Annotated in this window: 65 protein-coding genes, 1 tRNA gene and 1 pseudogene (2 of these 67 cut by a window edge); 14 read left to right on the forward strand and 53 right to left on the reverse strand. The window is 35.7% G+C overall.

Annotated elements, in window-relative coordinates:
• Both L3049_RS05135 and L3049_RS05140 read right to left on the reverse strand, forming a co-directional pair.
• On the reverse strand, positions 1-1,398 hold the 5' portion of the coding sequence (locus L3049_RS05135; protein ID WP_275108725.1) for a RagB/SusD family nutrient uptake outer membrane protein. It extends 267 nt beyond the left edge of the window; only the first 1,398 of its 1,665 coding nucleotides appear in the window; it begins with the start codon at positions 1,396-1,398; its stop codon lies off the left edge, out of view.
• Positions 1,399-1,422: 24 nt separating this feature from the next.
• Positions 1,423-4,497, reverse strand: coding sequence for a SusC/RagA family TonB-linked outer membrane protein (locus tag L3049_RS05140; protein ID WP_275108726.1), 3,075 nt, complete (start codon positions 4,495-4,497; stop codon positions 1,423-1,425).
• 859 nt (positions 4,498-5,356) lie between these two features.
• On the opposite strand from L3049_RS05140, the pseudogene L3049_RS05145 reads away from it, so the two are divergent.
• The 7 genes and pseudogenes from L3049_RS05145 to L3049_RS05175 all read left to right on the forward strand — a co-directional run bounded on the left by L3049_RS05145 (position 5,357) and on the right by L3049_RS05175 (position 13,137).
• A pseudogene (locus tag L3049_RS05145) lies at positions 5,357-5,950 on the forward strand (hypothetical protein).
• Between the two features lie 483 nt (positions 5,951-6,433).
• On the forward strand, positions 6,434-7,834 hold the full coding sequence (uxaC, locus tag L3049_RS05150) for a glucuronate isomerase (protein ID WP_275108727.1): 1,401 nt from the start codon (positions 6,434-6,436) through the stop codon (positions 7,832-7,834).
• Positions 7,835-7,857: 23 nt separating this feature from the next.
• Entirely contained in the window at positions 7,858-8,895 is a 1,038-nt protein-coding gene (locus tag L3049_RS05155; RefSeq protein ID WP_275108728.1) for a sugar kinase, read from the forward strand.
• Positions 8,896-9,093: 198 nt separating this feature from the next.
• Complete coding sequence (locus L3049_RS05160; RefSeq protein WP_275108729.1) at positions 9,094-9,663, forward strand: bifunctional 4-hydroxy-2-oxoglutarate aldolase/2-dehydro-3-deoxy-phosphogluconate aldolase; 570 nt, start codon at positions 9,094-9,096, stop codon at positions 9,661-9,663.
• A gap of 6 nt (positions 9,664-9,669) precedes the next feature.
• Positions 9,670-10,509 carry an SDR family oxidoreductase gene (locus L3049_RS05165; RefSeq protein ID WP_275108730.1) on the forward strand — a complete coding sequence of 280 codons (840 nt, stop codon included), beginning with the start codon at positions 9,670-9,672 and terminating at the stop codon, positions 10,507-10,509.
• Between the two features lie 117 nt (positions 10,510-10,626).
• Positions 10,627-11,811 (forward strand): mannonate dehydratase, encoded by a 1,185-nt coding sequence (gene uxuA / locus L3049_RS05170; RefSeq protein ID WP_275108731.1) that lies wholly within the window; start codon positions 10,627-10,629, stop codon positions 11,809-11,811.
• A gap of 15 nt (positions 11,812-11,826) precedes the next feature.
• Positions 11,827-13,137: an MFS transporter gene (locus tag L3049_RS05175; protein WP_275108732.1), complete on the forward strand. Its 1,311-nt coding sequence runs from the start codon at positions 11,827-11,829 to the stop codon at positions 13,135-13,137.
• A gap of 373 nt (positions 13,138-13,510) precedes the next feature.
• Here the strand turns inward: L3049_RS05175 and L3049_RS05180 are convergent, their stop codons facing one another.
• From L3049_RS05180 to L3049_RS05280, 21 genes are all read right to left on the reverse strand, one after another.
• Positions 13,511-15,799 (reverse strand): GH92 family glycosyl hydrolase, encoded by a 2,289-nt coding sequence (locus L3049_RS05180; protein WP_275108733.1) that lies wholly within the window; start codon positions 15,797-15,799, stop codon positions 13,511-13,513.
• Positions 15,800-15,973: 174 nt separating this feature from the next.
• Positions 15,974-19,531, reverse strand: a complete 3,558-nt coding sequence (locus L3049_RS05185) for a glycoside hydrolase family 38 N-terminal domain-containing protein (RefSeq protein ID WP_275108734.1) — start codon at positions 19,529-19,531, stop codon at positions 15,974-15,976.
• A 207-nt stretch (positions 19,532-19,738) separates the two neighbouring features.
• On the reverse strand, positions 19,739-20,422 hold the full coding sequence (locus L3049_RS05190) for a bifunctional 4-hydroxy-2-oxoglutarate aldolase/2-dehydro-3-deoxy-phosphogluconate aldolase (RefSeq protein ID WP_275108735.1): 684 nt from the start codon (positions 20,420-20,422) through the stop codon (positions 19,739-19,741).
• 111 nt (positions 20,423-20,533) lie between these two features.
• The gene (locus L3049_RS05195) at positions 20,534-21,577 is read right to left on the reverse strand and encodes a sugar kinase (protein WP_275108736.1); all 1,044 of its coding nucleotides are present in this window, start codon (positions 21,575-21,577) and stop codon (positions 20,534-20,536) included.
• Between the two features lie 390 nt (positions 21,578-21,967).
• Complete coding sequence (locus L3049_RS05200) at positions 21,968-24,892, reverse strand: glycoside hydrolase family 38 N-terminal domain-containing protein (RefSeq protein ID WP_275108737.1); 2,925 nt, start codon at positions 24,890-24,892, stop codon at positions 21,968-21,970.
• A 106-nt stretch (positions 24,893-24,998) separates the two neighbouring features.
• Positions 24,999-26,069, reverse strand: a complete 1,071-nt coding sequence (locus L3049_RS05205) for a mannonate dehydratase (protein WP_275108738.1) — start codon at positions 26,067-26,069, stop codon at positions 24,999-25,001.
• A gap of 2 nt (positions 26,070-26,071) precedes the next feature.
• Positions 26,072-27,256, reverse strand: a complete 1,185-nt coding sequence (locus L3049_RS05210) for a CaiB/BaiF CoA transferase family protein (protein WP_275108739.1) — start codon at positions 27,254-27,256, stop codon at positions 26,072-26,074.
• Between the two features lie 4 nt (positions 27,257-27,260).
• Complete coding sequence (locus tag L3049_RS05215; protein WP_275108740.1) at positions 27,261-28,031, reverse strand: enoyl-CoA hydratase/isomerase family protein; 771 nt, start codon at positions 28,029-28,031, stop codon at positions 27,261-27,263.
• Positions 28,024-29,178, reverse strand: coding sequence for an ABC transporter substrate-binding protein (locus L3049_RS05220; protein WP_275108741.1), 1,155 nt, complete (start codon positions 29,176-29,178; stop codon positions 28,024-28,026). The genes L3049_RS05215 and L3049_RS05220 overlap by 8 nt, the downstream gene beginning before the upstream one ends.
• A gap of 53 nt (positions 29,179-29,231) precedes the next feature.
• On the reverse strand, positions 29,232-30,281 hold the full coding sequence (locus L3049_RS05225) for a lactonase family protein (protein WP_275108742.1): 1,050 nt from the start codon (positions 30,279-30,281) through the stop codon (positions 29,232-29,234).
• 91 nt (positions 30,282-30,372) lie between these two features.
• Positions 30,373-32,067, reverse strand: coding sequence for a DUF7402 domain-containing protein (locus L3049_RS05230; RefSeq protein WP_275108743.1), 1,695 nt, complete (start codon positions 32,065-32,067; stop codon positions 30,373-30,375).
• 98 nt (positions 32,068-32,165) lie between these two features.
• Complete coding sequence (locus L3049_RS05235) at positions 32,166-32,966, reverse strand: SDR family NAD(P)-dependent oxidoreductase (protein ID WP_275108744.1); 801 nt, start codon at positions 32,964-32,966, stop codon at positions 32,166-32,168.
• Between the two features lie 17 nt (positions 32,967-32,983).
• Positions 32,984-33,676, reverse strand: a complete 693-nt coding sequence (locus L3049_RS05240; RefSeq protein WP_275108745.1) for an RraA family protein — start codon at positions 33,674-33,676, stop codon at positions 32,984-32,986.
• A gap of 11 nt (positions 33,677-33,687) precedes the next feature.
• Complete coding sequence (locus L3049_RS05245) at positions 33,688-34,107, reverse strand: cupin domain-containing protein (protein WP_275108746.1); 420 nt, start codon at positions 34,105-34,107, stop codon at positions 33,688-33,690.
• Positions 34,108-34,166: 59 nt separating this feature from the next.
• Positions 34,167-35,615, reverse strand: a complete 1,449-nt coding sequence (locus L3049_RS05250; RefSeq protein WP_275108747.1) for a sugar porter family MFS transporter — start codon at positions 35,613-35,615, stop codon at positions 34,167-34,169.
• Between the two features lie 38 nt (positions 35,616-35,653).
• Positions 35,654-38,515 (reverse strand): glycoside hydrolase family 38 N-terminal domain-containing protein, encoded by a 2,862-nt coding sequence (locus L3049_RS05255; RefSeq protein ID WP_275108748.1) that lies wholly within the window; start codon positions 38,513-38,515, stop codon positions 35,654-35,656.
• Positions 38,516-38,767: 252 nt separating this feature from the next.
• Positions 38,768-40,828, reverse strand: coding sequence for a LamG-like jellyroll fold domain-containing protein (locus tag L3049_RS05260; RefSeq protein WP_275108749.1), 2,061 nt, complete (start codon positions 40,826-40,828; stop codon positions 38,768-38,770).
• A 192-nt stretch (positions 40,829-41,020) separates the two neighbouring features.
• Positions 41,021-42,898, reverse strand: coding sequence for a LamG domain-containing protein (locus tag L3049_RS05265; protein WP_275108750.1), 1,878 nt, complete (start codon positions 42,896-42,898; stop codon positions 41,021-41,023).
• A 67-nt stretch (positions 42,899-42,965) separates the two neighbouring features.
• Entirely contained in the window at positions 42,966-44,525 is a 1,560-nt protein-coding gene (locus tag L3049_RS05270) for a SusD/RagB family nutrient-binding outer membrane lipoprotein (protein ID WP_275108751.1), read from the reverse strand.
• Positions 44,526-44,544: 19 nt separating this feature from the next.
• A complete protein-coding gene (locus L3049_RS05275) occupies positions 44,545-47,607 on the reverse strand; it encodes a SusC/RagA family TonB-linked outer membrane protein (RefSeq protein WP_275108752.1) in 3,063 nt (1,020 codons plus the stop codon).
• 340 nt (positions 47,608-47,947) lie between these two features.
• Positions 47,948-48,967 carry a LacI family DNA-binding transcriptional regulator gene (locus L3049_RS05280; protein ID WP_275108753.1) on the reverse strand — a complete coding sequence of 340 codons (1,020 nt, stop codon included), beginning with the start codon at positions 48,965-48,967 and terminating at the stop codon, positions 47,948-47,950.
• Between the two features lie 429 nt (positions 48,968-49,396).
• Here L3049_RS05280 and L3049_RS05285 point away from each other — a divergent pair, with 429 nt between their 5' ends.
• Both L3049_RS05285 and L3049_RS05290 read left to right on the forward strand, forming a co-directional pair.
• Complete coding sequence (locus L3049_RS05285) at positions 49,397-51,793, forward strand: PAS domain-containing hybrid sensor histidine kinase/response regulator (protein ID WP_275108754.1); 2,397 nt, start codon at positions 49,397-49,399, stop codon at positions 51,791-51,793.
• A gap of 163 nt (positions 51,794-51,956) precedes the next feature.
• The gene (locus tag L3049_RS05290) at positions 51,957-56,900 is read left to right on the forward strand and encodes a PAS domain S-box protein (RefSeq protein ID WP_275108755.1); all 4,944 of its coding nucleotides are present in this window, start codon (positions 51,957-51,959) and stop codon (positions 56,898-56,900) included.
• A gap of 156 nt (positions 56,901-57,056) precedes the next feature.
• On the opposite strand, the gene glpC is transcribed toward L3049_RS05290, so the two are convergent.
• Genes glpC through glpA form a run of 3 tightly spaced genes read right to left on the reverse strand, consistent with a single transcriptional unit; the run spans position 57,057 to position 61,206 of the window.
• Positions 57,057-58,316 carry an anaerobic glycerol-3-phosphate dehydrogenase subunit GlpC gene (glpC, locus tag L3049_RS05295; protein ID WP_275108756.1) on the reverse strand — a complete coding sequence of 420 codons (1,260 nt, stop codon included), beginning with the start codon at positions 58,314-58,316 and terminating at the stop codon, positions 57,057-57,059.
• Between the two features lie 7 nt (positions 58,317-58,323).
• Complete coding sequence (gene glpB / locus L3049_RS05300) at positions 58,324-59,568, reverse strand: glycerol-3-phosphate dehydrogenase subunit GlpB (protein WP_275108757.1); 1,245 nt, start codon at positions 59,566-59,568, stop codon at positions 58,324-58,326.
• A 12-nt stretch (positions 59,569-59,580) separates the two neighbouring features.
• Complete coding sequence (glpA, locus tag L3049_RS05305; RefSeq protein WP_275108758.1) at positions 59,581-61,206, reverse strand: anaerobic glycerol-3-phosphate dehydrogenase subunit A; 1,626 nt, start codon at positions 61,204-61,206, stop codon at positions 59,581-59,583.
• Between the two features lie 745 nt (positions 61,207-61,951).
• Between glpA and L3049_RS05310 the strand changes: the two genes are divergently transcribed.
• Both L3049_RS05310 and L3049_RS05315 read left to right on the forward strand, forming a co-directional pair.
• Positions 61,952-63,454: an ATP-binding cassette domain-containing protein gene (locus L3049_RS05310; protein WP_275108760.1), complete on the forward strand. Its 1,503-nt coding sequence runs from the start codon at positions 61,952-61,954 to the stop codon at positions 63,452-63,454.
• A gap of 189 nt (positions 63,455-63,643) precedes the next feature.
• A tRNA-Ser gene (locus L3049_RS05315) sits at positions 63,644-63,728 on the forward strand.
• Between the two features lie 366 nt (positions 63,729-64,094).
• Here the strand turns inward: L3049_RS05315 and L3049_RS05320 are convergent.
• The 9 genes from L3049_RS05320 to L3049_RS05360 all read right to left on the reverse strand — a co-directional run bounded on the left by L3049_RS05320 (position 64,095) and on the right by L3049_RS05360 (position 79,165).
• Positions 64,095-65,513, reverse strand: a complete 1,419-nt coding sequence (locus tag L3049_RS05320) for a glycoside hydrolase family 28 protein (RefSeq protein WP_275108761.1) — start codon at positions 65,511-65,513, stop codon at positions 64,095-64,097.
• A 29-nt stretch (positions 65,514-65,542) separates the two neighbouring features.
• Positions 65,543-67,045 (reverse strand): alpha-L-fucosidase, encoded by a 1,503-nt coding sequence (locus L3049_RS05325; RefSeq protein WP_275108762.1) that lies wholly within the window; start codon positions 67,043-67,045, stop codon positions 65,543-65,545.
• Between the two features lie 187 nt (positions 67,046-67,232).
• Positions 67,233-69,422 (reverse strand): T9SS type A sorting domain-containing protein, encoded by a 2,190-nt coding sequence (locus L3049_RS05330; RefSeq protein WP_275108763.1) that lies wholly within the window; start codon positions 69,420-69,422, stop codon positions 67,233-67,235.
• 114 nt (positions 69,423-69,536) lie between these two features.
• Positions 69,537-69,719 carry a hypothetical protein gene (locus tag L3049_RS05335; protein ID WP_275108764.1) on the reverse strand — a complete coding sequence of 61 codons (183 nt, stop codon included), beginning with the start codon at positions 69,717-69,719 and terminating at the stop codon, positions 69,537-69,539.
• A gap of 56 nt (positions 69,720-69,775) precedes the next feature.
• Positions 69,776-70,861: a glycoside hydrolase family protein gene (locus tag L3049_RS05340; RefSeq protein ID WP_275108765.1), complete on the reverse strand. Its 1,086-nt coding sequence runs from the start codon at positions 70,859-70,861 to the stop codon at positions 69,776-69,778.
• A gap of 26 nt (positions 70,862-70,887) precedes the next feature.
• Positions 70,888-71,985, reverse strand: coding sequence for a glycoside hydrolase family protein (locus L3049_RS05345; protein WP_275108766.1), 1,098 nt, complete (start codon positions 71,983-71,985; stop codon positions 70,888-70,890).
• Between the two features lie 49 nt (positions 71,986-72,034).
• A complete protein-coding gene (locus L3049_RS05350) occupies positions 72,035-75,211 on the reverse strand; it encodes a glycoside hydrolase family 2 TIM barrel-domain containing protein (RefSeq protein WP_275108767.1) in 3,177 nt (1,058 codons plus the stop codon).
• 20 nt (positions 75,212-75,231) lie between these two features.
• Complete coding sequence (locus tag L3049_RS05355) at positions 75,232-77,511, reverse strand: FAD-dependent oxidoreductase (RefSeq protein WP_275108768.1); 2,280 nt, start codon at positions 77,509-77,511, stop codon at positions 75,232-75,234.
• A 7-nt stretch (positions 77,512-77,518) separates the two neighbouring features.
• Positions 77,519-79,165 (reverse strand): sodium:solute symporter family protein, encoded by a 1,647-nt coding sequence (locus L3049_RS05360; protein WP_275108769.1) that lies wholly within the window; start codon positions 79,163-79,165, stop codon positions 77,519-77,521.
• Between the two features lie 210 nt (positions 79,166-79,375).
• Here L3049_RS05360 and L3049_RS05365 point away from each other — a divergent pair, with 210 nt between their 5' ends.
• On the forward strand, positions 79,376-80,383 hold the full coding sequence (locus L3049_RS05365) for a LacI family DNA-binding transcriptional regulator (protein WP_275108770.1): 1,008 nt from the start codon (positions 79,376-79,378) through the stop codon (positions 80,381-80,383).
• A gap of 268 nt (positions 80,384-80,651) precedes the next feature.
• Here the strand turns inward: L3049_RS05365 and gloA are convergent, their stop codons facing one another.
• From gloA to L3049_RS05400, 7 genes are all read right to left on the reverse strand, one after another.
• The gene (gene gloA / locus L3049_RS05370; protein ID WP_275108771.1) at positions 80,652-81,032 is read right to left on the reverse strand and encodes a lactoylglutathione lyase; all 381 of its coding nucleotides are present in this window, start codon (positions 81,030-81,032) and stop codon (positions 80,652-80,654) included.
• An 87-nt stretch (positions 81,033-81,119) separates the two neighbouring features.
• Entirely contained in the window at positions 81,120-81,980 is an 861-nt protein-coding gene (locus L3049_RS05375) for a YkgJ family cysteine cluster protein (protein ID WP_275108772.1), read from the reverse strand.
• A gap of 724 nt (positions 81,981-82,704) precedes the next feature.
• Complete coding sequence (locus tag L3049_RS05380) at positions 82,705-93,576, reverse strand: endonuclease (protein WP_275108773.1); 10,872 nt, start codon at positions 93,574-93,576, stop codon at positions 82,705-82,707.
• Between the two features lie 456 nt (positions 93,577-94,032).
• The gene (locus L3049_RS05385) at positions 94,033-94,806 is read right to left on the reverse strand and encodes an N-acetyltransferase (protein ID WP_275108774.1); all 774 of its coding nucleotides are present in this window, start codon (positions 94,804-94,806) and stop codon (positions 94,033-94,035) included.
• Positions 94,807-94,855: 49 nt separating this feature from the next.
• Complete coding sequence (locus tag L3049_RS05390; RefSeq protein ID WP_275108775.1) at positions 94,856-95,752, reverse strand: SMP-30/gluconolactonase/LRE family protein; 897 nt, start codon at positions 95,750-95,752, stop codon at positions 94,856-94,858.
• A 144-nt stretch (positions 95,753-95,896) separates the two neighbouring features.
• Positions 95,897-96,475: a hypothetical protein gene (locus tag L3049_RS05395; RefSeq protein WP_275108776.1), complete on the reverse strand. Its 579-nt coding sequence runs from the start codon at positions 96,473-96,475 to the stop codon at positions 95,897-95,899.
• A gap of 257 nt (positions 96,476-96,732) precedes the next feature.
• A complete protein-coding gene (locus L3049_RS05400) occupies positions 96,733-97,158 on the reverse strand; it encodes a hypothetical protein (RefSeq protein WP_275108777.1) in 426 nt (141 codons plus the stop codon).
• 303 nt (positions 97,159-97,461) lie between these two features.
• On the opposite strand from L3049_RS05400, the gene yccS reads away from it, so the two are divergent.
• Entirely contained in the window at positions 97,462-99,606 is a 2,145-nt protein-coding gene (gene yccS, locus L3049_RS05405) for a YccS family putative transporter (RefSeq protein WP_275108778.1), read from the forward strand.
• 262 nt (positions 99,607-99,868) lie between these two features.
• Here yccS and L3049_RS05410 read toward each other — a convergent pair whose 3' ends face one another.
• From L3049_RS05410 to L3049_RS05420, 3 genes are all read right to left on the reverse strand, one after another.
• Positions 99,869-101,269 carry an MFS transporter gene (locus tag L3049_RS05410; RefSeq protein ID WP_275108779.1) on the reverse strand — a complete coding sequence of 467 codons (1,401 nt, stop codon included), beginning with the start codon at positions 101,267-101,269 and terminating at the stop codon, positions 99,869-99,871.
• A 328-nt stretch (positions 101,270-101,597) separates the two neighbouring features.
• The gene (gene tdh, locus L3049_RS05415; RefSeq protein WP_275108780.1) at positions 101,598-102,671 is read right to left on the reverse strand and encodes an L-threonine 3-dehydrogenase; all 1,074 of its coding nucleotides are present in this window, start codon (positions 102,669-102,671) and stop codon (positions 101,598-101,600) included.
• A gap of 156 nt (positions 102,672-102,827) precedes the next feature.
• Complete coding sequence (locus tag L3049_RS05420; protein WP_275108781.1) at positions 102,828-104,273, reverse strand: site-specific DNA-methyltransferase; 1,446 nt, start codon at positions 104,271-104,273, stop codon at positions 102,828-102,830.
• Positions 104,274-104,551: 278 nt separating this feature from the next.
• Between L3049_RS05420 and L3049_RS05425 the strand changes: the two genes are divergently transcribed.
• Positions 104,552-105,874, forward strand: coding sequence for a DEAD/DEAH box helicase (locus L3049_RS05425; RefSeq protein WP_275108782.1), 1,323 nt, complete (start codon positions 104,552-104,554; stop codon positions 105,872-105,874).
• A gap of 7 nt (positions 105,875-105,881) precedes the next feature.
• Here the strand turns inward: L3049_RS05425 and L3049_RS05430 are convergent, their stop codons facing one another.
• From L3049_RS05430 to L3049_RS05465, 8 genes are all read right to left on the reverse strand, one after another.
• Positions 105,882-106,292, reverse strand: coding sequence for a BT0820 family HAD-type phosphatase (locus L3049_RS05430; RefSeq protein ID WP_275108783.1), 411 nt, complete (start codon positions 106,290-106,292; stop codon positions 105,882-105,884).
• Between the two features lie 114 nt (positions 106,293-106,406).
• Complete coding sequence (locus tag L3049_RS05435; RefSeq protein WP_275108784.1) at positions 106,407-108,794, reverse strand: GumC family protein; 2,388 nt, start codon at positions 108,792-108,794, stop codon at positions 106,407-106,409.
• Between the two features lie 42 nt (positions 108,795-108,836).
• Positions 108,837-109,628 (reverse strand): polysaccharide biosynthesis/export family protein, encoded by a 792-nt coding sequence (locus L3049_RS05440; RefSeq protein ID WP_275108785.1) that lies wholly within the window; start codon positions 109,626-109,628, stop codon positions 108,837-108,839.
• Positions 109,629-109,677: 49 nt separating this feature from the next.
• Complete coding sequence (locus L3049_RS05445; protein ID WP_275108786.1) at positions 109,678-111,081, reverse strand: sugar transferase; 1,404 nt, start codon at positions 111,079-111,081, stop codon at positions 109,678-109,680.
• A gap of 175 nt (positions 111,082-111,256) precedes the next feature.
• The gene (locus L3049_RS05450; RefSeq protein ID WP_275108787.1) at positions 111,257-111,994 is read right to left on the reverse strand and encodes a WecB/TagA/CpsF family glycosyltransferase; all 738 of its coding nucleotides are present in this window, start codon (positions 111,992-111,994) and stop codon (positions 111,257-111,259) included.
• A complete protein-coding gene (locus tag L3049_RS05455) occupies positions 111,957-113,159 on the reverse strand; it encodes a prenyltransferase/squalene oxidase repeat-containing protein (RefSeq protein WP_275108788.1) in 1,203 nt (400 codons plus the stop codon). Before L3049_RS05455 ends, L3049_RS05450 begins: the two co-directional genes overlap by 38 nt.
• A gap of 65 nt (positions 113,160-113,224) precedes the next feature.
• Positions 113,225-114,304 carry a polysaccharide deacetylase family protein gene (locus L3049_RS05460; protein WP_275108789.1) on the reverse strand — a complete coding sequence of 360 codons (1,080 nt, stop codon included), beginning with the start codon at positions 114,302-114,304 and terminating at the stop codon, positions 113,225-113,227.
• 27 nt (positions 114,305-114,331) lie between these two features.
• A protein-coding gene (locus L3049_RS05465; RefSeq protein ID WP_275108790.1) for a hypothetical protein crosses the window boundary here: on the reverse strand, positions 114,332-115,343 show its 3' portion. Its footprint extends 89 nt past the window's final position; 1,012 of the gene's 1,101 nt are visible here — the last part of the coding sequence; the start codon falls outside the window, past its right edge; it ends in the stop codon at positions 114,332-114,334.

The following is a 115,343-nucleotide window of genomic DNA, read 5'->3' on the forward strand; positions in this document are numbered from 1 at the left end:
AACAATATTTAAATGTTCCAATGCCTTAATTACATTACCAGCCTCTAAATAAGCCTCAGCTGCAATTAGATGAGATTCTGCTACACGAAACACAAAACAATCGCGGTATCCGCCTTCAGCTCCATCAAATCCTTGATCATCAAACTTCTTGAAAATAGGAAAGTTGGTTCTGTTTTGATTTGTACTGTACTGATAGATCGCCCCATCAACATTTTCAGGAATACCATAATAATATTCGTCTGGCTGATATACATAGTAGCTATTCAATTTTGTAGCTAGTTCTGCAGTACTTAAAGCCGTTTTTGGATAGTAAACTACTGTATCTCCTACATTTACTTCATTAACACCAAATTCCGTTTCATAAGTAACTGCTTCGGTGGCGATAATTGCACGGTGTAATGTTGCTGCATCACGAGTGTCATTATCTGCTAACAATCCGAAAAAGAACTCAGTAGGCATAATTGATATTGATGTTTGTCCATAAGGATTTGCTCTACTTACACCAGGGTAGTTAAAAACTTGATTCATCAATATTGAATGCTTGTTATTATTTCTATCTGCATACTCAGTTCCAGTACCATATTGAACAGCAAATAACACCTCTGCATTTTCCTGATTATCAAAGTCAAATACTTGTGCATAAGACTGGCTTCTGATATCGTAAGAACCGATTGCCAATTCTGCTAAACTTGCAGCAGTTGAAAAATCATCTGCTCCTGCAAAAGATTTATAACCGCGAGTCAAATATACATCTGCTAATAAATGCTGAGCAGCTCTTTTTGACAATCTTCCCGTTTCTGGTGAATCCATCAAGTTCGGAATAGACTCTTCCAAATCAGAGATGATTAAACTATAACATTCTTCCTCTGAAGATCTTGCATAATCAGCACGAATACTATTTGTTTCGGCCAATTCTAATACAACTCCACCAAATTGTTGAACTAAATTATAAAATGCTAAAGCTCTTAAAGATTTTGCCTGAGCAAGACCATAATTTTTATCATCCTCCTTAGCTGCGCTCCATGAAACATCATTATTATAACGGCTTATTACCACATTTGCATTACTAACAAGCTCATAATTGCTTTTCCAGTAACTTGCTGCAGAACCATTACCATCATTAATATCAAAATATTCATTCAAGGTATTGTATGCAAACAGTTCATTTTGTTGAGTAAAAAGATCTGTTCCATATAGATTAAGACTATAATCCTTATACACATCTCTTAAAGACTGATACACACCTACAACTAACTGATCGGCATTATCTTCCGTAATATAAGACTCACTCGTTAAATTTGTATAATTATCTTCTTCTATGTAGCTGTTACAAGCTGTAAAGCCAATCAAGGCACTTGCCAACAAGCTTATATATTTCGTTTTTCTAAACATTTTCATCATTCAAAAATTTAAAGGTTACACTTACAATTTTAGTTTCAAACCAAACAATACTGTTCTAACAGAATAAGCCATTCCGTAAGAGTTCTGTAAGCCTGTTTCAGGATCTGGACCTTTATAATCTGTAAACGTAAATGGATTTTGAATGTCAAGAGACAATCTACAGCTAGAGATATTAAATTTGTTCAAGAAAGTTCTTGGAACCTTATATCCTAATCCTATGTTTCCTACTTTAACAAAAGACATATCTTCAAAATGCCATTCTCCTGGTTCTCCAACAAAAGGCATTGGATATTCTCCATCCTGATTGTTCGGAGTCCAATAATCCAAATCAACTTGATTAAATTTACCTTCTTTAGTATAAGGACCAAAGTTTTGATAAAATTCAGAGTGGCCTGTTACACCTTGACGAGTATAAACCATAACCGACATATCGAAATCCTTGTACTTAAAGCTATTCGTCATACCACCAATCCAATCAGGCGAGTGTGATCCAATCACTACCTTATCTTCTGAATTGATTACACCATCATCGTTTTGATCAACATACTTGTACATTCCTGGAACTGCATTGTAAACGTTGGCTTCTGCTACTTCATTCAATTGCCAGATACCCACTTTTTCGTACGAATACATAGCATCAGTTGCTTCACCAATTTTTAATACTCCATGACGTCCATAAGGAAGGTTATCAACACCTCCGTCAATCTCTTCAATTTCATTTACATTCTTCGCAAAATTCAGACTGGTTTCCCATGTAAAATCGTCTGTTCTAATATTTACAGTATTCAAATCAATTTCAATACCACTATTTCTTACCGATCCATAATTTCCGATAGCACTTGCGTACCCGGTGATATACATCAGCTCTCTTCCAAGAATACTTCCTTCGGTTTTCTTGTTATAATATTCAGCACTTAATCTAACTTTATTGCTGAAAACACCTAAGTCAAATCCAAGATTGTATTCTTTCGAAATTTCCCAACCAAGTTGATCATTGGACATATTCGCAATTGTCTTTCCACTAAGAATATTGCTTCCTGACAAATAATTAGAATCACTCAATTTTCCCATTGAATTGTATGCGCTAATTGTTTTGTCGTTACCAGACTCACCATAACTTAAGCGTACTTTTAAGTTATCCAACCATTCCACATCTTGTACAAAATCTTCTTCACTTAGTCTCCATGCAAAAGCTGCAGATGGAAAAAACGCCCATTTGTGCCCTTCAGCTAATTTAGAAGAACCATCATATCTTCCTGTGAAAGTGAACAGATATTTTTCGTGCATGTTGTAATTCAAACGAGCTGCAAATGAAGCTATCGTTTCTTTACTGTAATACGATGTAGCACTTCTTTTATCCGTACCATTACTTATATTGTAGTAAGAATAAGAATCAGAATCAAAATTTCTATTCTCTATACCACTACCTTCCATTTGGTTATAGAATAAAGATGAAATAACTGTAGCTTTCAAGTTATGACCTTCTTTAATTGAAAAATCAAAATTAGCAATGTTATCCCAAGAATAAGTATTATCAAATGTAGTGTTGTAATACGCACGAGTTCTACTTTGATCGTTACGAGCTGCTTTCGTCAATAATCCTCTATATTCTCCATAACGAGATGAACTCAAGTTAGGTGCGAATGAAGATCTAAAGTTGAACCATTCTGTAGGCTTAACATCTACATAGAAATTGGCAATCACTTCTGTTTTGCGAGTATTCACAGTCCATGATCCGTTAGCATCATAAATAGGATTTATAAAACGTTGATCCTGATCATCTGGAAGCAAAATAACTTCTCCCTCTGAAGTGTAAGGATTAACGGTAGGAGATAATCGTAATGAACTACGGAATAATTCTTTACTACCTTCTTCTCTTTCTGAATATCCAAAATAAGTTTTAATACCAACAGTCACTTTATCAGTAACTTTTTTAGAGATAGAAGCAGTTGCATTGTATCTTTCGTATTGCTCAATACCAATAACACCTTCGTCTTTTAAATAACCGATAGATGCATTGTAAACCAAACCATTTTCACCACCAGACATACCAACAGTATGACTCGTTTGAATACCAGTTTTTCTAAATTTGTCGGCCCAATCAGTATAACGTCTGTTTGCTACGTTATCAGCCTCTTCATTTGAAGTCTGAAATTCTGTAGTCGGATCAACTGTTAAAGCATTGTAAGCTGCAGCCGTTCCATTCCCTTCACCAACTAATCTTTTCCATTCGTTAGCTCTTAAAAAGTCATCTACAAAAGCAACATACTCATCACCATTATACATGTCAGGAACATTTACAGCACTATTAATACCGAAAGATCCATCGTAAGTAAATTGCGTTTTTCCTTCAATACCAGACTTCGTAGTAATGATAACAACACCATTCGCACCACGAGAACCATAAATTGCTGTAGCAGATGCATCTTTTAAGATATCCATCTTGTCAATATCTGCAGGATTGATCATATCAATATCATCCATAAAGATACCATCAACAACGTATAAAGGACGAGAAGCATCAGTAGATAAATCATCACTAACACCATCTTTACCAACATTGGTATTTGTAACTACTGTATTACCACGAATTTTAATTGAAAGCGGAGCACCAGGCTTAGAACTGACCTTACGTACATCAACTCCTGAAATACGACCTTGAACAGCCTGACCAATGTCTGTCTTTCTCATTTCTGTCAAACTCTCAGCACTAATTGAAGCAACAGAACCTGTTAAATCACTTTTCTTAACCGTTCCATAACCAATTGCAACAACCTCATTCAACCCAATGGATGAAGTAGCTAATTGCACTTGATAAGAAGTTTTTTTTCCATCTAATGTTATTTCCTGTGTTTCGAACCCAACAAAAGAAAATACAATTGTTCCTGTTCCATTAGGAACGGCGATTGCAAATTTTCCATCAATATCTGTCACTGTACCTGTTGTTGTACCTTTTATAATAACAGATACACCAGGCATTGTTACACTCTGGTCATCCACGACCACACCAGACACCTCTAACGTTTGCGCCCACGAGCTAGACGATAAACCTATTAATAAGGCTAGCATCAATAATTTGAACTTAAATTTCTTCATAGATTTTTTGGTTTAGTAAACAAATCATGACACGAATGTACTTCGAAACCGATTTCGGTAAATGGACAGATCTTTCAAAAGCATGGATAGATTAATCAGCGTCGCAAAACCCCTTATTTAATTGATAGTACAGAAGGAAATACTTTTAACATTATTTCACTTTTTTTAAAGTTTCCATAATGATTTCCATATCAATCTACATCAAATACAAGTCGAAATTCTACAAGCTGAACACCATTTTCGCATGCGCTACACTCCTATATATACACAATAACTTTAGTAAGACTACTATTTTAATCCTCCGCAAATTTAAAAGAAAAAGTGCAATTTCTTAAAAACATTTAGAAGATCTAAAAACCGAATTACATCCGTGCCCGACAACGATTCCTTTTTATTTTCTATTATAAAGAATAAAATATGGCCAATCAATTAAAAAAAATTGATTGGCTTACCCGAAGTTTAAATCCATATGCACAAAACTTGTAATGGATATTAATTGATTCTAGTAAATACAAAACCTCTAACAGAAACAGTATTGGTGCCTACCAATTTATTGAATATGGGTTTAAATCATATATCCGACTGAAATGAATTGGTAAGTAAACAACTATATAGTATAATATAAGAAGATATTTAAGCAGTACATAAAATTGCCATTCAAAACCTCTCCAAAGAAAATAATGTAGTTAAATATGGTAATCCGATTGATTATGCATTGGCCAACATTCAATATGGTGAACATGTTCATATTCATAATGTGAAAATCTATAGGATTAAATGAGATATGAGTATTATCCCAAAGTAAACAAAGTCAAAATTCCAGCTTCTGGAAAAACTTTTAGAGGAACTTTATTCTGCAATGGAGAATGATGTTCGCATAGATTGCCCAATTGCTGATTTAAAAATCGGCTTAAAATGTGGTGGATCTGATGGATTTAGCGGAATTACTGCCAATCCCCTACTTGGTGTAATCTCCGATTTGTTAATTGCCAACGGCGGCAGTACAATTCTTACCGAAGTACCAGAAATGTTTGGTGCCGAACACATCTTAATGGAAAGAGCAGAAAGCAAAGATGTTTTCGACAAAACAATTACCTTGATTAATGACTTCAAAGGATATTTCATTAAACACGATCAGCCAATTTACGGAAATCCATCACCTAGAAATAAGGATGGAGGAATAAGCACACTAGAAGACAAGTCTTTAGGTTCCGCACAAAAAGGAGGTTCTGCAAAAATTGTAGATGTATTAAAGTACGGTGAAGTAATTTGAAAGAACGGGTTAAATCTTCTTTCTTCTCTTGGCAATGACTTGGTTTCAGCTTCTGTACTTGGATTCTATGGTTGTCAAATGGTCCTTTTCACAACAGATAGAGAAACCCCATTCGGAAGTTTCGTACCCACCATAAAAATCCCTACCAATAGTGATTTAGCAAAAAGAAAATCGCACTAGATCGATTTTGATGCTGGAACAATTCTCGAACTGAAGATGTGAAATCATTAGCCGAATCCTTTCTTAATTAGGCAATTGAAACGACAAATGGCAAAGAATTGAAACACAAAAAAACTGGATTTTGAGAAGTTGCCGTCTTTAAAACTGGGGTTACCTTATAAAATTCTCGTAGACCCTATCTAAATAAGCACCTTTCTACCCCTTAACAACTTAGTACATATAATTCAATAGAAATAGCTATTCTCTCGCTGATTTAAAGAAGTATAGCTATTTTTACATTTCCTATTTCGGCCTTGGTTTCAATTTAAACCTGATTTTTAAACTTGTAAAAAATCTAAATACCACCTATCTTCGTGTTCGAACACGAACGTAATGCATGATTTAAATCAAAGCACAATATTTTCAATAAGCAATCGATTTAAATTTTTATTTGCCTAGGTTCCGTGCTCGACAACGATTAAACAAGACTCTAATATAAGAATCATGAAAAAGTTTTTAGATAAAGATTTTATCCTTGAGACCGATACAGCAAAAAAGCTATACCATGAATTTGCTGCCGATCTTCCTATTATAGATTACCACTGCCATATTTCACCGCAAGAAATTGCTGAAGATAAGCAGTTTGAGAACATGACTCAGATTTGGTTGAATGGTGACCATTACAAATGGAGAGCACTTAGAGCGAATGGCATCACTGAAAATAAAATCACCGGAGATGCATCTGACTGGGAGAAATTTGAAAATTGGTCAGCGACTGTTCCTTATACACTTCGAAATCCTTTATATCATTGGACTCATTTAGAATTAAAGAAGCCATTTGGCATTGATAAAATTTTAAGTCCAAGTAGTGCTAAAGAAATTTGGGATGCGTGCAATGAAAAATTAAACACTCCAGCATATTCATGCAAGAGCTTAATCCGCAAAGCCAATGTTGAGGTAATCGGAACGACAGATGATCCTGCCGATTCATTGGAATACCATAAAATAATTAAAGATTCAGGTTTCGAAACGAAGGTAGTTCCTTCTTGGAGACCAGATAAAGCAATGGCCGTTGATAATGCTACAGAATACAACAACTACATCAACATGTTAGCCACTGCAGCAGAAATGGAAATTAATAGCTTTGCGGATTTATTGTCTGCTTTGCAAAAACGTCATGATTTCTTCGCAGAAATGGGATGTAAAGCTTCCGATCATGGTTTGGAACAATTTTTTGCAACAGAGTATACAAACGAAGAAGCTGCTGAGATCTTCGCAAAGATTCGCAAAAATGCTGATTTGAATGCAGAAGAAGTTTTAAAATTTAAATCAGCAATGTTATATGAATTTGCTGTTTTAGATCACTCAAAAAATTGGGTTCAACAATACCATGTTGGTGTAATTCGCAACAACAATACTGGAATGTTCGATAAGATAGGAGCTGATGCAGGTTTCGACTCTATCGCCGATAAATTGGTTGCTAATGATATGTCGAAATTCTTAAATCGTTTGGCGACAGAAGAAAAATTAACCAAAACCATTCTTTACAATTTGAACCCTGCACACAACGAAGTGTATGCAACCATGATTGGTAATTTTCAAGATGGAATTACTGCTGGTAAAATTCAATGGGGTGCTGGATGGTGGTTCTTGGATCAAAAAGACGGGATGGAAAAACAAATGAATACCCTTTCAAACTTGGGCCTTTTGAGTCGTTTCGTAGGTATGTTAACCGATTCAAGGTCATTCTTAAGTTACAGTCGCCATGAATATTTCCGCAGAATTCTTTGCAATTTAATCGGTAACGATGTTGAAAAAGGATTGATTCCTTACAACGAAGAATTACTAAAAGAAGTAGTACAAGGCATTTGCTATTACAACGCAAAAAAATATTTCAATTTCTAATAAAATACAAACAATATTATACAATGAGCAGAGTAATTACTTTCGGAGAAATCATGTTGAGGCTTGCAACTCCGGGTTATGCCAGATTTTCTCAAGTTGACACTTTTAACGCTACTTATGGTGGTGGTGAGGCTAATGTGGCCGTATCGCTAGCAAATTATGGTATTGATGTCGATTTTGTAAGCCGTCTTCCTAGGAATGACATTGGACGAGCTTGCATGATGGATTTGAGAAAATATGGAGTTGGGGTTGACAACATAACTTGGGGTGGCGATCGTTTGGGTATTTACTTTTTGGAAACAGGAGCCGTTAGTCGTGGTTCTAAGGTAGTTTACGATCGAGCTCATTCTGCTATTTCTGAAATTGAGAGCGGAATGATCGACTGGGATAAAGTGTTCACAGGAGCAACTTGGTTTCACTGGACAGGAATTACTCCTGCTATTTCTCAAGGAGCAGCAGATGTTTGTTTGGAAGCTATTAAAGAAGCAAACAAAAGAGGTATTACCGTTTCTACTGATTTGAATTACAGAAAAAATCTATGGAAATATGGTAAAACAGCTGAAGAAGTAATGCCAGAATTGGTTGCTGGTTGCGATGTAATTTTAGGTAACGAAGAAGATGCTGCAAAAGTTTTGGGAATTAGTCCTGAAGGCCTTGATGTTACCGGTGGACATGTAGAAGCTGATGCTTACCTTTCTGTTTCTCAGCAAATCGTAAAGCAATTCCCTCGTTGCAAAAAGGTAATTACCACTTTGCGTGGATCAATCAGTGCAAACCACAACTCGTGGACTGGTGTTCTTTACGACGGAGAAACCCTTTTCAAAGCAAACAACACTTACCAAATTACCGATATTGTTGACCGTGTTGGTGGTGGCGATTCATTTATGGGAGGATTGGTTTATGGACTACTAACCTGGCCTGGCAGAGATCAAAAAGCCTTAAATTTTGCCGTTGCAGCATCTTGCTTAAAGCACACCATTTATGGCGATTACAATCAAGTTACTGTAGAGGACGTTGCTAAATTAATGGATGGTGATGCTTCAGGACGTGTAGCGCGATAAATGAATTATGAATGAGGAATTAGAAAAATAGAATGCTCTTGTTACGAAAGCAAGGCAACTAATAATTCATAACTCGTAATTCATAATTGAAAAACTAATGGCAAGATTTTCCAGAATAGAAGTTGCTTTGAAAATGAAAGAAACAGGAATGATTCCCGTTTTTTTCACTCAGATATAGAAGTTTGCAAACAAGTTGTTATGGCTTGTTACAAAGGTGGTGCAAGATTATTCGAATTTGTAAACCGTGGTGATTTTGCTCACGAAGTATTTGGAGCGCTCATCAAATGGTCAGCAAAAGAATGTCCTGAAATGATTTTAGGTGCAGGTTCGATTATTGATCCCGGAACTACGTCTTTATACATTCAGTTGGGAAGTAACTTTATTGTTTCGCCCGTTTTAAATGCTGAAATGGCAAAAGTTTGCAACCGCAGAAAGGTTGCTTGGTCGCCAGGATGTGGTTCACTAACAGAGATTTCTTACGCAGAGGAATTAGGTGCCGAAGTGGTAAAGATTTTCCCTGGAGCACAAGTTGGAGGTCCTGATTTTGTGAAAGCCGTTAAAGGTCCTTTCCCTTGGTCATCGATTATGCCAACAGGTGGTGTTAAGCCCGAAAAGGAGAACTTAAGCCAATGGTTCAATGCAGGTGTTCACTGTGTTGGAATGGGCTCACAGCTAATGATTAAGAATACAGATGGTTCTTTCAATTACGAAGCTATTAAAGAAGCAACTGCAAGTGCAATTGCAATTATAAACGAGATAAAAAAATAGTACGATATGGATACTAATTTAAATAATAAAGTAGCAGTAGTAACAGGTGCAGGTGGCGTAATTTGCTCTGAAATGGCAAAATCATTAGCTGCAATGGGTGTTAAAACAGCACTAGTTGATATTAACGCCGAAGCTGTTGAAAAATTAGCTCAAGAAATTGAAAAAGAATTCAAAGTAACATCAATTGGTGTTCCTGCGAGTGTTCTAGATAAAGATTCATTATTAGAAGCCAAGAAAATAATCAATAGTAAGCTGGGGAGCATTGATTATTTAATCAATGGAGCTGGAGGGAATTCTCCTCTAGCTACATCTGGTGTTGACCAAATGGTTGATGCTGATATGGAAAATCTAGACGAAACTTTCTTCGGAATGAAGATGGAAGGTTTTGATAAGGTTTTTGATTTGAACTTTAAGGGAACCATTCTTCCTACAATGGTGTTCTCAATGGATATGATCGAAAAGAAAGAAGGATCGATTGTGAATGTTTCTTCTATGAATTCGTATCGTCCACTAACCCGTATTGCAGCTTATTCTGCAGCTAAAGCAGCTGTGAATAACTTCACCCAGTGGTTATCTGTTCACTTCTCTAAAATGGGTGTTCGTGTAAATGCAATTGCACCAGGTTTCTTGTTAACGAATCAGAACAGATTCTTGTTAACGGATGAAGAAACTGGTGAACCAACTGCTAGAGGTGTGAAAATCATCAACAATACACCAATGGAGCGTTACGGTACTCCTCAAGAATTACAAGGTACCCTACTCTACTTACTATCGGACTGGTCAGCTTTTGTAACAGGAGTTGTGATACCTGTTGATGGTGGGTTTAGCGCATACAGTGGTGTCTAATAAGGCTTTATAGTTTCAATTATATTAATTTAGGTTAGTTAGTGTGTTTAAGTGGCAAAACGGAACAAGATGCAATCACCTCTTGTCCGTTTTGTCCTTTAACTAAAAACAAACAAGATGGCATTAGAACAAACATGGAGATGGTACGGGCCAAACGATCCGATATCATTACAGGAAATTAGACAAACGGGTGCTACTGGTATTGTAAGTGCTCTTCACCATATCCCAAACGGAGAAGTTTGGACAATCGAAGAAATTAAGAAAAGAATAGCGGAAATTGAAGCTGTCGGACTCACTTGGTCGGTTGTGGAAAGTGTTCCTGTTCACGAGGATATCAAAAAACGAACATGGAACTTCAAACAGTATATTAAAAACTACAAGGAAAGTATTAAAAACCTTGGTGCTTGCGGTATCAAAACCATTTGCTACAATTTTATGCCAGTATTGGATTGGTCGAGAACCGATTTAGAGTTTGATTCGGGAGATGGATCGAATTCACTTAAATTCGAGATTGATATTTTTGCTGCTTTTGATGTTTTTATCCTGAAAAGAGAAAATTCAAGACAAGATTATTCGGATGCTATTTTGGAGAGAGCCGAGGCGAAATTCAAAACCATGACAGCCGAAGCAATCGAAAAAATTACTAGAACCGTAATCGCCGGACTTCCTGGTGCCGAGGAATCATATACATTAGAAAGTTTCCAGAAAGTATTGGATACCTATAACGACATTGATGCTAGCAAATTAAAAAAACATCTTCACGATTTCTTATCTGAGATTATTCCTGTGGCTGAACAAGCTGGTGTTCTTATGGCCATTCATCCAGATGATCCACCACGTGCTTTGCTTGGATTACCTCGCGTTGTAAGTACTGTTGAAGATGCTTTAGAGTTGACCAAAGTGATTGATTCTCCTTCTAATGGAATTACACTTTGTACAGGTTCTTTCGGAGCTGGTCATTTTAACGATCTTCCAGAAATGACTGCAAAATTGGCTTCTCGAATCAATTTTGTACACCTAAGAAATGTTAGCAGAGATGCAGAAGGAAACTTCTTCGAAGATTACTTATTCGAAGGAGATATTGACATTCCTGCTGTTATGAGAGAATTACTTATTGAAGAAAAAGCTCGTAAAGAAGCTGGCCGTGCCGATTGGCAAATTCCAATGCGTCCCGATCATGGTAACAAAATGCTAGATGACCTTCCAAAAACAACCAACCCTGGATATTCTTTATATGGAAGAATGAAAGGATTAGCTGAACTAAGAGGTTTAGAACAAGGATTAATGGCTGGTATTAAATAAAACAAATTCAACACTATGTTCAAAGTAAAACATTATCGATATAGGGTACTGGCAATGCTATTTATGGCTACCAGCATTAACTATTTCGACAGAAGTATAATGGGGGTAATGTCACCTGAGCTTATCGAATATTTCGGTTGGACGAAACAAGATTATTCTAGTATTTTAGTCGTATTTCAAATAGCTTATGCTATAGGTCTTATTTCTATGGGCGGAATTATCGATAAACTAGGAACAAAAAAAGGATACATTGTATCCATTGGTATTTGGAGTTTATTTGGAATGGCACATGCTGCCGTAGGTCGTGGCTTTAGCTTAATCGGTTTCATGGCTGCTCGATTCGGATTGGGTTTTGGTGAGGCGGGTAACTTCCCTGCTGCTATTAAAACAGTTGCCGAATGGTTCCCGAAAAAAGAGAGAGCTTTTGCAACAGGTATTTTTAACGCAGCGACTGCTGTTGGTGCAATTGCTGCCCCATTTGTTGTGGGAGCCATTGTATACTGGAGTGGCGGAGACAGAGGCGAAGGAGAATTAGTCAATTGGCAAATTCCATTTTTAATTACTGGTGTTCTTAGTGCAATTTGGGTATACCTGTGGTATCGCACCTACAAAAAGCCTGAAGATCATCCAAAAATCACAAAAGAAGAATTAGCCTACATTCAAAGCGATTCTGAAGTAGAAACAACTGAAAAGTTGCCATGGAAAAGTGTTATTCGAAAGAAACAAACTTGGGCATTCTCTATTGCAAAAATTACCGATGCTGTTTGGTGGTTTTACCTGTTCTGGGGAGCGATCTTCTTAGCAGATAATTTCGATGTGAAAATTAAAGAAATGGGAATTCCTTTCCTTGTTATTTATGCTATAGCAGATACTGGAAGTATATTCGGTGGATGGCTATCAGGTTCATTAATGAAAAAAGGATGGTCCTTAAACAAAGCGCGTAAAGTAACGCTTTTAATTTGTGCCTTGGTAATTCTACCCGTTTGTTTTGTAGCCTTTACCGAAAGCAAATGGATTGCCATTTTCTTAATCGCATTGGGTGCTGCAGGTCATCAGGCTTGGTCGGCAAACATATTCACCTTAGCTTCCGACGTATTCCCTAAGAAAGCAACAGCTTCGGTTGTTGGTATTGGTGGAATGGTTGGTGCCGTTGCAGGTATGCTTTTCAATATCGTTTTAGGATCGGTACTGGATACTGCTAACAACACAGGATTCTTTTGGGCATTTCTTGTTGCCGGATCCAGTTATGTGATACTTCTGGGTGTGGTGCATTTAATTATGCCTAAAATGCAACCTTTAGATGAAAATCTAAATCCAATTCAATAAGTAAGAAACAACATACCGGATATTCTTTTTATCCTTTCTTTTTTATTGAGTAAAGTTTAAAAACCCCTTCGGCTCAATTGCCAAAGGGGTTTTCTTCATTATGCATGTTGTGCTAGTTTTCCCTTACTTCAGAACAATGCCAATCTATTCTAGCTTTTGTCGTGCATCGCCTTAGTAAAATAATTTAAACACTCTTTTAAATCTGAACCGTAATTCTTTCCATTTTTATAAATCACATTCAATCAGATCTAAGCTATTTTTTAAAAAAGGCACTTGTTTATGGTCCGAAATGATAGAAAAAATGGCTACCCAAAGTAAATTGGATAGCCATTCAAATAGGATTAATATAATTATTCTAACTACATACTAAACATTAATCTTTACATCCCATTTGAAAAACAAGTATTCCTCCATTAACAATTTCCTTATGTGTGATGTATCTTCTATCAAGAGGCGCACCATTTAGCGTTACAGATTGTACAATGTGATTCTCATCGCTCAGATTTTTTGCTTCCATTGTAAACTCTTTTCCATTTGGCAGATTAATTACTGCCTTACTTATTTGAGGTGCTCCTAAAATGTATTCTCCACCGCATGGATCTACAGGATAGAATCCTAATGATGAAAACATGTACCACGCAGACATTTGTCCACAATCATCGTTCCCCATTAATCCATCTGGTCTGTTGTGATAATAATCATCAACCAAAGTTTTTACAATCTTATCTGTTTCCTGAGGTTTAGAACTATACTTGTACAAATATGGCACGTGATGACAAGGCTCATTTCCATGCCAATATTGTCCCATTGTGCCATGAATATTCCAAACTAATGTTTTCACCTCTGGTTTTGAGCTAGAATAAAACATCGAATCTAATTTTGTAGCAATGGCATTTTCTCCACCCATCAAGTTAACTAAACCAGGAACATCATGTTGTACATGAAATTGATAATGATAAGCGTTACCTTCTGTAAAATCAGATCCTTCTACCCATTCACCAACTACTTCCGTAAGATCAATATTCTCTTTGAATTCACCTTTGGCATTTCTGCCTCTCATGAATCCACTTTCAGAATGGTAAACGTTCTTATAAAATCCAGCTCTGTTGATTAGAAAATCAAACTCCTTCTTCTTACCCAATTCCTTAGCAAGTAAACTAGCACAATGATCGTCATAGATATTCTCCAATAATCTTGAAACCGTTTCTTTTCCATCATCAATAGAGGATCGTTTTGCATCATAAGGAATGTATCCAAATGAATCTATCAACTCAACATGATTACGATAGTGAGGTTTTGTAACGGATGTCCAAACTGCCTCGAACATTTGTTCGTCGGTATAATTTATTGGTTTTATTCCTTTCAAATAAGCATCAACAAATACAGGAACAGCATGATTACCCACCATTGTGTGCGTCTCCTTTCCCCATAATTGCCAGCGAGGTAAATACCTATTTGCTTCTTTCGGATTATCAGGATCAATAGTCATTGTAGTATAACTATCAAGCATTGAAGTAAGCATATCTCCAACCAATTCGGGACTTAAAATAGTGTACATTGGATTAGCAGCTCTATAAGTATCCCATAAGGACAATGTGGAATAGAATTTTCCGCAAGAAGCATCTTTAACTTCATTACTAGCTGTTCTGTATTTTCCGTTTACATCTGCAATATTCGTTGGCTGAATAAACAAATGGTAAAGAGAAGTGTAAAAAGCTATTTTTTCATCTTTACTACCCTCAACATCAATCTTCCTTAGAATCTTATTCCACTTCTGCTTTGATTGCTTACGAATTTTGTCAAAGCTATTCCAAGCAGTAATTTCTGCTTCTAAATTTTCTTTTGCCTCATTTACTCCTACTGTTGAAACTCCAATCAGAACTTCAAGCTGATTGTTCGCTTCCATATCAAACCCAAGGATATATCTTGGTGCTTTCTCCTCCTTATTTTCTGGAGCTGATAGGATACTTTTACTTGTGATCTTTTTATTGAACTTCATCACATAAAATAAATCACGGGGTGCCCAAACACTTCCTTTTCGATAACCTGTTAAGGTATATTCATCATTAAATTGCTGATTTGCTTCTAGAACATTACTTGAAATGGAATTAATATCCCATGAAACCCCATATTGCAAATCAACCAAAAGTTTCGCAGAATCGGCATGGTCGTATGTATATCGATGATATGCGCTATGCTCTGCCGCTGTCAATTCTACATTTACATTGTGATCATCCAAATAAACTCTATAATATCCAGGAGTAGCAATTTCATTCTCTTTTTGATAGGTAGAACGATAATTAAAACGTGATGATGGATCAATATCCTTTTTTCCAAAAGGCATTAGTAAAATATCAGACATGGATGGGCAACCTACTCCATTTAAGTGTGTTTGGGTAAATCCGATTAACCAAGGATCATTAAATTGATAACCCGTAACATGATCCATTTCGTAGCCTTTGTAATAATTATTGTATGATTCTGGACTTACCTGAACCATTCCCATAGGAGTTGTAGCACCTGGAAAACAATGCCCTTCGTGCTGGGTTCCAATAAATGGATCTACGTATTTCGTATAGTCAACACTTTCTGGCTTTTCTGTGCATCCAACAATTGTCAAAAAACAATATAAAATGATAACAATATTTATCCAACGAGTCATTTTTCTTATTTTATATATTCTTTAAGCAGAATATTTAATGTAAAATATTAATCTATTCAGTAAGACGAATATTAGCAGTTCCAATTACCAAATATGCACCTTCTTTCGAAGGTGCATTATTAACTGATATGATGAATATCAAAGTGAATTTTTCAGCTTTTTCATTTATTTGTTTTATTTTACGTCTAGCTGATAAGTTTCAATTGCAAAGGGTGTTACTTTAATTTGCTTCACCGCTTTTGGATATTCTTCAATAATATTTGTGTGTTGTAAATTCTCTAATCCAAAGAAAGACTTCAAATTCACACTTACTTCTTTTCCTTCAGTATCATATAAACGAACAACTAATGCTTCGCTATCTTCAGCTTTCTTAATTGCCGTAACGATTACATTTTCTTGATCGATACTAAAGAATTCTACGTTTTCTGCCAAGTTTGCTTTTGTAGATTTTTCAGGATTTACAACTACTGTAATAGGCTCATTAAACTGCTTAGAAACTCTTGATCCAGCAACATCACCAACTTTGTTAGAAGTTAAAATGTGGCTGTATGAGTGACTTCCAGCTTGAGAATATTCATTACCTGCCCAGTGACATGATTTTCTACTTGCCAATAATACGTGCTGTAATAAATCAGCATCACCATCTTTAGTTGGATTGATCCAATCGGCAGCAGCAACAGAAGAACTTAATGTGACTACATGTTCTTTATCTTCTGCAGAAATCCAATCCATAATTGCTCTTGGATGAACATCTTTACAAAGAGGAGTGTAACGCTCACCAGCACTGTTAATCTCATCTCTACCAACCTGAACTGTTCCATAAGGAACTTCATGACAAACAGTAGAATTTTCAATAGCTATAGGATATGCAGTTCTGAACTCACGATACATTTCACCATCCCAATTGTGTAATTTATTATCGAATTGAATGCGCTTCAGCTTGTGGTAAATGGTAACATTTTTCTCCACTTTCGCATGTCTAATTTCTTGCTCTAAACGGTAAGTTGAGAAGACTTCTCCCGATGCAACCAGCTTCCACTTTGGATTGTGGATACTTACTTGATCGAAGTTTTTCATGAATGGTTGCTGAACATCACCAAATTCACCTGCACCGTTTCCTTCCGATTGAAGAGTAAAAATCTCGCCAACCTTAAATTCGTTGGTCGTAAACAAGTTTTTCTTTAGCTCTTTATCGTACACCTGATCGATTCCACCATCTGCGAATGTAACTTTATAGAAATCATTTTCATACTCAGAATTGTACTTAGCAACTTCCATTGAAACATTGCTTTTCATTTCTGGTTTCAAATAGTAAGTTTTGTAACCTACAGAAGGAAGATTTTCAGCAATAAATACGATTTCTGCATGCTTAATACTTCCATCAGCATGTTTAATGACTTTGGTAAACTGAACTGGCACATTCACTTTGTTTGAAGAAATAACACTTAACCCGTTCGCTTTACCTTTTGGTAAATCTACACTAACAGTTACAGGATCTGTTCTTTCCCAAGAAAGGCTATTAAATAGTACTACAGGAATTCCTTTTTTCTCTTGTGTTTTCACACGCTGAGCAATAAAGTTAGTTGCCTTACCTAGTAATTTTTCACCAATCACTTGAGACTCAACTAAACTTTCTTTGAACAAGTTGTCAGTTATATCACCATCGTGTCCACCCCAACCATGATCAGGATAAATTTTAGCTTGCCATCCTTTGTCTAGATCTTCAAATGGGTAAGGCATTTTTTCCTCATCCATAAAAGAAGCAACAGTTAAGAATTTCTCGGCAGCAGGTAACAATTTTGAAGCTTTACGACTAGCTGTTAACGCATCGTGATGAGCTGGTCCGTGAATATAAACCCAAACATTAGGACGTTCTCCTCTAATTGTATCAATTGTTGTTGCGTGTTGTTCAGCCAATGGCATAAACTCATCAACAGTCATTAATTCCATATGAGGGAAGTATACATTCTGTTCTTTCCCATTTTCATCAAGAACAGTTTCAGTTTCGTTCCATTCCTCAATAAATTCAGTATAATCAATAGCAGGAAGCATATCCTGACTTGACAATAGAGGCGTTTGGGTTTCACCTCCTTTAAAGTACTGACTCCACCATTCTATTTGTTCAGCACCATACTTTACTTTCTCATCAATGCCTTTTGACAAGTGAATTAAATCTTCACCATAATGCCCCGGCGAATATGTAAATACTGTACTTCCATCAGGACTTTCCCAATGAGTCATACTTTTAGCATGACGACTGATAATCATATAATTTACACCTGCCTTACTCAAAATTTGAGGCAACTGCATTGTTTTACCAGGAACATCAACATTCCAATATACTTTAGAATCGTAGCCTCCAAAATTTTTCTTCACCCATTTTTTACCCAAATAAAGCTGGCGAACTAAATCCTCACCATCGTACATATCTTCGTATGGGCAATTATAAGTAGCCCCAACAGAAAGCAATTTACGCTTTAACAGTTCAGTTATTTTTGCTTGAGATTCAGGATGACGCTCGATGTATTCTCTTATCATTAATCCATCCTCAACATCAAATCCATAATCACTACGCTCAAAAGCATCCTTAAGAATTGGAGTAAAAAGCAATGTATCTCTCTCAATAATACAAGCCTCTGGATTATCCATCCATGCAATATCCTGATGACTAGAATTCATAATTGAAATCAGCCCTTTTTCGTATTTATTCTGGAAAAGTGGAGTATAAGCATCAAAAAAATCTGGTCGGTACCGTTTTGATAAATCTCCTAACCAACCATTATGTGAATGAGCATGAGAAGCATAGAAATAATCTCCCTTAACAACATTTTCATTAATTACACCATCACCTTTTTCAAACTCTACCTCAAATTTATCTTTTCCGTAAACAATTTGAAACGATTTCTTTGGCGCTAAAGAAGTAACAGAAGCTTTAGCTGTTTCACCTTGTAATTTAAAAGTCCCAGCCTTACTTTTCTTACCATCAGAAATTACATAAACTTTCTGTCCAACCAATCGAGCAGGAGCGTCAATTAGTAACTTATCTGCAAACTGCTTAATCGAAAATGAAACATCATTTAATGCAGCTTTCTTTAGCCACTGAATAGCATTTGGCACCTTAAACAGCATAAACCATGCATTGGTTCCTTTCGCATGACCGAAAACCGAAATCTTTGCTTTTTCGCCTTTCACCAACATTTTAGCTGGTACGCTTAAACGAAATGCTCCTACTCCATCACCATTAGCATCTCTTCGGTACAAGTAATATTGAGCATTCGCATTTCCTACACTATTCTTAATTTGAAGTTTACCGTTTTTATCAGCAACAAATGTAAGCAATGGCTGTCCATTCACTTTAATATCATAAGGATACAAATTGTTCAAATCAATATCCGAATAGAAAAAGAAATTAACCATTTCCTCTTTTAAATCGGTAGGAACTTTTGCTGTTAAAAATTCAAAACCTGCTTTTCCAGTTGATGCTCTAGCAATCATAGCATCTCTAATATCACTGCGTAAAGCAGGATATCCGTACATACCACCACTAAGTTGACTAGTAAAACCTTCCACATCATTTTTGCAAATCTGATACAGATGGTAATTATCATTTACATTGTGAATCTGACTTTTCCCAGCACTTTCATGCGCCTGCAATTTTCCCGAAGAAAATAGTGTAATACTTAGTATCGTAAGTAAAACAATTTTCAATCTTAAATTAGTCCTTGTCTTCATATTATTAATTCTAATTATTTCCTCAGCTTAATATGCCTAAACGGTTTGGCATCTTCTTTAAAAAATAGGTTCATGTTTGAATGACAAACATGAACCTGTTAAACATTCAGCTTATTTTTGGATCTCAAAATACAATATATTCTTTAAATCCACAAACTGTAATTAGCGTTTTACGTTCTTAAAACGTATTTATATCCTTCCTCATTTTCAATAAGCATTGTACTTTCTTATGCTTTTAATAATTTCTAAAGCCTGCTTTACTTTAGATGATAATTCATCAAACTTACCAGATTCAATCATTTCTTTGCTAATAAGCTGAGATCCCATTCCTACACAATGAACACCTGCCTTGAACCATTTCTTTAAGTTCTCTTCTTCAGGCTTTACACCTCCCGTTGGCATTATCGACGACCATGGGAAAGGACCTTTTACAGCACTTACAAACTCAGGACCTCCAACTTGTTCACCAGGGAAAATCTTAACAACTTCAGCACCTAACTCTTCAGCGTAAGAAATCTCTGTTAAGGAACCACACCCAGGTGACCAGGCAACTTTTCTACGGTTACAGACCTTAGCCATCTCTGCATTTAAAATCGGTGAAACCACAAAATTTGCTCCTAATTGCAAATATAATGAGGTTGTTCCTGCATCAATTACTGAACCAATACCTAAAATCAGATCAGGACATTCTTTTGCAGACCATTTAAGTAAGGCTTCAAAAACTTCATGTGCGAAATCTCCACGATTAACAAACTCAAAAACTCTTACACCACCTTTGTAACATGCTCTTACAACCTCTTTACAAACTTCTAAATCTTTATGGAAAAAAACGGGAATCATTCCTGTTTCTTTCATTTTCAAAGCAACTTCTATTCTGGAAAATCTTGCCATTAGTTTTTCAATTATGAATTACGAGTTATGAATTATAAATACCTAATACCTGTTATTAATTTAGGCCTGCTTTACAAATTCATAACTTATAATTCCTCATTCATAATTCATTTATCGCGCTACACGTCCTGAAGCATCACCATCCATTAATTTAGCAACGTCCTCTACAGTAACTTGATTGTAATCGCCATAAATGGTGTGCTTTAAGCAAGATGCTGCAACGGCAAAATTTAAGGCTTTTTGATCTCTGCCAGGCCAGGTTAGTAGTCCATAAACCAATCCTCCCATAAATGAATCGCCACCACCAACACGGTCAACAATATCGGTAATTTGATAGGTATTACTTGCCTTAAACAACTCTTTCCCATCATATAAAACACCTGACCATGAATTATGATTGGCATTAATAGAACCTCTTAAAGTTGTAATTACTTTCTTACAACGAGGATATTGCTTCATGATTTGTTTCGAAACGGAAAGGTATGCGTCAGCATCAACACGACCACCTGTCACATCAACACCTTTGGGCTTAACACCTAAGACTTTCTCTGCATCTTCCTCATTACCCAAAACAATATCAGTACCAGCAACTAATGCAGGCATAATTTCTCCAGCTGTTTTTCCGTAATTCCATAAATTCTTACGATAATTTAAATCACAAGAAACTGTAATGCCCTTTTCATTTGCTTTTTGAATTGCTTCCAAACATACATCTGCCGCTCCTTGAGAAATAGCAGGAGTAATACCAGTCCAGTGAAACCATGCTACTCCTTCAAACACTTTATCCCAATCGATCATTCCTTTTTCAATTTCGGAAATTGCCGAATGAGCTCTATCGTAAACAACTTTACTACCGCGACTTACCGCTCCTGTTTCAAGAAAATATATCCCCAAACGTTCTCCGCCATAAACAATATCATCGGTGTTAACACCAAACTTTTTCAAATCCATTTCGCAAGATCTCGCGATATCATTTTTTGGCAAACGAGTTACAAAATTTGATTCAATACCATAATTGGCTAAAGAAACTGCAACATTAGCTTCTCCTCCACCAAAAGTTGCATTAAATTCTGACGTTTGATTGAAACGTAAATAACCAGGTGTTGCTAACCTCAACATCACCTCTCCAAACGTTACTACTTTTCCTTTTATCATTATATTATTCTATTATAAATTCTACTTAGTCTTCACTTTTAACAACTGATATAGCCGCTTTCATATATCCCATTGCATAAGCCATACCTGCATGCCATGGTGCACTGCAACTCAATTCGGAACTTTTCCAATGATTTTTCTGAAATGAATATAACCTAGTTTATTTTGCTTCGAATAACGATCTGTCGCTTCGTAAACGTCACCTTCAATCATTTCAGCTACCGATCCTAGGTAATTTTAGTCTATTATTATTGCTTGGTTTATTATCAATTTATCGTTAATACATATCAAGATGAGCTTCCATCTTTACTCCAGCTTCCTCTGCAAGCAGAACAATATTTAGGAAACTCATCTTGACTAATTCTTTTCAATTCCGATGCGACAACTAGATTACCAAGTTACTTTCAACGTTATAAAATCTTTAGACGGAACCACTACATCTGCATGTATTTCTTCAAGCGACTGCTCCGTCATAATATCAAAAACATGTATTGAAGCAGGTTTTCTATCCTTCCATTTCAAGCTCACAGGTTCATCCTTTTCCGACCATGAACGTAATCGTAGAAGTGCTGATTTTCCGTCTTCACTCGTTTTAAAAACTGTTGAATTAACAAATGGACTCCCTTCAACCGTAAGTAATTGTCCAACTTCAAAATTGCGATCTACTTTTGAAGCCACTAAAGGTTGGTATTGTTCCATCGCAAAACGGTTTGATGATACGTAATCGAAACTGTTTAAGTGTGGTTTTACCCGGTATCTAAAAGTTAATTCGCTTCCCTGACTTAAAGGGAAATTCGTATACCAATGGTTATTCAATGCCCATGAATAAATTGTCCCATCAGGCTTCAATTCTCGAATCCACTTTTCTGATTTGTATGCGTCACCTAATAAATTCGCTGTAATTGTACCAACCTGAAACATAGGAGCATCAAGAGGACACCATGTTATGCCTTTTTCTTTATTCGATACATTAAGCCAACGCTGCAAAGTAATCCAGTTACGATTCGCAGTTTCCAATTGATCTTTTTCAATTTCCATAACCCCCCATGGAATATCTGCAACTACCACCGGATTATCAACATCAAACGCAAAACCAAAATGAACTCCTTCTTTATCAATCGTTTTAATTTTTTGTATTACATTTTTAAAATCAACAGTTTCCTGACCATCGAAAATCGTAATCTCGGTGGCTACATCGGTGCAACCTTCTGCTTTACCTCTAACAGAAATTGTTGCTAATAGTGGTCCATTTTCTTTAATTGTAATTTCTACATCCGTAAGTGCAAACGCTTCCTCTGGCGTATCATCGCCTTTTAAATAACGGTAACTGTTAATTGCACACGCAGCGTTGGAATCAACAAACTCTTTGTTACCCATTTTCAAACTTGAAACATCACCTGTTTCCTGATTGATTTCAACATGTACAATTCCGTTGTCCAAAACATTACCATTAGCCATTTTTGACTTTGAGACATACGCTTTTTTTGAAAGCTTGTATTTTTTTGACCCAAATGCTGGAACATCATCTGCCTCAAAAACTAATTCGCCGCTTGAAAGCTTTTGTGACTTTACTTTTTCCCCATTGGTATCAATTAAACCACTAAAACCTTTTGCTGTTTCTGCAGATAAGGTAACTAAGCCATCATGATTCCACGATAAATTATTAAATACTGCGATGTATTTCCCCTCTTCTGCAGGCAATGTTTTAGCCAATAAATCCTGACTCATTTTTTCTGCATTATCAAAAAATGCAAACTTGGTTTTTTGGATATCACTATTTATTGGTTCCTGCGAAGGATTCATGTAACACCAGGTATGTTCACTTCCCATTAAAACATTCCACCAAGCTTGGTTGAAGTCATTACGAAGTGCTGGTTCTCCATTCCTTAGCATTGTCCATAACGTTTCAGCTTGTACCAAACGTTCTTTCGATTCACGGTTTTGGGCTGTTTGTTTCGCTGCAGTGCCGGTTCCATCCGTCCAAAATTCGGTAAAGTCTCCTTTCAATACGGGAATTTGGTCACCATATCTATCTTCAAATTCACTCATAATGTCGGTAGCACTTGCAATCGTCAACTTCGGATATGCAAATTCTTCATTCCAGCTTTTCACAGCTTCTGGTAAATCAGCATCAATTGGCGTATTATCGGCCATAGCCCAAGTCATCGCAAAAATATCGTAAGGATAATAATCCGCTTTTTCCAATTCAGGTAATTTTTCATTGATGTAAATATCTATGAAATTTTCTCTTGGATTATCTGTTTTTACAATTTCCAATAATTTAGTTGGATCCAATTGCCCTGCCATTTTAGGCCAGAAATATTTCCCTTTTATCAATGCACCTGGGTTATAACTTCCAGGCTGGAAGTATAAGATTCTATTATTTCCGCTTTCATCGGCCCACCAAAATGGCTTAAAGCTCTGCTCCATTGACCAACCTATGCGCCCCTGCCCATTATTCAGAGAGAAGCAGTACTTCACACCCAATTTAGCAGCTACAGGAACAATTCCCCAAGACATACCTGGAATATCAACCTGTACAATGGTTTCTATTTTTTTGCCAGTTATTTTTTCGTACTCTTTAGCTTGACGAAACAACTCCATAAGCTCCTCATCTCCTGAAACCGAAGTGTTTACATTAACATATCCGGCATCCAATGCTAAATATCCATTTCTGATTCCCTCAAATATGACTTGTTTTTCTTCTTCGGTGGCTTTTGATAAATAACGTTCAACGGGCCAAATTACCTCTGGATTCCAAACGTAACGTGCACCTTCGGGATAATCTTTTGTTGCTTCCGCTAATTTTATTCCATTTATTAAATTGCGGGTATGAATCAGCTCTACATTTTCGTGTGTATTGGTATAGCCAATATCTACATGCGAATGCGGATAAATCATTATTTCCCAATGCCTAAAAGCTGGAACATCAACCACCTTAGTGTAGGCAATTGTTTTCGAACTGATTGAAACATGAAGCTTGGCTGCTTTGGTTTTAGCAACATTCGGAGGCAGCAGAATTTCATAGGATTCTATACTATCATTACAGATCAGTGGAAATTCAATTACCTCTTTATTACACTCAAGCACAATTTTACCTTCTCCAATAAACTTTTTGTTATTAAAATGTACAACAAGTCCTCTTCCCGGTTTTCCATCAGCTCTGTACTTGTAATAATTCTGTGGACTTATCGTGATTTCTTCTACAGTTTCCTCTTTCTCTTTCTCCTTTATGTCCATAAGTAAATTGGTTGCCTGACCAAATAATACGGTGCCGGAAGACATTAAAAGGAGTGCAATTATTAATTTTTTCATATTACTAAATTTTAGAATTATCGCTAAATAGATTTTAAACAATTGTATAACTTCATTTCATTAATAAAGAAGAAATTTATGGAGTAACAATACTCCATAAACCTAATTAATTATTAACATGAGAAATTGCAGCTTTCATATAACCCATTGCATAAGCCATACCTGCATGCCATGGTGCACTGCAACTCATCTGAGGTGTATGATCAGGAATCAATGCACCTTCAAAATTATTTTTCTTTAGAATTTGAAGGATTTTCACCATATCAATATCCCCCTCATCAACAAATACCTCTTTGTAATTCGGAACTTTTCCAACGATATTTCTGAAATGAATATAACCTAGCTTATTTTGCTTCGAATATCGATCTGTTGCTTCGTAAACATCACCTTCTGTCATTTCAGCCACCGATCCAAGACAAAATTCTAACTTGTTATTTTCGCTCGGTTTAATATCAAGTACTTTTTGATACATATCTGGTTGATAAACCAAACGAGGTGTATTTCGAACATAAGGCATCGGTGGATCATCTGGGTGAGCAGCAAGAATAACACCTGCCTCCTCGGCAACTGGCACCAAGTTTTCTAAGAAATACTGTAAACGCTTCCACAACTCGTCATGATCAATTCTTGGAATTGAACCTTCGGGTGCATTTTTATCGTAAACCATGTTCCAAACCATTCCATTTGGAATTGGTGTTTCATCAACTATTCCGTTCATTCCTACTGATTCTGCACCACCTCTTGCGTAAGGACCAATATCTCTACTTGAAACACCAGCTAAAGAAAAGTTGTATCCAAAAAATGGAATTCCAGCTTTACCGACAATACGAATTTGCTCCTTCACCAATTCCATTTGCTCCTCCTTTTTAGGACCATCAAGTAAAATATCATGCCAAATAGCTGGGTCGAAATTTTCAATAGCTTCAAGTTCCAAACCATGACTATTAATCTCTTTCTTTATTTTTAACAGCTCTTCCAAGCTCCAAAGTTGACCTGAACCAGCTCCGCCCCATCCATCTTTCTCACCAATAGGTTGGTTTGCATTGGACTTATCATTAGAATCATTTCCAAAGTAATCAACCATATGTATTACCAAATGTGTTGCTCCACATTGCTTGGCAAATTTATAATGCTCCTCGTTGAGCATGTGTCTATATAATCCGAACCCTAATTTCATCACTATTTATTTAAAAAATCCTTAATCTCTGAATCACTATAATTACAATACTCTTTCAAAATCTCCTCAGCATGCTCATTTAGCATTGGAGAAGGTTTGTATATTTTTTGAGGAGTATCACCAAAAGAAACTGGAAAACCAGTAGTTTTCACGGTCCCAACAGTAGGATGATCATACTCAATAATCATATCGTTATGCTTGATCTGTGGATCATCTACCATTTCGTTAAATGTATTTACCTGAGAACACCAGATATCTGCTTCAAGAAGTATCTCCAACCATTCATCGGTTGTTTTGGTTTTAAATACATCATCGAAATCGAATCGAATTTGATCTCTGTTTTCTCCAATATTGTTCGATGCAAACTCATCAGAATCGTATTTTTCCAATCCCATAACTTGAGCTAATTTTTGAACCGAATTCATACCAATCGCCACAAAACTATCTTTTGTATTGTACAATCCGTAAGGCGCTCCAATCCATGGATTAGGAATACCACTCTCGCTCTTTTCAGGATAATTTCTATCATGTAAATAAGCCGTTACTTCCTGAATGTGGAATCCAACAACTGAATTCAACAAATTCGCTTCAATCTTTTGTCCTTTGCCCGAATTTGATCTCGAGTAAATTGCTGCTAATACAGACTGAGTTATGAATAAACTCGTTAATAAATCAGCTTGTCCAACAGCAGTAACTACCGGAATATCACCTTTTTTACCATTTAAAGCAGCACCACCACTAATTGATTGTGCCAATAAATCTTGTCCTGGTCTTTTTAAATAAGGACCAGAAGCACCGTATCCTGAGCTAGAACAATATACTATGCCTGGATTTAGTTTTTTAATATACTCATAACCTAAACCAAGACGTTCCATGACACCTGGCCTGAAATTTTCTAATAGAATATCAGCCTTTATAATAATGTCCTTAGCTACCTTTTTACCTTCTTCTGACTTTAGATCTAAAGCAATACTCTTTTTGTTTCTGTTGAAACTGATAAATGAAATGCTTTCTCCTTCAGGATAAATGTTTCCATACGAGTAATGGCGCATCCAATCTCCTTTTGGTGGCTCGATTTTAATAATATCGGCTCCCATATCTCCCAGCATCTGTGTTGCCCATGGCCCTTGAGCCAATTGTGAAAAATCGGCAACTACCAATCCTTTTAATGGTCCATTATTTTCCATTTCCCTACTTATTTTTTTTAATAAAATCCTGAATTGCTTTTTGAGCTTCTTCTCCAAGAAAAAGATCTCTTACTGTTTTTGCTTCGTCGTCAATTCGCTGATTAAATGGCATCTCAGTTTGACTTAAATTTGCCAATCTTTTTAATTCTGTAATAGAGTTTGATGGTCTTCTTGATAGTTTCTTAGCAAAGTCCATCACTTGACTTAGAAAATCATCATCGCTAAAAATTCGATTAACAATTCCCCAATCGTATAATAGTTTTGAATCTAAAGCAGATCCCATAAATAGCATCTCTTTAACTCGATTGATTCCAATTTTTTGAACCAAACGCTGAGTTCCGCCACCACCAGGAATCAAACTTAAAAACACCTCTGGAAGTCCCATTGTAGCACTCTCCGAAGCAATAATTAAATCACAAGCTAAAGGAATTTCAAATCCACCACCTAATGCATATCCATTTATGGCAGCAATCCACGGTTTCGATGAGTTCTCAATCGATTCGTATAATAATTTTCCTTTTTCCTGAAATGAAACAAATTCCTCTGTTGTCTGATTACCGTATTCCTTAATATCAGCACCTGCCATAAATGCGCGTCCTTCACCTCGAATAATTGCAACTTTCACCTCATCGTTCGCATTAATAGAAATAATGGCTTCAATAATTTCATCCATCATTTTTCTGTTCATCGCATTCAATTGTTCCGGACGATTAAATACAAGTACAGCTATTCCACTTTCTATTTCAACGAATATATTTTCAAATGTCTTATCCATTACAAACTACTGTTTTGTACAATTCATTTAATTGTTTCATGAGTCTTTCCGACTCCGTATTTTTCAAGACTCCTTCGTGCAATAAATCTGCACCTTGCTCCTGAAAACTATTCCACATTGGATGTTGAGGGCGTACATAAGCATCCTCCATTGTCTTTAATGTATCTATAAAGAACTTTGTACACATATCGTTGTTTCTCTTACTTGTCCAAGCAGATAAATTTCCTGGTTGTCCACCATTTTCAGTATAAATACCCTCTTGAATTTCAGGATGAGCTACAAAATTTACAAAATCAGCTGCTAACTTAGCTTCCTTACATTGAGAAGAAACAGCTAAACCAACTCCACCAAGAATGGTAGAAATTTTATGTTTTGGATTCACTGGACTATTTGTGAAATGAACCAAATTCTTTGCATACCCTTCTCTAGAATAATTCGTGTATCCAAATAAATATGGAGAATAAACAATTTCATTTCCTTCTCCCATCTTATCCAAAATTTGAATCGGATTCCAATTCATTGATTCAGGATGGATAAATTCCAAATGTCTTTTTATTTCATCAAGAGCAGCTGTGCCTATTTCATTATCAACAGTAAAATCTTTAACAAAATCTCGTCCTCCTTCTTGGGCGCAAATGGTTAAAAAAGCACACCAAAAATCGGTTGGACAAAGAGCCCAAGCTACCGATACATCACTAGGAAGGTGTTTGTAATAATCAAATAACCCAGCTCTTGTTTTAGGTAAATCTGATAATCCAAAATCAGCTATTAAATCTTTTCGATAAGCAGCTATAAGTGCAGCTGCATCAACTGGTAAAGCATACAATTTATTATTCAAGTTATAGGATTCAAAACTGGGTCCAACCGAATGCTCAGAATGCATTTTTAAAACATCGGAAGGAATTTGCTTCCTTAAATTTAGCAGTAGATTATTGGCATCTGCTTGTCCCATGTACGGATGATCTATGGTAATAAAATCATAACTTCCAATTAGATCTTCTATTGGCATATCTCCAAATTCTTTTAACGAGCGGATGTCCCATTTAATATCTACATTAGGATTACTCTTTGAGAACTCTTTTGAAGCCGCAATTAATGGTTCATACCCTCTTGGGTGATCCCATGCTATGCCTTTTAATTGTATCATCTTCTAATATTCTTTTATAATTATAATGCCATATCGGTTTGGCAAAACCTTACTTATAACCAACAGATATTGACCGGAGTCTCAACAGTCACCTTTGATGTAAACCGCAATTTTCCTGTTTTCTGATTGATTTCAAAAACAACTAAGGTGTTGGAATCTTGATTTGCAGCTATCAACCATTTACCTGAAGGATCGATATTAAAATCGCGTGGTGTTTTTCCTTCTGTAGATTGAGAAGAAACTAAAGTGAGTTTATTGGAATCTTTATCAATTTTAAAAATGGCAATGGTATCTGCACCTCTGCAAGAAGCATATAGAAATTCTCCATTAGGATGAAGTCTAATTGCTGCACCGCCAAATTCTCCTTTATAACTTTCTGGAACAAATGAAACTTTCTGCACAACTTCATTTTTATCACTTCCTACTTTAGCAATAAAAATTTCTCCGCTTAATTCACTCAACACATATGCGATTTTTCCTGCTTTATCCATTACCATATGCCTTGCACCAGCCCCTGCATCAATAGCAATATCCTTATTCGAATTTTCAAACCACTTTTCAGTTTCACTATTCAAATGATATGCTTTTGCTTTATCCAGAGTTAAATCAAGCACGAACATTTGATCAGATTCAATTGGATAAATCATGTGTGCATGCGCTGCTTCTTGTCTTTCTTTATTTGGACCAGTTCCTGAATGCTTAATCTCCTGATGAAATGGAGCTAAACTTCCATCTTCTAATATTTGATAAGACAACACATTTCCTGAAACGTAACTTGCAACTACCAATTGATCCTTTACAATGGCTAAATGACAGGCGTAATCTCCCTTTATTTTTTGTGAGTTAATTAAAGAAAGTTTTCCATCCTGATTTATTCGGTAAGCAAACACTTGAGGACTTAAATCTTCAAACATTTCCTCAATTGCATACAAATATTTTTTATCATCAGAAATCACTAGATAACTAGGACTTCTCTGCTTGGTATATTGTAACAATTCAACTTTACCACTCTCTATATCCAATGTAAAACAACCAATTCCTTTGCCTTCTGGCTTTAGTGCTGGAGTTTCATCTTGCGTATAACTTCCTGTATAAAAAATCATGATTGTGTTCAATAAAAATAGTTTACAAAACAAACTTGTCATTAAATAGTTGTGTATATAAATTCGAATTAAATTGCGAATCAGAAGCCAATCAATTAGCCTCAAACACTTGAATTTCCGAGAGTCCTAATCTCAGTCCTGGAAGCCACTCAGTAGACATTTCAGCATTTCCATCGGTGATGGTAAACTTTACCCACTTCACCTTTTTAGGCTGGAATTTAATCTCAGTTGGAGTTTTAGCACTATTTGAAGGCGCTGCATACATCCATTCCATCGAACCATCACTGAATACAAAATATCCTTCTTTTGTCCAACGGTCACCAGCTGGGCTGTCATATACTCGTATCCTGTCGATCACTTTTTCCTCATCCCACTCCAATTTAATCATTGCTCCTCTTCCTTCTTGAGAAATCCACTCTTTCGTTTTGTCTTTGTTTTCTACATCAATAACGCCATCAATCACAGCCTCAGGTTTACTATCTTTTTCTGATGAAGTTGCCGTTACTTTAGCCATCGGAGCTATGTTTTTTAAATCCAGCTTTACTTCATTAAAAGGTTCATCTTTTAACACAAAAGCAAGCTCATGCATTGATGCCGCATATCGATTTTGATGAGGATTGATATTCTGTACACTGTAATTACTTGCAACAGTCATCCATGCACTGGTACCATCATCATTGATAAACTGAGGTGTTATGTTTGGAAAGTAAGTTTGAGCTCCCCAATCCTTCATGTAATGCACAAGCTTGTAAGGACCTGTTATCTCATCTGCTTCCCAAAAAATGGTAACATTGTAGGGTAAGTTTTCTTCTGATTCTTTTAACCTGCAAGTCATTAGGATATATTTGTCCATCTTTGGAAAGTACGTAATACTTTCACTACCAAGATGATTAGGCCAATCTACAATAGGTTTAGCATTCTCTACTCCCTTAGTCCATATTGGCTTGCCCTTTTTTGTATGCCCAGTAAAAAACTCATAGCTTTCAGCTTTGGTAATACTCTCAACAGTGGCATCGGTTCGGCACAAGTAGATTGCATCGCCTTTATCCCAGTTATTTTTGCCATTTCCAGAACTATATCCATGTGCGCTTAAATAAATGCGTCCATCTTCAGCCTTATTGTTCTTCGCAAAATTTACCGCATGAACGGTACGAAATTTAGCTTTACCGGTTTCATTGAAAAAGTTACCATCCAAATCAATGGCATTGGTCCAATATTGATTTTTCCAATTGGGCTCTGTATTTGCCGTAAAATTGTTCCAGTTTTTTGAATATCTAAACCCATTAAAATAACCTTCTTGATTAAAGGCATTATAAGTACCGATATAGAACACATCATCGACAATAAGACTCACACAAGGGTAATAATTGGTGCCACCTGCCCACATTCTACCAAGGTTTTCAAATTTTAGGTTGATGGGATCTTTACCCATCACTTTTGCCTGCCCAACCGCATTTGACCTAATATTAGAATTCGTTGAAAAGCCTTCCATTTCTCCGTCTGTCCAAGGGGAATAAAGGTTCCCATCATTTGCAGATTGCAAATACCAGGTATCGGCAGCTGTATAATTAGCAAATCGACCAGTAAACCTGACTTTGATAATATCCTCAGATCGTTCGTAGGGACAATCATCTGGAATTTCGTTTTCCCATTCGTAATACTTATAGATTGGACTAATTGCAGGATCTGCCTTATCTCCTTCACGTTTCGTGTTGTCCGTTAGCTGTGCAAAGGACAAATTCATCATAACTATGGTGAAGAAGAAGGTAAGGAATGAAAATTTCATGTTTTTACTGTTTTTTATCATTATTGCCAACTCTTTAAAAAGAGTGAACAGCATTCTTAATTTAAAACTAAGAATGCCGACTGCTTTACAATTACTAATTAATACTCTTTTCTAGGTGGACGAGGATCATATTGAATCGTATGATTCATATAAGAACCATCAATATAAATATCGGTTCCTGTTATATAGCTGCCCAAATCACTTGCCAAAAATGCAACAGTTGGAGCAACATCACTAACAACACCTACTCTTCCCTGAGGAATCCACTCTTCAAATTTATGCCTGCCAAACTTATTGATTTCCTCACGGTTCATCTCAGTTTCAATAGCTCCAGGTGCAACAGAAACAACTCTCACATTACTTTCAGCCAATTCCAGCGATAAACATTTAGAGAACATTTTTAGTCCCGCTTTAGCAGAACAGTAATGAACCAAACCTTTTCTAGGTACCACATCGTGAATTGAAGAAATGTTAATAATTACTCCTCCACCAGTTTTTTCCATTCTTTTTCCAGCTTCTTGAGAGCAAAGAAATGGTCCTTTAAGATTAATACACATTACTCTATCCCACTCATCTTCATCCATATCTAAAACATGAACAATACTTTCTGAACCAGCATTATTTACCAAAATATCAATGCCACCAAATGCTTCATCCATTGCAGAAAACATTGCCTTAACTTCTTGTGATTTTGCGACATTTGCACCAACTGCAACTGCTCTCACATTATATTTTGAGATAATTTGATTAGCTAAGACTTCAGCTTTCTCTCTATTACTGTAGTAGTTGATTATAATATCAGCACCACAAGCTGCTAATTCTCTACAAATCTCAGATCCTATTCCTTGGCTTCCACCAGTAACCAAAGCTCTTTTCCCTTTTAAATTTATTTTTGTCATTTCTTTACGTTTGAAAGTTACATGATCCCAAATTTGTTGAATGCATCAACTGTACTCATCCCTTCTTCAAGAGCTTTTTTTACCAATTGTTCTCCTCTTGATTTTTCAATAGCTCCTTCAAAAGCCTCAATAACTACCTCCTGAGGTACAACAAGAACACCATCTCTATCACCGAAAATGATATCACCTGGATTAATTCTAATGCCATCAATTTCAATTGGTACACGATAATCAATGACCTTTCCTCTTGGTCCCTGATCTTGAGCATAACCTCCGAAAGAAAATGTTGGAAATTTCAAATCTAAAATCTCATTTGTATCTCTTGAATAGCCATTTACAATAGCACCTGCGGCACCTAATTTTATAGCTCTTGTACTCATTAATCCGCCCCAAAGTGCGTATCGTGGTGACGAACCACTACAGATATAAACTTCATCTTCCTTAAGGCTATCCAATGCTTCGAACATGATTCCAAAAGGCTTTTTCATTAGAGGATTATTCGTATTTTCTGCTGCTTCTTCAAACACATCAGCTTCTAAAACTGGCATTGCTCTACCGATAACAACAAAATCATTACTAACAGGTTTAAGCTTTGGTGAAAGAAATTGGTGCTGATATCCTAATTTATCCAACACATCACCCACTAATGCTACAAAAAGTTCATTTTTAGCTATTTTAAATAACTCCTTATCATCTTTCCAAACTGCCATACTTATTATATTTACTTGTTTGCACCTACTTGATTAACACATTTAACCAATTCACTTCGCTTTGCCTCAGTTAAATCATAAAACTCAAAATCCGATAAATGTGTATCCGATTTTTCAACTATTATTACTTCACTACCATCCTGCATTGCAATGTTATGCCATGTATTTTTCGGAATATTATAGGTTACTCCTTTTTGCATCAATTCTACCTCAAATTCAGGAACATCATTCTTTATTGTTGCAGTAATAAGTACAACTTTTCCTCTTAACAACAGAAACACCTCATCCGTCTGAAAATGAACGTCTAACCTTGTAATGTTCTCAACCTTTTGATTTTCATCAGAATTAAGTTGAGCAACCTGCCAACCATCACGAATTAGAAATGGATGATAGCCTTTATCATTAACTGTAAACTTCTCTATTAAATTCATATTTTTATTTATCATATATCTGTTTACCCCTTAAAAGAATAAACATTTTCGCTATGCAATTAATCCCATTTCTTATTTTTCCAATATCTTTCAATTTCTTCCAATGTTTTGCCCTTGGTTTCGGGTACAAATTTCCATATAAACCAAATTGCTGGAAGTGTTAGAATACCGTATAAAAAGAAAGTACCACTTGGCTCTATTGTTTTAATGAAAACAGGATTGGTTAGTGTAATAAAAAAACCTGTTACCATTAATGAAAAGCTTCCGATTGAAACTGCAAGGCCTCTAATTCTTGTTGGAAAAATTTCACTAATAATAACCCAAACAACAGGTCCGAATGAAAATGCGAAACTAGCTACATAAAATAGTAATGGAATAATTACAAGGTTTGATCCAAGAGCAAACATTATTCCGACACCTGTAAGCGATAAAAATGCTCCCGTAACTCCAACTAATAAAAGTTTTCTTCTACCAAATCGTTCAATATTCATAATAGCAACGAAAGTGAAGACAGAGTTCACAACGCCAACCAATACTGCTCCTAGAAATGAACTTTCAACAGATTGAAATGATTCATTTAAAATATTAGGAGCAAAATACATGATAGCTGCAATACCACTTAAATGTGAGAACATTGGAAGAAGTATTCCTATCATTAATGGAGTACGCATAAATGGTTTGAACAATTCTTTAATTCCACCTTCTTCTTCGGCTACCATTTTATTGATCTCTACCATTTGTTGATTAGCCTCTTCTTTACCACTAATTCTGGTCATGATAACAAGAGCTTCATCTTTTCTTCCTTTTGAAACCAACCATCTTGGACTTTTTGGAGAGAAGAATAGTAAAGTAAGAAACAGTAAGGCAATCGGAATCTCCGTTCCAAACATCCCTCTCCAAATTTCGTGAACAAACAACCAAGACCAAAACCCATTCGCCTCATTTGTAATCACACCAGCAGCTTCTCCAGCACCATTCAATACGATCCAGTCAACAAGAAATGCCAATAAAATTCCTAATGTAATAGACAATTGGTAGATAGAAACAAATTTCCCTCTACTCTCTGCTTTTGTCAATTCTGAAATATAAATTGGAGCTACTACAGAGGTGATACCAACACCAAGTCCACCAATTAACCTGAATACAATCAGAAAATTAAATGCAAATGTAGAATCTGAAGTTAACCAATGTGCATGCTCAGGATTACCTAAAAACTGTGGAGGTAACATTGAGCCGATAGCTGATATGGTTAAACAACTAGCAGCAACAATTAATGCATTTTTACGACCAATTCGATCAGTAATAATACCTGATACAACGCAACCAACAATGGTTCCTAATAAGGCTGAAGATACCACCCAACCCAACATGGCTGCTGATAAATCAAAATGAGACTGTAAAAATGAATTACAACCTGAAATAATTGCTGTGTCGTACCCAAACAAGAATCCACCTATTGTGGAAACAAAGCTGATTGTTAAGAGGTATAATGAACTTTTCTTTTTCATATTTTAAAAATCTTGTATTAACAGACTGTTCAAATTGCCTATTTTAATTTATAAGTTTCAACTGCACTTTTACCCAATTCAATTTGCAAAACATTTCCTTTCTGATTAAGTCTTTTAGGATTTTCCTCAATCATATCCGTCTTACTGGCATTTATAAAACCATTATTCAGTTTGATTTCAACCTTTTTATCTACTCCTTCAGTTTCTACAACTCGAATCACAACATCGTTGTCATCCTCAGCCTTTTTCATTGTTGTGATAACGGCAAATGGATTTGATGTACTCACAAAACTTTTCTCTGCTGGCAAACTTCCTTTTTGTTTGTTTGCTTTTACAATTGGTAAAAGTGGATGATTGTTTTCTATACCAAAATGGAATCCATTTTTCCATCCCTCTTCGTGAGAAGTTATTGAAAATTTAAATGTATGACTTCCCTTCTGATCGTACCAGTTTCCTTGCCAGTGACAACTTTTATGTGAGGAGAGCAAAACTGAATTGATAACTGGATAGTCAGCAGAGTTCATGCTAGGATCAACCCAATCTGCCGTTACAACATTGGTAGACATGGTAAAGCCAAATCCATTTCCATTTGCAGTGATGAAATTTTGTATCTCACGTGGACGAATTTCCTCTGATTTTTGACGATATGTTCCTCCCCAAGCAAATCCACCAGGACGCATGGTCAACTCATCTTTTCCAATATGAACCATTCCCATAGGAACATCATATGAAATCTGAGCATCGTTTTTCATTTGTAATGGGAACAATACTCGTAATTGACGATTCTGTGTTCCTGGCCAGTTAGGAATAACATACTCTAAATCTATTTGCTTCTTTTTATGGAAAACGGTGATATTTTGCTCTACGTTGAAAGTATCCATTTCAAATGCTGATTGAAACTTAGAATATACTGCCCCTGATTCAATTAATTCCCATGAACTTTTCTTATCATCGGCGCGATCCATTGCAAAATTTGGCTCCTGCATTGTAACAAATTCTCCAGCTCCATTTCCTGTATATCCCATATGGAACAAATCTCCAGCAAGCATAGAAGTAGTATTAAAAATCTCTCTCTTTAATTTTTTATCATATAATCTTGTGATACCTCCTTGTCCTAATTCAACCGTGTAAAACTGGTTGTCACAGAAATTTGAACCCGTGTTTATTGAAGTAACATTGCGCTTTCCTTTTTTTATTGTGAAGGTTTTGTAACCAATCGAAGGCATATCAGACAAGCTAAAAACAAGCTCTTTTTTTCCATCAATAGTTACTAATTGCGTAGGAATTTTATCACCATTATTATCAGTAACAATCCAATTTGTTCCCTTTAAATTAGAAATATCAACAGTAGCATTACCATCTCTACTCCATGACAAATCATTAAACACAACAATATTCTGAGTATTCTTTAAATCTACTTTCTTAGCAATACTATTTAGCGAAGAGTTAAGCAGCTTTGTTCCAATTTCATTTCCTGTTTCAAGAGCTACGCGGAATACACTATCAGTAATGTGACCATTTTTACCACCCCAACCATGATCAGGATAGATTGCATTATACCACGCCTTATCTAGTTCCTTTTGCGGATACAATGAAAAATCATTATTCAATTCACAGTTAATTGTATTGAAAATCTCTGCAGAAGGAATGGTAACCGCAGCTTCTCTTTTAGCTTTGACTGCTTCGTAATGTGCAGCGCCATGGATATACAACCAAAGATTTGGACGTTCCCCGTAAATTGAATCAATTTTTGCTTCTGGAACATCAATTTCTTTCAAGAATTCCAAAGCCGTTGAATGAGCAAGCTCAGGAATTTTTATGCCTGCATTTTTTGCAATTTCGTTCCAAGCATCAATTACTTCTTTGTAAGATTCTGGCCCACCGGCATCAGCACTAATTACTGCTCCATAATGAGGAGGTATGTTTCTTTCTCTATAATATTCGTTCCAACTTTTCAGCGTTTTATGTAACTCATGTAGAGCGGTAATAGCATCTTCATCAAGCACCTTGTGATGATAGTGAAACCAACCATAATTCCCAGGACTGTACGTAAAAATACTTGTTCCATCAGGACTGTACCAATTATAAAATCCTTCTTTCATTCGGGAAACAAATAAATAATCAATTCCAGATTTTTTAAACAATTGTGGTACTTGTAAGGAACGTCCGGGAATATCAACATTATATGCAACATGCGCATCCATTCCAGGTAAATTCTTCTTGATCCAGCGACGACCTAAATAAGATTGACGAACCAGTTGCTCGCTTGACTCAAGACCTTCATATGGTTGTGTAAAAGTGGCACCCCATTCAAAGTTTCCACTTTTGTAAGTATCTATCAATCTTTGTTTATTCTCTGGAGAGTCTTCCAACACTTCCATTAGATTTAGAGATTGTTCCATTTCAAATTTGAATTCTGGTTCTTTCTCCATTAAATCAAGAGCAGGAATCGTAATATCATGTACACGTTCTTTTCTGCAAGTATCAGGTACGTCCATCCAACCAATATCTTGGTGAGAAGAAACAATCAGGTGAATTTTACCATCTGCAAAATAATCCCAATCAGCCGGAATTAATGGCTCGAAGTGCTGTGTACTAATAATATTCTTCTTCCCTTTTTTTACGGTTATGATTCCTGAATTACCGATAAGCGGAAGCAGAATCTGCATATCGCCATTCTCCAATTTAGTAACTTTTAATTCCTCCTCATTAAATCTTACGATACTGCCTGCAACCCAACTTTCATTTTTTATCGTTGCCTTAACCTTGTAAGTTCCATTTATCAACTCATATTGATACGGCTTCTCATATGAAAACACTATCATTTTTTTCGCCTCCATAGCCGATACTGTTTGCAACAAGTATCCAACAACAAACACCAACAACGCTAACTTCTTCATCTTTAATATTTAAATAATCAAACCAATTTTTCACACAATTTTGCCTAACCGGTTGGGCAAAGTGTTTTAAAAAAATGCACACTAGGTGCATTGAGAGTTTAAAGATAGTAATTTTCATTTATAAGATAAAAAACACCATACATTTTAACTTCAGAAAATTAAAAATCTATTAATTTAGAAATCCGTGTCAGTATTTATTATTAATAAAGCCAACACGAATTTCTAGGCGACTATGAACGTTTTAATGCACTTTTATTTTAATCCTTGATTAATTGCAGTAGCATAATCTTGCGTTTTACCTTTGTCCGAACAGTGTTGGATGTCTTCATACAACCAAATAAAACCACCATCTACATTAGCCTTATCTGTAGCAATTTTTGACTTTATTGTTTCTGGTGAATCACCACTATTACATCCCGAGCCATTCTTACACCAAAGTCCCAATGAAACATTAATATCACCAAAGTATTGATTCCAACCTGCTTGAGTATTTCCTGATCCTCCAGCATAACACTGCAAGTAAACTCTATCAATAGTTCCAGGTCTTTCAGCCTCTACTTGCTGATATACCGATTGCCAATATGAGGTTTGAGTATATGGACAAAGACTCACCTTTAGGCCTAAATCATCTAACATTAAACTAAATTGAACTGTTGATTCAACATCATAAGTTAGTTCATCATCGTAATTAATTGCAGTTGCGCCAGTTACTTCTTTTAGTTTTTTAATTGCTTTGTAAAGTTTAGTATCAGATCCTATACCTTCAGCATCAATTAATTTCTTAATATTTTCCCAAGATTTCGATCCCCAAGCTCCAATTCCTAATTCGATACGATCGACAGAAGTAGGAGCTTGCAATAGTTTTGCTAATCGAGTTCCCCATTCTGGATCACCTTCATATTCCCCATTTTGATCAATTACTCCTTTATCATTAAACACCATGCTACCATCTTCTCCAACATGTATTGTCCAAAGAATTGCAGTCGTAAAACCAGAATTACGCATGTCTAAAATAACTGCATCCCCTCCTGAATAAAAGCTACCACCACCAAATACTGCTGAATATTTATTTGCAGGAGGTGTGGTTGGAGGAATATTCGTTCCTTTAACAATCTCTAATGCATCTATTATATTTTTGGTTTCTTTATCAACATCCTTTTGCCATTTAGCTTCGGATTTTGCTTTTTTACCACCATCAATTAATCCCTGAATAAAATCTTTAGTTCCTTCAGGATATTCACCATCTCCACTTCCTTCAACAATTGTTGGCTTTAAATCTTCTGCTGATTTAATTGCTTCATCCAATTGTGAATAATCAAGTATTATTTCAGGCATACCTCCATCATAAATCAACTCAATGCTTCCAACAAATGTAGCTGTATAGCTATCTGTCAAATCTCTAAATTCGTTACCCAAATCAACTGTTAATGGAAAATATGCGGCTAAACCCGCTTCATCTCCAGTTAAATCTGCAGACATATTATCTGAAATTTGCTGTTGAGTTCTGACAGTATTCCATACACGTACATCTTTCACCATTGCATTAACAACACGATCACTAAACGCATAAGCATTCCCTATTTCAACCGCTGCATTTGGGGCCGATAAATGTGGCTTTTCTAAAGAAACCACCTCAATTCCATTCACATAGAATTTATGTATTGAACCCGTACTGGTAAATGCAAAATCCATCCATTCACCTACTTTAATAACACCGGCTTCTGATTTTGCTACCGCCCAATCATTATTCCCAATAACGATCTCAACATGTCCATCAGAAAATGTTCTAATATCAAAGCCACTTACAGGTCCATTTTGCACACACGAAAATATAGTATTGCTGTACCCTACTGGATTTAAATCCATAAAATAGTAATCCGTTTCCATGGTGAAAGTACTTTTGGTTGTGTACTTTATGTCATCCGAAATTTTAATAAATGATCCAGCTTTTTGTTTGATATAAGGAATTGCTGCGCGTAACACTTGGCTTTTAAAATCCTCTATCGATTCTTGCAATTTTTTAGCAGCCTCTGCGATTGCCTCTTGAGATTCTGGTGCTTCTGCTATTGCCTTTGCAAGGCTTAATTCTTTTTCTAATTTATCTATTGATCCTGGCATATAAAGTCCAGGCGTCATACCTTCTTCACTATTTTGCACTAATTCTTCTGCTTCCTTAATCAATTCTTCTATTGAAGCTGTATTTAATATGATTTCTTCTGGCTTTTCATCATCACTGCAAGCTATAATGGAGAATACCATTAAAACTGCACATAGAATAAATGGTGACAAAAATTTCAACTTATCTATTTTCATAATATTATAGCAATATTGATTTATAAAACTCCACAAATAATTTTCTCATTTTGTAGAATGTAAAAAGTAAGTTTCTCAATCCAAAAAGATAAAATCAACTATACGGATAGACTTTAATTTAATAAAAACAAAGTGCTTGGGACTTTCATCCCAAAACACTTTGCATCACTAATTATAAAAAAAACACACTAACTAATCTACTTTATTCCAATCTATACCTCTCATTTTTGCACTGTAATCTCCAGTTTTTGCTGGGAATTTTACACCTGCAACTTTATCAAGAGGGAAATACATATGTAATCCTGATTCTGCACCATCAATATCAGCATTTAGATCAGCTGTTTCACGAACAACATCCCAAATACGGAAATCCTTAATTGTTCCATTCATTTTACCTCCCCAAGAGTTTCCTAACCATATTTCACCCCATCCTGATTCAACTGGGTAACTAATCTCAGAATCCGTACCAACTTCTTCACCATCAACAAAAATGGTTGTAGTTTTTGCTGTCTCATCATGTACAATTGCAACATGTTGCCAAACTTTCGATTTCATCGTTAATGAAGGAGCCGTAGGACCTGCATACCCAACTGCAGGATCGGAATAAGTGAAGTTCCAAAGTCCACCCGCATTCAAAATTGATTCTTCAGTAAGCTCTTCATAACCATATAATCGTAAACCAAAATGTCCGTTTCCGAATATTTCACCGCTTCCGCTCATTTCAAGTGTCTTCAATTTAAGGTCAAACTCCACAGTGTAATCTCCTTGTGGAGTGTAATTTGGAGTAATTTGCAACCCAATTGCATCAGGATTTTCACGATCAACATAAACACCTTCTGCGTCTGCTACAAGATATTTCTTAACTAATTTTAAATTGCTCTTAATAGATGCAGCAGCATTATCTAAGGCATCTTGCTTTTCTGCATCAGCTTTTAGTGCTACAGCATCATCAATAAGTGATTGTAAGTAATCTTTAGTGCCAACAGGATAATCTCCATCTTCAGTTCCTTCAACAACTTCATCCTTCAATGCAGTTGCATCAGCAATAGCCCCATCAATACCTGTATATACCAATTCAATAACTGGTGCAATACCATTCGGAGCCCAAATTACATCCTTCCCTACAAATTTTGCTGTATAGTTACCAGTATTATCTGTGAAATTAGTTCCCAAATCAGCATCCAGTGGAAAATATACTTCCAATCCTTCTTCAGTACCTTCCAATTGTTCATCTTTATTAGCAACAAGTTGATCTGCAGTTCTTACTTCGCTCCAAACTCGGAAGTCACGAAGCATTCCATTCCACGCACGACCAGGCCAGAAAGGTACTTCACCTAGAGTAACAGGAACATCAGAATTAAAAAATGTTTCTGCTGGGAAATCTGATTCCGAAATAACTTCTACTCCATTCATATAAACTTTCCACTCTGTACCACTTTTAGTTATAGCATAATGCACCCATTCGCCAAGCTTTACACCAGCTCCTCCAGTAACATATGACTCATGCCATCCTCCTGATCCAACTACAAGATCAAGTCTATCTCCAAAAATTCGAAGGTTAAAACCAAATTGTGAACCATTATCACCTTCTCCTGCTGAGAACATCGTTTCAATCCATCCTGACCCTGCGAAATAAGATTCTATTTCAACAGTGAAATTATCTGCCAGTATAGGCTTAATGTTTTCAGAAATTTGAATCCACGAACCTGGTGAATTATCAAAAATAGGAATTGCAAGGCTAACTGTTTTAGTCTTAAATTCTTCAATATACTTTTGTAATCTTGCTGCAGCATCGGCAATCTCACTCTGAGATGATGCATTGGCAATTTGCCAATCTACCCAAGTAAGAACTTCTTGTAATTCCGCTTTTGATCCTGGTTTGAAGTCTCCTGGAGCAGTACCTTCTTCACTTGTAGCTATTAAATTTTCTGCCTCAGTAATCAAGGCTTCCAATGAAGTAGTCTCAAAGGTTCCAATTTTCTCATCATCATCGCAAGCTACAAAGGCAAAAGCCATCATAAAAGCAGCCACGTACGACAACATTTTTATATTTAATTTTATTGCTTTCATATAATAAAGTTTAAATGATGTGTTTTGATTTTTTACTAACCAAAACACAATCATCTGATATTATTAATTACAAATTACTATTCATTAAACCACTTGTTTTGGTTTTTGTATCCGCAGTATCCCACCAAAGTCTAACATCCATTCTATCTGTCTCAATTGTGTTCTGAGTAGATGGCATATTAGCTTCATTATTTAAATGAGCACTATTTGGGTAGCGTACACGTTTCACCCAAGTACCTGAAGCTACTGATGCACTTCCGCTTACTCCATCTTTTGGTAAAGTGATGTCTGGATAATCTGTTCTTCTAAAATCTGCCCATGCTTCAACTCCATTAGGGAAGTTAGCCAACCATTTCTGTGTAATTAATTGCTTCAATGAAGATTCATTCGCACCAGAAAGATTTGGTAAACCAGCTACATAAGCATCAGCATCAGTTGCATCAACACCTACATAATCCATAGATGCCTCAACAGCCTGCTTATAAAGAGCATTTGCATCTCCAGAAATCCATCCTCTCATAGCAGCTTCTGCCTGTAAGAATAATACTTCTGAATAAAACATTACAGGACAGTACATAAAATCTTCTGCTCCATCACCAACGAAATCTATATAGCCACCTTCCAAATTGATAGTCGCAAAATTCTCGTCTGAATCACTTGGTACAAGGTTATATCCATTTTCAATTCCATCATAGATATCAAATCCAGCTTCCTCTTTAGTTTTTGCTTCTCCTTCTACTTGGTAAGCAAACCATTTAGGTGCTCGAGGATCTTCTCCTACACTTGACTGATTGTATAAATAATTAGACATAGTCTTAGACATTCTAATGTTATTCCAATTCCAAGCCATATTATTCAAGTAATCGTACCAACCTTTAGACCACAATGGAACTTTTGCTACATCAGCATTACTTGCTAATAAACCATTTGGTCCATTTACTGCTGCCGCTGCCTCGGTTTGTGCACGAGAAGCATCAACATTTGAAAGACGCATTGCTAAACGCAAACGAAGTGAGTTACCAAACTTCTGCCATTGAACTACATCACCATCATAAATCAAATCATAACCATCGTCATAAGCATACTGCTCTGCACCACCGGTGATCGCATTAATTGCAACATCCAAACGCTTTAATAGATCATCATAAATATCTTGCTGACTGTTGTAAGGAACTTTCTCTCCTGTTCCAGCTCCAAAATATGGAATATCACCATAAGTATCAGTCATTCTAGACCATGCATAACACATCCAAATCTCTTTGATTGCGATCGCATCAACATAGTTTGGATCTTCACCAACCATATCTTGCATAGCAATCGCTCTTCTTAGATTTCTTGTGTAATGTTCTCTCCACTGATTTCCAATCCAACCATCTACATAATCGTAACGTGGTGAAGAAAATCCAGATACTGTATTCGCCCAATATTGACAATACAAGTCAGGATATAAATTCACATTTCTTTGATAGTTTTGCAAAACCTCTTGTTGCATTGCATTGAAGAAGAATTTTGGCTCAACTTCTGTCGTCGAATCTGATGGCGTATTCATGTCACCAAAATCATCGGAACAACTACTGCTTAAAACTATTAGTCCTAATACAAATAGTATTAAATTATATTTCTTCATAATAAATTTCTTTTTTCAATTAAAATCCAACATTTAGCGAAACACCATACGTTCTTGTAGAAGGTACTGGTGAGAAATCATATGCTTGTGCCGCATACTCTGTACTATAAGCACTTGCATCTGGTGCAGTTCCCGGAGTATTCTTATAGAAATAGAATAAGTTTCTACCTACAAATGATACTCGAGCAGATTTTATAGGGTTATGAGGAAGTTTTGAAAGTATCGATTTTGGAATATTATATCCAATTGCTAATTCTTTCAATTTCATGTGAGATGCATCATACAAGAATTCTTCATCAACCTTTGCAAGTTGTCTCCAATACTCTTCTGCAGATATCATGACATCATTTAGTCCACCAGCTTCATTTACACCATCAACAAAGAATGCAATTCTACCATTTTCAGTAGTTCTTGCCGCTGTTCCTGATCCTGTAGCACTTCGTTCTGAAGAAGAAATAATATCTCCACCTTCTTGAATAGAAACTAAAGCAGATACAAATAACCCTTTGTAATCAACATTCAGGTTAATAGATCCTGTCCAGTCTGCCTGTAGGTTACCAATTACAATATTATCATCCTGATTTATGGTCATCAAACCATTCTCATCCATAATTTTTGAACCATTAGCATCTTTGTTATAAACGTTTCCTAGCATATCACCTAGTTTTCCGCCTTTGTATGCTACTACTCCTGCTCCAAAATCATATCTATTGATCTCATCTTTTAGCTTCTCAAGAGTACCTTCATTCTTCGCAAAATTGAAGTTTACACCAACAGTCAAATCCTTAGTTTTTACCGGAGTTGTAGAAAGTGTAAATTCAATACCTTTGTTCAAAATCTCACCAATATTAGTTAAGTCACGGCTATATCCATACTCTTCAATACCCTTAACGTAACCAATCTGATTCTCTGTTTTTTCATGATAGTAAGTGAAATCCAAACCAATTCTATTTTGGAACAATCTTACGTCCGCTCCAAATTCAATAGAAGTAGATAATTCTGGCTTCAAGTTCGGATCAATACTTACATCTGGTACATTACCAACTGATAAATCATAACTCCAGTTACTAATAGAAAAGTTTTGTGCTGTAAAATAAGGCTGAGTACCCTTACCAACTTTAGCCCAAGATCCTCTTACTTTTGCAAAAGAAACCCATTGTGGAAGTTCAATCATTTCTGAAACAATTCCACTCAAACTTACCGATGGATAGAAATAGTCATTATCAAAATCGGTATGTGCTGATGTTAATGTAGATGACCAGTCGTTACGCGCTGTGAAATCTAAAAATAACATGTTTCTATAAGCTACTTGTCCAAATCCATAAATAGATCGAACTTCTTCTTCACTTAAACTCTCTGATGCTTTAATATTAGATCCAGCACCTAAAAAGAAATCTCCTTCTGATGCTAATCTACCTGAAGTTGCTCTTAATGTTTCTCTTGTGCTATTTCTATTGTTAGCACCAACATTTAATCCAATTGTAAAGTCTTCATTAATCTCTTTATTATAAGATAATAAAAACTCATAATTCTGCTCTTTAAATTTAGACTGCGTTGGATTGTAATTTGGTCGGTTAGGATCAACATTATCTCCAAATAAATATCCTTCTACTGCAGAGAATTGATAAAAATCCATACCATATTTAACTTTGGCAGTTAAATCTGATGTAAGTTTTAAATTAGCTGCTACATATCCAAATGTTCTATTCTTCTCATCTGAATTGGTAGTTTGAGCTTGTAAGAAATATGGATTTCTGTAGTTTGCATTTGCCGTTGTATACAAATTCTCAACATGGCTTCCTCCAATGATATCATAACCAGGAGCTAAATCCTCGTTGCGAATATTCATTGGCATAGAATTGAAATAAGATACATATGAGTAATTTCCAATCTCTGGACGCTCATTACCTTTAGTGTTAAAGAAAGAAACCTTAGTATCTACATTTAACCATTTATTGATATCATAATCAGCTCTTAAATCAAAAGTGATTTTCTCAATCTTGTGATCTTCATAAATACCATTCATGATATCTTTTCCTAAAGAAACACGGAAAGCACCTTCATCATTACCACCTGTAAAAGCAACACTGTGCTTTTGAGTAGTACCAGTTCTTGTAAAATCTTTTAAACGATCCTTTTGAGCTTCATATGGCATCATTTCTCCTGTCCATGACTCCAATGATTGTCCATTCATCTCAGGACCCCACGATGAAGTTGACTTATTGTCATACATACCATCGTTTCCTTGACCATACTTATCCTGTAAGTCTAGCATATAAGCTGCCTCAGACATAGTGAATCCACCAGAATAAGAAATTCCTAAACCTTTGTTTCTCTTTCCTGATTTTGTTGTTACAAGTACAACTCCGTTTCCTCCACGTTCTCCGTAAAGAGCTGCAGCATTAGGTCCTTTCAAAATAGAAATTGATTCGATATCTTCAGGATTCAAATCAAAAGCTCCACCTGCACGAGAAGTTCCACCCCAAACTGAACCGTCTCTTTCGTTACCATTATCAAATGGTACTCCATCAACAATCCAAATTGGCTGATCATTTCCTATTAGTGAACTGGCTCCACGAATATCAATTCTTGATGTTCCACCAACTCCACCACCAGACTGATTAATTTGCACACCTGCAACTTTTCCTTGCAAAGCGCTAACCAAATCAGAGTTTCCGGCTTTTGTAATTTCATCAGCTTTCACATCTTGCACAGCATAACCTAGAGCCTTCTTAGATCTTTTTATACCCAATGCAGTAACAACAACTTCATCAACTTGTAAAGCATCTGTCGCCATAACTACATCGATTGCAGATTGCGAACCAATTGTAATTTCTTGTGTTTCCATTCCTACGAAACTAAACACCAATACACTAGTAACACTGGGTGCACTAATTTCATAATTTCCATTAATATCAGTAACTGTACCAATGGTTGTCCCTTTTACAACAACTGAAACTCCAGGAAGTGACATACCTGAATCTTCAGTAACTGCTCCGGTTACTTCTCGTTGTTGTGCCCATCCAATATTGATGGTAAACATTAAAAACACAACACCTAACAATTTAAACAAGTTTTTCATACTCATACATTTAGATTAGTTTTAGGATTAAACTTATATTATTTGTAAAAATTGACTTTGATCTAAACAGGTTGATCCTTTATATCAAGTCTTCATTAGCACTATTAATTTCTTTTTCATGTAGTTATTTTACTACCAAAATTATTATCAATCGTTCAAAAAGCCAAACCGGTTTGGCAAATATCGAAAATAAGAGAATTCTATTGAATTATTCTATATTTTAAACTGTTTAATGACTTCACCCAAAGCCTCATTTAAAATTTGATTTATTCATTATTCGTTCTCATTTTGTTCATTGTATAATCAATAGCATAACCGGTTTGGCAAAATGATAAAAATATTAGATTGCTCCGCAAGATTTTCTGATTTTTAAACTATTACTTAAAATTATCTTTCTATGATTTAAATTCTTTCCTTCTAAATTTTCCAACAATATTTCAACTGCTCGATCTCCTAACTCATCAACTGGCTGCACAACTGCAGTAACAGGAGGCTCTATTAGGTCAAAAGCATTCATTTGCCCAAAACTAATAAGGGCTACATCCATTGGGACTCTGATGTTTAATTGCTTTAATGCTCTTATTCCAGATGCCGCCAAAAAGTGAGTCGCAAAAACAATACCTTCTACACTAGTAGGAAACTGTACCATTGATTTAACAACCTCGTACATTTCATCTTCAGAATACTCATATTCCAATTCGTGAATAAATTCATCACGAACAACAAGTCCTCTTTGTTCCATTGTATTTTGATAGCCCTCTAATCTCATACGCATAGCTTCCAATCCTGGCTTTAGAGAAACAAAACCTATCCTTTTTCTACCCAATTGAATTAGCTGCTTTACCGCTAAACTAACTCCACCTTCATTATCTTCCCCGACGAAATTGGTTTCAAGTTCTGGATAACAACGCTCAATTAGAACAAATGGGAAATTATTTTTTTTAAGCTTTAATATATCTTCTTCATTCTTTTGTGAAGAAGCGATTATTAATCCATCTACACCTCTACTTAACATGGATTGAATCAATTCAGATTCTCTTTCTTGTTTTTCTCCTGTACTACTAAAAACAACATTATAACCTGAAAGCCTCGCTTTACGTTCAATTCGTCTTGCAATTCTTGCATAATAGTTATCACCAATATTGGGTATAACCAATCCGATCATATCACTCTTGCCTAAACTTAAACCTCTTGCCAAGTGATTTGCTTTATAATTGCTTTCCTTTGCAAATTGAATGATTTTCTCCTGAGTTTCCTTGCTTACACGTTTCTCATCACCATGCCCATTAAGCACAGTAGATATTGTGGATTTAGATATATTTAAATGACTTGCGATGTCTTGTAATGTAATCTTCTTCAATTTTATATCTCCTTTTTTGCCGAAACGGTTAGGCAATGAATAAATTAAAAAAGGTGATTTACACCTTATAAGTTTCACTCATCTAATTTCTTTTTAGACCTTGCTAATATAATTAGCTTTTTTGAAAAAATCAAATTGAAATTGAAATTGAATAATAAATCAATTTAAAAGACAACTAATAGCGACAGTTAACAAAGCAAATAAATCCCCATCCCATTTTTTAGTTTTGTGTTTCTTCTGAAATAATAAAATGCCATAAATAGGTCTAAAGCGCTCATTTCAACATGGAACAAGACAGGTAATTTCCTGGTCAATTGGACTACAAAAAAATAGATTAACCTAAGGTCTATTTGATATTTTTTTCCATTCTCAACTTTAATTCAATATATTAGAGACTACAAATGCTTTTCTTAATACTAAAAAGATTGTATGGACGATTTTTTCAAACTCATTACTCCAATCACCTATTGGATTTTAGTACTTATATGGTCTTACATTCTTTTTTTCTACATTAGAAAGACGAATACAATTGATAAATCGGATAAATTATTAAAATTACTTCTTGTTGTTTTATCAATTGATGCTTTCCGAACACTTTTTGAGAGTATCTATTTTGGTGCGTGGTATACATCACTTTCCGGAATAATTCCGATTGAAATTTTCAATTATTTGGCGCAACCTAAAGTTGTATTTATCCCAAAAATACTGAACCTCATAACCGCCGTATTAATTTTTACTATTTTAATAAAAAAATGGCTATCGGCCGAAATTAGTACAAAACAAAAAAGTAAAAAGTTAATAGAAGAACAATCGAAAGAACTTGTTGAAAAATACGAAGAACTTGTTGTAGCTAATGAAAAAGCGATAGAAAGTGACAATTTCACTCAAATGCTTTTTAATGAATCTCCAATTGGATTAGCTCTGACTAAATTTACAGGTGAATTAATTGATGTTAATCAAGCTTATGCAAATATCATAGGTCACACTATTGAAGAAACATTGAAATTAACCTATTGGGATATTACACCAGAAAAATATGCTAAGCAAGAAGAATTTCAATTGGATTCTCTAAATAAGAATGGAGCATATGGTCCCTACGAAAAAGAATACATTCATAAATCTGGAAAATTAATTCCCGTTCGATTGCAGGGAAAAATTATAAAAAAGGATAATCAAGATTATATTTGGTCGAGTGTTGAAGATATTACGGAACAGAAAATCGCAGAATTTCAGCTTCAAAAACAGAATGAAGAATATTTAGCTCTTACCGAAGAATATCAAGCCCAAAATGAAGAGTTGCTATCAACAATAAAAATTGCTGAAAAAAGTGAAACTCGATTTAAAGCTCTCCACAATGCTTCTTTTGGAGGAATTGCTATACATGATAAGGGAATTATTTTAGATTGTAACCAAGGTCTTGTAACAATGTCGGGATATTCGACAGAAGAGCTTGTTGGAATGAATGGATTGTTACTCATTGCTGAAAGTTCGCGTGATATTGTTTTGGGAAATATCTTAAGCGAATATGAAAAGCCATATGAAAGTATGGGACTACGCAAAAATGGAGAAGAATACCCTATTCGATTGGAAGCACGTCAAATACCATATAGTGGAAAAAATGTTCGGGTTGTAGAATTTCGTGATATTACGGCTCAGAAAAAAATTGAATATGAACTTAAAACGGCAAAAGAAAAAGCTGAAGAAAGTAACCAACTAAAAACTGAGTTCATTAATAATATGTCACATGAAATTAGAACTCCAATGAATGGAATTCTTGGTTTTTCTGATTTATTAAATGAGCCAAACATTACATATTCAAGTCAACAACATTATATCAAAATCATTCAGAATAGTGGAAATCAGCTACTTCGTATCATCGATGACATTCTTGAGATATCAGAGCTAGGAACAAAACAGGTTAGTCCGCAAATAGAGGAATTTCATTTAAATGAATTCTTATTGGAATTATTTACAATATTCGAACCAAAGGCATTAGCAAATAAAACGCCACTATATCTAAAAAATGACCTGTGTCAAAATTCAAGTACTGTACTCACGGATCCCTACAAATTGAACAGAATTGTAAGTAATCTTCTAGAAAATGCCTTAAAGTTTACAAATAATGGATCCATTGAATTAGGCTGTAGACTGCAAAATGATAATATCATAATTTATGTAAAAGATACTGGTATTGGAGTACATCCCGAAAAACAAAAACTTATTTTCGAGCGTTTCTCACAAGAAGATAAAGAAATATCTCAAAATGTTGGAGGATTAGGATTAGGTTTATCTATAGCCAAAGAAAATGCAAAGCTTCTTGGTGGCAATATTACTTTAGAATCAGAAAAGGGAAAGGGTTCAATATTTTCTGTAAGTATCCCGTATCAACCTGCAAATCGGAAATATAAGGAAAATAAGATAACTTCAGATAAAATACCAAATTCGAATGAAGAAAAGCATCAAACCATTTTAATAGCTGAAGACGAAGAAATAAATTTTATTTTTTTGAAAATTCTCCTTTCTGAACTTGACGACAAATTAACAATCATTCATGCCAAAAATGGAAAAGATGCGGTAGATATCTGCACAACAAATGACCAGATCGATTTAATTCTAATGGATATAAAAATGCCAATAATGAGCGGTATTAATGCGACTAAAAAAATTAGGCAGTTCAGACAGCACTTACCTATTATTGCACAAACAGCCTACACGGCCACCCAGGAGCAGGACGAAGCCACAAATGCAGGTTGCAACGATTTTATTTCGAAACCAATAAAAAAAGAAAAATTACTTGCAATTACGAGTCAATACTTAACAAAGTAACAACTAGCAACAAATTACTGAAACAAAGCGAATTGCACTTTATCCATTTGTTGAATTCAATATTTTATAAATTATATACTTAATTGAAAAGAAATGTAAAAGGTATATAGATTCATTGTATCTTAATATCATTAAAGGTTTTAATTTATTACAGGTGGGGCATATGAACAAAAAAAATCAAACAAAAGAGGAGCTTCTAATTAAAATCAGCCATTTAGAATCGAAAAATTACGCATTGGAAAAATCGGAATTAAAAAAAAATATCTGGTTCGAAAATTCACCTGTATGCACCAAATTAATTGATCTCGAATTTAATTTAAAATACATAAACAAGTCTGGAATCAGAGATCTCAAGATTAATGATATTACAGAATTTTATGGCAAGCCATACCCTCTCTCCTTTTTTCCCGATTCTTTTAAGATCTCCATGATCAAAAAATTAAAAAGAGCGAAGGAAACAGGTGAAACGATAACACTGGAAGCCCCTACGCAGGATATGGAAGGCAATACTTTATGGTATCATTCAACAATTGTTCCAGTATATAATGATCATAAACAACTTGATCATTTTATGCTTGTTTCATTGGAAACTAAGGCGAACAAACAGGCGGAAGAAGCATTGAAACAAAGCGAAGCCACCATTAAAAATAAACTCAAGGCAATTACAGAGCCGCATGGAGATATTAGCACTCTTGAACTTTCTGATATTATTGACACTGAAATTTTGCAGTCTTTAATGGAAGATTTTTATCAGATTACTGGTATGTTAGGAGCGGTACTCGATATCTCAGGAAAAGTTTTGGTTGCTGTTGGATGGCAAGATATCTGTACAAAGTTCCACAGATGTAATCCCGACACCCTTAAAAACTGTATTGAAAGCGACACCATCCTCACCCAAGGTGTGCCCGAAGGAACATGTAAAGCTTACCACTGCAAAAACAATATGTGGGACATTGTTACACCCATTGTAGTTGGAGGGAAACATGTTGGAAATGTTTTTATGGGGCAATACTTCCTTGAAGGCGAGGTGCCAAATGTTGAGATTTTCCGCAAGCAAGCAAAAAAATTCGGATTCGATGAAAAAGAATACCTTGCAGCACTAGACCGAGTGCCGCGTTTTAGTAAGGAAACTGTGGACAGAGGAATTAAATTTTATTCCAAGCTTGCCGGACTAATTTCTACTTTAAGTTTTAGTACCATACAACAATCAAAAATGCTTGCCCAACAAAAACTGGCAGATCAAGCACTTCGTGAAAGTGAAAAAAAATACCGTGACCTAATTAATTTGGCACAAGAAGGAATTTGGGTTATCGACAAAAACAACATAACCACTTTCGCAAACCCTAGTATGGCGGATATGTTGGGCTATTCTTCCGAAGAAATGATTGGGAAATCGCTTTTTGATTTTATGGATGAGACAGGTATTAAGATTGCTAATGAAAATATAGAACACCGGAAAGCAGGATTAAAAGAACAGCACGACTTCGAATTTATTTGTAAAAATGGCAATCGGATTTTCTGCACTATGACCACTGCTCCAATAATAGATAAGTCTGGTAATTACCAAGGTACAATTGCTGGGGTAATCGATATTACGGAAAGAAAAAAGGCTGAAGAAATATTAAAGGATGGTGAAGAACGTTTTAAAACGATTTTGGATTCAAGCCCTTTTCCCATTGCCATAGTCGATAAAAATAAGAATATTTTATTTTGGAGTATTAGCGCAAAGCAACTGTTTGGTCATGACCCAAAAACTTCGCAGGAATGGTTTGAACTGGCTTACCCTAACCCCGATTATCGAAATGAAGTAATAGAGCGATTTAAACCCTTGTTCGAATTAGCAGTCAAATCAACTAAAGCTGTGAGTGCAGGTGAATATCGTATTAAATGTAAAGATGGCTCGACCAAAATTTGTGAACTTTACATACAAGTAATTCATAAAAATCTAATTATAACAACGAACGACATCACCGAACGCAAGCAAGTGGAAGAAGAAATACGTATTGCTGAAGAACGATTTGAGTTGGCAATGGCTGCTACAAAAGACGGTTTGTACGACTGGAACTTGGAAACAAACGAGATTTATTATTCTCCTGGCTGGAAAAACATGCTGGGATATGATGATGATGAACTACCAAATGATTTCTCTGTTTGGGAAAATTTAATTGAACCAGCAGATGCGGAGGCATCTTGGAAGATGCAACAAGAATTAATAAACAAACAACGCAACCATTTTGAGCTAGAATTTAAAATGAAGCATAAAAAGGGGCATTGGGTCGATATTCTTTCTCGTGCTGAAATATTTTATAATGACAAGGGTAAAGCAATCAGAATGGTAGGTACCCATGTAGATATCTCAGAACGAAAGCACGAAGAAAAAATTCTGGATGTAGAATTAAAAATGTTTGAATATTCCATTAATCATTCGGAAGAAGAATTACTTCAGAAATTTTTGGATGAAGCCGAAGAACTTACGGGAAGTGAAATTGGTTTTTATCATTATATAGAAGATGATCAAGAATCCATTTCACTCCAAGCATGGTCTTCCAATACATTAAATAAAATGTGCAAAGGATTAGGTGAATCTAGCAGACATTATCCCATTTCTGAAGCTGGTGTTTGGATGGATTGTGTAAAAGAACGTAAACCTGTAATTCATAATGACTATTCAAGTTTAACACATAAAAAAGGCTTGCCAGAAGGACACGCTCCAATGATACGTGAGTTAGTAGTTCCTGTAATTCGAGGAAACCAAATAATGGCAGTTCTTGGAGTTGGAAATAAAAAATCAGATTACAACGAAGCCGATGTTAAAACCGTTCAACGTTTAGCGGATATTACCTGGGAAACTGCAATTAGGAAACAAGCTGAAGAAAACCTAAAAAACACTTTTGACATTTCACCAAGTATTATTAGTAAAGCAAATGTAGACACAGGATATTTTATTGAAGCAAATCAAGCAGTAACAAGACTATTGGGCTACACGACTGAAGAATTTACATCAAAACCCCTAATGGAATTTATTCATCCGGATGATAAACAAAGAACAGTCGATGAGATCGTTGAGCAGAAAGATGGTAGGGACACAACTTTCTTTGAAAATCGATATTTGTGTAAAGATGGTTCGTATAAATGGATGGCTTGGCACAGTACAAAAGCTGATGAAAATGGAATCGTAACGGCTATTGCTTCTGATATAAGTGAACGTAAAATTATAGAGCAGGAAATTGTTGAAACAAAACAATTTTATGAAAATATAATTGAAGGCGTTCAGGATGGTATTTGGGTAACAGATAAAAATGATGTCATTTTCTATGCCAATTCAGCCATGGAGAAGATTGCCGGGGTGCCTCGTGATCAAATTCAAGGAAATAATGTATTAAAAGGTTTCCCAGAAGAGACCATTGTCGAATTTAGTAATTTTTACAAGCAAGCAAAAAAGGAAAAGAAGCCAGTGTGGTATGAGGTCGAGCTTAAAACGCCAACAAAAAAAGATGTTTGTCAGAACGGTTGGCTTATTCCACAATATCAGAATAACGTTTTTAGCGGGATTATTTGTACCGTACGTGATATTTCTGAACGAAAGAAAGCAGAAGGTTCTGTGAGGAAGCTTTCAACAGCAGTGCAACAAAGTCCATCTAGTATAGCTATTTCCGATACGAATGGAAAACTGGAATATGTTAATCCGAAGTATACTGAATTAACCGGTTATAGTAGTGCTGAATCAATTGGACGGCAATCAAATATTTTTAAATCGGATGAACAAGATGATTTATTTTTTAACGAAATCTGGAAAACAGTAGATTCAGGTAAAGTATGGAGAGGACAATTTCATAATAAAAAGAAAAATGGAGAATTGTTTTGGGAAGCAGCTTCCATCTCAGCGATTTTAAATGAATCGGGTGAGATCATTAATTACATCAAAATTGGGGAAGATATTACCCAACAAAAAAACACAGAAGCAGAGCTCAAAATTGCGCTTGAAAAAGCATTGGAAAGCGATCGACTAAAGAGTGCTTTTCTCGCGAATATGAGTCATGAAATACGTACTCCAATGAATGGCATCCTTGGATTTGTCAACCTACTTAATGAACCCAATTTAAGAAAGTCTAAAGTTGATGAATACTCGGCTATTATTAACAAAAGTGGTGAAAGACTATTAAATACCATCAACGATATAATTGATATTTCAAAAATTGAGGCTGGAGAAATGCTTATAGCCAATACTGAAACTTCAATAAATAATATAATGGAGGAACTCCTTTCCTTCTTTACTCCAGAAGCAAGCATGAAAGGATTGTCCTTAGCTATAGAACCTTCCCTCTCTGCTGAGCAACCAACGGTAATTACAGACAGCAATAAACTCCATGGGATATTGTCAAACCTTATTAAAAATGCAATTAAATACACAGAAAAGGGACATATTACATTCGGCTATTTGGTAAAAGAAGGGTTTATTGAATTTTCTGTGAAAGACACTGGAGTTGGGATCCCTAAGGACCGTTTACAAGCAATATTCAATCGTTTTGAACAGGCAGATATTGAGGACTCAAAGGTGTTTGAAGGTTCTGGATTAGGGCTCGCCATATCAAAGGCTTATGCTGAAATGCTGGGAGGTGATATTTTTGCAGAATCTACGGTAGGAAAAGGATCAAAATTTGAATTTACAATTCCTTATGTCAACGCAATAAAGAAGAAAACTGAACAATACCCTGGAAATTTCAAGAATATTGCTGCAAGAATAGAAGATTTGAATTTACTTGTTGTGGAAGATGATGAAACTAGCTCCGAACTTTTAAAATATACCCTGCTAGGGCTATTTAAAGAAATTATTTTTGTTGACAATGGAAAAGACGCCATCGAAACGTGCAGAATTAATCCAGAAATTGATTTGGTTTTGATGGATATTAAGATGCCGAAAATGAATGGTTATGATGCAACTACAGAAATAAGAAAGTTTAACAAAGATTTGATTATTATAGCACAAACTGCTTATGCATTACGTGGCGATAGAGAAAAAGCAATTGAAGTGGGATGCGACGATTATATCACAAAACCAATTAATAAAGTATTGCTTTTAGATCTTATTAATAAGCTTATTGGCTAAACAAAATCATTTAACCTTTTAAATAACAAGAAACAAAAATGCCGCAATAAAAGGATATTTATTCCTTTCATCGTGGCATTTTACCCTAATTTATGAACTTGACTATAATTAATCTTACTGCTATTCTGCAATAATGTTTTAATCAATCAAAACTGTTTATTCTTGCCATAGCTTCATGGTTGCTTCTACATCTAATGCTTCTGCAAGTATCGAAATTGGATGCTCTACTTTTTTTGTGGTAGACATCTCAACTTGCCATTTACAGGTTTCGCAATCAGTAGATACAAAATCAGCACCTGAATTATCTATTTGGTCGAATAATGGTTTCCCTACTCCTTGCGAAGTTTCGTAATTTTCTTTCTTAAATCCATAAGTTCCTGCAATACCACAACATCTCGATTCTAATGACATAAAATCAATACCTGGAATCATTCGTAAAAGTGTAGTTGAATAAATAGACCAACCAAGCTTTTCCATATGACATGGCGTATGGTAGGCAATACGTTTCTTGTAACTGTCTTTAAATACAAGTTTCAATTCTCCAGAATCAATCAGGCGAAATAGGAAACGAGTTGCCAATTCACTTTCATCACGAATTTCTTCATTTTTCACACCCAACAAATGCGGATATTCATCACGAATGGTAAAGATACAGGTAGAAGAAGTCGAAATAACTGGCATTTTCTTTTCTACGATCGATTTCTTGAATGCCTCAACATTGTGTTTTGCTTGTTTCGTAGCCTGTTTTATTAGCCCATTTGAAATTAAAGCAACACCGCAGCATTTTTCCTTTTCTAAAAGATGAACACCATAACCAGCAGCATTCATAATCTTAATCAAATCTTTTCCCAATTGAGGAAAGTTATAATTCACATAACAACCATGAAAATAGCTTACGTGTTTCTTGAAATCATTTTGCGTTTTTTCTGCATGCTTGCGATACCAAGTTTCGAATCGCATTCCCGTATATTTTGGAAAAATACGGTTGTGATCTATTTTTAGAACACCATCCATAATACGACGAACCGGCTTCAATGCAACTATTGGATTAACAATTGGAGCAAAGGTACTCGCCATAGTACCAACAATATCAGTATTGGCAAGAATCATATCTCTTACCTTTGGCTTTTTCTTGCTATGCTTGATACGTGCCATTTGAATGATATCTCCAATTTTCACTCCATGCGGACAAGCTACCTCGCAACGTTTACAATTGAGACACAATTTCAATGACTCATCGAAAAAGTTTGGATCCTTTAAGCGTAATCGTTCCCCATCTGGCCCCGACTGTTTCGGTCCTGGGTAGTCTGGATTAACCTCTAGAACAGGACAGTAAACAGTACAAATTGTACACTTCACACACTGTTCAAAATTATTATCGCTTATATTGAATGGTTCAAATATCTCCTTTTTCATCGTCCTCTTATTTTAAAAGTTGCTCAGCTACATGCAGCGAAGTCAATAAACTGATTCCCGCTCCACTTCCTTCCTTAAGGGCATTTGCCCCTCCAAGTACAGAACCTGCTACATATAAATTCTCTATTGGTTTACCGTTCATCATTGCACGGAATTGCTTATCGGTTTTAACCCCGTAATGCATATATGGCTGATCATTGAAAAATTTCTCATCTAACCATTTTTCGCTATCCTCAACCTCTCCATCAATATCTAAACCTAAAATTGGTTCGTAAAGCTTTTCACGAGTTGCTACAATTCCCTTGCTGTAAAAGCTTCCACTAGCTAAAATGAATTGATCAGCTTCTAATTTTATATCTCCGTGATTGTTGGTCTGTATCGCAACTAACTTATTATTCTCAATTGTACCACCTTCAACATTGTCCCCTAAAAAATAAGTTCCGCCCAATTCTTCGAATCGTTTACGAAGTAAAATCTGACTGCGGATACCAGGAACCGAAGGAGGTATAGCTGGCACCAATACCACTGGCTTATCTATTTTTGCTCTAATTTCAGCCGTTACATTCTTATTAAATAATCCAAATACAGAAGGCAAAATCACAACATTAAAACCTTTACTTAATTCATTTACCTTTTCTGCAAATTCATCAATAATAATTCCCCTATCGAATACCTTCGCAATATTTGTTGAACGCATTTCACTTGGATTGCGACGTATCGCCTCAAATTCCTTCATGGCAAAATTTTTCACCTGAGTTTCAACGCCAAACTTCTTTAGTCCATCCTGCACAAACAAAGTATGAAAATCTAGAAAGCCACTAAAGTTTAGAATTGCAGCTTTTTTCCAAGGAAATGAATCATTATGAAAGAATCTGCTAAAATCATCGATGGTCAACCATGTTGGCTTCATCACTCCCATTGGCGTTAAAGCATAATGGTTTTGATCTGCCTGACCTGCAAAATTTAATCCTGCACGAACCAACAATTGAGGAGCCTCTTCTACCAAACGAGAAATATTCTCTAATCCAACACGTTGATACGGATGATTACTTGCTAAAGACTTCATCCCTTCTAATGGATTTTTCACTTCTTTACCATCCACTTTACTTAGTAAATCGAATGATCCAGAAAAGAAATGGATTGCACTTTGTCCTGATGAAACAATCGCACATTTACGTCCTTGTTCTGCCAGCTTAATTCCACACGTGAGTCCACTTAACCCACCACCTATAATAATGTTATCGAATTTCATAGTAGTCCTTGCTTAGTTGTTATCTGGTTTCAATCCGTAAATACCTTCATATATCCAAGAAGTAAACTGAATCTCATTGATTCCCTCTCCATAAGTTATTGGCAACATTCCCTTCCATCGTTCTTGTAAAAAGCTTGCCAAATCATCTTTTGCTTTTCCTGGCTTGTCCGAAGATTCGCATAGCAAACCTGCTGCTCGACAAGCGCATAATTCTCCTTGACAAGTTCCCATACCAACACGAGTACGTCGACGCAAATCAACAAGATTATTTACATGCAATTCATTAATAGCATATTTCACTTCTCCAATCGATACTCCTTCACACTCACAAACCAATGAATCATCATCGCTTCCTCCATTAGAGGTTTTATGCGCTAAAGAACCATGACGATCTTTTGCTGATTTATGTGCAATACTAGAAGTTGAATATATTTTTTGAGAATCATTATATAAGGTCTCAGTACTTTTTTCCGATCCAGGCAATGGAATATCTGCTGTTTCACATTTCTTATCAATAGCCAATTTTTTACAGATCATATCCGTTGCCTCTTCAGCCATTAAACGATAGGTCATTAGCTTACCACCAGTAATGGTAATAAAACCAGCAAGTCCATCTCTCTCTTGATGATCTAGGAGTACAATACCACGACTAATGCTACGACCTGTTGGATCATCATCTGCAGCAACCAAAGGACGAACACCTGCATAAGCACGCAAAATTCGAGTTGTTGCTAAAGCTGGAGAAAGTTTCTCTCCTTCACGTATCAAAACATCCACATCATCCTTAGAAACAAACATATTATCAATTTGATCATATGGTATGCGTTCCGAGGTTGTTCCTATTAAACAGATCGTATCACCAGGTACCAAAATATCAGCATTGGCTGGTTTTCTACATCTGTTAAGCACCATTTTGTTTACACGATGACCAAATATTAATAGAGAACCTTTTGCTGGAAACATATTGATATTAACACCAGCAAGATTTGCAATATGATGTCCCCAAATACCTCCTGCATTTACAATAACCTTACCGTAATAGCTTATATTTTCTTTTGTTTCATGATTGAACAATTCAACTCCAGTTAGTCTCTCTTGTTCTCTCACAAAACCTGTTACTTCATGCTGTGTCAATAACTCCGCGCCATGAATTCTAGCATCCAATGCATTAGACATGGTAAGACGAAAAGGATCAACAGATCCATCAGGAACTTTAACAGCACCAATCATATTTGGATTAGCAGATGGCTCCAAACGTCGAGCTAAAGCTGGATCAATTACTTCAGTACTAATACCAGCAGTATTACAAGCATCTACAAATTGAGACTGAAAAGAAATTTCATCTTCTGGAAGCGTAAGAAACAGTCCATTGTTTTCTTCAACGCAATGGTTTGCAATCTTCCGCAGAATCATATTTTCCTTTATACATTCTGATGCTGATTCTGGATCAGTTACGGCATATCGAGCACCACTATGCAACAAACCATGATTTCGTCCGGTTGCTCCAGTAGCAAAATCGTGACGTTCTACAAGTAAAACACTTAATCCACGCATCGCACAATCACGCGCCGTCCCCGCACCAGTAGCTCCACCTCCAATGATTATTACATCGTACTCTTTGGATTTGTTCTTGTTCATGATAAGTAATATTTTTTTGACATCTTATTGGGTTCCTTTTGATACAAAAACTCAAAAAAATTCTTGTACTTTATATTTTTATTCCTGATGTATCACTACATTCAGTTGATTCGTTCATTTCAAAAAAATTGCAAATCTCATTCTCTATTAACCCATTACTAATTGAGTTACTCTAATCCACAGAACAATTTTAGTTGGCTTAAATCAAGTAATGATTCCACACAACAAATATAAAGATTATACCTAGCATAACAAAGTACATACCTTTTAAATGTATTTTGCATTAGGATGCAACAGATCTACATCTAAAATTATTGTTCAACTTAAGTTACCCTGATAAAAATCAAAACGTTTTATTGTAATCATCATTAAAACTTCAACCACAATACTTTACAACTCACAATGAATTCTAAAAAAAGTCTTATCTCCATTTTAAAGCAAACCAAATTCATAATGTTGAATATATTTATTCTAAATAATAAGGCAGGTCTATTTCATCATTTAAAATGGCATTATTCCTTTCTGAAAATTTAATCCGTAAAGAAAAAGGAATGATGAAATAGTCATGAATAATTTGGATCTGAAAATGCAGCAACAAACGATTCTTCGAACTCTTTTAACTAAAACATTAAATCTCAAACATCCATTTTTATCTGGAAAAGCATATCTTTATCTTCTCTTTTTTTGGAATTCCACACCATAGAGTATCTCTTAAACTCATTGTTCCCTATGAAAATAACTGATCATGAATAATCAAATCATATCTTTTACAAATACCAGCATAAAATATCTTAACCAATTGCTTCTAGAAGATTTAAACCTTACAATAAACAAAGGAGAACAGTGGGCGCTTATTGGTGCAAGTGGTTCGGGAAAATCGGCCCTATTGAATGCAATAACAGGCAAATTTGCCATCGCAAAAGGAACTCTTACACACCCATTACTGGATGAACTTTGCGAGCTGTACAAAGAAAAACGAGAAATCGTAAACTGGCATCAATTTATTAGTCTGGTTTCTCCCCGTCATGGATTTAAAAACCTATCCAACACCAATAACTTTTACTATCAACAACGCTACAACGCCACCCACTCGGGCGATACACTAAGCGTTAGGCAGTACCTTTCCAGAGTCGATCCTATCGCTACTTCGGAGTATTGGACCTACGATAAAGTAATCGATAGATTGCAACTCGAAAAGCTCGAAGACAAACACCTAATTAAACTATCGAATGGCGAAACCAAAAGACTGCTAATTGCCGAAGCACTCCTAAAAAACCCAAGCTTACTCTTACTTGATAATCCTTTTAGCGGATTGGATGTTAATACCAGAGAAAATTTTAATGCATTATTAAGGGAAGTTTCCGATTCGGGTATTAGTCTGATCATGGCAACATCACCCTATGAAATTCCTGATGCCATTACACACATTGCCATTTTGGATGAAGGTAAAATTGTAAAAAGCACTTTAAAAGCTGATTTCGAGCCTGAAAAAGTTCATTTAACTGCCAGTAAGAAAATTGATAAAAAAGAATTACAACAACTCTTATCGAATACAGAACAAGAGTATTTTGAAAAGCTCGTTGTGATGAAAGATATTGTGATTAAATATGGTAACAAAACCATTCTAGATCATATCAACTGGGATCTGAAACAAGGAGAACATTGGGCGCTAATTGGTAGTAACGGTGCCGGAAAATCGACTTTACTAAGCTTAATTAATGGAGATAATCCGCAAGCCTATTCTAACGACATTGTTTTGTTTGATGTAAAAAGAGGTAGTGGCGAAAGTGTTTGGGACATTAAAAAGAAAATTGGCTTTGTTTCGCCCGAGCTGTTTCAATATTTTCCTAACGGAAACTCCTGTCTTCAGATAATTGAGTCGGGTTTTTATGATACCTTGGGACTTTACAGAAAATCAAATCTTGCTAAAGTAGAGATCGCAAAACGATGGATGCAGCTCCTTGAAATTGAAAATATAGCAGATAAAGCATTTAAAAAAGTTCCTGCAAGTACTCAACGACTCTGCCTTCTTGCTAGGGCTTTGGTTAAAAATCCAAGTTTGCTTATTTTCGATGAACCTTGTCAGGGATTGGATGCACATCAGAAGGAGAATTTTAAACACCTTACCGAAGAAATATGCAAAAACAGTAATGTTAGTCTTATTTACGTAAGCCATTATGCCGATGAAATACCAAATTGCGTTCAGCACACCTTACAATTGGAAAATGGCAAACAAATAAATACCTAGGCAACAAGATCATTGCAAAACAATATGAAATTAAGACTCCAAATCTACCAACAGATCGCACATTTCTTCTTGCAGCATAGTAGCTGAATGTAGCGAATAAATTAGACTTAAGTTTCTCATCATATTATTTTATAATCTGTAATTTTATCCTACTTTTGTTCCGCACGATTATCCTAATGGATATTGCCTGGAGGGATGACAGAGTGGCCGATCGTGCGTGCTTGGAAAGCACGTGTACCGCAAGGTACCGGGGGTTCGAATCCCTCTCTCTCCGCAACTTTAGAGTTATCTAATACCAAAAACCTATAAATCAGTTGATTTATAGGTTTTTTTTTGCGGATAGAGGCATTTAAAATGTCTTGCGGTACCAGCCAACCCCTCTTTGTAAAACCCAGTGCGAACAACTATATTTTTGCGTGTTTAATCCATTTCTATAATCCAATAAGTATTTGAAAAGCCTCCCATTGAGTGCTTGCCATATCTATCATGGCATCATTAACTATGTCTGCTCAGTAAAACTGCCAATGTTCATTGAAATCCTGTGTTAAGCTTGGACTCTTAGTATTCGTACAAGTACCACTCAAAAATATGGCAAGCATCGATATTTTAAGTACTTGCTCATCGTTTCGATTATTGATTCTCAATTATTACTCGTTTTCAAAATCTCTTCATTATCTATCACTTCACTATTCACTTTAATGATATCATTATAGAATTTCTTTACGTCATCCACAATAACTGCAGGGCGTTCATCAGAACTCAATGTATGAATGTTGATATTTTCAAGATGCAAACCATCAATGTGTCGCGCATAAACCCCGAAAGCAGGCAAGGTACCAATGGAATAAAACTCGGGTGAATGAGGTCCCATTACTTCCTGCGTATATTCTTTTACCGAATCAACTTTTGCGGCATCTTCTTTGGATCCTCCACCAGAGACAATGAATCGTACATCTTTAATTGATATATCTTCTATTCTTTGATTGGGTGTTCCGGTGATAAATATTGCTGAGTTTTTATCTCCTTGCGAGTTATCTGCAATGATGTTGTTAAAATAAAATCCGTGCATTCGCTTCGTAGGTTCTAACTGTCCTTGGGGCGTTTCTACGCTCATTCGCTGTTGGCAAAAGGTCATAAATATTGGACGTGGAACGTTTTCCATAACCAGATTAGAAAAGGTCATGTTTTTCATCTCCCCACCTTCGTTTTGCTGAATTTTCAAACCAGCATCTTCAATATCTCTAAATGTACAATTGCTAACCGTAACAGATTCTATATCTCCTTTAGATAGTAAGCCAATTCTGATACCTGCCCATTTAGATGTGAAAGTATTGTTAGTTATTACAACGTCTTTACATGGTTTATCGGATCGTGAAGTCTGAAGGCAAATACAATCATCGCTATTATCGAAATTACTGTTTGATACCCTAACTCCTGTACATCCGTCAAAATCTAATCCATCGCCATTATAATTAACGCGACTATGAATATTTATTCCTGTAACACTAATGTTATGGCAATATAAAAATACACTTGTCCAGCTTGCCGGATTTATTAGATTGATGTTTTGTAGGTGTATATTTTCACATTCTAAAAAGCGAATAAGCATAGGGCGACCACTTCCACCCTTTTTCGGGAAGTTTTCTTGATGTCCGTTTCCATCTATGGTTCCATACCCTTCTATGGCGATATTTGTGGCATTACGTGCAAAAATTAAACAGCGATCCATGTGGGTACTAAACTGATACATCATTTTATAGGTATCTTTTGTATAGTCGCTATAGTACGGACTCCCCTTCAAAGTAGCACCTCCTGCAACATGCAAGGCTACATTATCCTTTAAGTGGATTGTGCCTGATAAGTAGGTTCCACCGCCGTTTATCATTACTGTTCCACCTCCCGATGAAGCACACTCATCAATTGCTTTTTGAATGGCTACGGTATTCAACACTTTTCCATCATTAATAGCACCATAGTCAGATACATTATAAGCTTTACCCCAAACCATTATCGGAAAGATGAATAATGAGATGGATATAATTAGTTTTATTCTTCGCATGTTTCAGTTTCTTATTAAGAGTACATTTCTTATCTCTCGATCTTTAAGGTGTAAGCAAAATTGCAAGGCTTTTCTTTAGGGAATTCTATTACCAAAGCCTCAGGATTCTGGCTCCATTTGAGATCTTTATCATAGCCAAGCAAACGAATACTTTTTATACTGTTTGGATATATTTTTCCGTTGCTTCCCAGGCTTCTAATTGCAAGTTGATCACCTGGCCAATCAAGACAAATGGCATACAGGTATTTTTCATTTTGCGTAAAGCGAATATCGTCTGCTTTGTATTTGGGTATATACTTACCATAGTGTTTACCTTGTGCATGATGCCCTGCAAGTGTTACTTCAGTAGGACCTTCACCAAAATATATCCAAGGTATGGTATTGTAAATGGCTTCCCCATTAATTTTTAACCAAGCTCCCATGGCATAAAGTTCCTTTTTTACATCATCGGAGAATGAGCCATCAGCTAAAGGTGGTACATTTAATAGCATTCTACCATTTTTACTGGTCATATCAACCAACATATCTATTAAGGTTCCTGCCTCTTTTATGGGGTTTTTCGGGTTGTAAAACCATGTAGGTGACCAATCAAAATGTAAAGACATATCAATATCGGCCATCCACGGATCGTATTGTAAACCCTCCAAGTTTCCATTTTCAATATCGCGCATACCTATTCCCACAGGAATATCGTGCGATTTATAAATCACTTCAAGCTCTTTACCCCAGTCGATACCTTTGTTGAAATAATAGCTAATTAATTTTTGTTGATATGCTTCTGGTACACTGCCATGCTTATTGCTTTTATCAGGTAGCAATCGGCCTTTATGCATTTCCTTTTTTAATTCTTTGTTTACCGTTCCACCAAAACCGGTATCAAACCAAATCATATCAGGTTGATATTTTTCAATTGCTTCGGCAATTCGTGCATACCATGCATCAAATATTATAGATCCAATGCGTCCATCATTCATGGTTCCATAGACAGAATAATCCTCATCTGGATTAAGGTAAGTTGTATCTGAATTCGAAATAGGGCCCCACATTCTGCTGTAAAAATTACCAGTATGAAAGGAAGAGATAATTGGCATATCTCTTTTTCGCAGTTCTTTAGCCAATTCCCCGTAGATATCTATTTTTGGACCTTTTTGTTTCGAGTTCCATTCTGTAATATCGCTATCCCAATTTAATAAACCACAACCATGCCACGCCACAGGTCCGCCGAATTGCGCACCTGATGCTTGCATTATATCCACCCATGATTTTGCACTGAATTTATCAGCAGTCCATTGATCAATCGCTTCTAATCTGCTTAAACTATCATTACCTGGTAAGCCTTGCACTGTTGTTGGTCCCCAATGAAAATACATGCCAAATTTCATCCCATCTAGCCAATCAGGGGTATTGTGTTTTCTGAGCGATGACCAGTTTGGTTCAAATTTTTCTTGTGTACTATCTGTTTGTACTCTGGAATTGCAGCCAAAAATACTTAGCAAAAACAGAAACCATACAATGTTGACTTTTATACTCATATTCTTTTCTTTAAAACTTAGATAGACGATTAATTCAACTGCATTATACTATCACACTATAATTTTAGAATTTGAAACATTCAAAATTGAAAAGGACTGAGAAGCAATTTATCAGCCGAATTCTTATGATTATTATGCTGTTTATTGGAAAAACGAAATCTATTGGTAACGATTTCATTTTTCACATCTACATTTTAATAAATCGAGAAGCCACTTTAGTTTTCTTATTTGTAATTAGAATCATATAGCATCCAGCAGGGATTTTATCAATATTGATGGTCGTTTTAGAATGATCACCTGGAATTAGCCCCTTTTGCATAAGCGTTCCAGACATTGAGTAAATAGAATAATTTAATTTCTCTCTGACTAAATTACTGGATTCGATATAGAGCAGCCCATCATGCACTGGATTAGGATACAGTGTTAAACCATAATCTCTGGCTTCATTAATCCCAGTTATTCCATTATCCTGCGTTGAGATGATTGAAACATTATATACCGTATCGGTTAGGGTAGTAAATGAATCATTCTCAGGATTGAACATTATTGCAAGCTTGTAATCGTTTGAAGCTGTGAGAACTGAATCAATATCAATGGTACGTTTTAGAGTTCTGTTTCCTATGCGTTCAATACGATGCTCTGTTGCAACAACTTCATTATTAAAATTGATTAGTTCAATATCTAATGTGCCGTTCTCACTTGTTGCATATTCAAATTCAACTTGAAAGCTTGAAACGGTATCGGCTAGTTCTGTTGGTGTTGCAAGGAAATCAATACCATGAACCAATGGTTCTTCAACATCGAAATATATAGTAGGTGAAATAGAAGTGTTGAGTGGATCTTGCCAATCATATCCCTGGCGATACATATATACTTTATAAAAGTAGTTGCTAGCAATTGTTGTAGGGGAGGGAGTTGTAACATTAACCACAACTGTTCCATTCCCGGCATCAACATTTGCATTGCCACCACCAAACCAACTACCATCAGGTTTACGGATTTCTATCACAACAGTACTGCTGGTATCTGTTTCGTATTTTACATCAATACTGTACTCTGTTTCTCCTGGAAGTAAAGATGTTGGAATGCCATCACGCCATAGTTTTTTCTCTAAAGGCTTGCCTACAATATTAACAATCGAAGTGTATGATTTTAAAATGCTCGTTTCATCTTTAATATCAAAAACAATCTTGTATCCATCTGCTATGGTTAAATCAGAGTCAAACTCAAATTCATTAAATATCGATTTCACACCTTTTGAAACAGTATATGTTGCATCAGTTAATTTTGTTCCTGCTGGATCATAAATACTTGCCACTACTATTCTCTCAGCTGTTGCCGAATATATTATTGTAGTAGATAGTTTCTTGTCAGGATATGCAGTTATCGTATCGTATTGTCCCATTACATTATCTGTGGTATTATTCAATTGAGACGCATCGATATCTACAAGCTTCCATACACGAACCCAATCATACATTACAGCACGTTGTTCTTTTGTTCGAAAGTCGTCTTCAAACATCCATTCGAGTGGTTTGGGATTGGTTGCATTTTTTTCGTCGTCACCCCAGCTATAAGTTTCCATTGTAAGAATCACGGGCATTGGTAGGTAAAAAGCTCTATTCGGTGTTATGCTTCCAAAATAAGTATCGTTATTATAGAATTCCGCTGTATTTTCGTCTTTCCACCACATACCGACAGTATTAAATCCAAGTGGCTCATCCAACAATTTAGCGTCGACTCCGCTATTGGTAGATTCGTAAGGTAACCTCTCACATGAACCAGAAGCATCTGTAAATGGTTTTGTATGTGAATTTACATGTTGATAATTATTAAAGCTCCCATTACCATGTTCATTAAATGGGCCTGTATATCCCATATTTTCAATAATATCTAATTCCGTAGCATACTTTTCATTGCATGCTCCTTCGGTAGTACCTTTCGAGTTCATAAACACGCCTGAACCCATTGGAAAATCTGATGGTCTTATCCTCACCTCAAAATATCCATAGGTTTGCATCTCACGCGTATTCATTCCTCCACCGGCAAAGTAATAATCAAGACCATTCCCTCTTGGAAAACGTTCGTCTTCATAGTACCACATTGGGTTCATGCTTAAATAATAATTGTCAGATGCTGCATCCTTTACAGCTTCGTGAACACGCTTATCGAATGATGCGGTACGTCCCCATGAATCGCCCTTGTCAAATACCTTCCATTTTTCAATATTTGGACTGTTTGCATCGAACTCATCACTCATTTCATGATTTAATACCCAAACTTTTCCTACTGGTGGATCTGGTGGACCTGCGAGAACAAGTACATGAAAACTAAAGGACAGTAGAATGGTTAAGGCAATTGTTTTAAACTGTTTCATAGTGTAGGGGTGCTATTTTTTTTCTGAAATAGCCAACTTAGTTGGCTTTTTAGGATTTCTTACTTACAAAAATAGTCAATGAGCTCTACAAGACATGTGACAATTTAACGCGTATTAGTGGGGCATATTTAACAAACTAGCTAAATCTAGCTTACTATTTTCATAATCGAAATCATCGCTCCATGATAGGTACCATGTTTTAGAGGTATCTATTTCGGCTGGTAATTGTGCTTGTATCGTAATGGGAATGAATAAAAGTAGTAAGCCAATAAGTATAATTACATTATTGTTTTTCATTATTTGATTTATTATTAATCTGAGTTCTACATGAATTTTTAATCGGATTCAGCTTATTACTCTTTCGTTATAATTGGAATTTGAACATTCCAAGAGTGTATAACACCGGCATCGTCTATCGTGTCAGCAGCACAAACAATTGCTTTTGGAATACCGTTTTCAATATATACTTGAGGACGCTCCAAATGATCTACTTTAAGTATGCTGCCGTCCTTCTTTTTAATCTGAAGCTTAGACGCTAAAGGGTTTTTAGCAAGTTTCCAGTCAAATCCGTCTTCCGATTCAAAATAAACCAATGCTCTTCCTGCATCGGTAAAGGCGCCGTGCATATCTTTAACAATGGCTCTGTATTTTCCGGATTGATACCAGATGAATGGATCCTCGGCAGGGAAGTCATGACCTTCGGCAGTAAATACTGGGAAATCGTACTTCTTAAATGGCCCGGTAGGACTATCCGATGTTGCCACACAATGCACTACAGGCCCACCAGCAATTCCTTTCTTCAATTTTCGAACGGCTTTGTAAACCATTAAGTATCCACCATCAGGACGCTGTGTAATTGAAGGGTTACTGACCAATAAAGCATCGAGTGCCATGCTATCGGGACTTACATCAATCAATGGAACATCAGAACGTTTCCACGGGCCATTTGGATTATCAGCTACCACAACACCAATACGCTGGTTGTTTCGGTGCATCCAGTTATACCGAAGCTTACCAGGCTCACATACATTTACACCATCTCCGGTATTGCCCATATAGTATAAATAGTATTTCCCATCGAATTTGTGAATTGTGGGATTGTGAGTACACAGTCCATCCCAATATTCAGCACCTCGAACTGGTAATGTCACATTTTTATGTTTGAATGGTCCAAAAGGAGAATCAGATACTGCATGGGCAATTTCGGAATGGGTAGCCCATGCCCATCCTAATTTCTTTTTCCAACGCGAATAAAACATGTGGTATTGTCCATCTTCTCCTTTTATTAATGAACCTCCCCAATTGCTAATGCTATCGCCACCACTAAAGATAGATTCATTGGCTATTTTACCAAATTCAAGATTGAATTCAGTAGTTGCTTTTTTGGAGTTGCACGAAATAAGTGCTAGAAGTATGCTTATCAGAACTAAGTGTTTCATATCTATGATTTTAAACTTTTATGATTTTATCGGTTGTTTAAAGGAATTACTAAAGAAAATGAATCTTCACTATCTTTTGGTAATACGGCAATTATCAGGGCTTTTAGTATACCTTTTTCAAAATACAATTTTGGCATATCGGCAGTGCGTTCACAGATTGTTTCACTACCATCTATCCAATGTAATTTTCCTGCTTTTAATACTAAGGCTTGTTTGGCTAATGACCAATCCAATCCTTCATCATCAGATGTATACAAAACCATTGTGCCTTTGTCATAAGGAGTAAGGGAACCATCATGATCTTTCCCAATACAATAATAGTGGCCATTCTGAAACCACTCAACGTGATCATCCAGAGCAAACCTTGAAGCTTCGGTTTCGATAAAAGGGATACCTGTATCTTTAAATGGTCCCAAAGGTGAATCTGCTAAAGCCGTTACATGAACAACCCGTCCTCCTTTCATGCCTTCCTTTTCCTTCACATATTTATAAACCATCAGAAATTTACCATCAGGTCTAATTGAAACCACTGGAGTTGAAACCATCCTTCGCGTTGAATCAATATTAATTAATGGTTTATCGAAACGCTTCCATTCTCCATTTAAATCGTCTGCTACAGCTATACCTATGCGTTGATTATTTCGGTTTACCCACCATTCAGCATCTTTATATTTGGGCATAAGAGTATCGGCTGTGTCATCCCAATAACCCGAACCATGATTTCCCATATGGTACAAGTAGAATTTTCCATTGTGGTCTATTACATGGGGATTGTGCGTGCAACTGCCGTCCCAAAAATCTGTTCCTCTTGGTGGCAAAACTAGATTTCTAAATTTGTATGGTCCAGTTAATTTATCAGATACCGCATGAGCCACTTCGCTGTGTGTTACCCATCCTAAATGACCTCTTTTTTTTGGCCACCTTGAATAAATAGCATGATATTTCCCATCTTTTCCTTTTAGAATGTTTGTCCCCCAAACATTGTAGTTTTCTTCAGAAATAATGTTTGCCTTATCGAATTTTTCGGGTATTGATGCTTTAAAATTGAATTTAGATTGCTTGCTTCTCCAATTAGAACAAGCAGATAAGCCAATAAGTAATATTATAAACACCCCGTATCTCATCTTAATATTTTCTGGATTGGTTCATTTTGAGTTTTGCTCGTTAGTATATTTATTTGTAAACCTCAATTTTTCCTTCTTCAGCCTTAAGGATGTTCGACCAATTGCTTTCGTCTTGTTCTTTTGTTCTTTTTATCTGAAAGAAAACCGCTTTTTCTCCATCCAAATCAATTATAACCATCCCTCTTACGTTTGAAGTAAATTCCTTATCTAAATCACCTTTCGATAAGCCATATTTCACTGTGTATTTGCCATCATTAAAATCGCTGGTATATCCAATCACCAATTTATTATCTACAATAAATGATTCCCAAATATTTGGTGGTAATATCTTGGTGTTTGTTGTTACTTTGACCTTGTTTGAAGGTTTACTTACTCTTTTGTCGTTGATGGAATACAATTCAAATTCGTAGGATTTATTCTCCCCTAATCCTTCTATATCAAGATAGTTACTTATTGTCTTATACGATTCTTGAATTTCATTATCGTCACCTGAAAACTTAACGAAATATTCAGTAGCATTCGGCACCTTATCAAACAGAATTCGCACTGTATTTTTACCAGCAATAATTTTCGAAATTTCTGGTGTAATTGCCTTCTGAAATGAGATCGTTTTAGTAAACCTTGAATAATTTGTTGGTGTCATCAGTTTAACTGTCAAATCCAATACATCTGACGGTAAACTTTTCCACGAAAGTGTACCAGTCCATTCTTTGTCGGCGGGTTTTAAATCGGGTAAATCAATGTGATTTTCAAAAATGGTTTCGCCTTTGCTGTTTTTAAAACTGTACAATAATTTATAATTATACATGGCATGACTTGGGTAATCGCTTTCGCCTCTCAAAGGCATTCTCACATTGGCAGTGTTTTTATCAAAATCAATGTTTGTTATTGCAACATCCAATACTGGAGCATGTTCTCTTTTTATACGATCAAATAATTTTCTTTTTTGTCTCCATGAGGTAATTACTCCCCAAACTCTATTTTCTTCGGCAGTAGTTCCTGCATATGCACTTCTGTAATCATTGAAGGTCCACATGGATGTTCCAATCACAAACTCATTTTGATGTCTAAAATGATTTGTCCATTCAGAGAAAATTTCTTTATCTGAATCCAATGCTGTTGATGGAAATGGGTCGAAACCAAATTCAGAAATAAACACAGGTTTATCGGGCCATTTAGTTCTTAATGTTGTTAATATTTCTTGTGGTTTACCTTGCCAGGTATACATATTGTGCATGATTATATCGGAAAAAGTATTAGGGTCAGTTTCTGGCGTGTATTCTTCTTTTTGTCCCGAATTACTCACGCATGTAACTAAGCGATAAGGATCTAACTTCTTTTTCACATAATCAATAGCCACCTTACCATATTCGTAATGATTATTTAATTCGTTACCAACACTCCAGCCAATAATGCTAGGGTGATTAATATCGCGTTCAATCATCCCTTTCAACCAATATTTCGCTAGAAAATAGTTTTTGTCCGCAACGTCTATATCATGCTTCTTATTTAGCTTCACATAAGCTTCATCAAGCATTAATATTTCTTCGTCTTCGCTATTAAGCTTTATTCCTTTTTCGTTTTCAAGCTTAGCTAATGGATAGTAATTTGCTCTAAATTCATCATTGTCTAAATCCCTTACGTTGATTTCTTCGAACAGCATAATTCCTTTTCTATCGCATAAGTCAATGAGTTTTTCATTTTGGGTACCATGCATTATTCTCATGAAATTAGCACCTGCTTCTTTCATTAAGTCAACATCTTGCTCTAATACTTCAATGGGTTCAGAAGAACCCCAAAAACGGTGCTCACTCACTCTGTTAAATCCGGCTAAACGAACAGGTTCGCCATTGAGCAGCATTTTGGAGTCTGTGAGTTCTACTTTACGAATTCCAAAACTATCTTGCTTCTTACTTAATACATTTCTTCCTTCAGAAATTGTAGTTTGAAGCTGATATAGTTTAGGATTGTCAAAATGCCATAGCTCCACATCTTTCGATTTTAAAACAGCAGTTAAGTGGATATCTTTTTTTGTATTGGGTTCAATCTCAATACAACCCTTTAATACCTTAATTTTGGTTTCATTAAAAATGCTGGAATGAACTCTAATACTTCTTTTTGTTGAAGAATTATTTTCAACTCTCACTTTGAGTTTTAACTCAGCGGTACCAGTTTCTAGGTTTGGATTGGCATGAATATATTGATAATCTACTCTAACGTCATTGCTTTTTACTAAGGTAACATCTCGTATAATACCTCCCCAGTTCCATGTTGCACCAACAACAGCACTGTTGTCCGCTTGAACCGCGATCACATTTTTCCCATTAAAGTTTAATGCATCAGTCACATCAAATTCAAAAGGTGTAAACCCACCTCTGTTTTTTCCAATAAACTTACCATTAATATAAACTTTTGATAGGTGATATACACCTCCAAATTTTAAATAGTATCTCTCATTTGGTTTTTTAGTCCAACCCGTTGGTATTTCGATAGTCTTTCGATACCAGCCTATTCCGGTATAGTTCGAAAACTCATTATTCATACCCCAATGTCCAGGTACTTTTAGATCATGCCAATGAGAATCATCAAAATCATTTTGAAAAACACGATTCGGTTCTTCTTTCGCTTTTAAATATTTTTCTTCTGATATTTCTCTAAACATTACGGCATCAGCAGCAACAGCTCCACTGACAATGGCTGTTAATTCAATGTAGTTTTTATCGGCACTATTAAATTCATATATTCCTAAACTATTCCATTCGCCACAAAAAACTCTCTGAGAAAGATACTTAGCAGTGATACCTTGTGCATGTTTCACATTGTATTGCGCTGTCATGTGAGATGAAAAAGGATATTTTGTAAACACTTCGTAATAACCAGTTTTTTGTAAATCTGGATGGAAGCGAACATATGAACTATCAGTTTTTTCAAGTGTTGTTAGATCTGTTAAGGAATACCAATGTTGCAAATAATCTTGGCCATGAAATGTTGTATTTCTAGCACCTGTATTTGAGCTCTTCCATACACCTTGCAATGTAACGTTCTCATCATTGTTGTCAATTACAATATCACGTTCTGTTTGGTGTGTATTCATATAATTAGAACCCTCGCCATAAATGGTATAGAACTTCCATTTGCCATTAAGCGAAATACGTTCTTCATTTGAATTGGCAAAATTGAAGTTGCTCAAGGAAATTAAAAATATAAGTATTATAAACTGTTTCATGGTTATTTCTTTTTTTTAGCTTATCCAATCAATACTTCAAAAATAGCTGCTGGCACATTATCTGAAGGATGTTGTACTTCAATAACTAAACCTTGAGTTTTTACTTCAGTATCCAGTTTAATGCTATTAATAGTTTGATAGTTACCCGACACTTTCTTAATCACCTCTTCTTCCAGAGTTGAGATCGTATAATCTTGCACACAAAATGGCATTACATCTTCAGGGTGACCAAATTGCACTGTTTCCATTGCATGATCGAAGTCTGTATCAAAGAATAGTTTTATTTCAGAGATACTTTTAACTTCATCCCATTCTATACGTAAACTTGGTTTATCATCAGCTAAATCAGCCACCCACGCATTCGCCGAAAGCCAAGGGCGGGTATATCCATTCCCGATATTTTTCACTTCAAAAGCTTCGATTGCAGGGGAAATTTCCATAGCGATATTTTTACCTTGAGGACGACGATTGGGAATCCAAAACTCGAATTCATCTACACCAATCCCTTTTGGAGGTCTTTGGCTTCCGTCATTCGATACTTTTTCGTTTACACCGTTGAATACGGTCATCACACCACTCATTAAAGTCTTGCTTTCGCGAATACTCACTTTTTTGTTGGCCATAAAAGTTATAAAGCCATATAAATCTTCCTCAACAGAAGCATTAAATGTAAATGCTACAGTCTGTATTCCTTTGTCAACTGTAATAGTTTGTGACTCAAGAATTATTTCTGGGGTATAGTTACTTGCAATTTCAGAACGTCTGAGCTGAACCTCTAGCTGCGTGCTTTCAACTGCTTTAATCTCCACCTTAAATCCATATTTCTGATTCGCCTTTAAAGGTAATAGTTGTGCCGCAGAAACATCTAACTTTAGCCAATTGCCATTAGCTGTTATTTCTGATAGCTTTACACTTGATGATGCTGAAATATTAGCCTGATTAACCAAATTACTTGCTGAATCAATAGGTACATTTAATATACTTTGACCAGTACAATTTAGCTCATTCTGGAGTTTTCTAATTTTTCCGTTTTCAAGAATTTGAGCTGGTAATAAATTATCCTCTTTACAAATAGAAGCTGCCATACCAACAGCCTGTGCTCCAAAACCGCAAGTCACCATAACACGCGTAGAACCAAAGGCCACATGCGATGAACTGATAATTCTTCCTGCCAAGAACAGGTTGTCAATATCTTTACTTACAAAACTTCGGTAAGGAATATCGTAAACTCCTTTTGAGTGCCATTGTGTACAACCAGATAACTCACTATAAATACCATCAGCAGGGTGTAAGTCCAATGCCCAACCGCCATATGCAATTGCATCATCAAAACTTTGCTGTTCAAGTATATCTTGCTGCTTCATCATATACAAACCTTCAAAGCGACGACTTTCACGTTTTCCAGGAACATTTCCAACCCACTCCAAGGTTAGGTTTTCTACACCTTCAAATTCCCCAGAATTTTTGATGTAATCCCAAACGCCAAAAATTACCTTCGAAAGTTCCCATTTGATCTCTTCAGTTTCATGAATCGTATCCAAACGACCACCATATTCAAACCACCAGAAATTACATCCTGTCATATCTTTGCGGATGATTTTGTGGCGAGGTATCTGGGTAATATCTTTTAGAGCATAGGATGGAGCTACATATTTTACAGGATGATCCACCTCCTTAGTGTAAAAGAACATGGAGTGTCCTAATAGTTGACCGTAAGATTTATCCGGGGCAAATAATTCGCCAAATTCTTCTTTTGATTCTGCACCGATTCTAAAGCTGGCACCTGCTTGAAAAGCAACAATCCCATCACCTGAAGCATCACAAAATAGGGGAGCAGAAATGGTATAATTGGTAGAGTTTTGACTGTTAAAAGCCTGAATACTCTTAATGTTTTTGGCATCTGTTTTTTCAATGCTAAAAACAGCAGTGTTTAACAATAAAGTAATGTTTTTTTCATTGCTCACCTTTTCCAATAAAACGGTATCAAAAATGATGGGATTCCCTTCTTTATTTCGATACACATTCTCTACCATAATTTCATCGATAATGCCACCTTCGCGCGACCATCGGTTGTTATTGCCCATGTGCGATGTTGCTCCTAAAGCCCAAAGGCGAACTTCGGATGAAGCATTACCACCCAATACAGGTCGATCTTGAACAAGAATTGTTTTAACTCCTTTTCGTGCAGCTGTAATTGCCGCACACACTCCAGATAAGCCGCCTCCAATAACAACAAAGTCAGCAATTATATTTACGGTTCTATTTGATCGTTTTTCCTTTTTGAAATTCTCGATTATCATTAGTAAGCTATCTTTTTTCTAAATTTTTGATGTAAATAAACAAACCTGCGGTAAGTACTAAGGCTCCCATACCACCCACCAATACTAGATGTTGTAGACTTATAATAGCAAGGGTAATTATAAGTAGGCCAGTCGAGCCAATGCCTACTCCAATTACTCGTGCACCGCGTTTGTTTCCTCCTTCGTCTGTTTCTGTTGGAGCAATTAAGCTTACTTCCTTTTCATAGGTTGTAAAATGAGAAGTATCTACTCTTCTAATTGCAGCATAAATCTCATAGGTTGCCATTAATACAATGGGTATACCAACACCAATTGCCATTTCAACGGCTCTGCTTAATGAGAAATCCCAAATTTTCGGTACAGCAAATTTAAAAAATGCATTTATGCTTAGACTAATTATCGTTGTACCTAGCACTGTTTTTCCTGTGTGAACTTTAGAAAATAAAGCCCATATTGGAGGCAGAAACATGGCTCCTCCAGTTAAAGCAGCTAAAGTCATTACGACCTCAACAATACCGCCCATATATGGAACCAAAAGTGCTACAATGATTGTAATTATACCTAAAGCTGCAGTCGAAATTCGACCTACTTTCACAAGTTTATCGTCTGGAGTGTTTGGAAAGAAGTGCTTGTATACATCATTACTTAAAACTCCCGCAGAAATATTCAGGGTTGTATTCACAGAGCTAGAAGTCGCAAAGACCATTCCGCCCAACATAAGGCCTAGCATACCAATTGGTAATACTTCTTTGCACATAAGAAGATAAGCTCCTTCATCCGCCAATCCATTTAAGTCCGGATTTACAATTCGATATATCATTGGAGGAAGCATCCATATTAATGGGCTAATGGCATATAAGGCTCCGAATAACCATCCTACTTTCTTGGCATCCCTAGGGGTAGACACACTAGTATATCGCTGAACGTAAGCCCAATTTCCGGCAATAAAAAATAGATTATACAAACCAAAGGCTACCAAAAAACCTGGAGAATATTCATCGTTGACAAGATTAAAAAAGTTGTCTGGTGCATTATCGATAAATGCCGGAACACCTCCAATATGTTTGAATGATAAGGGGACAACAATTAATACTGCCGCAGTTAGTACTACAAACTGAAGCACATCGGTAACAATAACTGCCCATAAACCTCCAACTGCAGTATATATTAAAATAAGAACTCCCAAAAAGATGATACTTGCTGAAATGGGTATATTTGTTGATACTTCCACAATTTTTGCCACAGGATATAAGAAAGCTCCCGTGGTAAACATCGAAATTGCAAGAAATAAGTAGGTATATAGCTTTTGAACTTTATAGCCTAAGCGGTTTGCAATAAACTCTGCAGCGGTTAACGCTTTGGTTTTTTGCCATTTGGGAGCAATAAAAAACCCGATAATTAAGCCAGCAATACACATTGTCCATTGAATGGAAATGGCCACCCATCCACTTTGGTAAGCTATAGATCCCCAAACTACGAAGGTGCCTGCCGAAAAGAAACTCATAAATAATGACAGTCCGCTCATCCACCAGGGTAATGCGCCTCCAGCTGCAAAAAAAGACTTCATATTTTTTCCTGATTTGGAAAAACTGACCCCACAAATAAATACCAAGGCGGTAAAAACAATAATAACAGTTAAATCGATATTTCCCATTTTCAAATAAAATTTAAGCTAAAATACCTTTGAAATTTAGTATTCAATCCTAAAACAAAATATTTCTTCTCGGAAACGTTACCGAAACTGTTTTTATTTCCGGAAACGTTACCGAAACTTGAATATTATATTAAATTTAGATAATATTGAACCTGATTACAACGTAATGTACTGAGGATTCAATAATCTTGGTTCAAATTAATTCCAAAAATGAAGCAGATAACCATAAAAGATGTAGCTAAAAAACTAAAGTGTTCTGTGTCTACCGTTTCGCGTGCTTTTAACGACAAGTATGATATTAGGACCGAAACCCGTGAGTTAATTTTAAAAACTGCAACTGAAATGGGTTACCGGCCCAATCCAATTGCCCGAAAACTTATTCAGCAGCGCTCTTTTAATATTGGTGTTGTAGTTCCGGAATTCATAAATAGCTTTTTCCCTGAAGTTATTATTGGAGCTCAAGAAGTATTACACGAGCAAGGATATCAGGTCCTAATCATGCAGTCTAATGAGTCTTCTGAGTTAGAATTGAAGAATGTACAGACGCTTCTTAATAATATGGTAGATGGGATTCTTATTTCTTTGTCTTCCGAAACAGATAATATGGATTTCTATCTTAATGCCATAAAAGAAAAAATGCCAATGGTATTTTTTAATCGTGTTGTTGAAGGACTTCCTGCATCTAAGGTATTATTTGATGATTATAAATGGGCTTTTTTTGCAACAGAGCATTTAATCATGCAAGGCTACAAAGATATAGTTCATTTAATTGGGTCTAAGGATTTAACCTTAACCAAAAATAGAACAAAGGGCTTTGAAGATGCCCATCGCAAGCATAAATTATCTCCAGGGAAATCTGAGGTAGCAGGTTTTTCGATGAATTCTGGTGAATGTTTTATTGAAAAGCGGATTGAAGAAAATTCTTTACCTCAGGCTATATTAGCTTCCAGTGACCCATGTGCAATTGGAGTGATGAAAATATTAAAAGCCAATGGTTTTAATGTTCCCAATGATATTGCCGTAATGGGTTTTTCAGAATCGAAGCTTGCCGAACATGTGGCACCACCCTTAAGTTCTGTTGAACAGCCAACCTATGATATGGGACGTACTGCTGCCCTACTTTTGTTAGAGCAAATTAAGAACAAAGGCCTATTTGTTCCTCAATCAATTGTATTGAACGGGAGGCTGAATATAAGGGAATCATCAATGAAGTTGTAAATAAAGTATTGGATACAGCATTATGTAAAGACCTTTAAAAAATAAAATATGATCTTTTGCAGATAGATTCAGCATGGTTGCAGAAATAGGTGTGATGGATAAACTATCAACACGACTATAGTACTGAATTACAACAAACAAGAATCAAATAACTAAAGATTCGATCCACAAAAAAAGCATCAAAGTTTTTCAAATCTGATGCTTTTTGATGGAATAAATTCTGAGAAATAAGAACAAACACCACGGTAATGGGTCTAATTTATATCTCTTAGCTTCTTATAATCTCAATCTTATATCCATCAGGATCTGTAATGAAATAGTATTTAGGTTTTTCGCCTGGCAAGCCTTTAAGGTCTGTTGTTTCGAGTCCCATATTTTTATGAAATTCATAGGACTCTTCTAAATCACTAACTGTCAAAGCAAAATGACTAAAACCATTTCCCATTTCATAGGGCTTTTCGGTATCATAATTATACGTAAGCTCTATTTCAAAATTTCTATTTTCATCGCTAAGATACACGAGGGTAAACTTATAATCAGGATAATCCCGTCTTTTTACTTCCTCTAAAGACAATGCTTTTTTATAAAAATCTACTGACTTGTCTAAATCCATTACTCTGATACAAGCATGTTCTAATTTGTAGTTCATTTTTTTCCTCCTCAAGCTAATTTACTTTTATTATTCTTCTATCATAAAAAAGGGTAATGCCGCTCATAAATAAGATGAGCATGTATATTATTCCTGAGCCCCGTTATTCTTTGCAATATCTATCCAGAGTTCTGAAAGTTCTTTTGGATTTGCTCCCAAACCACGAGCCAAATGTAAGGCTACTCCCATTATCGTAACTGAAGCTTCGTGCAATTCCTGATGCGTTTGTGAGGTTCCAAATTTTTCTTGTGCCTTCAATTGGAGTAGTTCGTTATGCTTTGTAACAAATGCAATAGAATCATTATCTGAAATTTCAGGAATCATCAAACAGTCTACCCACTCCTGTCCAATTCTCTCCGTCAATTCTTCAGGAAGCTCGCTACCCATTTTTCTCCACAATACTAATGTTTTCTTATCTCCAGATTCAGCCAAGCCTGTATCAAGCAATAGCTCAAATGCCATATCAGCCAAATTCTGCATCACTTCTAGATAAGCATCTTGAGCCTTTTCAAAGCTATCTGTCTTTTGACCTTGAAGGTATTCACCAACACTCAATTGAGGTAAATCGACAACCTCCGGGCAGGGTTCCAAACATGGAAATTCGTCGCCTTGATACATATAATGAATTTCTTCACTTTGCATTTGGCGGCCCAGTGGGTATAAGCGACAAGCTAATGGGCGTCCTAAATGTACAGAACAACCAAAATTATCGATATACAGTGAACAAGCTTGTTGCTCTTTATAGCCTACTTTCCCATCAAACTTTAAACGAATGCCACCAAAATCGCAACACTGATCACGAAATTTTCTTGGCGTATTCTTTTTCTCTTTGGCAAGATGAAACACCTCCCAAGGGTTAAGCATCACCAATTTTGCTTGGCAGCAAGTTCCGGTTCGTGAGCAGGTAAGCGGTAATATATTTTGACTAGTAAGTTTATTTATTTGCATGCCTATTGCTTAATATTTGATATAACACTGGTAACAACTTAAAGAATTTTCAGTTCCTAAATTGTTAATACCTTATTTGAAAGCGCAAATTTATTAATTTCTATTTAATGACCTTAGAAGACTGATTTTAAATTCTCATACGAACCCAAATAAAGGTTTAAAAAAACAGCCCAAACGAAACGCTTGGGCTGTTGATTTTACTATTGGTTTTCCAAATTACTTTTATCCTATTTGGATTTCTTTGCTAGTTTTTCTGCCTTTTTTTCTTTTGGAGTTTTAGCAGGTTCTTTTTTAACGTTCTTCTTTGAATCTTTACCTTTTGCCATGATATTTTCTTTTAATTATTTGTTTTACTTACTCGAATTGAGTTTTATGCCCTTTAATTCTTGCTCAAAACTCTATTCTTACTATATCTTTAGATAAATTTATTCCAATTTTTAAATAAGCGAAATGTTGTTTATATCGCTTATTATTAATTGTAAAAGGATATTTATCTAGTCTCTCAAGGCAGCAATAAACTGCTGTTATTATTAGCATGTAATCTACAAAACAAAGATCGCATAACAAAAAAATTATTCAGGAATAAAACCAGAACCAAGCGAGAAGCTTTTGCTCTAGAATTAATGCTTGTTAAATCTTCTCTCATTTATCCTTCTTATTCTATTAGAGAACAAGAACTAAAATAAAAAAGGAGCCTTTAAAAGGCTCCTTTTCGTTTTATGATTTAATGTACAATTAGCAATCGTTTTGTGACTACAAATTGATCTGTTCTAATGGATATAAAATAAACTCCCGCAGATAAGTTTCTAACATTAAAATTGAATCGATCATTCAAATCGATATTCTTAATAAGCTTCCCTCTGCTATCAAGCAGTAAAATTTGGGTCACCTTAACATCTGGGAAATCAATATTTACAAAATCGCTAGTCGGATTTGGATACATCTTGATTGCCTCAGCAAAAACATCCTTAATTCCGGTTGCTTTACTTACAGTGAAAGACTGAAAAGCTTCAGCTGCATTAAAGTTTTCGCTTCCGCTTTGATAAGCACGAACCTTAAATACGCCAATACTACTTGGCGTTAAGATCGCATCGTCAATCTGTCCTTCTCCTTCAACAATTTCAAAAGCGATATCAAATCCTTGATCAGAACTTGCAAACAGTTCTAAGTCTTCGTCTACCACAACAACACCTTCAATTGGATCAAATACCAACATCTGATCTGCCTTGTAAACCTCAAAAAACTGACTTATCGATTCGGCCATTTCATAATTTTCATTACCAGCCTGACTAACTTGAACTGTAACTGTTCCAGCTCCAAGGATACTCAATTCACTACCTGAGACACTTGCAGGGCCTGAAATCAACACGAAACTAACCTCTAAACCTGATGAAGCTGATGCGATTAATTCAAAATCGGAATCCCCATAAGTTTTATCTGCAATAGCAGTAAAATCAATCGCCTGAGTAGCTTTACTTACCGTGAAAGTTTGACTTACTGGCTCAGCTGCTTCATAATCTTCGTTTCCTGATTGAATCGCTCTTACGGTAATTGTTCCAACTCCTGTGATCGTCAATTCATTTCCTGCAATACTTGCTGGACCAGAAACAATCTCAAAGCTTACCTCTAATCCTGAAGAAGCTTCGGCTGTCAAAACAAAAGCAGCATCACTATAGGATCTATCTGCAATAGTTGCAAAGTTGATATCTTGAGCGGCTTTGCTCACCATGAAAGTTTGACTTACCAACTCTGCAGCTTCGTAAGTATCATTTCCCATTTGACTTGCTTGAACAGTGATTGTTCCAGCTCCTGTAATGGTCAACTGATTTCCTGATACACTAGCTGGTCCTGAAATGATTTCAAAACTAACCTCAAGTCCTGAAGAGGCACTTGCAGTTAATACAAAAGTAAGATCAGTAATTGCTTTATCAGAAATATCTGCAAAAGTGATTGTTTGAGAAATCTTATTAACCATGAAACTCTGTCTTACAGGTGTCGCTGCCAAATAATTCTCGTTACCATCCTGAAATGCTTCTACAACAATTTCTCCTGCTCCATTTATTTGCAGTGAACTACCAACTAGTGTAGCTGGACCACTTATTAATCTAAATTCAACCGCTAAAATTGTAGCTGCATCGGAACTAGCTGATAACTGTATACTCTCATTGGTAAATTCTCTATCAGCAATAGGATTGAAAGTAATTACTTGACTGGCTTTGCTAACCGTAAATTGCTGTGTTACGGAAGTAGCTGCCAAATAATTTTCATTTCCAGCTTGCGATGCCTTTACAACAATAACACCAGCCCCATTAATCTGAAGTGAATTTCCTGACAAGTTTGCCGGTCCGCTTATAACTTCATATGTAATTGGAAGACCTACGCTTGAATTCAATATTAAGCCTACACTTTCTGGTCGGTATTCACGATCGGCTATTTCTTCAAAGTTAATAATCTGTTCTGCCTTATTTATAACAAAGCTCTGACTAACTGATTCAGCAGCAAGGTAATTTTCATTTCCTTCTTGACTCGCAGTAACAACAACTGTTCCTACACCAGTAATACTCAGTTCTTTTCCAGATAAAGTAACTGGTCCAGATACGATGGTATAGTTAACTTCTAATCCGGATGATGCTGTTGCATTCAAATCAAAAGGCTCATTCCCATATGTTTTATCTGCTATATCATCAAAAGTGATTGTTTGAGAAGCTTTATTCACAACAAATGATTGATCAACTGGCTCTGCTGCTTCATAATCATCATCTCCCAACTGTATTGCTCTAACTGTAATTGTTCCAGCTCCAGTTATTGTCAATTGATTTCCTAATAAGCTTGCAGGTCCAGAGATTAATTCAAAACTCACCTCTAATTCTGATGAAGCGGTAGCTGATAATGCAAATGCAGAATCATCTAATGATTTATCAGCTATTTCAGCAAAAGTAATTGTTTGAGAAGCCTTACTTACAATAAAGCTTTGCTGTACTGGCGTTGCGGCCAAGTAATTTTCATTTCCATCCTGAAAAGCTTCTACAACAACCTCACCTGCTCCTACAATTTGTAGTGAATTACCAACTAATACTGCTGGTCCACTAATCATTCGAAATTTAACAACTAATGCAGTTGCTACATCTGAACTAGCCGACAACAGAACAATTCCAGTATTCAATTGTCTATCTGGAATATCAACAAAAGTGATTGTTTGAGAAGCTTTACTCACAGCAAATGTTTGTTCTACAGATGCTGCAGCTTCAAATTCGTCGTTCCCTATTTGAATGGCTTTTACCACAACGGTACCAACACCAGTGATACTTAGATCTTTTCCAGTAATAGTAGCTGGTCCTGAAACGATTTCAAAACTAACTTCTAATCCAGAAGTTGCAGTTGCAACCAACTCAAAAGCCTCATCACCGTATACTTTATCAGTTAAATCTGCAAAAGTGATGGTTTGAGAAGCTTTACTAACAACAAATGATTGCTCTACAGATACTGCAGCTTCAAATTCATCACTTCCTGTTTGAATGGCTTTTACCACAACGGTACCAACACCTGTGATACTTAGCTCTTTTCCAGTAATAGTAGCTGGTCCTGAAACGATTTCAAAACTAACTTCTAAACCAGAAGTGGCAGTTGCAATTAATTCAAAAGCCTCATCACCATATACTTTATCTGTTAAATCAGCAAAAGTGATAGTTTGAGAAGCTTTACTAACAGCAAATGTTTGCTCTACAGATACTGCAGCTTCAAATTCGTCGCTTCCTGTTTGAGTCGCTTTTACCACAACAGTACCAACACCTGTGATACTTAGCTCTTTTCCAGTAATAGTAGCTGGTCCTGAAACGATTTCAAAACTAACTTCTAATCCAGAAGTGGCAGTTGCAATTAATTCAAAAGCCTCATCGCCATATACTTTATCTGTTAAATCAGCAAAAGTAATGGTTTGAGAAGCTTTACTCACAGCAAATGTTTGCTCCACATATTCTGCTGCTTCGAAATGGTCATTTCCAATTTGCGTAGCTTTTACCACAACTGTTCCAACACCTGTAATACTAACTTCTTTTCCGGTAATGGTCGCTGGTCCTGAAACGATTTCAAAACTAACTTCTAAACCTGAAGTGGCAGTAGCTGTCAACTCAAAAGCCTCTTCCCCATATACTTTATCTGTTATATCAGCAAAAGTGATGGTTTGTGTTTCTTTTTCAGCAGCATTCCAAGCTGTAGTGGTTTTTTCTCCATAAATATACTCTACAAGCTCAGGGTAATCGATAAAAGGATTTCTATTCTTCTGATACTTGTAAACGACATTATTGTGTCTTACTTCGTAAGGATCTACCGGATCAATTTCACTCCATTCCTGGAACATTTCAACAGAACCAACTTGTGAAATATCTAGTCCATAACGTAAATTCAAATAGAAAATAACACGAGCAACATCACCTTTTGCCGACAATGGCGGCTCGTACTGACTTCCTGATGTTGAATTCGCAAATGGGAAATTATTTCGCTTGTTATTTTCATTTTTATCGGAACTTCTTAAATGGTGAGCATCCGATTGAGCCAAAGCCAAATCATCACCGGCATTTTCAATGATATCACCATTTGCATAAATTCCAGATCCCCAAGGTGCTCTCGCATTTTTAAAACCTCCGGTTGATTGTGGATAAACATGCTCGCGATTCCACTTTTCTTGAGAACCAGTCTGTCCTAAATGTTTTGCATCCGCATCGTATACCAATTCTTTGTAAATCATGTATACTTTTGTTGGATTGTTTGGATCACGATCCGCTTCATCCATAATATCGTATACATCTAAAGGTGTTTTACCTGTAACGAACCTACGACTCTCTGCAGGAACATCTCCACGACCATCTTCTTCGTATGGATACGACACATAACCAAGGTTAATGATTTCAGCCAACTTACTTTTTAAAACATCCGCTTTTGTACCTTCAGCTTCCTGGTAATAATTTACTGGAATACCTGTACTCTGATAATGTTCTCCTTCACTTACCGTAACTACATATTCAAATGGTAGTAAAGTGTGATCATTTGTTGTTACCTCTAATTTAGCTGGCTCGGCAGTTGTATTAACGATAGGCTCGTTATCATCTTCGGCAACCAAATAAACATCATAAGCAGTGTTTTGTATTAAGCCAGAAACTTCATGTAAAATTTCTTCTGTTCCAATTGCAAAAGATCCTGAAACAAGAGATCCTGTACCAGCTTTTACCGCTTCAACAGTTGGTACTTCTGCTCCATCATCTAAAACTGCAAAGTAAACTTTACCCATTTCGTTTAGCTTCACATTCATCACAAAAGAGGAAGACGTAAAACTATCTACTGTTGGATATCCAACTACAAACTCTGGAGCCAAAAGATCTGGTTTTCCGTAAGCTGTAACAGAAACGCTTACGATTTTTGCACCTTCCGTTTGATGTGTAATTGTAGCAGTAAGCTTATCCGTATAAGCTACTGAAGGATTAAAGCGAACGCTAACTTCCTTACTTGCAGCTTCCTCCTTAGGAATAATCACACTTGATGACCAAGTACTACCATCTAATGAAAGTTCAAATGATTGATCTACTGAAACAGTCAAATCTTCCAATAAATCAACACCTTTTACTAGGTATGATTTTGCATCGGAAGGAGCTTCTGAATTGTCAACATCTACATAATTAAAAGTCAAATCATCTGCATTCTCAACAAGTATTTCTGATGAATAAGAGTGCAATTTCAAACGTAACATGATCGGATGATGATCCGAAACAGTAGTGTTTGTCTGACTTGTATTGTTTGTTAAAATCTGATACTCATCGTACAATTCATTCGAAATTGTAATGTGATCGATATTTGTAGTCGAAGTTAAAACATGATCGAAATAATCACTTGTTTCAAACCACGAAGAATAAGGTGACGATTGACCACTTGACATACTTCCATCCAGGTAATCATTATAATCTCCTAAAATCACCAAATTATCATCTGAGTAATCCGTGTTCAATGCATTAAAAAGAAATTTAGCATCTGCTAGTTTTCTTGCATGACTATCGTAACAGCACTTGGCGTGGATATTAACAAAACTAAGAATTTCACTAGCTCCATCGATATTCACTTCAACCTCGAAAAAGTATGGTAAACGACCCGATGCCCAAAATTTAGAAGCATCTCCTGTATATCCATCAATGGATGTAGTTGATCCTCCTTCGTACAAATCTGAGAACATTGAAAAGTTATTCAACTTGCTAACCGTACTTGTATTGTATATGTAACAAACACGCTGAGCAGGATATTCTGTACTTGGATCGCTATCGTCATGAGAATATCTTGGTCCCATAGCTCCGGTGTACAATTCACTGCCAGCCAATTCATTTAACTTATCAATCAATGGCTGTAAGAAATCTCCATTCAAATCATCAGAAACTAATTCTTGCAGTGCGTACACATCTGCATTCAATTCGATAATTCGAGCAGAAACAGCATCTAATTGCTCTGTAAAACTAGAAGCACTCTTCGATTTTTGAGGAGCTCCAAACCATTCCACATTCCACGATACAATATCTAAAGTTTTATCTTTTCCTAAAGTATTGGCATCTGCAATTTCTGAAGATTGCTCAGAAGATATATTAAGAATAAGTGTTTCTGCACCTTTAGCTTTATTCGTAATACTTCCTGTAGTACCATTTATAGCTGCCGTTTTTGGTGCAAATCTTACATTGATCTGCTTTGGTGAAGTCTCCGTCTTTGCAATTGCTAAAGTAGCTGTCCATGTAATTCCATCTAATGAAAGCTCATAATCATCACTTGCTTTAACACTAATGTCACCCTCTAATTTATCGAAGCTTAATTCGTAAGATTGGCTTGCACTAGTAGCACCCACTTCTGTATATGGAAATAATAAATCCCCAGTCAAGTTACTTGCTAATGTTCCTGTTAGTGGAATTTTATTTCCTTCAACAACAACATCATCAACTTGATAAGTGGTTGTTAAAACACTTCCATCACCTGAATATTTAAAAGCTACAAAAGCAGTTCCTTCGAACGCAGAAAGATCGATTGCTCCAGACAAGACAAAATCCGATCCGTAAGCAGAATTATTTCGCTCATCAATTGTTGCAGGTAAGCTTTGCCAAGTGGCAGTTGTAACATCCGAACCATCAAAATCTGTCGAGATTAAAACCTCTAGTGTTGTTCCTTTGTAATAGCCATTCTTGGTTTTGAAATTCAGCTTTTCATTGTCGTAAGCATCTAAATCCAATTCTGGTGTAATCAACCAACTTGTTATATCTCCAGTTGCCTGATAAGCCGACATTTGCATGTAAGTATTACCCGAATATTCTGTAGTTGCCCAAGCTCTATCTCCAACTTCCGATTTTAAAATCCAATTTTCATGTGTATTCGATTCAAAATCTTCATTTAAGAAAGCTAATGGTATTAAGGCAGGATCACCTTCTGTTCCTGCTACGGATATTGTTTTAGATTCTTCACCGCTGGTAATTTGAATTGTTCCTGTTACCGCTGTATTGATAGCAGATTCCGGAACAAATTTTACAGAAATAGTAGTTTCAGCAACCGAACCAGAACTAAGTGGCAATGTTACAGATGAAGCATAGCTTATCGCATCGGTTGACAACAAAAAGTGTTGAGGTGCATTAATTGCAATATCCTCTACCAATTCATTTGCCGAAACTGTGAAACTTTGAACTGAAGATTCCTCTCCAAACTTCACCATTCCAAAATCAGCCAAAGCACCAGATAATTGAATTTTTGATGGCTCTGTTCCGATACCACCATTCCAGGTATCAGCCTTAGCTTCCCCAAAAATATACTGTACTAATTCTGGATGATCAATAAAAGGATTTCTATTGTTCTGATATCCGTAAATTACGTTATTCCTTCTTACTTCATATGGATCTACTGGATCCTCTTCGTGCCATTGCAATAAATGTGAAAGTTTACCATGACGAGGAGCAGATTCTGTTTCCTTGCAAAGATCATCAACAGTCATTTCCCAACGAGTTGCCATATAAAAAATCATACGAGCAACATCTCCTCTTGCTGATTTTGGAGGTGTATATCCTGGAGAATCATTACCAAAATCACGGCTCCCACGAGCACTATTTTCCTGTGCATCGGTAGCTCGTAAATGATGACCATCTGTTCCTGGACCATTTGAAGTTCCAAAATCGCCATGAGATTTCGCCCAGGTATGTTCTCTATTCCATCCTGTAGAACCTGAAACGTGAGCCGTTTTAGCAATGCCTTCTTCAATATACATCTGCCAAACTTGTGAGGCATCTTTAGGATTCTGATCTCCATCTTCGCACATATCCCAAACATCTGAAGAAGAACTTGAATAAGGTAATTGTACAGCTCCAGTCTCAATGATCGTATGAATATGAGAACGCAAGTCTGTTCCAATATACCCTACAGCATCACTATAATAATCTTCTGGTATTTTTACACTTGTCATGTGATGACTAGGACTTACTGTCGCCACATATTCCTTAGGAGTCAAGTTCACGACAATACTTCCATCGCCACTTGTTGTTGGATCAAGATAGACGTAATTGGCCAAAATTCCACCAACAGTTCCATCATTATCTACAATACTAATTGTACCACTTACGGTCGTTCCCAATTGAATTCCTGCCGATGGATTACTTATTGAAACATTTAATGTCTCTGTTCCTTCATTCTCTGAATCGTCAACAATTGTAAGACTTGCAGTTGCAGTCGTTTCGCCAGCAATAAATGTTACTTGCGTAGCTGATAAGGTATAATCGCCAGCAGTAATTCCTGTTCCTGAAATACTAACATCAACCGTTTGATTTTCACTTAGGCTTTCACTTAAAGTAGATGTAAGTGTAATTACAGTTTGATCTGCTTCCGACCCTGAGTTTGAAGACAAAGCAAATTCTACACTTGGTAAAGCTGGTTCTGATGACAATTCTTCAACTATTGTATTCCCTTCGAAAGATGGATGTGAAAAATACAATCCTCTATATCCGTCAAATTTGATTTGTTTGCCCAAATTTTCAGGATGATCCATTAAATTCCATGCTGCTTTTTCAGAAGAGGCTAATTTTAAATTCAAACAATTATCATGATTTGTTTCATCCTTAGAATCAGCAACTGACACATAATTCCCATTACCAAAAGGAGCTTCAAAATCAGTTCCTACACTAACAATGTATCCATAAGCATAATAGCTTGTTTTAGTCGTATTTTCAGTATCCGGCAAGACTATTGCTTCTGCAATAGTAAATGGTTTAGCCTCTGATCCATCATTTACAGCAATATCATTATCTATAATGCTAATATCACCTGTTATCGTTGAACCTAATTGAATTCCTGCAGAAGGGTTCGATAAAGCAAGCGTTAATGTTTCTTCTTCTTCCTCATCAGAATCATCAATAATAGTTAATGTTGCTGTGGCAGATGATTCTCCAGCTAAAATTGTTAACTGGTTTTCTGATAAAGTATAATCACCAGCTGTAATTCCTGTTCCGGTAACATTTAAATCTACAGTTTGATTTTCGCTTACTGTTTCTGATGTAGTTGCTGTTATAGTAATTACGGTTTGATCTTCTTCCGATCCTGCGTTCGCAGATAAAGCCAACTCAACAGTTGGAATTGCCGGCGTACCTGATAATTCTGTAATTACAGAATTTCCTTCGAAAGAAGCATGGCTACTATAATTATCTCTAAAACCGTTGAATTTGATTTGTTTTCCTAAATTTTCAGGATGATCCTTCAAATTCCATATATCGCGGTTAACTCCCGATTCTAGCTTTAAATTTAAACAATTATCAAAATTTGTTTCCTCTTTTGAATCAGCTACAGAAACATAGTAAGCATTTGTAAAAGGAGCTTCAAAATCATTTCCTACACTTACGATATAACCATAAGCATAATATTCAGTTGAAGATTCTGCTAGGGATAATGCTTCCGCGATGGTAAAAGGACTTGCTTCCGAACCATCGTTACTTAGATTATCATTATCAGCAATACTAATAACTCCACTAACAGTAGTTCCCAATTCAATTCCTGCTGATGGATTTACAATTGAAACTGTTAAGTTTTCTGCCCCTTCACTTTCTGCATCATCAAGAATAGTTAAAGTTGCTGTTGCAGACGTCTCTCCTGCTAGAAATGTTAGCTGTGTAGCAGATAAAGTATAATCATCAGCAGTAATTCCTGTTCCGCTAATGCTAAAATCAACTGTTTGATTCTCACTTATTTCTTTACTTACAGTTGCTATTAAAGTGATAACAGATTGATCTGCTTCCGATCCAGAATTGGCTGATAAAGCCAATTCAACTATTGTTTCATCGCTACTGCTTGTATTCGATTTTCCAGGAGTTGGAATTCCTGCAGTAAAAGCTGTTGTATTTCTAGCTCCTCCTTCTCCATCAGTTGATCGATAAATTGAGTGAATGTCCTTATCGTTCGATCCATCCTCATTAATTTGTTCTCCTGCAGTTAATGCTGCTAACAATCCAGCATCATCATTATCATTAGTATCATAAACAACAATATCTACCAAATTTTCTGTAGTTACAGCTGTTCCGTTCGGGATACTTGCTGCCGAAGTTTTGTACAAAGCAACTGCATCAGCGCCATTTTGTAGAAAATTACTTGGCTTAACCATATTAACATTGGCAACATCAGTATTTCCGACTACAAAAAATCCTTCTGCATTGGTTGTCATACCATCCAAATCATAGGTAGCATAAGATTCGTCGTTACTTCCATTAAATAGAACCAATACATATCCTGTTAGGGAAGTATTTCCAGCTCCTCCGTCGAATAATTCTACAAATTCTTTTGTATCAGTGCTTACCTGATCACAATCCATCTCATTAATTAAGATGCTTGAAACGACAGGTACCTCTACTTTAACCGTCACCTCATAATTCTGAGTTGATCCATCTTCGGCAGTTACTGTATAGCTTACTGGATTTGTAAAATCTTGAGCAGTGGAACTTGCTGGCAATACAGATGCCTTATCTGAAATTGTAATTTCTGGACTAAGAGCTGTTACCACAGTAGACTCAGGTAAGGTGATCCCAATTGTATGTGCTATTTCGTCGATAGAACCTGCTTTACCATTAATCGAAAAAGCAGTTATCGCCTTTGCCGAACTTAAAACAGTACCAGAACCATAAGCAGTCCACGCTATATCATCAATGCTAACTTGTTTTCCCCCATCTGAAACATTCTTAATCTCAAGACTAAAAACGCCATCAACATTAATGTCATTAACTATAAAATCTTGTACACCCGTTATCTCTGCTGATTGACCAACAGAAACTCCATTAATAAACAACTCTACTTTACGAATGTTAGTCGAAGTAAATACTTTATTGACTTTACAGCTAAAGCTTTTTATTCCGTTGGCAATATTTTCAGTTTTTACTGAACTATCTGTTTTTCCAAAACAGATGGCTTTACCATTAATTTGTTGATCTCCTCTGGAATTTATAAAACTCCAAGTTTGAGAATTGTTTCCTTCAAAATTTCCGTTTTGATACGAACTTCCCGAAATGGGTAAGTTTGAGAAATCTTCTAATCCTTGTCCTAAACTGACTTGGATAGACATAAAAAAAGTAAGTAATGTCAGCAGACACCACCTCTTACATGTGTAAAATGTAAACATAGGCTTAGTAGTGAATAAGATAATAAATGGTGTGAAAATAAATTTCCCACGAAGTGTGTATAAAATGGTTATTAGAAGCCCTAAATTATACAAAAAACCAATTCACAAGATTCGATAATATTAAGTCTATGTAAAGTTTTGATTAACACTTAAAATCTGTTTACAAACTACTAATCATGATACTTAACCAACGCTATTTACACTCAGTAAAAATACTATATTACTTAAGTTAAAAGAACAATATATTATTTGAGAATTATCCACTAGAATTAATTGGACGAATGGTAAGTGTAACAAATCAATTAAATTGACTTTTTTTTATTTTTAAGCAAACCTTTTTTTTGTCTTATTGGTATTTCATAATTGTACTAAACGTTCAATACTAAAAGTTTTCGTCTATCACTTTATTATTTTGCTCATTATCTTATCATATCTCGTGTCCATACAAACACTAATATCTGTTGTTATAAACCTCCCGTTGTAAAAGAGACTAAAAATAGTTGCCGGACTTGGGGCAGATTGAGCTTTTTCCATGGTTTCCAGTTTAATTATTTTTAGTGGAAGCTTTCTGTTCTTAGCCGTTTCAACCAAAGAGTTTTTTGCATGAAATTCTGCAAATGGGCAACGGTTAGAATAATAAACTACAATTCCATTTTTTTCAGAACATTCTCCACTTTTCACCGATTCATTAAATTTTGGCAATTCCGCTTTGGGCTTTATTTTTTTGACTAAAAGACTAAACCCACTTGAAATTCTTTCAACTTCCTCAAAGCCTTGTTTTACAAGCCATTTCGTATCGCTCATAAAATGAAACTTCTTAGTTCCTACAACTGTTATTAAACCTTCTTTTCCTTGACTTCTAGCATCTTCAGTCGCTATTCTCAGAAGTTCTTTTCCGTACCCATTCTTTTTGTATTTACCAGACACCCAAAAACAATTAATATTTAGGTAATTGGGTGCTGTAATCGGAATCCAAGCATTTTCAGCAGGACCATACTCTATAAATACCTTTGCTCTTTCATTAAGGCGTTTAAATACATAGCCATTATTGAATTCCTCAGCCAACCAATCTTTTTTCGCTTGATAACTATCAGAACATTTCTTATCAGATATTGCACAGCAAATATGTTCTTCCGATATATTTTTCGTGTTTAAATCAATTAACTGTTCCATTGGGCTAATAAATGTTTATACTTGGTAAATTTCAGTGATTTTTCATTTCCTAATCAACACCTTTCACCTTCATTTTTAGAGTATATACAGAAGTACGTGCTGTAATAAATAGAATGTTTCTTTCCTTTCCTCCAAAACATAGATTGCTTGGTTTTTCGGGAGTTTCAATTTCTTTTATAAGCTTCCCCTCAGGATTGTATACCCAAATCTTACCAGAAGTTAAATACACATTTCCCCTGTGATCAATCGTCATTCCATCGCTACCATGAGGAGCAAAAAAAGTTTTATCACTTAAATTACCATCTGCTTCAATCTTATATTTCCATATTTTATTGTCTTTAATATCGGCAACGTAAAGTACTTTTCCGTCCGGAGTTCCAATAATTCCGTTGGGTTTTTTAAAGTCATTAATAACTCTAGTTAATTTTGCGTTTGAATTTAAATAATAGACTCCAGGCGTATCTTGGATCTCCTTGTGATTTTCATCCCACCATTTTCGATGATAATACGGATCTGTAAAGTAAATACCTCCACTTGGATTAATCCATAAATCATTGGGGGCATTTAGATGCTTACCTTCAAAATTTTCAATAATTACATGAGATTTTTTGTCTTCATCAAAATAGACAAGTTGGTTGTTTTCATCGGCACATGCAACCAATTGTTCTTTTGCATTAAAGTACATTCCGTTTGATCTTTTAGTGCCTTCTAAATAAAGAGAAATATCTTTTTTCTGATCCCAAATATGAATTTTATCGTTGGGCTGATCTGTAAAATAAACTTGCCCCTTTGAATTTACAGCTGGGCCTTCAGTAAATTTAAAACCGGTACCAGCCAATTCTACTTTTTCATTTTTGGCGATTATTTTGTCTTGCTTATTCGATTTTGAAAATGAGAATAACAGAATGCAAGGCAATACGATTATTATTTTGTGAATCGATTTCATAACTGAATTTATAAATATTCAAAAATAAGAATTCATTTTTACTAATTGGATAACACTTTCTGGAAGATAATTTATTATTAGATAAAACTAGGCTTTAAACGACTCATCAGCACCCATGAAATTTAGTTTTTATTACCGCACGTTTTATTCAATTATATTAATCTTCCATTCATTATTTTCCTTCAAAAGAAAAATAGATGTACTGCTATTCCAATAGTAAAAAGTACTGTCTTTGGGATAATAATTATAAAACTGAAGTTTAACTTCACCCTTTTCTGATTCAGTTATAACCTCTTTGACATTTACCCCATCAATTAACTCCATACTTCCAATCCAACGGTAAGAATTAAAGAAATCGCATTGTGCCGTTTCATAATCATCTAGTTCGTCAAAGACAGAATCAAACATAGTATATTTAACTTCTAATAAATTTTCAATACATGATTCATAAGCTTTCTTTTCTTGTTCTATAAGTTCTTTTGAAAAAGACAATTTCTTCAGGTTATTCATATACAAAGAATAGTCAAGTGTTGTATTTCCATTTTCATCTTCAACGAATTGTGGCGAATATTCAGGATAGGCTTCTTCCTTGATTACTTCAACGTACCATTCAAAGAAGTTTTCAATTATCGATACGATTTTAGTTGAATCTGAAGTTTGAGCATTTATATTTCCAGAAAAAAGAAAGCTCAAAAGGAACAAGATTATAATATTTTTTTTCATTCTATATTAGTTTGGCTAATGTGCGGTAATATTATTAATAAACACAATGCCGTTTAATTGTATGTGAATCTACAAAACAATAATTAGTCAACAAAAGTTTTGATAAGGAAGGAAGACAAAAATGCATTGCAAATAGTATTACAGGTAAACGTAGATATTAGAATTTTCAGAGAAAATCACGTAAAAAAAATGGAGCTTCTTAAGAATCGCTCCATTGCCTATTAATATTCTAATACGATAAACTATTCGTGTTTTTATTATCTATTTTTTTCAATCCAAGATTCTATAAAATCATTGTCAGATTGTGGAAGTTCAAAAAATTGCACCGCAGTTTCGATGGTGCTCGCAACTTTAACATTAATAGGAAGATTTCTTTTTTTCATATCAAATCCCAAACCAATAATAACTTGGTATGGTGAGGTTGTTAAAACGAATGATTTTCGCTCACCCATATATTTACGATCCTTAAACAAAAAGTCTACATATTTATCAATTTCATTAAATCTAAAAAGAAATTTTGAATCTCTAATATCATGTAATACATTGAAATCTGCACTGTAGTTTTCATCGCAAGCAATATTATTTTTCGCTTCAATTAGTTCTTCAATTGAGAACTCACCACAATAACATTCAACAATCAGAGATTTATCTGGGAAAATCGCATATGCTGTTTTATTTTTCATAATCAGATTTAGAGGATATTTAAAATAGTTTTTACAAGAAACCATCCTAGGTCTTCATATTTCATTACGATTTGCAGTAATGGAAATTTCAAAAAAACATTTACGAACTTGAACAAACAAGGTTTTAGTAAAATCAACTTTTTTCATTCTGAGTTTCATTATGCAGGCCGTATAATCAACGAATTATGCTTACTTCAAGTAAGAAAAAAAACGGCATCCAATTTAATCGGAATAGAAATTTAATATCATCGGGCATTTTACTTCTTTGCTTCTGTTATCTTTGCGCATTAAAGCATCTCATACATGAAAATAAAGACACAAGGGAAAAGATTTCAGGGACAAGCATGGTTCGAATTCTGGATTAGCACTTTTTGGCGCTATCCAAATCGATTATTTGCACTTAAAGCAACTATCTCCATGGGACTTTTGTTAATCCCCTTCCTGATTTTTGACGCTTCTTTTATTGGCGTCACTTTGGCTTTGGGTGCCTTAGCTGGTGCGCTTTCCGAAACAGATGATCATCCAAAAGGACGTATAAAAGCACTAATTCTTACCATTATTAGCTTTGCTATTTCGAGTGTTTCAGTGGAACTCTTAAGGCCTTTCCCTATTCTATTTGGCATTGGTTTGGTTGGATCAACCATCACCTTTATTATTTTAGGTGGATTGGGAGAACGCTATAGAGGCGTAACCTTTGGCGCTTTACTTGTTGCCATTTATACCATGCTTGGCGCAGATCTATCACCCAATTGGTACTGGCAACCGCTATTGCTTCCTGCTGGTGCATTATGTTATGGTATTATTTCGCTTCTTCTTTTAACTTTTCATCCTTCAAGGTTATTGGAAGAACAATTATCTCAAGGCTTCGAAGATCTTTCTGTCTACATGAAAGAAAAATCACGCCTTTTTCCTAGCGATGCTAAAGTTCAAGATAAACTCAGAAATCGCTTGGCAACCTTAAATAGTAAATTGGTCAATTCGCTTGGAGGATGTAAAAATGTATTAAACAGTTACGAAGATGCAATGAAAAATCATGAAGCATTGCGTCCCTATTTACATAAATTCCTTTTGTTGCAGAGTCTTCACGAAAGAGCTGCTTCGAGCCACGATCGTTACGATTTATTGAGTGATAATCCTGAAAACCACGAAATTTTAGAAGGCTTAGGTCAATTGCTGCTTCAGCTTTCCATAGCTTGTCACGAAGTTTCGAAAAGTCTGATCATGGGAACGGTTTATCACCACCCAATATCTTTAAAATGGACCGTATCGGCGCTAAAAGCAAAGGTGAAAAAGCAAAATGCAAGTGGAAAATACAGCAGCCTTTCTCTTCTACTGCAAAATCTTACACAATCGCATCTTTCACTTCAGAATATGAACTTTAATGTCGATTCTGGAATTCTACCAAGAGTAGATCGTGATTCTCGCTCCTTATGGCAACGTTTTAAAGAACAATTAAACTGGAATCATCCTCGTTTGCGTTATGCAATTCGATTGAGCTCCTGCTTTTTATTGGGTTATATCCTAATCAATCAATTCAATATTGAAAAAGGAGAATGGATCTTACTAACCAGTTTATTTGTTTGCCAACCAAGCTATAGCGAAACCAGAAGAAGACTGTTCCAAAGAATTTTGGGAACTTTATCGGGTGTGGTAATTGGAGTGGCAATTGTTCAATTATTACCAACAAAAGCCGGACAAATTGCCTTACTTCTTGGTGCTGCTTACGCTTTCTTTGCTTGGCTCCGAAAGAACTATTCCATTTCTGTGATTTTTGTTACCATTTTCGTGATTGCTGCGTTCAATTTACTTGCTGGTAAAGGCGTAGCAGTTATGGGACCTCGAATTTTAGATACATTAATTGGTGCAATTTTAGCAATTGGAGTGGTACGTATTCTTTGGCCAGATTGGCAATACAAGAAACTCCCTCAACTACTTGCCAACGCCTTGCAACAAAACAGCAATTATTTTAAATCAATATTGGCAGAATACAAAGAGGCTAAAGAAGATGATCTGGATTATCGTATTTCCAGATATCGGGCACACCAGGCAGATAGTGCATTAGCATTAGCTTGGCAAGGCATGAAGTTAGAGCCTAAGCAACAACAGAAATTTCAAAAGCACGCCTTTACACTTACCTACCTAAATCATGCTTTGTTGTCTTACTTATCTGCATTGGGAGCTCATCGCGACACAAAAAACTATGTAGATGAAAAACAATGGCAAATGTACAGTAATATCGAAGCTGAGTTAGCAAATGCGATTAATGCAATCGAAAATCAAACCGTTTGTTCTTCTTCCGCTGGAATTAAAACATTTATAGAAGAATTAGGACATCAGCTTAGTGAAATGGAGAAAGGAAACGAACGCCTAAAATTAGTATTGCTATACAATATTGCAGAAGTTAGCGAACAGCTTCTTGAAGAGGCTTGTTTGCTAAGTGAGGAGTGAAAAATAGATCTTATATTATTCTAGAAAATTAAATACTATCGAAGAATCAATTTTTGTTTAAGCCACATGGCTCTTCCTTTTTGATTCATTCATAAATCTAACGGGTATTCATGATCTCACTCCGTTCGGTACATTGATGAAAAAGGAAGCAAAAAATCTAGGGCGCGCTTCCTCAATCAGCCATAAGAATAAAGCAAAAAAAGGATATCCCATTACAGGATATCCTTTTTTCAAATATAATTTAAAAGCTTAATACAATCGTTTAAGCTAATTCTTTTTGCTCGTCTAATTTCTTGGTAATACGACCGTAAATAATCAAGGCGATTGCTGATGTTGCAGCGATAGCCACAAAATAATACCAAATGTAATGAGCATTTGCCGATGCCACTTCCCACTCTGCATGATTCGTAAATAGTTTTGGATCTGGACAGTATTTCTGTAATAAGAATCCAGACAATCCGAAACCTAAAATTGATGAAATAAAGGAATGCAAATGGCTAAATCCTAAATACAAACCTTCTTCACCTTTAGGTGCTTGTAATGAAAAGTACTCTAAGAATCGAGGTGAGATAAAAGATTCAGCAAAACCCTGGAATACAATACCAATAATCATCATAAAAGCAACTGGATGCAAACTAAACAAGCCAAGATCGATGGACTCTACAGCCAATAAATTTCCTGCAGCCATACACAAAGCTGAAACTGGCATTATAAACATCCCAACTGTCATTGAAAACAAAGCTGTTTTCTTTCTCATCAACTGTGTAATCAATCCTACAAAAAGGAATACAATTAATGGGTTTACATTGGCATACCAAGATGGTGATGCTCCCTCTCCTGCCATACGCAATACATACTTAGGCATGGTGGCATACAATTGATGCTGTACCATCCAAAATCCAGTAACGATAAGGATTAAAGCCACCAATCGACCGTTGGCCAATACTTTTAGCAAAGCATCCCAAATTTCCGACATGCTCTTGCCTTCCCCATCACGTTTTGTTGACTTGAAAAAGAAGTAAACAGCGATTAAGCCTAATAATGTTGCACCTGCAGAAAAGTAATTTAAGGTAACCAATCCTTCATTTCCCATCGCTTCACGCAATGGTTTTACGATTGTTTTTCCAGAGAATGAACCAATGTTTACCATGGTATAAAAAATGGAAAATCCTCGAGCACGATTGGCAATTGTCGTTTCTTTTGCAACCGTTCCTGTTATTACCGATTTTATAAAAGAACCACCAATCATGATCACTATAATGATCGGAATTATGAACCATTTATGCGAACTCGATTCTAAGCCTGTAAAAACCGTTATTTCGGTATATTCTACCAAGCCTGCCGACTCCAACATGGTTGGAAAAACAGCCAAGCCAGCGTATCCTATACTCAAAAGGGAAAATGCGAGCAGTAATGCATTTTTAAAGCCCATTTTATCGGCCAAAGCACCACTAAAGGTTGGCAATAAATACAATCCTCCCGAAAACAAACCTGAAATAATAGCTGCTTCTACATCGGTAAATCCTAAAATACGGGATAGGTATATCGTAATTACAATAAATACTCCATAATAAGCAGCTCTTTCCAACAACTCAACCGAGTTGGCTACCCAAAAGGCTCTGGAAAAGCGCTCTTTAATTGTTTTCTCTTTCTCTACACTCATTCTTTCTGGTTTTATTTTAAGGTATATTGTCCAAATTCTTAGCCCGTAAAAATAGATTTCCTTTATGGATTAAACAAGTAGGGGAATCCCGACTTTGAATTTTAACAATTACTGAGCCAAGGAATCAGAATCTAAAATAAATCATTCAAAAAATAAGGAGCAATCACTAATGCAATTACTCCTCTGTCTAATAAATTAAACTTCTTTATCTTGTATCGTATTTTTGAGTTTTTTCATTTTAGCTTTTCCTCCAATAAAATTCCACTAAAAGAAAGCTTCCTATTCTGATTCCATCAGCAATAAATATTATATGTCTTGCAGTTAAATATTATTCCCAATCGAGAATTACTTTTCCACAGTTTCCTTCTTCCATAATGTCGAAACCTTTCTGGAAATCTGCGGCATCAAAGCGATGTGAGATCATTGGAGAAAGATCCAAGCCACTCATCAACATTTGTTCCATTTGGTACCATGTTTCATACATTTCTCGACCGTAAATACCTTTCAACTGAAGACTCTTGAAAATGATATCACTCCAGTTTACCTGAGTTTGAGATGGTAGAATTCCTAATAATGAAATCTTACCTGAGTTATACATATGCGAAACCATATCGTTGAATGCAGCTGGCGCACCAGAACACTCAAGTCCTATATCGAAACCTATTACACCTAACTCCTTCATTACATCATCAAGGCTTTCTTCCATTGGGTTAACAACGCGAGTTGCACCCATTTTCTTAGCCAGTTCAATTCGGTAAGGATTGGTTTCTGTTGCCACTACATAACGAGCTCCAGCAAATTTTGCAATTGCTACAGCCATAGAACCAATTAATCCAGCTCCTGTAACAAGTACATCTTCACCAATAACTGAAAAAGAAAGAGCTGTATGTGTCGCATTTCCAAATGGATCCATAATTGCTAACAATTCGTCATCAATTTGATTACTCATTTTCATCAAATTTGATGCTGGAATAGCTGCATATTCGGCAAAAATACCATCAATATTTACACCAATACCTACTGTATTTTCACATACATGCTTACGACCTCTACGGCAATTTCTACAATGTCCACAAGCAATATGTCCTTCGCCTGTTACACGATCGCCAACCTTAAAACCTGTAACACCAGCTCCAATTTCAGCAACCTCACCAACATATTCATGACCAATAATCATGCCCTGTTTGATTGTGTTTTGAGCCCACTCATCCCATTTATAAATGTGAAGGTCAGTTCCGCAAATAGCTGTTTTCTTAATTTTTACAAGTACATCGTTAATGCCAATCTTAGGAACATCAACTTCTTCCATCCATAAGCCTTTTTCAGCTTTGGATTTCACTAGAGCTTTCATTTTAGCCATTGTTTCTTCGTGTATAGTTGTTTGTTTAATACTTTTTATCATGATCTACGCCATAAGGCTAGTCTATTGCAAAGTAAAAAAACTTGCCTATAAAATCAACACATTGGTATGCGATTAAGTAAATTAAACTGAATGAGGATAGATCGCAACACGCGAACCGTAATATTTATTGGAAACTAGCTAAATCAGCAACAAATATTACTCTAAAAAGGCGATTTCTAAATAATTAAAACCGAAATCACCATTAGAATACATTTTTCCTGCTCTCAGAATGCGGTCTCTGGAAATATCACAAATTTTATGGAGGTTCATATTGTAGGCATCACTCCCTATCGGAACTTCCTCATTATTTTGAATGCAAATAAAAGTACGATTGGTTCCATCCCTTTCATTGAGCTTAAAAATGGCATGAGCACTTGATGCTGAACCTGCAAAAACGTCCAAAACAGTGTCCTTAGGACCTGATAATTGCTCAAATAACTTCACCAATAAATCTGTCGGTTTTGGATATTTAAAAGGCAATCCCTCTGGATACAATTCTTTTAATTCTCTTGTTCCTTTGGAGGTTGGAATATCAGAAATAATAGATGAAATTGGCTTGTTTGTATTTTTTAGTTCGGAAATGTATTTCTTCAACAAAAATCGTTTTCCTTTTTCTTTTGGAAAAACAATTTTCCCTGAATTTCCCCATTCTCGCACACGCTTTTCAGCAAAAGCCCAATATCTTCCTACTGGCGGAAGGTACTCCTCTCCGGTATAAGGATTAATGATTGGGAATTGTGAATTTGAATTGCCACTGGCTGCTGTTGGATTATCTGGCATCCACAAACCATTGGGATCATTATCAGGATTTTTATAGGCAGACAGATCTTTTTCTTCGCCCAGAAATTTTATCTTTTTTGCTTCCTTTGCATAAACTAAAATATACTCATGGTTATTGGTGTATAAATTAGCAGAATCATTAACCATTGTACGGTTAAGCCAAACAAAACAAGCCACAAAATTCTCTTCTCCAAAAATCTCATTGCAAAGCAATTGTATGTTTGCTTTTTCACTTTCATCAATTGATATTACTATACAACCATCGTCTGTCAACAAATTTTTAGACAGTAATAGTCTTGGGTAAATCATATTCAACCAATTCGTATGAATTTCACCACTTTCTAATTGATTTTGCAGTTTAGAATTTACACGTCCAATTTCAACTTTATCCAAATACTCCAGATACTGCTTCGAACGAATTTTGAATCGATCATTATAGGCAAAAGTCTTTCCTGTATTATAAGGTGGATCAATGTAAATTAATTTTATTTGCTCTTGATAATCTTCTTGTAAGATTTGCAAAGCATCCAAGTTATCACCTTCAATCAGTTGATTTTTACTTTTGTTCGGATGCAATGATTTTTCTTTATTCAAGACTAATCGACCAACATTCTTATTTTCCTTTTGAAATGCTGATACATCTTTACCAAGCCATGACAAACCATAATTCGCCTCATCAATTACAGTTTCTGAACCAAGGAAAGACTTCAATTTTAAAAGATCCAATTTCCCCTCTTCAAACACTTCAGGAAGTAGATTTTTCAATTCCCTAATTGTTTTTTGTTTCTGGTAAAAAGAGAGTAGTTTTTTTTCTTTGGTCATAAGTGCATTACGTATTTAAGCTTATAACACAAACCTACAAATTTTACTGCTTGAATAAAAACAATCAATTCTGATTCAAAAATAATGGTTTATGCAATTGATACTGATATAATATAGTGCATTCAAAGAAAAATGCAACTACCAAACTACCATCAAAGAATGCATTTTAGGAACCAAAATCTGCAAATAACTTGCAAATTGAAAGAACTAAATTTTTAGAGTGCTTACAATTCACCTTTTAAGCTTTCTGCTCATTGAGTTTTTGTTACCTTTGCGCCATGCAAGAAAAAAACGAGGAAATTCAGAAAATACTAAAGCGCTTATCAATTCAAAAATTGAATGAGATGCAATTAGAATGTGCTAAATCATATGAAAAGGATTGTGATTTACTACTTACATCTCCTACCGGATCTGGAAAGACCTTAGCTTTTCTATTGCCTATGCTTGAACAGCTAGACTCTGAGGTTAATGGCGTTCAAGTTTTAATCTTAACTCCTGCTCGAGAACTTTCTTTACAGATAGAGACTGTTTTTAAAAGTATGGGAACTAATTTCAAGGTAAATTGTTGTTATGGAGGGCATCCAATGTCTACGGAAAAAAACAATTTAAAAAATCCTCCTGCTGTTTTAGTAGGTACTCCAGGAAGAATTGGAGATCACATTCGTCGTAATAATTTTGATTGTAGTAACATCAAAACTTTAATTTTAGATGAATTTGATAAAGCCTTAGAATTAGGTTTTCAGAGAGAAATGAAGGAAGTTACTTTGTCACTACCTGAAAATATAAAGAAAGTGTTGACTTCTGCAACCAATCAAATAGAGATTCCTGAATTTGCAAAACTAAATTCCCCAATTTATTTAGACTTTAGCCCAAAGACCAAACCAATGGCTTTGGCTCAGAAAAAAGTTATTTCGGTTGAAAAAGATAAGCTTGCTGCTCTTTTTAATTTAGTGTGTCATCTCGATAGTCAGACTAGTTTAGTATTCTGTAATCATAGAGATGCCGTTGAACGAATTGGAAAACACTTTTTAAATGAAGGTATTCAATGTGATATTTTTCATGGAGGTTTGGAACAGGACGAGAGAGAAAAGGCCCTGTTGAAATTCAGAAATGGTAGCCACAACCTCTTAATCGTTACCGATTTGGCATCAAGAGGATTGGATATTCCTGAAATTAAAAACGTAATTCATTATCAACTGCCAAGAGTAGAAGAAGCTTTTGTTCATAGAAATGGAAGAACTGCTCGAATGAATGCAGAAGGAACTTCTTATTTGGTGCTTGCTGAAGAAGAAAACACACCTGATTTTATTCCTGAAGACATTGAGATTCTTGAGTTATCGGATGAATTACCTCTTCCTTCGCAACCAGCATGGGAAACTCTTTATGTAAGTCTTGGTAAAAAAGAAAAAGTTAATAAAATAGACATCGTTGGCTTCTTTTGTAGAGTCGGAAATCTTAAGAAAGACGAATTAGGAAAGATTGACGTTCTAGATCATTCTACTTTTGTTGCTGTAAAAAGAGGATTAGGCGAAAAATTGGCTCGCAGATTAAATAACGATCGAATTAAAAAGAAAAAAGCTAGAATTCAAATTTCGTACTAGCCATTAGCTAATCACGAAATATTTTATCTAAAAACCCCATAAACCTATTTTTAGAGCCAGATTCTGTTGAAGGATCTGGCTTTTTGGTTGAAATCATTCTGTACATATCAGTCCAATCAAGCAATCCTCCAATATTTCGATCATCGATATACAAATCGGCATAAATTTTTCGGCTAATTGTATCATCAAACTCTTCTTCAGGGAAATTGCTATTCACAGAGTAGAATTCTAATCCTCTGGTTTCGCAAAAATCAACCGCCTCAAAAAGCATATCTCCTGTTCTGTATGTCCACAAAATAAGTTGGTGCCCTTCCTGCTGCAAGGCAAGTAGACTCTCAATTGCAAAAGGAATTTCTGCACCTATTTCAGGATATTTGTGTTGCACAATCGTGCCATCAAAATCTACAGCAATTATCATATAGAGGAAGTTTGAGAAACAATATGTAATAAAAATATGGAATTATTTCGTTCTTTTTCAATGAATAGCAAACAAAAAAATGGCCTGAATAATAATTCAGGCCATTTCTTTATTTTAATTACTCGAGACTTTTTCCCAAAGTCGCTTCACGACTCCAGGCGATTCATCCTCGTAATAATATCCATTTCCATTCGCTCCAGCACCAAACTTACCGTAAGTACCATTCACCGCTACGTCGTTCAATACAAGTGATACATTTGATAAGGTTTTTTTAGCTGCTATCTGATTTACAAAATCAATTTGATCGCGATGACTAAAGCCTTGGCGAAAAACAAATAAATTAGCATCGACATACTTCCCAGTAATAATGCCATCTGTAACCATCGAAAGTGGAGCATTATCAATAAAAATATAATCGTATTTGCCCTTTACTTCCAATAAAAATCGCTCAAACCTACCATTTTCCAATAGCTCAGCAGGATTTGGTGGTACAGGCCCAGATGTTACACAAAAAAGATTACTTATTGGTGTTTTCTGAATAATCTCGCTCCTTGTACTGTGATTAATTAAATAAGTACTCAGACCAATCTTATTGTTTAAATCAAAAGCTAAATCAACTTTTGGTTTTCTTAAATCAGCTCCAATTAACAATACCTTTTTGTTGTTCATTGCCACGATAGTTGCCAAATTAACTGTTGTAAAGGATTTTCCTTCTTCGGGAACAGTCGAATGAATGCCAATAATTTTGGTTGGATTATCAGGCAATACATAATTTAAATTTGTCCGTAAAGTCCTAAATGATTCAGAAATAGCTGATCTTGGATGAGAAAATACCGGTACTGCTTCGTTGTAATTGTTATGTGCTAAACTACCCATTATTGGCAATTGAGTTTTTTTCATCAACTCCTCCTTGCTTTGAATATTATCATTAAAAAATTCTTTTAAAATGATAATCAAAAAAGGCAAACCAATTCCTAAAAACATACCAATAAGTAGATTGATAGCTGTTTTGGGTTTTATTTTTACAATAGTAGCCAATCGTGCTGGATCGATAATTTGAGAATCGGAAACATTAGAAGCTTTTGCAATTGCGGCTTCTGCTCTCTTTTTCAATAGGAAAGTATAAAGCTCATTGTTGAGATCGAAATTCCTTTTCATGCTCACCAACTTCTGCTCATTTTTAGGCATACGAGCCAATTGCCCTTTCACCTTTTCCATTCTTCCACTCAAGCTTTGAACTTCAATTCGGGAGTTAGCAACCATGCTTTGCAAATTCTCCTCTAAACTTTGTTGCATTAGCTGAATTTCCTTATTCAAAATTACCAGGCTTGGATTTTTAGCCTGAACACTGTATGACAACACCTCTCTTTTCCCATACAAATCGGTCAATTTCGAAACTAAAGCATCTAAGGAAGGATCTGTAATTCCTGATATGGATGGCGCAACAACTTGCTTCATCTGGTTCGCATCACCTAAATTTTGTGAGAGATTCTCATAGTAATCCAAAGTAATTTGAGCTTTGGATAACTGACTTTCTAATTCCCCCATTTTTGCAACCACAACACCTGCTTCCTGTCCCAAATCTACAATTCGATTTCTAGATCTGAAGTTGGTTACGCTTTGACCCGCCATTTGTAAAGAATCAACAATTCCGTCTAGTTGAGAATCAATAAAACGAACTGTTCTTTCTGATTTCTTATTTTTCTCAATCAATCCAAATTGAATGTATACCCAATTCAGTTCATTCAAATAATCAACTCCTCTTGAAGGCTCACTATTGTCAACTCTTAAATGAATTAATTCTGCTTTTTTCTCAGCAACACTTATGGTCATACTCTCCATGTACGCAAGTGTTAATTGATCTAAGTTATTAAATACGAAATAGTAATTCTCATTCAGATTCTTCTTCCTTTGTTTTTTCTTTACCAGAAAATGGAAATATTTATTCTTAAATGGTCTTTCAAAAAATGCAATTTTCTCGAACTTAAGATCTATTTCTTCACCCTTATATTCAGCTTTTCCATCCACACTTATTCGATAAGTATGATCATCAATTTGAACTATTGAGATTGGTAATTTCGTAAGATTTCTTCCTTCTAGTTGCACTAGTTCAAATGGTTCATTACGATACATTCCCTTACTCGAAAACAATTGCTTTTTGAACCAGGAATGATTCCAAGCCAAATTTTCCATTGCCTTACGATTTAGAGTATACGACTTAAGAATTTCCACATGATTCTGTATGTTGGCTTTATCTTGAATTTTATAACCATCAAACATACTTTTAGCACTCGTTTCTTCCGCATCAACATGAATCAAAAGTGAACTCCTCATCATGTAAACAGGATTAGAATACTTACTGATAAAATAGGCCAGTAAAATTCCTAACGCTCCACAAACTGCAAACACCTTCCATTGCGATAGCAGTCGGTAAAGAAATTCCTTCACATCAGGACCATCCTTTTTTTCAAAGTAGTCCATTACATCATCTACATATTTCATAGAGATCTATTTTTTGTTAGAATAATCACCAAGCAACATCGCTTAATTAGCTATTATTAAACTTGTTATCAATACTGCAGTAGATACAGTAGACAGCAAGAGGCTATAAATAGCCGAATTCATATTTGTGTTTTTTATTTTATGCGGCTCAACGTACACTACATCATTAGGCTGCAAAAAGAAAGCTTCTGATTTCAAAAAATTCTTCTTCGTTAAATCAAGACGGTATGTTTGACTTCTATCTTCTGTTGTACGCATCACCAAAACACGATTAATTTTTGCATAATCAGTAATGCCATTCGCCATACTTATTGCTTCCAAAACGGTTAAACTACTGTTGTAATTGTAATAGACGCCAGGAGTTGTTACCTCTCCCATTACACTTACTTTGTAATTTAATAATTTTACTCTTACACTCGCATCTTTTAGGTATTCGTTTGCTCTTTCTTGTACTTTAGACTGAGCCTCTGCTTGTGTCAATCCAGCAATTCCAACACTTCCCAAAATAGGAAGCGAAATGTTCCCTTTCGAATCGACCAAATAACCATTTAAATACTGATCCGATTGCTGACTATACAGCTGCTGAGATCCTTGCTGGCCTCCCGTGCTTTGAGCAGGGTTATACAATTGATTGACTTCAGGATTTAATGATTTAATACTTACAAATAAATTATCATTGGTTCGGATTCGATAATCAGGAATTTTCGTCCCATATTCCGGAGCCAATATTTCAGCCTCAACATCTTGTAGATAAACTAATTCCTTTTTCGATCGACAGGAAATGATGCTCATTACTATAATGAGTCCCATTAAGAGTAAATACTTTTTTTGCATGGTCTTGGTTTTTTTGGTTTATTATTTAATAATTATAGAGGGTTTAATACTATTGACCTTCACCAGTGAACACAACTTTAATGGTGCTGATAAATAATATTAAATCTAATTTTAATGACCAGGTATCGATGTAAAGCATATCCAACTTCATCCATTCCTCGAAAGGAATGTTGTTTCGACCGGATACTTGCCAAATACATGTGATTCCAGGTTTCATACTCAATCTTCGGCGTTGCCAACGTTGATATTGTTGTACTTCTGAAGGAATAGGTGGTCGAGGTCCAACAATCGACATTTCACCTTTTAAAACATTAAAAAATTGTGGCAATTCATCAAGCGAAGTCTTGCGCAAAAAACGACCTACTCGAGTTACCCTTGGGTCGTTTTTTATTTTAAAAACGGGACCTGATTGCTCATTTTGACTTTCAAGCTTTACACGAAGTGCTTCGGCATTCATAACCATCGTTCTGAATTTCAAACAATAAAAGATCCTACCGTTTAGCCCAACTCGTCTTTGTCTGAAAAAAATAGGACCTCCATCTTCAATTTTTATAGCCACAGAAATTGCTAATAAAACTGGTGAAATCAGCACAACAATAAGAAAGGAAAAGAAAAAATCAAGAAGTTCTTTCACCTTTAAAGCAAAGTAATTTTTTGTATTATTAGCAAAGGTTAAGAATGGTAATTCTTTAAAGTAGGTAAGATGGGAACGCTGACTAACAACACTTAACAAATCGGAATACACTCTAAAAGTTACGCCAACTTCCGAACAGGCATAAATCAAAGCTCGTACTTCTTCATTATCAAATTTACCTTTGCAATAAATAACCTCATCTACAACATTCGCATCAATTATTTCAGTTAACTGAAAATGCTCATGCAGAACACGCACATGAGATTCATACTTATTTTTAATTTGTTTACCATCAGACATTATTGCCCAAACATTATATCCCCAATCGCGAATAAACAACATCCGGTCGATAAAATGCAAATAGGACTCATCATCGGCAACGATTAAAACATTTCGCGTATTAAAACCCTTCCCTCTTATTAATTTAAAGAGTTTATAACTCAACATTCTAAATCCAAACAGAAGAATTAAGTTCAAACATGCGAATAGAGCTAGAATTAAAGTTGGTACTGACTCTGTTAAGAATAAGCTTCCTAAATACAGTAAACCTGAACTTAAGACTACTAAAGCAAAGTATTCTGCGAACAACTCAGAATAAGTCTTTACTCTGAGCATCTTACCAAGGTTTAATTCCTTTATTAGCGTATACCAAATGGCAATTATCAGCAAATAAATTGTGTTGTTATCGTGAACATCAATATTTATTGGCTTTAAAAATGTGTTGACTGCCCAAGCAACAACCCAATAACAAGCGACTGATAAACTTACTTGCACGAGGGTACTCAAACGAGCAAGGGTTTGTTCTCTTCCTTTAATCATGGTTGTAAGGTTTTAAAGTGAGTTTTAATTAAAAAAGCAGTTCGATTTTTTCTATTGATGGTTAGTCAATCTCAACTTGCTTTCTAAATATTTTCATGAGGTTGAGTTCATGAAAATTCATTCATCGTATAATCAAGAACTGTAAAATCATATTCTAACTAGTTCTCTGCTATTATTATCTCCGTAACTTCTCTTTTAGGATATAATAGATAAATAAGGTATTGGTTACCAGATATCTTTTCCACATTCTTCGTGGTTCTTGTAAAATTCTGTAGAACCATTCCAATCCTGCATTTTGCATCCAAACGGGAGCTCGTTTTACTTTTCCTGCTACCACATCAAAAGATCCTCCAACGCCCATAATAAATGGAACTTTTAATTGATCTTTATAGGTATTTAGAAATATCTCCTTTGTTGGAGAACTGATTGCTACAAATAAAATATCGGCTTTCGATTCGGCAATTTGATCAGCAATAACTCCTTCTTCCTCTTTTTGGAAATAGCCATTTCGATAACCAGCTATTACTTCTTTTCCAAAAACAGAAGTGTACTTGCGAACTACCTCAGTAACGACCTCTTCTTTACCTCCAAAAAAGAAAATTCTGTAGTTTTTCTCTGCTGCCAAAATCACTAATTCTTGCATCAAATCGACTCCTGAAACTCTTTCTGGTAAAGCTTCGCCCAACATTCCTGAAGCCCACACGACTGCCATACCATCAGCATTTATAATATCACTTGAAACGACCGACTCGTACAATTCTTCATCACTTTGCATGTTAACCAGCTTGGCTGCATTAACCACAATGTGCTGAATTGGCTTCTTATCCCTAATCGAATCATCTATTAAATGAAGGGTTTCCTCCATTGTTAGAACATCAACCGGCGAATTCATTATCGTAATTCTCTTTCTCATATTCCGGCGTTTTTAAGGTGATTGCTAAGTAATTTGACAAGGCTAAAAACATCCAAGCCTGTGCCCATCGTATGTATGGAATCTTATTTTTTCCTCTTTTTCCTGATTGGAAATAGAAATATCCAGATTCATCTTGAAGATTACTTATTGTCCAATTTAAAACACGGTCGACTAATTCTTTATTCTGTTCTAAAACGTTTAAACTGCGAAGCGTAATTGGCAATTGTGCTGGACAATGAATGTCAATTGGATAAACCGAATTGGTATAATATTTTGGCGTTCCATCTTCCGAGAAAAAGTTCTTTAGATAGTAATCCAATCCTATTTGTATTTGCTGATCGAATGAAGAATCTTGTGCGTACTTTCTATACTCAGATAATGCTTCCAGATTAAAGCCAGTATGAAAATTATCAATCCATCGATGATAATGCAAATTGCCATATGACCAGGAACCATCCTCATTTTGATGATTGATACAATACTGAACCGATTGTTTGGCACAGGCAATTACCTCTTTGTCTTTTGTGTAATGATATATGCGAGATAACATCCTACTACCCAATAGCGAAGCATTGTAAACTTGCGTCTCATCTAAAGGTGAATAAGAGAAACAAAAATCGCCATTCCCATCATAAGTCCGATTTAAATCCTTTAATATAAAGTCCTTGATATTTATAGCTGTTTCTAATAATTTTTGATCGCCCAATATTTCATATGCATCTAATAAAGCTGATCCAACATAAGTTGTAACAACCACCGATGGTGTTCCCTTGGGTTGAAAAAATGCTCGAGCTTGCCAGTCAAAGTTGTATCCCCAACATGGCCCCGACCAATTTTTCGATTGCAATTCCAATAACTTGTCGCTTAAAAAACGAATCCGGGATCTTACTTCCTGTGTTCGATCGAATTGATAGAGCTTGCAATAACCACTAAGAAATAAACCAAGACCTTTAGGGTTATATGCTTTCTCAACTCTCGTAAGACCCCGGAAATTCATTGGGCTTTTTTTGAAAAATTGAATCCAAACCAATCGCATTAGCCTACTGTTTTTCACAAAAGGCATTGCCTGGAATAACCTAGAATTCAAACCATCATATGGGTCCCAGCCTTTATATTCTTGTTCTTCAACGTACGTGCGAAGTTTCTCAAAGCTTTGTTTATACATTAAATTTGAAATTATTCTTAAGCGAGATGGATAAAAACCTCTACTGAGGTAATTGGAGTAAAAAATTATTGTTGCTTAATTTTGTTCACTAAATCAGTAATGGTAACAAAATCCAGATTTTTTTTAGTCGATTGTTTTGCCAAAAAAAGTAAGGCATCACTGTAATAGAAATCTTTTGGATGACCCACCAAAACAAAAGGATGAAATAGCATTGCAGATTGCTTTTGCAGCTTTACTGCCGAATTTAAAAAACTTTTCATTTTTCGTTTTGAGAACAGACAAAAGTCCCAGGTTAAAGCCTCTTTTTGCAGCAAGAACATTAGCGTTTCCAATTTTGATTTCTTGGCACTATTGTTCTTAAATTTCTCAATGGAATTGGCTTTATTCTGCATTGCAGACTTTACTCTTACGGTATCGTATTTTAAAAATCGTCGCTTTGTTTTTGCGTAAATTGGCAATTCTAAAAAACCACTGCTTTTCCCATTGGTCGTTAGCAAAGAATCCTCTGTAGTATACCAATAGGCTTTTGAATCTGAAATATTAGAATAATCGTAGCGCGATAAATTTCCTTCTGCCTTTCCTCCATAATAAACTGAGCTATCAGCAATAAATGAATGCTCCTGTAAGACCTTCAACAATCTTTCTGATGGATCGATGTTGTAACCTCCAGCTCTTAGAATATTGCATTTGTATTCTGGATGATCATTTTGTAAAAGGGCTTCTAAAGTTTCCTTTCCAGAACGAAGCAAATCAGATAATCCCATACTAATGGATTCATTGGCATGATCTGGCACTTCTGGCAATCTCCAATAGTCTAAATTCAATTCCCATGCTTCATTCACATATTTGGCATCAATCCATTGAGGATGCAAATGCAATTGTACATCGTGCCCAAGCTTGTAAGCTCTTTTAAGTTGTTCCTCTATGGCTTCTGCAGGATTGGAATCATACCCCATGCTAATCCCATTCTCATAAGCTTCCTTGATTTTCCAATATTCTACGACTTCAAAAAAAATGGTCAATTTAATGTTGTGCTCTTGACAGATTTTTAACATTCTATTGGTTGGTTCAATCATGTGCTGAAACACATTTCCCCGACCAGATCCAAACAATTCGTAATCAAGCGTAAGACAAAGAGTAGTCATTAATTTATATCGAATTTTAATGTTGATTTAACGTTTTACCTGATAGAAAAATGGCTTAAGATCACTGATATCCCAGACATCCAATGTTCGATTGCTAAAATCAAACAGAATGGATAACATGTGTAGAACCTTGCTAGGTTTTTTAGCAATTAAAACACAGTCTCGCAAAACATTCATCCATTTTACAGGTTTTGGATTTTTGCTATGACTCTTTTTCTCTCCAAGAATAAATGGTATTAAATCGGGGTATTTTAGTTTCATTATTTTTATAAAACCAAATGGTCTAGGATTCACCTCTAACAAATACGCTTCGCCATTGTAAATTTTAAATTCTACATCCAAAAAACCCGTAAACTGTGTCTGACCTATTAAGTCAATAGACTTACCAGCAATTAGATCTGAAAATTCTCCTGTGTATTCTTCTACCACCGAAGAAACTCCTGATCGAAAATGCCGAACCTCGTTAACACAAATTCCTGCAACTAATTGCCCCTTTTGAAAATAAGCACCGTATGAAAAATTATTTTCTAAATCTTCGCCTAGATAAGCTTGCATTACAAGTGCTTCTTTTTCTTTCTTGATTAAGGTTTGATGGAGATTTTTCAACTCCTTTACACTGTGCACCAAACAAGTTTTAAATCCTGGTTTTTCATAAAGAAAAATGTCTTGGTTCCACTTTACTATCTGCGGAAATTGTATTAAATCATAATCAGTTTCATCGTTTAAATCACTAAGAATGATTGACTTTGGGTATTTGCAATTAACTTTCTCTGCTAGCTGATAAGTGTTTAGCTTATTTAGAAAAACCGATAAAGCTTCTTGGTCTTTCGGGAGTACATTAAACTGATTAAAAAATTCAGGATAACGATCCATCAAAAAAGCTAAATAAAAACCACTCGCTACCCAACAATCCATTCCTTTTTTGGATTCGGCTAATCGAGACAATTGTGTGATTAAATCTTGCTCGTTTTCAAGCTTAATTTTTTTGCCATAACGAGAATGCATGGCAATCTCATTTTCTCGGCCAACAAGCGTCACA

The sequence above is a fragment of the Labilibaculum sp. DW002 genome, assembly GCF_029029525.1.
In the GTDB taxonomy this organism is placed as follows: domain Bacteria; phylum Bacteroidota; class Bacteroidia; order Bacteroidales; family Marinifilaceae; genus Paralabilibaculum; species Paralabilibaculum antarcticum.

What these genes read in the sequence shown, in the direction of transcription:
- L3049_RS05230 (WP_275108743.1), bottom strand. Translation starts at nt 32,067, where the DNA reads ATGAAATTTTCATTCCTTACCTTCTTCTTCACCATAGTTATGATGAAT.
- L3049_RS05310 (WP_275108760.1), top strand. Translation starts at nt 61,952, where the DNA reads ATGAATAATCAAATCATATCTTTTACAAATACCAGCATAAAATATCTT.
- L3049_RS05430 (WP_275108783.1), bottom strand. Translation starts at nt 106,292, where the DNA reads ATGATAATTGCTGTAGATTTTGATGGCACGATTGTGCAACACAAATAT.
- L3049_RS05410 (WP_275108779.1), bottom strand. Translation starts at nt 101,269, where the DNA reads ATGAGTGTAGAGAAAGAGAAAACAATTAAAGAGCGCTTTTCCAGAGCC.
- L3049_RS05435 (WP_275108784.1), bottom strand. Translation starts at nt 108,794, where the DNA reads ATGAAATATGTAGATGATGTAATGGACTACTTTGAAAAAAAGGATGGT.
- L3049_RS05345 (WP_275108766.1), bottom strand. Translation starts at nt 71,985, where the DNA reads ATGAGATACGGGGTGTTTATAATATTACTTATTGGCTTATCTGCTTGT.
- L3049_RS05225 (WP_275108742.1), bottom strand. Translation starts at nt 30,281, where the DNA reads ATGATTTTTTATACAGGAAGTTATACGCAAGATGAAACTCCAGCACTA.
- L3049_RS05290 (WP_275108755.1), top strand. Translation starts at nt 51,957, where the DNA reads ATGAACAAAAAAAATCAAACAAAAGAGGAGCTTCTAATTAAAATCAGC.
- L3049_RS05460 (WP_275108789.1), bottom strand. Translation starts at nt 114,304, where the DNA reads ATGACTACTCTTTGTCTTACGCTTGATTACGAATTGTTTGGATCTGGT.
- L3049_RS05180 (WP_275108733.1), bottom strand. Translation starts at nt 15,799, where the DNA reads ATGACTCGTTGGATAAATATTGTTATCATTTTATATTGTTTTTTGACA.
- L3049_RS05275 (WP_275108752.1), bottom strand. Translation starts at nt 47,607, where the DNA reads ATGAAAAACTTGTTTAAATTGTTAGGTGTTGTGTTTTTAATGTTTACC.
- L3049_RS05350 (WP_275108767.1), bottom strand. Translation starts at nt 75,211, where the DNA reads ATGAAACAGTTTATAATACTTATATTTTTAATTTCCTTGAGCAACTTC.
- glpC (WP_275108756.1), bottom strand. Translation starts at nt 58,316, where the DNA reads ATGAAAAAGGAGATATTTGAACCATTCAATATAAGCGATAATAATTTT.
- L3049_RS05455 (WP_275108788.1), bottom strand. Translation starts at nt 113,159, where the DNA reads ATGTATAAACAAAGCTTTGAGAAACTTCGCACGTACGTTGAAGAACAA.
- L3049_RS05385 (WP_275108774.1), bottom strand. Translation starts at nt 94,806, where the DNA reads ATGGAACAGTTAATTGATTTAAACACGAAAAATATATCGGAAGAACAT.
- L3049_RS05200 (WP_275108737.1), bottom strand. Translation starts at nt 24,892, where the DNA reads ATGAAAAAATTAATAATTGCACTCCTTTTAATGTCTTCCGGCACCGTA.
- tdh (WP_275108780.1), bottom strand. Translation starts at nt 102,671, where the DNA reads ATGATAAAAAGTATTAAACAAACAACTATACACGAAGAAACAATGGCT.
- L3049_RS05380 (WP_275108773.1), bottom strand. Translation starts at nt 93,576, where the DNA reads ATGTCTATCCAAGTCAGTTTAGGACAAGGATTAGAAGATTTCTCAAAC.
- L3049_RS05400 (WP_275108777.1), bottom strand. Translation starts at nt 97,158, where the DNA reads ATGAAAAATAAAACAGCATATGCGATTTTCCCAGATAAATCTCTGATT.
- L3049_RS05340 (WP_275108765.1), bottom strand. Translation starts at nt 70,861, where the DNA reads ATGAAACACTTAGTTCTGATAAGCATACTTCTAGCACTTATTTCGTGC.
- L3049_RS05210 (WP_275108739.1), bottom strand. Translation starts at nt 27,256, where the DNA reads ATGGAAAATAATGGACCATTAAAAGGATTGGTAGTTGCCGATTTTTCA.
- glpB (WP_275108757.1), bottom strand. Translation starts at nt 59,568, where the DNA reads ATGAAATTCGATAACATTATTATAGGTGGTGGGTTAAGTGGACTCACG.
- L3049_RS05320 (WP_275108761.1), bottom strand. Translation starts at nt 65,513, where the DNA reads ATGCGAAGAATAAAACTAATTATATCCATCTCATTATTCATCTTTCCG.
- L3049_RS05255 (WP_275108748.1), bottom strand. Translation starts at nt 38,515, where the DNA reads ATGAAGAAGTTAGCGTTGTTGGTGTTTGTTGTTGGATACTTGTTGCAA.
- L3049_RS05335 (WP_275108764.1), bottom strand. Translation starts at nt 69,719, where the DNA reads ATGAAAAACAATAATGTAATTATACTTATTGGCTTACTACTTTTATTC.
- L3049_RS05390 (WP_275108775.1), bottom strand. Translation starts at nt 95,752, where the DNA reads ATGAAATCGATTCACAAAATAATAATCGTATTGCCTTGCATTCTGTTA.
- L3049_RS05260 (WP_275108749.1), bottom strand. Translation starts at nt 40,828, where the DNA reads ATGAAAATAGATAAGTTGAAATTTTTGTCACCATTTATTCTATGTGCA.
- L3049_RS05265 (WP_275108750.1), bottom strand. Translation starts at nt 42,898, where the DNA reads ATGAAAGCAATAAAATTAAATATAAAAATGTTGTCGTACGTGGCTGCT.
- L3049_RS05365 (WP_275108770.1), top strand. Translation starts at nt 79,376, where the DNA reads ATGAAGCAGATAACCATAAAAGATGTAGCTAAAAAACTAAAGTGTTCT.
- L3049_RS05375 (WP_275108772.1), bottom strand. Translation starts at nt 81,980, where the DNA reads ATGCAAATAAATAAACTTACTAGTCAAAATATATTACCGCTTACCTGC.
- uxaC (WP_275108727.1), top strand. Translation starts at nt 6,434, where the DNA reads ATGAAAAAGTTTTTAGATAAAGATTTTATCCTTGAGACCGATACAGCA.
- L3049_RS05395 (WP_275108776.1), bottom strand. Translation starts at nt 96,475, where the DNA reads ATGAAAAAAAATATTATAATCTTGTTCCTTTTGAGCTTTCTTTTTTCT.
- L3049_RS05215 (WP_275108740.1), bottom strand. Translation starts at nt 28,031, where the DNA reads ATGGATAAGACATTTGAAAATATATTCGTTGAAATAGAAAGTGGAATA.
- L3049_RS05195 (WP_275108736.1), bottom strand. Translation starts at nt 21,577, where the DNA reads ATGATAAAAGGAAAAGTAGTAACGTTTGGAGAGGTGATGTTGAGGTTA.
- L3049_RS05205 (WP_275108738.1), bottom strand. Translation starts at nt 26,069, where the DNA reads ATGAAATTAGGGTTCGGATTATATAGACACATGCTCAACGAGGAGCAT.
- L3049_RS05440 (WP_275108785.1), bottom strand. Translation starts at nt 109,628, where the DNA reads ATGCAAAAAAAGTATTTACTCTTAATGGGACTCATTATAGTAATGAGC.
- L3049_RS05285 (WP_275108754.1), top strand. Translation starts at nt 49,397, where the DNA reads ATGGACGATTTTTTCAAACTCATTACTCCAATCACCTATTGGATTTTA.
- L3049_RS05140 (WP_275108726.1), bottom strand. Translation starts at nt 4,497, where the DNA reads ATGAAGAAATTTAAGTTCAAATTATTGATGCTAGCCTTATTAATAGGT.
- L3049_RS05185 (WP_275108734.1), bottom strand. Translation starts at nt 19,531, where the DNA reads ATGAAGACAAGGACTAATTTAAGATTGAAAATTGTTTTACTTACGATA.
- L3049_RS05190 (WP_275108735.1), bottom strand. Translation starts at nt 20,422, where the DNA reads ATGGCAAGATTTTCCAGAATAGAAGTTGCTTTGAAAATGAAAGAAACA.
- L3049_RS05250 (WP_275108747.1), bottom strand. Translation starts at nt 35,615, where the DNA reads ATGAAAAAGAAAAGTTCATTATACCTCTTAACAATCAGCTTTGTTTCC.
- L3049_RS05240 (WP_275108745.1), bottom strand. Translation starts at nt 33,676, where the DNA reads ATGGCAGTTTGGAAAGATGATAAGGAGTTATTTAAAATAGCTAAAAAT.
- L3049_RS05165 (WP_275108730.1), top strand. Translation starts at nt 9,670, where the DNA reads ATGGATACTAATTTAAATAATAAAGTAGCAGTAGTAACAGGTGCAGGT.
- gloA (WP_275108771.1), bottom strand. Translation starts at nt 81,032, where the DNA reads ATGAACTACAAATTAGAACATGCTTGTATCAGAGTAATGGATTTAGAC.
- L3049_RS05355 (WP_275108768.1), bottom strand. Translation starts at nt 77,511, where the DNA reads ATGATAATCGAGAATTTCAAAAAGGAAAAACGATCAAATAGAACCGTA.
- L3049_RS05330 (WP_275108763.1), bottom strand. Translation starts at nt 69,422, where the DNA reads ATGAAACAGTTTAAAACAATTGCCTTAACCATTCTACTGTCCTTTAGT.
- L3049_RS05175 (WP_275108732.1), top strand. Translation starts at nt 11,827, where the DNA reads ATGTTCAAAGTAAAACATTATCGATATAGGGTACTGGCAATGCTATTT.
- L3049_RS05155 (WP_275108728.1), top strand. Translation starts at nt 7,858, where the DNA reads ATGAGCAGAGTAATTACTTTCGGAGAAATCATGTTGAGGCTTGCAACT.
- L3049_RS05160 (WP_275108729.1), top strand. Translation starts at nt 9,094, where the DNA reads ATGGCTTGTTACAAAGGTGGTGCAAGATTATTCGAATTTGTAAACCGT.
- L3049_RS05245 (WP_275108746.1), bottom strand. Translation starts at nt 34,107, where the DNA reads ATGAATTTAATAGAGAAGTTTACAGTTAATGATAAAGGCTATCATCCA.
- L3049_RS05445 (WP_275108786.1), bottom strand. Translation starts at nt 111,081, where the DNA reads ATGATTAAAGGAAGAGAACAAACCCTTGCTCGTTTGAGTACCCTCGTG.
- yccS (WP_275108778.1), top strand. Translation starts at nt 97,462, where the DNA reads ATGAAAATAAAGACACAAGGGAAAAGATTTCAGGGACAAGCATGGTTC.
- L3049_RS05360 (WP_275108769.1), bottom strand. Translation starts at nt 79,165, where the DNA reads ATGGGAAATATCGATTTAACTGTTATTATTGTTTTTACCGCCTTGGTA.
- uxuA (WP_275108731.1), top strand. Translation starts at nt 10,627, where the DNA reads ATGGCATTAGAACAAACATGGAGATGGTACGGGCCAAACGATCCGATA.
- L3049_RS05325 (WP_275108762.1), bottom strand. Translation starts at nt 67,045, where the DNA reads ATGAGTATAAAAGTCAACATTGTATGGTTTCTGTTTTTGCTAAGTATT.
- L3049_RS05235 (WP_275108744.1), bottom strand. Translation starts at nt 32,966, where the DNA reads ATGACAAAAATAAATTTAAAAGGGAAAAGAGCTTTGGTTACTGGTGGA.
- L3049_RS05270 (WP_275108751.1), bottom strand. Translation starts at nt 44,525, where the DNA reads ATGAAGAAATATAATTTAATACTATTTGTATTAGGACTAATAGTTTTA.
- L3049_RS05420 (WP_275108781.1), bottom strand. Translation starts at nt 104,273, where the DNA reads ATGACCAAAGAAAAAAAACTACTCTCTTTTTACCAGAAACAAAAAACA.
- L3049_RS05220 (WP_275108741.1), bottom strand. Translation starts at nt 29,178, where the DNA reads ATGATACAATTAAAAGGCATAGCATGGGATCACCCAAGAGGGTATGAA.
- L3049_RS05450 (WP_275108787.1), bottom strand. Translation starts at nt 111,994, where the DNA reads ATGAGAAAGAGAATTACGATAATGAATTCGCCGGTTGATGTTCTAACA.
- glpA (WP_275108758.1), bottom strand. Translation starts at nt 61,206, where the DNA reads ATGAACAAGAACAAATCCAAAGAGTACGATGTAATAATCATTGGAGGT.
- L3049_RS05425 (WP_275108782.1), top strand. Translation starts at nt 104,552, where the DNA reads ATGCAAGAAAAAAACGAGGAAATTCAGAAAATACTAAAGCGCTTATCA.